The sequence below is a fragment of the Biformimicrobium ophioploci genome, from assembly GCF_030270605.1.
In the GTDB taxonomy this organism is placed as follows: domain Bacteria; phylum Pseudomonadota; class Gammaproteobacteria; order Pseudomonadales; family Cellvibrionaceae; genus Biformimicrobium; species Biformimicrobium ophioploci.
Map to the genome: position 1 here is coordinate 57,054 of NZ_BSYJ01000001.1, position 115,343 is coordinate 172,396.

At 60.5% G+C, this 115,343-nt stretch carries 100 protein-coding genes and 1 tRNA gene (2 of these 101 cut by a window edge); 53 read left to right on the forward strand and 48 right to left on the reverse strand.

What is annotated here, in order from left to right; genetic code table 11:
- Window positions 1-47, forward strand: partial view of a symmetrical bis(5'-nucleosyl)-tetraphosphatase gene (locus QSJ80_RS00265; RefSeq protein ID WP_285762260.1) — the final stretch only. It extends 772 nt beyond the left edge of the window; only the last 47 of its 819 coding nucleotides appear in the window; the start codon falls outside the window, past its left edge; the stop codon is at window positions 45-47.
- A 27-nt stretch (window positions 48-74) separates the two neighbouring features.
- On the opposite strand, the gene galE is transcribed toward QSJ80_RS00265, so the two are convergent.
- Window positions 75-1,106 carry a UDP-glucose 4-epimerase GalE gene (galE, locus tag QSJ80_RS00270; protein WP_285762261.1) on the reverse strand — a complete coding sequence of 344 codons (1,032 nt, stop codon included), beginning with the start codon at window positions 1,104-1,106 and terminating at the stop codon, window positions 75-77.
- Window positions 1,107-1,504: 398 nt separating this feature from the next.
- Here galE and QSJ80_RS00275 point away from each other — a divergent pair, with 398 nt between their 5' ends.
- Genes QSJ80_RS00275 through QSJ80_RS00285 form a run of 3 tightly spaced genes read left to right on the forward strand, consistent with a single transcriptional unit; the run spans window position 1,505 to window position 6,328 of the window.
- Window positions 1,505-3,427, forward strand: coding sequence for a PrkA family serine protein kinase (locus QSJ80_RS00275; protein WP_285762262.1), 1,923 nt, complete (start codon window positions 1,505-1,507; stop codon window positions 3,425-3,427).
- 49 nt (window positions 3,428-3,476) lie between these two features.
- Window positions 3,477-4,757 carry a YeaH/YhbH family protein gene (locus QSJ80_RS00280; RefSeq protein WP_285762263.1) on the forward strand — a complete coding sequence of 427 codons (1,281 nt, stop codon included), beginning with the start codon at window positions 3,477-3,479 and terminating at the stop codon, window positions 4,755-4,757.
- A complete protein-coding gene (locus QSJ80_RS00285; RefSeq protein ID WP_285762264.1) occupies window positions 4,754-6,328 on the forward strand; it encodes a SpoVR family protein in 1,575 nt (524 codons plus the stop codon). Before QSJ80_RS00280 ends, QSJ80_RS00285 begins: the two co-directional genes overlap by 4 nt.
- Before the next feature lie 30 nt (window positions 6,329-6,358).
- Here the strand turns inward: QSJ80_RS00285 and QSJ80_RS00290 are convergent, their stop codons facing one another.
- Complete coding sequence (locus QSJ80_RS00290) at window positions 6,359-6,925, reverse strand: response regulator (RefSeq protein ID WP_285762265.1); 567 nt, start codon at window positions 6,923-6,925, stop codon at window positions 6,359-6,361.
- A gap of 387 nt (window positions 6,926-7,312) precedes the next feature.
- On the opposite strand from QSJ80_RS00290, the gene QSJ80_RS00295 reads away from it, so the two are divergent.
- The 4 genes from QSJ80_RS00295 (at window position 7,313) to QSJ80_RS00310 (ending at window position 10,781) form a co-directional block, all read left to right on the forward strand.
- Window positions 7,313-8,056, forward strand: coding sequence for a platelet-activating factor acetylhydrolase IB subunit (locus QSJ80_RS00295; RefSeq protein ID WP_285762266.1), 744 nt, complete (start codon window positions 7,313-7,315; stop codon window positions 8,054-8,056).
- A 28-nt stretch (window positions 8,057-8,084) separates the two neighbouring features.
- Window positions 8,085-9,308 carry a multifunctional CCA addition/repair protein gene (locus tag QSJ80_RS00300; protein ID WP_285762267.1) on the forward strand — a complete coding sequence of 408 codons (1,224 nt, stop codon included), beginning with the start codon at window positions 8,085-8,087 and terminating at the stop codon, window positions 9,306-9,308.
- On the forward strand, window positions 9,301-10,035 hold the full coding sequence (locus QSJ80_RS00305) for a pteridine reductase (RefSeq protein WP_285762268.1): 735 nt from the start codon (window positions 9,301-9,303) through the stop codon (window positions 10,033-10,035). The genes QSJ80_RS00300 and QSJ80_RS00305 overlap by 8 nt, the downstream gene beginning before the upstream one ends.
- A 146-nt stretch (window positions 10,036-10,181) precedes the next feature.
- Window positions 10,182-10,781 (forward strand): phosphoribosyltransferase, encoded by a 600-nt coding sequence (locus QSJ80_RS00310; RefSeq protein ID WP_285762269.1) that lies wholly within the window; start codon window positions 10,182-10,184, stop codon window positions 10,779-10,781.
- Here the strand turns inward: QSJ80_RS00310 and folK are convergent.
- The 3 genes from folK to tsaD form a co-directional block, all read right to left on the reverse strand.
- Complete coding sequence (folK, locus tag QSJ80_RS00315; protein ID WP_285762270.1) at window positions 10,778-11,278, reverse strand: 2-amino-4-hydroxy-6-hydroxymethyldihydropteridine diphosphokinase; 501 nt, start codon at window positions 11,276-11,278, stop codon at window positions 10,778-10,780. The genes QSJ80_RS00310 and folK overlap by 4 nt on opposite strands.
- A gap of 2 nt (window positions 11,279-11,280) precedes the next feature.
- A complete protein-coding gene (folB, locus tag QSJ80_RS00320; RefSeq protein ID WP_285762271.1) occupies window positions 11,281-11,676 on the reverse strand; it encodes a dihydroneopterin aldolase in 396 nt (131 codons plus the stop codon).
- A 177-nt stretch (window positions 11,677-11,853) separates the two neighbouring features.
- Window positions 11,854-12,897, reverse strand: a complete 1,044-nt coding sequence (gene tsaD / locus QSJ80_RS00325; RefSeq protein ID WP_285762272.1) for a tRNA (adenosine(37)-N6)-threonylcarbamoyltransferase complex transferase subunit TsaD — start codon at window positions 12,895-12,897, stop codon at window positions 11,854-11,856.
- 275 nt (window positions 12,898-13,172) lie between these two features.
- On the opposite strand from tsaD, the gene rpsU reads away from it, so the two are divergent.
- The 6 genes from rpsU to QSJ80_RS00355 all read left to right on the forward strand — a co-directional run bounded on the left by rpsU (window position 13,173) and on the right by QSJ80_RS00355 (window position 18,604).
- Window positions 13,173-13,388 (forward strand): 30S ribosomal protein S21, encoded by a 216-nt coding sequence (gene rpsU, locus QSJ80_RS00330; protein ID WP_285762273.1) that lies wholly within the window; start codon window positions 13,173-13,175, stop codon window positions 13,386-13,388.
- Between the two features lie 255 nt (window positions 13,389-13,643).
- The gene (locus tag QSJ80_RS00335; RefSeq protein ID WP_285762274.1) at window positions 13,644-14,090 is read left to right on the forward strand and encodes a GatB/YqeY domain-containing protein; all 447 of its coding nucleotides are present in this window, start codon (window positions 13,644-13,646) and stop codon (window positions 14,088-14,090) included.
- A gap of 21 nt (window positions 14,091-14,111) precedes the next feature.
- Window positions 14,112-16,037, forward strand: a complete 1,926-nt coding sequence (gene dnaG, locus QSJ80_RS00340) for a DNA primase (RefSeq protein WP_285762275.1) — start codon at window positions 14,112-14,114, stop codon at window positions 16,035-16,037.
- Between the two features lie 163 nt (window positions 16,038-16,200).
- Window positions 16,201-18,018: an RNA polymerase sigma factor RpoD gene (gene rpoD / locus QSJ80_RS00345; RefSeq protein ID WP_285762276.1), complete on the forward strand. Its 1,818-nt coding sequence runs from the start codon at window positions 16,201-16,203 to the stop codon at window positions 18,016-18,018.
- Window positions 18,019-18,074: 56 nt separating this feature from the next.
- Window positions 18,075-18,470, forward strand: a complete 396-nt coding sequence (locus QSJ80_RS00350) for a diacylglycerol kinase (RefSeq protein WP_285762277.1) — start codon at window positions 18,075-18,077, stop codon at window positions 18,468-18,470.
- A gap of 57 nt (window positions 18,471-18,527) precedes the next feature.
- A tRNA-Ile gene (locus tag QSJ80_RS00355) sits at window positions 18,528-18,604 on the forward strand.
- 131 nt (window positions 18,605-18,735) lie between these two features.
- Here the strand turns inward: QSJ80_RS00355 and QSJ80_RS00360 are convergent.
- Window positions 18,736-21,093, reverse strand: a complete 2,358-nt coding sequence (locus tag QSJ80_RS00360) for a TonB-dependent receptor (RefSeq protein WP_285762278.1) — start codon at window positions 21,091-21,093, stop codon at window positions 18,736-18,738.
- A 256-nt stretch (window positions 21,094-21,349) separates the two neighbouring features.
- Between QSJ80_RS00360 and QSJ80_RS00365 the strand changes: the two genes are divergently transcribed.
- The 5 genes from QSJ80_RS00365 (at window position 21,350) to QSJ80_RS00385 (ending at window position 25,687) form a co-directional block, all read left to right on the forward strand.
- Window positions 21,350-22,000: a TetR/AcrR family transcriptional regulator gene (locus tag QSJ80_RS00365; RefSeq protein WP_285762279.1), complete on the forward strand. Its 651-nt coding sequence runs from the start codon at window positions 21,350-21,352 to the stop codon at window positions 21,998-22,000.
- A 181-nt stretch (window positions 22,001-22,181) separates the two neighbouring features.
- Window positions 22,182-22,940, forward strand: coding sequence for a DAPG hydrolase family protein (locus QSJ80_RS00370; RefSeq protein WP_285762280.1), 759 nt, complete (start codon window positions 22,182-22,184; stop codon window positions 22,938-22,940).
- 5 nt (window positions 22,941-22,945) lie between these two features.
- A complete protein-coding gene (locus QSJ80_RS00375) occupies window positions 22,946-23,995 on the forward strand; it encodes an MBL fold metallo-hydrolase (protein WP_285762281.1) in 1,050 nt (349 codons plus the stop codon).
- 167 nt (window positions 23,996-24,162) lie between these two features.
- Window positions 24,163-24,837: a hypothetical protein gene (locus tag QSJ80_RS00380; protein WP_285762282.1), complete on the forward strand. Its 675-nt coding sequence runs from the start codon at window positions 24,163-24,165 to the stop codon at window positions 24,835-24,837.
- Window positions 24,838-25,042: 205 nt separating this feature from the next.
- Window positions 25,043-25,687 (forward strand): urate hydroxylase PuuD, encoded by a 645-nt coding sequence (locus tag QSJ80_RS00385; RefSeq protein ID WP_285762283.1) that lies wholly within the window; start codon window positions 25,043-25,045, stop codon window positions 25,685-25,687.
- A 67-nt stretch (window positions 25,688-25,754) separates the two neighbouring features.
- Here QSJ80_RS00385 and QSJ80_RS00390 read toward each other — a convergent pair whose 3' ends face one another.
- From QSJ80_RS00390 to QSJ80_RS00405, 4 genes are all read right to left on the reverse strand, one after another.
- Window positions 25,755-27,251 (reverse strand): flavin-containing monooxygenase, encoded by a 1,497-nt coding sequence (locus tag QSJ80_RS00390; protein ID WP_285762284.1) that lies wholly within the window; start codon window positions 27,249-27,251, stop codon window positions 25,755-25,757.
- Window positions 27,252-27,296: 45 nt separating this feature from the next.
- Entirely contained in the window at window positions 27,297-27,479 is a 183-nt protein-coding gene (locus QSJ80_RS00395) for a hypothetical protein (protein ID WP_285762285.1), read from the reverse strand.
- A gap of 109 nt (window positions 27,480-27,588) precedes the next feature.
- On the reverse strand, window positions 27,589-27,954 hold the full coding sequence (locus QSJ80_RS00400) for a thiol-disulfide oxidoreductase DCC family protein (protein ID WP_285762286.1): 366 nt from the start codon (window positions 27,952-27,954) through the stop codon (window positions 27,589-27,591).
- A gap of 2 nt (window positions 27,955-27,956) precedes the next feature.
- A complete protein-coding gene (locus QSJ80_RS00405; protein ID WP_285762287.1) occupies window positions 27,957-29,648 on the reverse strand; it encodes an NAD-dependent malic enzyme in 1,692 nt (563 codons plus the stop codon).
- A gap of 141 nt (window positions 29,649-29,789) precedes the next feature.
- Here QSJ80_RS00405 and QSJ80_RS00410 point away from each other — a divergent pair, with 141 nt between their 5' ends.
- Window positions 29,790-30,170 (forward strand): hypothetical protein, encoded by a 381-nt coding sequence (locus QSJ80_RS00410; RefSeq protein ID WP_285762288.1) that lies wholly within the window; start codon window positions 29,790-29,792, stop codon window positions 30,168-30,170.
- A 62-nt stretch (window positions 30,171-30,232) separates the two neighbouring features.
- Here QSJ80_RS00410 and pepB read toward each other — a convergent pair whose 3' ends face one another.
- The 8 genes from pepB to QSJ80_RS00450 form a co-directional block, all read right to left on the reverse strand.
- On the reverse strand, window positions 30,233-31,543 hold the full coding sequence (gene pepB, locus QSJ80_RS00415) for an aminopeptidase PepB (protein WP_285762289.1): 1,311 nt from the start codon (window positions 31,541-31,543) through the stop codon (window positions 30,233-30,235).
- 90 nt (window positions 31,544-31,633) lie between these two features.
- Window positions 31,634-32,161: a GNAT family N-acetyltransferase gene (locus QSJ80_RS00420; RefSeq protein ID WP_285762290.1), complete on the reverse strand. Its 528-nt coding sequence runs from the start codon at window positions 32,159-32,161 to the stop codon at window positions 31,634-31,636.
- A 370-nt stretch (window positions 32,162-32,531) separates the two neighbouring features.
- On the reverse strand, window positions 32,532-33,479 hold the full coding sequence (gene glsB, locus QSJ80_RS00425) for a glutaminase B (RefSeq protein WP_285762291.1): 948 nt from the start codon (window positions 33,477-33,479) through the stop codon (window positions 32,532-32,534).
- A 3-nt stretch (window positions 33,480-33,482) separates the two neighbouring features.
- Entirely contained in the window at window positions 33,483-35,669 is a 2,187-nt protein-coding gene (locus tag QSJ80_RS00430) for a mechanosensitive ion channel domain-containing protein (RefSeq protein WP_285762292.1), read from the reverse strand.
- Window positions 35,670-35,811: 142 nt separating this feature from the next.
- Window positions 35,812-36,864, reverse strand: a complete 1,053-nt coding sequence (locus tag QSJ80_RS00435; RefSeq protein ID WP_285762293.1) for an efflux RND transporter periplasmic adaptor subunit — start codon at window positions 36,862-36,864, stop codon at window positions 35,812-35,814.
- Between the two features lie 2 nt (window positions 36,865-36,866).
- Window positions 36,867-39,950 carry an efflux RND transporter permease subunit gene (locus tag QSJ80_RS00440; RefSeq protein ID WP_285762294.1) on the reverse strand — a complete coding sequence of 1,028 codons (3,084 nt, stop codon included), beginning with the start codon at window positions 39,948-39,950 and terminating at the stop codon, window positions 36,867-36,869.
- Window positions 39,951-40,041: 91 nt separating this feature from the next.
- Window positions 40,042-40,851 (reverse strand): LytR/AlgR family response regulator transcription factor, encoded by an 810-nt coding sequence (locus tag QSJ80_RS00445; RefSeq protein ID WP_285762295.1) that lies wholly within the window; start codon window positions 40,849-40,851, stop codon window positions 40,042-40,044.
- A 34-nt stretch (window positions 40,852-40,885) separates the two neighbouring features.
- Window positions 40,886-41,995 carry a sensor histidine kinase gene (locus QSJ80_RS00450; RefSeq protein ID WP_285762296.1) on the reverse strand — a complete coding sequence of 370 codons (1,110 nt, stop codon included), beginning with the start codon at window positions 41,993-41,995 and terminating at the stop codon, window positions 40,886-40,888.
- 316 nt (window positions 41,996-42,311) lie between these two features.
- Between QSJ80_RS00450 and QSJ80_RS00455 the strand changes: the two genes are divergently transcribed.
- Both QSJ80_RS00455 and QSJ80_RS00460 read left to right on the forward strand, forming a co-directional pair.
- The gene (locus QSJ80_RS00455; RefSeq protein WP_285762297.1) at window positions 42,312-44,360 is read left to right on the forward strand and encodes a M13 family metallopeptidase; all 2,049 of its coding nucleotides are present in this window, start codon (window positions 42,312-42,314) and stop codon (window positions 44,358-44,360) included.
- Between the two features lie 129 nt (window positions 44,361-44,489).
- Window positions 44,490-45,113: a hypothetical protein gene (locus tag QSJ80_RS00460; RefSeq protein ID WP_285762298.1), complete on the forward strand. Its 624-nt coding sequence runs from the start codon at window positions 44,490-44,492 to the stop codon at window positions 45,111-45,113.
- A 9-nt stretch (window positions 45,114-45,122) separates the two neighbouring features.
- Here QSJ80_RS00460 and QSJ80_RS00465 read toward each other — a convergent pair whose 3' ends face one another.
- From QSJ80_RS00465 to bioD, 4 genes are all read right to left on the reverse strand, one after another.
- Window positions 45,123-45,791 carry a nitroreductase family protein gene (locus tag QSJ80_RS00465; protein WP_285762299.1) on the reverse strand — a complete coding sequence of 223 codons (669 nt, stop codon included), beginning with the start codon at window positions 45,789-45,791 and terminating at the stop codon, window positions 45,123-45,125.
- Window positions 45,792-45,800: 9 nt separating this feature from the next.
- Window positions 45,801-45,998, reverse strand: coding sequence for a DUF3094 family protein (locus QSJ80_RS00470; RefSeq protein ID WP_285762300.1), 198 nt, complete (start codon window positions 45,996-45,998; stop codon window positions 45,801-45,803).
- A 133-nt stretch (window positions 45,999-46,131) separates the two neighbouring features.
- Entirely contained in the window at window positions 46,132-47,913 is a 1,782-nt protein-coding gene (locus QSJ80_RS00475; protein ID WP_285762301.1) for an acyl-CoA dehydrogenase C-terminal domain-containing protein, read from the reverse strand.
- A 60-nt stretch (window positions 47,914-47,973) separates the two neighbouring features.
- Window positions 47,974-48,669, reverse strand: coding sequence for a dethiobiotin synthase (gene bioD / locus QSJ80_RS00480; protein ID WP_285762302.1), 696 nt, complete (start codon window positions 48,667-48,669; stop codon window positions 47,974-47,976).
- A 354-nt stretch (window positions 48,670-49,023) separates the two neighbouring features.
- Between bioD and QSJ80_RS00485 the strand changes: the two genes are divergently transcribed.
- The 3 genes from QSJ80_RS00485 to QSJ80_RS00495 all read left to right on the forward strand — a co-directional run bounded on the left by QSJ80_RS00485 (window position 49,024) and on the right by QSJ80_RS00495 (window position 50,411).
- The gene (locus tag QSJ80_RS00485) at window positions 49,024-49,512 is read left to right on the forward strand and encodes a L,D-transpeptidase family protein (RefSeq protein WP_285762303.1); all 489 of its coding nucleotides are present in this window, start codon (window positions 49,024-49,026) and stop codon (window positions 49,510-49,512) included.
- A gap of 166 nt (window positions 49,513-49,678) precedes the next feature.
- Window positions 49,679-50,101 (forward strand): hypothetical protein, encoded by a 423-nt coding sequence (locus QSJ80_RS00490; RefSeq protein ID WP_285762304.1) that lies wholly within the window; start codon window positions 49,679-49,681, stop codon window positions 50,099-50,101.
- A 10-nt stretch (window positions 50,102-50,111) separates the two neighbouring features.
- Complete coding sequence (locus tag QSJ80_RS00495) at window positions 50,112-50,411, forward strand: hypothetical protein (RefSeq protein WP_285762305.1); 300 nt, start codon at window positions 50,112-50,114, stop codon at window positions 50,409-50,411.
- A gap of 24 nt (window positions 50,412-50,435) precedes the next feature.
- Here QSJ80_RS00495 and QSJ80_RS00500 read toward each other — a convergent pair whose 3' ends face one another.
- A complete protein-coding gene (locus QSJ80_RS00500) occupies window positions 50,436-51,620 on the reverse strand; it encodes a hypothetical protein (protein WP_285762306.1) in 1,185 nt (394 codons plus the stop codon).
- Between the two features lie 156 nt (window positions 51,621-51,776).
- Here QSJ80_RS00500 and QSJ80_RS00505 point away from each other — a divergent pair, with 156 nt between their 5' ends.
- The 3 genes from QSJ80_RS00505 to QSJ80_RS00515 all read left to right on the forward strand — a co-directional run bounded on the left by QSJ80_RS00505 (window position 51,777) and on the right by QSJ80_RS00515 (window position 54,973).
- Window positions 51,777-52,934 (forward strand): porin, encoded by a 1,158-nt coding sequence (locus QSJ80_RS00505; protein ID WP_285762307.1) that lies wholly within the window; start codon window positions 51,777-51,779, stop codon window positions 52,932-52,934.
- A 3-nt stretch (window positions 52,935-52,937) separates the two neighbouring features.
- Window positions 52,938-53,666 (forward strand): DUF389 domain-containing protein, encoded by a 729-nt coding sequence (locus QSJ80_RS00510; protein ID WP_285762308.1) that lies wholly within the window; start codon window positions 52,938-52,940, stop codon window positions 53,664-53,666.
- A gap of 62 nt (window positions 53,667-53,728) precedes the next feature.
- Window positions 53,729-54,973 carry a DUF2254 domain-containing protein gene (locus QSJ80_RS00515; RefSeq protein ID WP_285762309.1) on the forward strand — a complete coding sequence of 415 codons (1,245 nt, stop codon included), beginning with the start codon at window positions 53,729-53,731 and terminating at the stop codon, window positions 54,971-54,973.
- A gap of 29 nt (window positions 54,974-55,002) precedes the next feature.
- Here QSJ80_RS00515 and QSJ80_RS00520 read toward each other — a convergent pair whose 3' ends face one another.
- From QSJ80_RS00520 to bioB, 5 genes are all read right to left on the reverse strand, one after another.
- Entirely contained in the window at window positions 55,003-55,992 is a 990-nt protein-coding gene (locus QSJ80_RS00520) for a DUF1501 domain-containing protein (RefSeq protein ID WP_285762310.1), read from the reverse strand.
- A gap of 194 nt (window positions 55,993-56,186) precedes the next feature.
- Window positions 56,187-57,509 carry a DUF1800 domain-containing protein gene (locus QSJ80_RS00525; RefSeq protein WP_285762311.1) on the reverse strand — a complete coding sequence of 441 codons (1,323 nt, stop codon included), beginning with the start codon at window positions 57,507-57,509 and terminating at the stop codon, window positions 56,187-56,189.
- A 143-nt stretch (window positions 57,510-57,652) separates the two neighbouring features.
- Complete coding sequence (bioC, locus tag QSJ80_RS00530; protein WP_285762312.1) at window positions 57,653-59,233, reverse strand: malonyl-ACP O-methyltransferase BioC; 1,581 nt, start codon at window positions 59,231-59,233, stop codon at window positions 57,653-57,655.
- Window positions 59,230-60,381 (reverse strand): 8-amino-7-oxononanoate synthase, encoded by a 1,152-nt coding sequence (gene bioF / locus QSJ80_RS00535; RefSeq protein ID WP_434219158.1) that lies wholly within the window; start codon window positions 60,379-60,381, stop codon window positions 59,230-59,232. The genes bioC and bioF overlap by 4 nt, the downstream gene beginning before the upstream one ends.
- 73 nt (window positions 60,382-60,454) lie before the next feature.
- Window positions 60,455-61,540, reverse strand: coding sequence for a biotin synthase BioB (gene bioB / locus QSJ80_RS00540; RefSeq protein ID WP_285762314.1), 1,086 nt, complete (start codon window positions 61,538-61,540; stop codon window positions 60,455-60,457).
- 82 nt (window positions 61,541-61,622) lie between these two features.
- On the opposite strand from bioB, the gene QSJ80_RS00545 reads away from it, so the two are divergent.
- The 3 genes from QSJ80_RS00545 (at window position 61,623) to QSJ80_RS00555 (ending at window position 65,766) form a co-directional block, all read left to right on the forward strand.
- Window positions 61,623-62,366 (forward strand): ComF family protein, encoded by a 744-nt coding sequence (locus QSJ80_RS00545; protein WP_285762315.1) that lies wholly within the window; start codon window positions 61,623-61,625, stop codon window positions 62,364-62,366.
- 246 nt (window positions 62,367-62,612) lie between these two features.
- Window positions 62,613-64,313, forward strand: coding sequence for a flavin monoamine oxidase family protein (locus QSJ80_RS00550; protein ID WP_285762316.1), 1,701 nt, complete (start codon window positions 62,613-62,615; stop codon window positions 64,311-64,313).
- 307 nt (window positions 64,314-64,620) lie between these two features.
- Window positions 64,621-65,766, forward strand: a complete 1,146-nt coding sequence (locus QSJ80_RS00555) for a beta-ketoacyl-ACP synthase III (protein WP_285762317.1) — start codon at window positions 64,621-64,623, stop codon at window positions 65,764-65,766.
- A 38-nt stretch (window positions 65,767-65,804) separates the two neighbouring features.
- Here the strand turns inward: QSJ80_RS00555 and QSJ80_RS00560 are convergent, their stop codons facing one another.
- Window positions 65,805-66,632, reverse strand: coding sequence for a mechanosensitive ion channel family protein (locus QSJ80_RS00560; RefSeq protein ID WP_285762318.1), 828 nt, complete (start codon window positions 66,630-66,632; stop codon window positions 65,805-65,807).
- Between the two features lie 83 nt (window positions 66,633-66,715).
- Here QSJ80_RS00560 and QSJ80_RS00565 point away from each other — a divergent pair, with 83 nt between their 5' ends.
- The 4 genes from QSJ80_RS00565 (at window position 66,716) to QSJ80_RS00580 (ending at window position 69,965) form a co-directional block, all read left to right on the forward strand.
- Window positions 66,716-67,696: a serine/threonine protein kinase gene (locus QSJ80_RS00565; protein ID WP_285762319.1), complete on the forward strand. Its 981-nt coding sequence runs from the start codon at window positions 66,716-66,718 to the stop codon at window positions 67,694-67,696.
- A gap of 12 nt (window positions 67,697-67,708) precedes the next feature.
- On the forward strand, window positions 67,709-68,494 hold the full coding sequence (gene cysE / locus QSJ80_RS00570) for a serine O-acetyltransferase (RefSeq protein ID WP_285762320.1): 786 nt from the start codon (window positions 67,709-67,711) through the stop codon (window positions 68,492-68,494).
- A 70-nt stretch (window positions 68,495-68,564) separates the two neighbouring features.
- Window positions 68,565-69,374, forward strand: coding sequence for a GNAT family N-acetyltransferase (locus QSJ80_RS00575; protein ID WP_285762321.1), 810 nt, complete (start codon window positions 68,565-68,567; stop codon window positions 69,372-69,374).
- A 6-nt stretch (window positions 69,375-69,380) separates the two neighbouring features.
- Window positions 69,381-69,965: a MarC family protein gene (locus QSJ80_RS00580; protein ID WP_285762322.1), complete on the forward strand. Its 585-nt coding sequence runs from the start codon at window positions 69,381-69,383 to the stop codon at window positions 69,963-69,965.
- 11 nt (window positions 69,966-69,976) lie between these two features.
- On the opposite strand, the gene epmA is transcribed toward QSJ80_RS00580, so the two are convergent.
- Together epmA and efp are read right to left on the reverse strand one after the other, a co-directional pair.
- On the reverse strand, window positions 69,977-70,927 hold the full coding sequence (epmA, locus tag QSJ80_RS00585) for an EF-P lysine aminoacylase EpmA (protein ID WP_285762323.1): 951 nt from the start codon (window positions 70,925-70,927) through the stop codon (window positions 69,977-69,979).
- Between the two features lie 188 nt (window positions 70,928-71,115).
- Complete coding sequence (gene efp / locus QSJ80_RS00590; RefSeq protein ID WP_285762324.1) at window positions 71,116-71,685, reverse strand: elongation factor P; 570 nt, start codon at window positions 71,683-71,685, stop codon at window positions 71,116-71,118.
- A gap of 134 nt (window positions 71,686-71,819) precedes the next feature.
- Here efp and epmB point away from each other — a divergent pair, with 134 nt between their 5' ends.
- From epmB to QSJ80_RS00610, 4 genes are all read left to right on the forward strand, one after another.
- Window positions 71,820-72,824 carry an EF-P beta-lysylation protein EpmB gene (gene epmB / locus QSJ80_RS00595; protein ID WP_285762325.1) on the forward strand — a complete coding sequence of 335 codons (1,005 nt, stop codon included), beginning with the start codon at window positions 71,820-71,822 and terminating at the stop codon, window positions 72,822-72,824.
- Between the two features lie 188 nt (window positions 72,825-73,012).
- Window positions 73,013-74,701 carry a cyclic-di-GMP receptor FimW-related protein gene (locus tag QSJ80_RS00600; protein WP_285762326.1) on the forward strand — a complete coding sequence of 563 codons (1,689 nt, stop codon included), beginning with the start codon at window positions 73,013-73,015 and terminating at the stop codon, window positions 74,699-74,701.
- 188 nt (window positions 74,702-74,889) lie between these two features.
- A complete protein-coding gene (locus tag QSJ80_RS00605; protein ID WP_285762327.1) occupies window positions 74,890-76,617 on the forward strand; it encodes a PilZ domain-containing protein in 1,728 nt (575 codons plus the stop codon).
- Window positions 76,618-76,769: 152 nt separating this feature from the next.
- The gene (locus QSJ80_RS00610) at window positions 76,770-78,857 is read left to right on the forward strand and encodes an EAL domain-containing response regulator (RefSeq protein WP_285762328.1); all 2,088 of its coding nucleotides are present in this window, start codon (window positions 76,770-76,772) and stop codon (window positions 78,855-78,857) included.
- A 459-nt stretch (window positions 78,858-79,316) separates the two neighbouring features.
- Here the strand turns inward: QSJ80_RS00610 and serB are convergent, their stop codons facing one another.
- Complete coding sequence (gene serB, locus QSJ80_RS00615) at window positions 79,317-80,444, reverse strand: phosphoserine phosphatase SerB (protein ID WP_285762329.1); 1,128 nt, start codon at window positions 80,442-80,444, stop codon at window positions 79,317-79,319.
- A gap of 119 nt (window positions 80,445-80,563) precedes the next feature.
- On the opposite strand from serB, the gene QSJ80_RS00620 reads away from it, so the two are divergent.
- The 7 genes from QSJ80_RS00620 to QSJ80_RS00650 all read left to right on the forward strand — a co-directional run bounded on the left by QSJ80_RS00620 (window position 80,564) and on the right by QSJ80_RS00650 (window position 88,829).
- Window positions 80,564-81,676 carry a hypothetical protein gene (locus QSJ80_RS00620; RefSeq protein ID WP_285762330.1) on the forward strand — a complete coding sequence of 371 codons (1,113 nt, stop codon included), beginning with the start codon at window positions 80,564-80,566 and terminating at the stop codon, window positions 81,674-81,676.
- 128 nt (window positions 81,677-81,804) lie between these two features.
- Complete coding sequence (locus QSJ80_RS00625) at window positions 81,805-82,218, forward strand: MerR family transcriptional regulator (RefSeq protein WP_285762331.1); 414 nt, start codon at window positions 81,805-81,807, stop codon at window positions 82,216-82,218.
- A gap of 67 nt (window positions 82,219-82,285) precedes the next feature.
- Window positions 82,286-83,455 carry an isovaleryl-CoA dehydrogenase gene (locus QSJ80_RS00630; RefSeq protein WP_285762332.1) on the forward strand — a complete coding sequence of 390 codons (1,170 nt, stop codon included), beginning with the start codon at window positions 82,286-82,288 and terminating at the stop codon, window positions 83,453-83,455.
- Window positions 83,456-83,512: 57 nt separating this feature from the next.
- A complete protein-coding gene (locus QSJ80_RS00635) occupies window positions 83,513-85,120 on the forward strand; it encodes a carboxyl transferase domain-containing protein (RefSeq protein ID WP_285762333.1) in 1,608 nt (535 codons plus the stop codon).
- Window positions 85,121-85,148: 28 nt separating this feature from the next.
- Window positions 85,149-85,946, forward strand: coding sequence for an enoyl-CoA hydratase/isomerase family protein (locus QSJ80_RS00640; RefSeq protein ID WP_285762334.1), 798 nt, complete (start codon window positions 85,149-85,151; stop codon window positions 85,944-85,946).
- Window positions 85,947-85,950: 4 nt separating this feature from the next.
- Window positions 85,951-87,939 carry an acetyl/propionyl/methylcrotonyl-CoA carboxylase subunit alpha gene (locus tag QSJ80_RS00645; protein ID WP_285762335.1) on the forward strand — a complete coding sequence of 663 codons (1,989 nt, stop codon included), beginning with the start codon at window positions 85,951-85,953 and terminating at the stop codon, window positions 87,937-87,939.
- Entirely contained in the window at window positions 87,936-88,829 is an 894-nt protein-coding gene (locus QSJ80_RS00650) for a hydroxymethylglutaryl-CoA lyase (RefSeq protein WP_285762336.1), read from the forward strand. The genes QSJ80_RS00645 and QSJ80_RS00650 overlap by 4 nt, the downstream gene beginning before the upstream one ends.
- Here QSJ80_RS00650 and QSJ80_RS00655 read toward each other — a convergent pair.
- The 9 genes from QSJ80_RS00655 to QSJ80_RS00695 form a co-directional block, all read right to left on the reverse strand.
- Complete coding sequence (locus QSJ80_RS00655) at window positions 88,826-89,890, reverse strand: hypothetical protein (protein ID WP_285762337.1); 1,065 nt, start codon at window positions 89,888-89,890, stop codon at window positions 88,826-88,828. The two genes, QSJ80_RS00650 and QSJ80_RS00655, sit on opposite strands and share 4 nt — an antisense overlap.
- Window positions 89,887-90,510 (reverse strand): hypothetical protein, encoded by a 624-nt coding sequence (locus tag QSJ80_RS00660; RefSeq protein WP_285762338.1) that lies wholly within the window; start codon window positions 90,508-90,510, stop codon window positions 89,887-89,889. The genes QSJ80_RS00655 and QSJ80_RS00660 overlap by 4 nt, the downstream gene beginning before the upstream one ends.
- Before the next feature lie 32 nt (window positions 90,511-90,542).
- Window positions 90,543-91,505 (reverse strand): VWA domain-containing protein, encoded by a 963-nt coding sequence (locus QSJ80_RS00665; protein ID WP_285762339.1) that lies wholly within the window; start codon window positions 91,503-91,505, stop codon window positions 90,543-90,545.
- Complete coding sequence (locus tag QSJ80_RS00670) at window positions 91,498-92,493, reverse strand: VWA domain-containing protein (RefSeq protein WP_285762340.1); 996 nt, start codon at window positions 92,491-92,493, stop codon at window positions 91,498-91,500. The genes QSJ80_RS00665 and QSJ80_RS00670 overlap by 8 nt, the downstream gene beginning before the upstream one ends.
- On the reverse strand, window positions 92,490-93,014 hold the full coding sequence (locus QSJ80_RS00675; protein WP_285762341.1) for a DUF4381 domain-containing protein: 525 nt from the start codon (window positions 93,012-93,014) through the stop codon (window positions 92,490-92,492). The genes QSJ80_RS00670 and QSJ80_RS00675 overlap by 4 nt, the downstream gene beginning before the upstream one ends.
- Window positions 93,015-93,031: 17 nt before the next feature.
- On the reverse strand, window positions 93,032-93,952 hold the full coding sequence (locus QSJ80_RS00680) for a DUF58 domain-containing protein (RefSeq protein ID WP_285762342.1): 921 nt from the start codon (window positions 93,950-93,952) through the stop codon (window positions 93,032-93,034).
- A 34-nt stretch (window positions 93,953-93,986) separates the two neighbouring features.
- Window positions 93,987-94,952, reverse strand: a complete 966-nt coding sequence (locus tag QSJ80_RS00685) for an AAA family ATPase (protein WP_285762343.1) — start codon at window positions 94,950-94,952, stop codon at window positions 93,987-93,989.
- Between the two features lie 56 nt (window positions 94,953-95,008).
- Window positions 95,009-96,673, reverse strand: coding sequence for an arylsulfatase (locus QSJ80_RS00690; RefSeq protein WP_285762344.1), 1,665 nt, complete (start codon window positions 96,671-96,673; stop codon window positions 95,009-95,011).
- 86 nt (window positions 96,674-96,759) lie between these two features.
- Window positions 96,760-98,913 carry a tetratricopeptide repeat protein gene (locus tag QSJ80_RS00695; protein WP_285762345.1) on the reverse strand — a complete coding sequence of 718 codons (2,154 nt, stop codon included), beginning with the start codon at window positions 98,911-98,913 and terminating at the stop codon, window positions 96,760-96,762.
- 106 nt (window positions 98,914-99,019) lie between these two features.
- Here QSJ80_RS00695 and QSJ80_RS00700 point away from each other — a divergent pair, with 106 nt between their 5' ends.
- On the forward strand, window positions 99,020-100,000 hold the full coding sequence (locus tag QSJ80_RS00700) for an HAD family hydrolase (RefSeq protein ID WP_285762346.1): 981 nt from the start codon (window positions 99,020-99,022) through the stop codon (window positions 99,998-100,000).
- Window positions 100,001-100,031: 31 nt separating this feature from the next.
- Here the strand turns inward: QSJ80_RS00700 and QSJ80_RS00705 are convergent, their stop codons facing one another.
- The 4 genes from QSJ80_RS00705 to QSJ80_RS00720 form a co-directional block, all read right to left on the reverse strand.
- Window positions 100,032-100,397, reverse strand: coding sequence for a DUF4870 family protein (locus QSJ80_RS00705; protein ID WP_285762347.1), 366 nt, complete (start codon window positions 100,395-100,397; stop codon window positions 100,032-100,034).
- A gap of 95 nt (window positions 100,398-100,492) precedes the next feature.
- Window positions 100,493-103,426: an ATP-binding protein gene (locus tag QSJ80_RS00710; RefSeq protein WP_285762348.1), complete on the reverse strand. Its 2,934-nt coding sequence runs from the start codon at window positions 103,424-103,426 to the stop codon at window positions 100,493-100,495.
- Window positions 103,427-103,690: 264 nt separating this feature from the next.
- Complete coding sequence (alaE, locus tag QSJ80_RS00715; protein WP_285762349.1) at window positions 103,691-104,221, reverse strand: L-alanine exporter AlaE; 531 nt, start codon at window positions 104,219-104,221, stop codon at window positions 103,691-103,693.
- Window positions 104,222-104,477: 256 nt separating this feature from the next.
- Window positions 104,478-105,065, reverse strand: a complete 588-nt coding sequence (locus QSJ80_RS00720) for a CDP-alcohol phosphatidyltransferase family protein (RefSeq protein ID WP_285762350.1) — start codon at window positions 105,063-105,065, stop codon at window positions 104,478-104,480.
- Between the two features lie 98 nt (window positions 105,066-105,163).
- Between QSJ80_RS00720 and QSJ80_RS00725 the strand changes: the two genes are divergently transcribed.
- A complete protein-coding gene (locus QSJ80_RS00725) occupies window positions 105,164-106,408 on the forward strand; it encodes a NupC/NupG family nucleoside CNT transporter (RefSeq protein ID WP_285762351.1) in 1,245 nt (414 codons plus the stop codon).
- A gap of 38 nt (window positions 106,409-106,446) precedes the next feature.
- Complete coding sequence (locus tag QSJ80_RS00730) at window positions 106,447-106,716, forward strand: acylphosphatase (protein ID WP_285762352.1); 270 nt, start codon at window positions 106,447-106,449, stop codon at window positions 106,714-106,716.
- 38 nt (window positions 106,717-106,754) lie between these two features.
- Here the strand turns inward: QSJ80_RS00730 and QSJ80_RS00735 are convergent, their stop codons facing one another.
- On the reverse strand, window positions 106,755-108,437 hold the full coding sequence (locus QSJ80_RS00735) for a phytoene desaturase family protein (RefSeq protein ID WP_285762353.1): 1,683 nt from the start codon (window positions 108,435-108,437) through the stop codon (window positions 106,755-106,757).
- A 169-nt stretch (window positions 108,438-108,606) separates the two neighbouring features.
- Here QSJ80_RS00735 and QSJ80_RS00740 point away from each other — a divergent pair, with 169 nt between their 5' ends.
- Window positions 108,607-109,107: a L,D-transpeptidase family protein gene (locus tag QSJ80_RS00740; protein WP_285762354.1), complete on the forward strand. Its 501-nt coding sequence runs from the start codon at window positions 108,607-108,609 to the stop codon at window positions 109,105-109,107.
- 80 nt (window positions 109,108-109,187) lie between these two features.
- Window positions 109,188-110,561: an alkaline phosphatase gene (locus QSJ80_RS00745; protein WP_285762355.1), complete on the forward strand. Its 1,374-nt coding sequence runs from the start codon at window positions 109,188-109,190 to the stop codon at window positions 110,559-110,561.
- A gap of 6 nt (window positions 110,562-110,567) precedes the next feature.
- Here QSJ80_RS00745 and hutG read toward each other — a convergent pair whose 3' ends face one another.
- Both hutG and hutI read right to left on the reverse strand, forming a co-directional pair.
- The gene (hutG, locus tag QSJ80_RS00750) at window positions 110,568-111,515 is read right to left on the reverse strand and encodes a formimidoylglutamase (RefSeq protein WP_285762356.1); all 948 of its coding nucleotides are present in this window, start codon (window positions 111,513-111,515) and stop codon (window positions 110,568-110,570) included.
- Window positions 111,499-112,728, reverse strand: coding sequence for an imidazolonepropionase (gene hutI / locus QSJ80_RS00755; RefSeq protein ID WP_285762357.1), 1,230 nt, complete (start codon window positions 112,726-112,728; stop codon window positions 111,499-111,501). The genes hutG and hutI overlap by 17 nt, the downstream gene beginning before the upstream one ends.
- Before the next feature lie 205 nt (window positions 112,729-112,933).
- Between hutI and hutC the strand changes: the two genes are divergently transcribed.
- Together hutC and hutU are read left to right on the forward strand one after the other, a co-directional pair.
- A complete protein-coding gene (gene hutC, locus QSJ80_RS00760; protein WP_285762358.1) occupies window positions 112,934-113,659 on the forward strand; it encodes a histidine utilization transcriptional repressor HutC in 726 nt (241 codons plus the stop codon).
- A 160-nt stretch (window positions 113,660-113,819) separates the two neighbouring features.
- A protein-coding gene (hutU, locus tag QSJ80_RS00765; RefSeq protein ID WP_285762359.1) for a urocanate hydratase crosses the window boundary here: on the forward strand, window positions 113,820-115,343 show its 5' portion. It continues 144 nt past the right edge of the window; the window shows 1,524 of its 1,668 coding nt (coding positions 1-1,524); its start codon is at window positions 113,820-113,822; the stop codon falls past the right edge of the window.

Genomic DNA, 115,343 nt, shown 5'->3' on the forward strand with positions numbered 1-115,343 from the left:
AAGACGAGCATCTGGAGTGTGCTGACTGCTCGATGCTGATGGACTAGCGCCGGGGCCGGACAGCCGGCTGGCGATCATTCGTCGCCGGCGTAACCTTCCGGATTGCCGGACTGCCAGCGCCAGGTGTCCTCGATCATCCGCTCAATACCAAACTCGGCGCGCCAGCCAAGCTCTCGCTCCGCACGACTGGCATCCGCATAACAGGCCGCAATATCACCCGGTCGCCGCGGTGCGATCCGGTAGGGGATCTCGCGCCCGCTGATGCGCGCAAATGCCTGCACGATTTCCAGCACCGAGTTGCCGTTGCCGGTACCCAGGTTATAGGTAAAACAGCCCGCAGCGGTTGCCGGGTCCAGCAGCTTCTGCAGCGCCTTGACGTGCCCCCGGGCCAGGTCCACCACGTGGATATAGTCGCGCACGCCGGTGCCGTCCACCGTGTCGTAGTCGTCGCCAAAGATACTCAGCTGCTCGAGCCTGCCCACCGCCACCTGGGCGACATATGGCAGCAGGTTATTGGGGATATCGCGCGGGTCCTCTCCGATGGTGCCGCTTTCATGAGCGCCGATCGGGTTGAAATAGCGCAACAGGGAAACCTGCAACGCACTGCCCGGCGCCTTGCAGCAGTCGCGCAGGATTTCTTCCACCATCAGTTTGCTGGCACCGTAAGGATTGGTGGCACCGGTGGCGAAATCCTCGGTGATGGGCACGGTGACCGGGTCGCCGTACACGGTGGCGGAAGAGCTGAAAATCAGGCGTTTGACGCCATGCTCGGCCATGACGTCACACAGCGTCAGGGTGCCCTCGACATTGTTCTGGTAGTAGCGCAGCGGCTGCTGCACCGATTCACCCACCGCCTTGTGGCCCGCGAAATGGATCACTGCCTCGAACTGCCACTGGCCGAAAATTTCCTGCAGGGCGGCGCGGTCGCGGATATCCGCATCAATAAACGGGATTTCCCGGCCAATGATCTTTTCCACCCGTTGCAGCGCGGCACGCGAGCTGTTGCTGAGGTTGTCCACCACGACAACATCGAAACCCGCACTCACCAGCTCCACACAGGTGTGGGTGCCGATATAACCTGCGCCACCGGTAACCAGAACCGCCATAATCCAACTCACTTCATACAATTTGCGCGCCAATATAACAGCCACAGCGGCGAGGTAAAAGGCGACGATTTCGGCTTTTTCGTCGGGAAAACTGCCGCTTTTTTCATCGTGGCACCCCTCAAGCGTCGCGATATCTGACTATCCTGCTTAGTGAGAAGTCACAGAAAGTCCGTTTCCGTTTGCGGAAGGAAAATAATTTCCCACCGCTTATAAAAAATGCTCTGCGCGGAAAACGACCCATGGCCTGCGCGCCCCTGTTCACAGCTGTACCCGAGAACAAACCCGTGCCCCGGCCACAGTTCGCTACGCCCGTTTCCCGTGTGTACCGGCCACAAGCCGGCAGAGCCTGTCAGTAACCTGTCCGCCGCTGGATGCGCCAACAGGGAAAGGAGGTCAGCATGTCAATTTTCAATCACTACCTGGATCGTTATGAGGCCACCCAGCAGGAGGAAATGACCATCCAGGAATACCTGGATTTATGCAAGGCGGACCGCACCGCCTACGCCTCGGCCGCTGAGCGCATGCTCGCCGCAATCGGTGAGGCCGAGCTGGTCGACACGTCCCAGGACCCGCGCCTGTCGCGCATATTCTCCAACAAGGTGATCAAGCGCTACCGCGCGTTCAGCGAATTCTATGGCATGGAAGATGCCATCGAGCAAATCGTTTCCTTCTTCCGGCACGCGGCCCAGGGGCTCGAGGAGCGCAAGCAGATCCTGTACCTGCTCGGCCCGGTTGGCGGCGGCAAATCCTCGCTGGCCGAGCGCCTCAAGGTACTGATGGAGAAAATCCCGATCTACGCCATCAAGGGTTCTCCCCTATTCGAGTCCCCGCTCGGGCTGTTCGACCCCGAGGAGGACGGCGCGATCCTCGAGGAGGACTACGGCATACCGCGTCGTTACGTTGAAACCATCATGTCACCCTGGGCCACCAAGCGCCTGCACGAGTACAAGGGCGACATCAGCCAGTTTCGCGTGGTCAAGCTCTACCCGTCGGTGCTGGACCAGATTGCGGTATCCAAGACCGAACCGGGAGACGAAAACAACCAGGACATTTCCGCGCTGGTGGGCAAGGTGGACATCCGCAAGCTGGAGGACTTCCCCCAGAACGACCCGGATGCCTACAGCTTCTCAGGCGGCCTGTGCCGCGCCAACCAGGGCCTGATGGAATTCGTTGAGATGTTCAAGGCGCCGATCAAGGTACTGCATCCGCTGCTGACCGCCACCCAGGAACGCAACTACAACAGCACCGAAGGCCTCAGTGCCATTCCGTTCGAGGGCATTATCCTGGCCCACTCCAACGAATCCGAGTGGCAATCGTTCCGCAACAACAAGAACAATGAAGCCTTCCTGGACCGTATCTATATCGTCAAGGTGCCCTACTGTCTGCGGGTCACCGAAGAAGTGCGCATCTACGACAAGCTGCTGGAACACAGCTCCCTGAACCATGCGCCGTGCGCACCAGATACGCTCAAGATGCTGGCCCAATTCTCCGTCCTGTCGCGACTGAAGGAACCGGAAAACTCCAATCTGTTCTCGAAGATGCGCATCTACGATGGCGAGAACCTGAAGGACACGGACCCCAAGGCCAAGACAATTCAGGAGTACCGCGATAACGCCGGGGTCGACGAGGGCATGAACGGCCTTTCTACCCGCTTCGCATTCAAGATCCTGTCCAAGGTCTTCAATTTCGATCCCACCGAGGTTTCCGCCAACCCGGTGCACCTGCTGTACGTGCTAGAGCAGCAGATCGAACAGGAACAGTATCCACCGGAGCAGCGCGATCTCTATCTTTCCTTTATCAAGGAATACCTGGGGCCGCGCTACGTCGAGTTTATCGGCAAGGAAATCCAGACCGCTTACCTGGAGTCCTATGCGGAGTACGGTCAGAACCTGTTCGACCGCTATGTCACCTACGCTGACTTCTGGATCCAGGACCAGGAATACCGCGACCCTGAAACCGGCGAGATCCTGGACCGCAGCGCATTGAACGAGGAGCTGGAAAAAATCGAGAAACCCGCCGGTATCTCCAATCCGAAGGACTTCCGTAACGAGATCGTCAACTTTGTCCTGCGCGCACGCGCAAGCAATCAGGGCAAGAATCCGGATTGGCGCTCCTACGAAAAGCTGCGCGCGGTGATCGAACGCAAGATGTTCTCCAATACGGAAGACCTGCTGCCGGTGATCTCATTCAACACCAAGGCTTCGACGGACGACCAGCGCAAGCATGCCGACTTCGTGCAGCGCATGAAGGAACGCGGCTATACCGAAAAACAGGTGCGCCTGCTGTCCGAGTGGTACCTGCGTGTGCGCAAGTCGCAATAATTCATACTGCTGATGTGCCGTCCCGGCCGGGACGGCGCAGGAGATATCGATGAGCTACATAATCGATAGACGCCTGAACTCGAAGAAGAAGAGTACCGTCAACCGACAACGATTCCTGCGTCGCTATCGCGCCCATATCAAGAAGGCCGTGGGCAACGCAATGACGCAACGCTCCATTACGGACCTGAACAAGGGCGAGAAGATCGCCATTCCCACCCGCGACCTGAGCGAGCCGCAGTTCCACCATGGACAGGGCGGCGTGAATGATCGCGTACTACCGGGTAACAAGGAATTCGTGCAGGGGGACCGCATCCCGAGACCGGGCGGCGGCGCCGGCCAGGGCGGCGCTGGAAGTGGCGCCAGTGACCGCGGCGAGGGCATGGATGAGTTTGTTTTCCAGATCAGCCAGGAAGAATTCCTGAACTTCATGTTCGAGGGGCTCGAGCTGCCCAACATGGTCAAGCGCAAGCTGGCCGGCAACGATTCCTTCCACACTGTGCGCGCAGGTATCTCCGAGGAAGGCACCCCCGGGCGCCTGAACGTGGTGCGCTCCATGCGCGCCGCCAACGCGCGCCGGATTGCGCTGACCGCGAAAAAGCGACGCCATCTGAAAACACTGCTGGCACAACTTACGGAAGAGGAGCAGAAAGACCCCGCGCTGCGCGATCGCAACAAAATCCAGGCCCTGCAGGAAGAAGTTCGCGCGCTGCGCCAGCGCATCGAGCGGGTACCGTTCCTCGACGACTTCGACCTGAAGTACAACCTGCTGGTGCGCCAGCCAAGACCCAGCTCCAAGGCTGTGATGTTCTGCCTGATGGACGTGTCGGGCTCCATGAACCAGGCCACCAAGGATATGGCCAAGCGCTTTTTCCTGCTGCTGTACCTGTTTCTGCAGCGCAACTACGAGCGCACTGAAATCGTTTTTATTCGACACCACACCAGCGCCAAGGAAGTGGACGAGGAGGAATTTTTCTATTCCCGCGAAACCGGCGGAACCATCGTGTCCAGCGCGCTCAAGCTGATGCAGAAGGTCATGCAGGAGCGCTATCCATCGAGTGAATGGAACATTTACGGTGCCCAGGCCTCGGATGGCGACAACTGGAACGACGACTCCAGCACCTGCTACCAGCTGCTGGTAAACAACATCATGCCGGAGATGCAGTACTACTCCTACATAGAGATTACACCGCGTGACCACCAGGCACTCTGGCACGAATACGAAGGCGTGCAGTCATTGTTCCCGGATCATTTCGCCATGGAGCAGATCATTGACGTGGGCGATATCTACCCGGTGTTCCGCGAGCTGTTTTCAAAGAGGGTGACGTCATGATGGGGGGCAAGGTCCGGGAACAGGATAAACAACTGATTTCCACCGGTTCCGAGTGGACCTTTGAACTGATCCAGGAGTACGACCTCGCGATCAGTGAGATCGCTGCCGAGTTCGGCCTCGATACCTACCCCAACCAGATCGAGGTGATCAGCTCAGAGCAGATGATGGATGCCTACTCTTCCATCGGTATGCCGGTCGGCTACAACCACTGGTCGTTCGGCAAACAGTTCATCACGGTCGAGAACAACTACAAGCGCGGCCGCATGGGCCTCGCTTATGAGATCGTGATCAACTCCAACCCCTGCATCGCTTACCTCATGGAAGAAAACACCATGACGATGCAGGCACTGGTAATTGCCCACGCCTGCTACGGCCATAACTCTTTCTTCAAGGGCAATTACCTGTTCCGCACCTGGACAGATGCCAGCAGTATCATCGACTACCTGATTTTTGCCCGCAATTTCATCGGCCAGTGCGAGGAAAGGTACGGCCTGGAGGCGGTGGAGGAACTACTGGATTCCTGTCACGCGCTGATGAATTACGGCGTGGACCGCTACAAGCGGCCTTACCCGATTTCCGCGGAAGAAGAAGAGCGCCGCCAGAAGGAGCGCGAGGAGTACCGCCAGCGCCAGCTCAACGACCTGTGGCGGACAATTCCGAAGAGCGAGGCAGAGACCGGCGACGACGACGCCAGGCGCTTCCCGGAAGAACCGCATGAAAACATCCTGTACTTTATTGAAAAACATGCGCCGCTACTGGAAAACTGGCAGCGCGAAGTGATTCGCATAGTCCGGAAGCTGGCGCAGTATTTTTACCCGCAGCGCCAGACCCAGGTCATGAACGAGGGCTGGGCGACCTTCTGGCATTACACGCTGCTGAATGAATTGCATCAGCGCGGCCGCGTCAGCGACGGCTTCATGCTGGAATTCCTGCAAAGCCATACCAGTGTGATTTACCAACCGCCCTATGACAGCCCGCACTACGGTGGCATCAACCCCTACGCACTAGGCTTTGCGATGTACTCGGACCTGCGCCGCATCTGCGAATCCCCAACGGAGGAAGACCGCCACTGGTTCCCGGATATCGCCGGCAGTAACTGGGTGGATACGCTGCATTTCGCGATGCGGGATTTCAAGGATGAGAGCTTCATCCTGCAGTTCCTGTCACCCAAGGTCATGCGCGACCTGAAGCTGTTCAGCATTCGCGATGACGACCGGCAAAAGGAAATCGAGGTCACTGCAATTCACAATGAGGAGGGCTATCGCGCGGTGCGCGAGCAGCTGGCGGGCCAGTACAACCTGGGCAATCGCGAGCCAAACATCCAGGTGTATTCCGTCAACACCCGCGGCGATCGCTCGCTGACCCTGCATCACTTCCAGCACCAGCGACGGCCTCTCGGCGAGGATACCCAGGAGATCATGCGACACCTGCATCGCCTCTGGGGTTTCGATGTGCACCTGCACAGCGTCAACGACGGCGAGATCACCGCCAGTTTCCACTGCCCGGAGCCCGGCATGAAAGCGGTACACGGCCGGGACGACGACCCGATGCTGATTCCCGCACCGATCTGAGGCGGCACGGCCACACCAGCCCTGGCGGTATCAGTCGTCGAGCAGCAAGCGGACCTTGGCTTCCAGCTCGTTATAGGCGAAGGGCTTCGCCAGGACGGCATCGGCACCCTGCTCCAGCAGGTTGCCGAGCTGCGGATCCTGCTCATCCGCCATCACCAGCACCCGAGTATTGGCGAACTCGCTGCGTGAACGGATGCTGTCCAGTACCTGGTAGGCGTTGAGCCCGGGCATGCGGAAATTCAGCGTCACAACGGCGGGCTTTGCACCGCCAAGCCCCATACCCGCGCTGAAAGCGTCCGCGGCGATGTCCACTTCATAGCCCGCCTGTGTGAGCACGCGGCGTATCGCCGAGGCCATTTCCGGCTGCTCCTCGATCACCAGTACGCGACGGTTTCCCGTGCCCAGTTCGGCCGGCACCGGCATACCGTTGTTGCGCAGGAAGGCCACAAAGTCCTCCACGCGGATGCGATGATCACCGCGGCCGGGTAATTTGTATGCCTCAAGCTGTCCGCGCTCGATCCAGCGAATCACGGTGCGGAAGTTGACTCCGCAGTATTTGGCTGCCTCGCCTGTGGTCAGAACCTTCAATTCCGCCATGCTGGCTGCTCCCCCTGTATTCAATGCGTTTTTTTATTCGTTGTTGCGCGTCAATTCGCGCGGTTTTTCAGTCCGGACTACTGGGTCTATCCGGACTTAACTCCCGCACATACTTTTCTGACGAAGAACACCCCCAATACCGCAACAAAATTGGTGATTAATTTACATACAGCGTTGACAGGTTAGACAGCATCGCTACAATAGACGCCAACTTGGGACGCAGGCTCCATGTGCCGACTACACGCCGCACCCTGCGTTTCAACAAAGAACCCTAAGACCCTTGGCCCCCTTGTTTTTTCGGGGCCTTTTTTTTATCTTGAAGAAAAATTCGACTGTCGGTCCACTCGGGCCCGAACCTGGCCCGCCGCCCGACGAAAGGAATCGCCTGTGCCCCGCCTCCAGAAATATGCGGCCTCTGCGCTGATACTGGCCAGCCTTGCCGGCTGCTCCCTGTTCAGGGCCGAACCGCTTCCGCCAATGCAAACCGTCAATGCGGTACCCCAGTCAGCCTCCTGGACAAAAGACTGGTGGGAGCAAAGACACGCTGAAAAAATTCAGCAGGCGAAATCGGCGAAGGTGGATTTATTGATGCTGGGTGATTCCATCACCCACGCCTGGGAAACCACCGGAGCCGCGACCTGGGAAAAATTTTACGGTCAGCGGAACGCCTTCAATCTGGGATTCAGCGGTGACCGGACCGAGCATGTCCTTTGGCGCCTGCAAAATGGTGCTGTGGACAACCTCGTCCCGAAGCTGACGGTATTGATGATCGGTACCAACAATACGGGCTATCGAATGGACCCGGCCGGGCACACTGCAAAAGGCATAGAGGCCATTGTCGCCGAAATCAGAACGCGACTACCGGAGTCGAAGATCCTGATACTTGGCATTTTCCCACGGCACCACTCCCCCCATAACGAGATGCGCCAGCGTAATAATGCGATAAACCGGCAGCTGGCCAGGCTCGAGAACGAGCCCCGGGTCTTTTTTTTGGATATCAATAATGCTTTCCTGGACGAGCAGCACAATCTCAGAAGCGAATTGATGCCGGACCTGCTGCACCCGAATGAAGCGGGTTACGAAGCCTGGGCCCGGGCGATGGAGCCAGCGATCAGGCGCCTGATGTATTGACCCTCAAGGCAGGAGGCAAGGAGTCAACTTGAACACATTCCTGGTAGGCGGCGCGGTGCGCGATGAGTTACTCGGCTACCCGGTGCATGAACGCGACTGGGTGGTGGTAGGCGCCACCCCGCAAGAGATGCTCGATAGCGGCTTTCGCCAGGTCGGGCGCGATTTCCCCGTGTTCCTGCACCCCGATACCGGCGAGGAATATGCGCTCGCCCGCACCGAGCGGAAAAGCGGTCACGGTTACGGCGGCTTTACCGTGTTTGCCGAGCCCAGCGTGACCCTGGAAGAGGACTTGCTGCGGCGCGACCTCACCATCAATGCCATAGCCAAAGATTCCGAAGGCCGTCTGGTGGACCCCTATGACGGTCGCGCCGACCTGGAACAGAAACTGCTGCGGCATGTATCCCCAGCCTTTGCCGAAGACCCACTGCGTATCCTGCGCGTCGCACGCTTTGCCGCACGCTACCACCACCTTGGGTTCCGGGTCGCGCCCGAAACCATGGCGCTGATGCGCGATATCGTCAACGCCGGGGAGGTGCAGCATCTGGTCGCAGAGCGCACCTGGAAGGAGGTCAGCCGTGCCCTGCTGGAGCGGGATCCGCAGGTATTTATCGAGGTGCTGCGCGAGTGTGGCGCCCTGGCCATCCTGCTGCCGGAGCTGGAAGCATTGTTTGGCGTACCGCAACCGGCGAAGCATCACCCGGAAATCGATACTGGCGCACACGTGCTGCTGGCGCTCAGGCAGGCGCCCGTCAGTTTGCCGGTCCGCTTTGCCGTGCTGCTGCACGATCTGGGCAAGGGGGTGACACCGGCGGAGATACTGCCCGCACACCACGGCCATGAAGCCGCCGGCCTGCCCCTGGTAAAAGCCGTATGTAAGCGCCTGGCATGCCCGCGGGGGGAGCGCGCACTGGCGCTGGCCGTGTGTGAATATCACCTACACTGCCACAGGGCATTCGAATTACAGCCCAAGACCGTATTCAAGATCATCAAGGCGCTTGACGCCCTGCGCCGCCCGCAACGGTTCGAGCACTTCCTTTCGGCCTGCCAGGCGGACGCACAGGGGCGTGCCGGGCTGCAGGACAGGCCCTATCCGCAGGCAGACTATCTGCGCGCGGCACTCGCGGCCTGCAACCGGGTAGAGCCACGCCAGTTTGTCACCCGCGGACTGGAAGGCGCAGAACTCGGCGAGGCGCTGCACCGGGCCCGCATCCGCGCCATAGCCCAGGTATCCAGGGAGGCTCCTTTTGACTGAACGCGTTGCCCTGATCACCGGTGCGGCCAACAGGCTCGGCAAAGCCATGGCCGAGGCACTGCACCAGGACGGTTTCAATGTCGTCATCCACTTCCGCAACAGTGGCCAGGCCGCCGCATCCCTGATTGCCGGCCTGAACCGGGTGCGCGCAGACTCCGCCGCCGGTGCCCAGGCGGACCTGTGCACAACCGGTGGGCCGGCCAGCCTTGCCACCCAGGCTCTGAAACACTGGGGCCGGCTGGACCTGCTGATCAACAATGCTTCCAGCTTTTTCCCGACGCCGCTGGATACCGCCACAGAGGCGCAGTGGGACGACCTGATCGGAAGCAACCTCAAGGCGCCGTTTTTCCTGTGTCAGGCACTGGTCGACAGCCTCAGCGCCAGCGGCGGCAGCATCGTCAACCTGGTGGACATCCACGCACAGCGTCCAATGCCCAACCACCCGATCTACTCTGCCGCCAAGGCCGGGCTCGCCATGCTGACCAAGAGCCTGGCGGTGGAGCTTGCGCCGCGAATCCGCGTCAATGGCATCGCGCCGGGTGCCGTGCTGTGGCCGGAACACCACGGCCAGCTGAACACGCCGGAGGAAACCATCCTTTCCCGCACCCCCCTGCGGCGCACCGGCGAGCCCGCCGATATCGTCGCGGCCCTGCGTTACCTGGTCGACGCTCCCTACGTCACCGGTCAGATCCTGGCTGTCGATGGCGGTCGCAGCCTGACGATCTGACCCGGCGGTAAACAAAGCTGTGAACTAGCGGCCAACGGCCCTAGAATTGCGCCGCGCATGCGTCAAAACGTTGCAACAAGGCGCGACACGCAACAAGAAACACACGCAACAAGAAACAACAGGAACCTGCAGGGAGAGGTATTGCAGTGAGCGACAAAAGATATATTTCCGCACAGGAACTGCTGGACGATTCTTTCGCCCTGGCCATGAAAGTATTCGAAAGCGGTTTCCGGCCCGACTATATCGTGGGTATCTGGCGCGGTGGCGCGCCGGTGGGCATTGCGGTACAGGAGCTGCTGGATTACCTCGGCCTGCACTCGGATCACATTGCGATCCGCACGTCTTCCTACACCGGCATCGAGGAGCGCGCCAAGACGGTCAAGGTGCACGGCCTGACCTATGTAATCAAGAAGGTACACTCACACGAGTCCCTGCTGATTGTCGACGATGTACACGATACCGGCCTCAGCATCGACCAGGTGATCAAGGACCTGCACAAGGCCTGCAAGAAGAATACCCCGGAAATCCGTATTGCCTGCCCCTATTACAAACCCGGCAAAAACAAGACGGACCGCGTACCGGATTACTATGTGCACGAGACTGAGGAATGGTTGGTTTTCCCGCACGAACTGAAAGGGCTGAGCGTGGATGAGGTGATCGAGCACAAGCCCGGTATCGCCCACCTCAAGGAGAAGCTGGCAAAACTCAAAGCCGATAGCGAACAGGGCTCAGAAGGCCAGGCTTAATTCGGCGGCGACCAGCTGAATTCGACAGCCCACAGTTTTTGCTTCGACTTGTCGTATGCGTCCCAAAGGGACGCATAACGCTCCCCGGTTTGCGGGTGGCGCGCATCCGGCGCAATCTCCGCGAGCGGCCACAATACGAAAGCATTGCGGGTTATCTCGTCGCGCGGCAACTGCACACCACCGTGTTCGCCCACCAGGTCGTCGTAGGTCAGGATATCGATATCCAGGGTCCGGGCACTAAACTTGGGACCATTGCGGCAACGCCCGTTGTCGTCTTCGATCTGCTTCAGTACCGCAGACAGTTCCGTTACGGACAGGCCTGTGTGGATGCCCACCACCAGGTTATAAAAGTTTTCCCCCTCGAACCCCACCGCCTCGCTTTCATAAACAGAGGACACTTGCAACGCGCCAAATGCCTGCGCCAGCGCGTCGAGGGCTGCACAGATATGCTGCTCGCGTTCGATGTTGCTGCCGAGACTCAGGTACACCTGCGCCATGCTCAGAGCTCCGACCCGGTCGCCATGGCAGAGGGCGCTGCTTCTCTACGCTCGCCGCGCTCGATGATCACACCCACGTCCCGCGCACCGCGCACGGCGCCCGGCTTGGACAGGCGCAAACGCAGCCAGCTGACGCCAAACTCGGTGCGCACGATGCTGGCGATTTCCTCCGCCATGGCCTCCACCAGTAAAAATTCGCTGCCTTCGACGAAGGCTATGAGGCGCTTGGCCACGGCCTTGTAGTTGAGGGTGTGTTCGATGTCATCGGTAGCCGCGGCCTTGCGGATGTCGGTCACCATTTCCAGATCAATACTGACGGTCTGGCGGATTTCCCGCTCCCAGTCGTAGATGCCGATGATGGTGTCGATCTTGAGATCGCGAATGTAAACAATGTCCATAAGTTCCCGGGGGTTCTTTCCGGCAACCGGTAAACACTTTCAAAACTTCCTGTCGGCTTCTCTTGTAAACCCAATACAGAAGCCTTACGGAAAATGTTTTGAAAGTGTTTACCGCTCGCCTCAACGATAAAAGCTCACAGCACGAATATGAGCAACTATTCCATTTCCTGTTTCGGTCTATTGCCCGCCTGATGCTGACCGACTTATTTCCGCCAGCGGCCAGCGCGGGCGCACATCGATGGCCAGCCCCTGGGTTTCCCCGGCCTGCAGGCGCAGGCAACCGGCATAGGCAATCATGGCACCGTTGTCGGTGCAGAATTCCGGGCGCGCGTAGAATACGCGGTTGCCGTCCTCTGCCAGTTTGGCTTCCAGTCTTTGGCGCAGCAACTGGTTGGCGGATACTCCGCCGGCGATCACCAGGGTCTTGCGCCCAGTCTGTTTCAGCGCCCGTCGGCATTTGATCACCAGGGTGTCCACCACCGCGGACTGGAATGCCGCGGCAATGTCGGCGCAGGTCTGGTCGTCGGGCAGGCCATCGGCCTGCGCATGGTCGCGCACGGTGGTCAGGGTATAGGTCTTGAGGCCACTGAAGCTGAAATCCAGCCCGGGCCTGTCTGTCATCGGGCGCGGGAATTTAAAGCGGCGCTCGTCGCCTCGCTCTGCCATCGCAGCAATGCGTGGCCCACCGGGATAATCGAGGTCGAGCATCTTGGCAGCCTTGTCGAAGGCCTCACCCGCAGCGTCATCCAGGGATTCACCCAGCAGTTCATACTGGCCAATACCCTGCACATCCACCAACTGGGTGTGGCCGCCGGACACCAACAGCGCCACAAACGGGAATTGCGGCGGCTGCGGCTCGAGCATCGGTGCCAGCAGGTGCCCCTCCATGTGGTGCACGCCAACTGCGGGCACATCCCAGGCGTAGGCGAGGCTGCGCCCGATACAGGCACCCACCATGAGCGCGCCGATCAGTCCGGGCCCGGCGGTGTAGGCCACCGCATCGACATCCGAACTTTCAACACCGGCTTCCGCCAGCACTTGTTCCACCAGCGGCAGGGTTTTGCGCACATGGTCGCGACTGGCCAGTTCCGGCACTACGCCGCCGTATTCACTGTGCAGCTGCACCTGGCTGTAGAGGGCGTGCGCGAGCAGGCCGCGCTCGCTGTCATACAGCGCGATGCCCGTTTCGTCGCAGGAGGTTTCGATTCCAAGTACTCGCATGGAAAGCCCATATTTGTGACCGTACAGCCCGCTTAAGGCACCGCCACCTGCCCGCAAACCCAGACGGGGCGGGCCCTGGCGCGGGCTTTTGCCCCGCGGGTGGCCTATCATACAGATTGCCGTCCGGTGTTGCGATTGCCGCAACAAGTGTATAGAATTTGCGCCCTCTCGAGCCTGTGGATGAATTTTCACCCGGGTTTACAATCGTGGAAGGTCGCCTGTTATCAATACTGGACGCTGGCGACGCCGAGTATGTTTAGTTATCAGGTAAACCAATGCCATCAGTAAAGATCAAAGAAAACGAGCCGTTCGATATTGCCCTGCGCCGCTTCAAGCGCTCCTGCGAAAAAGCCGGTGTACTGTCTGAAGTACGTCGTCGCGAGCACTACGAGAAGCCGACCACCGTGCGCAAGCGCGCAGCTGCTGCAGCTGTTAAGCGTCATGCCAAGAAAATGGCGCGCGAGAACCGCAAGTTCCAGCGTCTGTACTGATCCGGCCCGCTAGCAGGCCTGGTCGCTAGCTGCCATTTTACCTTCCACGGCAGCTGGCCATACAGAACCGAAAACGGCGCGCGAGCCCTGCTCACGCGCCGTTTTTGCGTCTGTACATTTAACCCCCGCGCGATCTTCGGCCCAACCCTGATCCAACTCTGGTCCAACTCTGGCCCGAACCCGGCTCACCTGTCGCGGGGCAGGCTTTCGCGCTATTCTTCCCGGCTGAACTCAACATTTACGGACCCAGACAAGATGTCGACACTCAAAGACACCATCCAGCAAGCCACCAAAGCCGCCATGAAAGCCCGCGAGAAGGCACGCCTCGGCACCCTGCGCCTGATCAGCGCCGAGCTGAAGCGCATCGAGGTGGATGAGCGTATCGAGCTCGATGACGCCCGCATCCTGGCGGTGCTGGACAAGATGGTGAAGCAGCGCCGCGACTCCATCACCCAGTTCGAGGACGCCGGCCGCACTGAGCTGGCGGATATCGAGAAGGCGGAGATGGTCATTATTCAGGAGTTCCTGCCGGAGCAGCTGAGCGAAGACGAGATCGCCGAGCTGGTGAAAGAGGCGATCGCTGCAACCGGCGCCGCCGGCATGCAGGACATGGGCAAGGTCATGGGTATCGTGAAGCCCAAGGTGCAGGGCCGCGGTGACATGGGCGCGGTCAGCAAGCTGGTCAAGGCGCAACTGTCCTGAGGACAGATGGTTCAGTAATCTATGGCCGGCAAGATACCGCAGCACTTTATTGACGACCTGCTCAACCGCACCGACATTGTCGATGTGGTGGACAGCCGCGTTAAGCTGAAAAAGACCGGCAAGAACTACTCCGCCTGCTGCCCGTTTCACGAGGAAAAGACCCCCTCCTTCACGGTCAGCCCGGACAAGCAGTTCTATTACTGTTTTGGCTGCGGCGCCGGCGGCAATGCCCTCGGATTCGTGATGGAGTACGAGCGCCTGCCGTTCCCGGAAGCCGTGGAGCAGCTGGCGCGACTGGCCGGGGTCGAGGTCCCTCGCGAGGAGGTCAGCAAGGCCCAGCAGGCGCGCCAGCAGGCCAGCAGGACCCTGTATGACCTGGTGGCCGAGGCCGAGAAATTCTTTCGTTCCCAGCTGAGGGAGCACCCGGCCGCACGCAAGGCAATCCAGTACCTGCGCAATCGCGGCCTCACCGGCGAGGTTGCCCGTGATTTCAACATGGGCCTGGCCCCACCGGGCTGGGACAACCTGCTCAACCGCCTCGGCAACACCCCGGACAACCGCCGCCTGCTGGAGCAGGCCGGCCTGGTGATCCATAAGGAAGCCGAGGGCGGCCGCAATGAACGCTACTACGATCGCTTCCGTGACCGCATCATGTTCCCCATTCGCGACCAGCGCGGGCGCGCCATTGCGTTCGGCGGTCGCGTGCTCGGGGATGAAAAGCCCAAGTACCTGAACTCGCCGGAAACCCCGATTTTCCACAAGGGCCGCGAACTCTATGGCCTGTGGGAGGCACGCCAGCACAAGCAAAAGCTGGAACGCCTGCTGGTGGTCGAGGGCTATATGGATGTGGTGGCACTGGCGCAGTTCGATATCCGCTACGCAGTGGCCACCCTGGGCACCGCCTGCGGTGAGGACCACCTGCAGCTCGCCTTCAAGCACGTGCCCGAGGTGGTGTTCTGCTTCGACGGCGACAAGGCGGGCCGCACCGCCGCCAAGCGCGCTCTGGACGCGGCCCTGCCGCAGATGCAGGACGGCCGCCAGGTGCGCTTCCTGCTGCTGCCGGAGGGCGAGGACCCGGACACACTGGTACGCCAGATCGGCAAGGACCGCTTCGAACAGCTGATCCACACCGCCGTGCCGCTGGAAGACTTCCTGTTCGACAGCGCCGCCGAGGGGATCGACCTGCAGACCCTGGACGGGCGGGCCAAGTTCAGCAAGCTGGCAGCGCCGCTACTCGACCGCCTGCCCAAGGGCGTGTACCGGCAGCTGATGTTCGAGCAGCTGGCACGCCGCACCGGGCTGCAGCTGGACACACTCAAGGAAATTGTCGAACAGAATGCGGCGCCGGCACGGCTGGCACCCCAGGCGCCTGAGCAGCCCCAGCGCACACAGGCGCAGGGCCCGCAGCCAGCCGAGCCCGGACTGCCCGAGCCGGACCTGCCACCGACTGCGCCCCCTTCGCACCCGGAAAGCAGCTCCCCGCGTCAGCCGCAGCGCGGCGGTCAGTACCGCCTGCCGCCGGAGCGATTACTCACTGCGCTGCTGCTCAATCACCCCAAACTGGCCGAGCTGGTGGGTGACACCAGCGAATTCCAGGACAGCGGCGACCCTGACCTGCAGCTGTTTGCGCAGGTCCTGCAGCTGCTACACGAGCGCCCGGGCTACAGCCGCAATCGCATACTCGGTCACTGGTGCGCACACTACGATGCAGAGCAGAGCGCAAAGCTGGAACAGCTGGCGCAAGCGCTCGGTGCGCAGAGGGTCTCCGGGTTCAACCCGCAGGAAGAATTCGAGGCTTGCCTGCGCAGGCTGGGCGAGAGTGCGGAGCGGCGACGCCGCCAGCAGGCACTGGAAATGTTGCGCGACCCGGCGTTCAACCAGAAGAGCCCCGAGGAGAAGCGTGCCCTGCTGGCCAACTGGATGGTACACAAGGGCCCGAAAGCCTGAACCACCGCTTGAAATCCGGCCGCTGCGCCCCCAGAACAAGTCTGTGACCCGCAGGAACCGAAGGCTACCGAGATGGTCACAGTGGTTAACAACAACCAAACTACGCTATAATCCCGCGTCTTTTTTGTCCATTTTTTAAACGTCCACCAACTCAGGGTTGTGCATGACGAACAGCACCCAAGCGCAAACTTCCCGCATCCGGGAGTTGATTGCCCGCGGCAAGGAACAGGGCTACCTGACCTACGCCGAAGTTAATGATCACCTGCCGCAGGATATCTCCGACCCCGACCAGGTCGAAGACATCATCGGCATGATCAACGATATGGGCATCAAGGTATTTGAGAACGCCCCGGATGCCGAAGAGCTGCTCATGGCCGAAGGCGACAGCTCCGCCGACGAAGTGACCGCAGCGGAAGCCGCCGCGGCACTGGCTGCAGTAGAGACCGATGTGGGCCGCACCACCGACCCGGTGCGCATGTATATGCGCGAAATGGGTACTGTTGAACTGCTGACCCGCGAAGGCGAAATCGCCATCGCCAAGCGTATCGAGGAAGGCCTGCGCGAGCTGATGGCCGCCATGGCCTGCTGGCCGGGCGCAGTACAGGCCGTGATTGACGAATACAAGCTGATCGAGGAAGGCGAGCGCCGCGTCCCGGACGTGATTGCAGGCTGGCTCGACCCGGCAGACGAAGTGCCGCCCGGTGCACAGGCCGGCGCCGCAGCCGAGAGCAGCGACGATGATGACGACGAGGAAGAAGATAACCCCGGCGGTATCGACCCGGAAGAGCTGGCAGCGCGCTTCAAGGCCCTGATCGCCGCCCAAAAGAAAGCTGACGCCGCCATCAAGAAGCACGGCCGCGACTCCAAGCAGGCCGGCAAGGCGATGGAAGCCGTCGCCGAGGTCTTCCGCTTCTTCAAACTGGCACCGCGCCAGTTCGACCCGCTATACGGTGAAGTACGCAGCATCCTCGATGGCGTGCGCGCCAACGAGCGCCGCATCATGGCGCTGTGCTGTAAGGCGGCAAAAATGCCGCGCAAGACGTTCATCAAGGAGTTCCCGGGCAACGAGACCAATGAGGAGTGGATCCCTGCGGTCATCAAGAAAAAGCGCGATTACTCCGACAACCTGCGCCAGGTGGTGGAAGAAATCACCCGCTGCCAGCGCCGCCTGCACGAACTGCAGGAGCGCGCGCAACTGGAAGTTGCGCAGATCAAGGAAATCAACCGCAGCATGTCCATTGGCGAGGCCCGTTCACGCCGCGCCAAGAAGGAGATGGTTGAGGCCAACCTGCGCCTGGTAATCTCCATCGCCAAGAAGTACACCAACCGTGGCCTGCAGTTCCTGGACCTGATCCAGGAGGGCAACATCGGCCTGATGAAGGCGGTGGACAAGTTCGAATACCGTCGCGGCTACAAATTCTCGACCTACGCCACCTGGTGGATCCGCCAGGCCATTACCCGCTCCATTGCGGATCAGGCCCGCACCATCCGTATTCCGGTGCACATGATCGAGACCATCAACAAGCTGAACCGTATCAGCCGCCAGATGCTGCAGGAAATGGGCCGCGAACCTACGCCTGAGGAGCTGGGCGAGCGCATGGAAATGCCGGAAGACAAGGTCCGCAAGGTACTGAAGATCGCCAAGGAGCCGATCTCCATGGAAACCCCGATCGGCGACGACGAGGATTCCCACCTGGGCGACTTTATCGAGGACCAGAACCAGGAGTCACCGGTAGATTCCGCTACCCAGACCGGCCTGCACGATGCAACCCGCTCGGTACTGTCCGGCCTGACCGCGCGTGAGGCCAAGGTACTGCGCATGCGTTTCGGTATCGACATGAATACCGACCACACCCTCGAAGAAGTGGGCAAGCAGTTCGACGTGACCCGTGAACGGATCCGCCAGATCGAGGCGAAGGCACTGCGCAAGCTGCGCCATCCATCGCGCTCTGAGCACCTGCGCAGCTTCCTCGACGAGTAAGCTCGCGCGATCCAACACGAAGCCCGGCACCGCCGGGCTTTTTTTCGGGAGGTCCCATGACAGATCCGGAATCCGACAAGCCACACAAGCCGGGGCACACCGGCATCGGGCGCATCATCGCGGCCTCGCGCTATTCCAGCGAGGGCCTGGCTGCGGCCTGGAGGAATGAAGCGGCATTCCGCCAGGAAGTGGCGCTGGCCAGCATCCTGATCCCGCTGGGGCTGTGGCTGGGGGAAAACGGCGTTGAACGCGCGCTGCTGGCCGGCGTGTGCGTACTGGTGATCATCGTGGAGCTACTCAACAGCGCCATCGAGGCGGTGGTGGATCGCATCGGCCCGGAGAAGCACCCGCTGTCCAAGATTGCCAAGGACACCGGCTCTGCGGCGGTATCAGTGGCCCTGATCCTGTGGGGCATTACCTGGCTCAACATACTGGTGCCGAAGTGGCTCTGAGGCCGTTGTTTGCATTGCATCCAGCGCTGAAATCCAGTATTTTTCCCGTCTTTCAAAGGGCCTATAGCTCAGTTGGTTAGAGCGCTCGACTCATAATCGATCGGTCGCAGGTTCAAGTCCTGCTGGGCCCACCATCCACAGAAAATGCCTCCCCCGCGGAGGTATTTTTTTGCCCGCACCTGCCCGCTTTTGTTCATTCCAAACAAAAAGGGCGACCTGCGTTTACGCACAGGCCGCCTACCAGGACCGGATAACCCGGGAAGCGTTAGAAGTTAAACCGGAAACTACCGCCTACATACCGATCTGCGGCTTTCGGTACGAATTGCACCACCGTTTCCGCCATGCCGGTGGCATCATCAAAGGCCACCAGATTGGAGACATAGTTCTCGTCGGTCAGGTTGTGCACAAACAGCTTCACCTGATAGCGGCCGCCCTGGTCTTCAATGCCGAAACTCAGGTCGACAACCCCGTAATCACCCTGCAGGGTTGACGGGTTCTGGGCAGAGTCGTAATGGGTTTCGGACTGCCAGCGATAATTCAGCTGCAGGAACCCGTCGGCGGCCAGCGCGGGGATGCCCTTGACGTAACGGCTACCGGCCACAAACTTCCACTCCGGCGAGAACGGCGTGGTCTCCCCTGCCACACTCTTGACGCCATTGCCGGCGCACTGCGGATCCGGGTCGCGCAGGTAGCAGGTTGTTTCGTAATCCAGATACTCTGCATCGAGGTAAGTCGCGCTTGCATTCAACTGCAGGTCGGCGCTTGCAGCGAACATCATGTCCAGTTCGAGACCGCGTTGACGGGACTCACCGGCATTGGTTGCCCGGAACTCGCTGTCCTCAACATTGAAATAGGACACCTGGGTATCGGTGAAGTCCTGCCAGAACAATGCAGCGTTGATGCCCAGGCGACCATCCATCAAGCGGCTCTTGTAACCGAGTTCAACAGCGTCCACGAATTCCGGCTCCAACGGCGCCTCGAAATTACTGCCGATATCAGCGCCCGGGCCTTTGTAACCACGCGAGTAATGCCCATAAATGTTGGAGACATCGCCAAGCATATACTGGGTACCAAACTTGCCTGTCCACTCCGTGTAGCTGACTTCGCCCGCGCCCTGATACACCCTTCGCGGTATGTCTCCGGCCTCGACGGGCCCCAGTGCAGTGTTTGCATACTCAAAGTTGTCGCGCTGGACGCGCAGCCCCATGGTCAGCAACCATTCATCGGTCAGGCTATAGTCGGCCTGGCCGAACAACGCGTAGTACCGGGTATCGATCTCGGTCTCTTCGCCACCGGAAATCGCCAACTGGATGCCGTCAACCGTTCCCGGAGGAAAAGGCGGGGAAGGCAATAGGGTCGGTATCAGGCCAGCGCAGTGGGTACCCACCGGATTGACCAGCCCCCCAAAGCAGACCTGGCGCCGGTCGGCGGTATTGGATTCATAGTTGGTCGTCCACAGGAAAGCGCCCAGCTGGTACTGCAATGCGGAGTCATTGCTGGACTGCAGGCGAATTTCCTGTGAGAACTGCTTTGATAATTTGTTGCCGCTGACCGCCCCCCTGAAATAGGGCGTGCCCAGGCCCGGAACGGAAACCGCCGGCACATCCAGACCAGTGGAGTCGATATCCAGCGCGTTATCGTGATCCCAGGATCGGTAAGCGGTGATTGCCGTCAGGGTGTGGTCATCGAGGGTCCAGTTGAGCTCACCGCTGAGTCCCCACTCCTCGGTATCCACCAGGTTCGCATCGTTGATATTGACCTTGCGATTGCCCGCTCCGTATTCCATCACCTCTGAGGCGCCGATCTGAATGACCTGCTGACTGAGGCCACTGGCAGAGCGAATGACCCGCACCCCGGCCGGACCATCATTGCGCCCATAATCCGCTATGAAGAGAGCATCAGCGGCATCATTCAACTCCCACAGCAACTTGCCGCGCACGGCATACCCTTTGCCACCGTCCAGACTGTCGCCATCGATGTTGATATTTTCCAGGTGGCTTTCACCCACGTTCTTGTAGTTGGCACTGAGTCGGTAGGCCACAACATCGCTGAGGGGAGCACCGTGGGTTGCCCTGACGCGCTCCTCGCCATACTCGTCGTAACCGAGCTCGACGCTGCCATCCGAGGTATCCAGGCTCGGGCGCCTGGTGACAATATTCAATACACCGGCAGCGGCATTCTTGCCGAACAGGGTGCTCTGCGGCCCACGCAAAACCTCTACACGTTCGATATCAGCAAGCTCGGAAAAGAACTGGCCCTGTCGTGCCAGCACTACCCCGTCCAAAACCGTGGATACGCTGGATTCCACAGTTGGGCTGTTGATGGTTGTCCCGACACCGCGGATATAGACGCTTTTTTGCCAGGGTGCGAGGTTGTCCTGCAAGCCCAGCGACGGCGACACATTCACCAGGTCCGCGAAGTCCTGTACACCGGCATCCTCCAGCCCGCTCCCGGTCAGCGCCTGAACCGAAACGGGTACGTCTAACAGGTTTTGCTCACGCTTCTGGGCCGTTACCACCACTTCCTCAAGGGCGAGACGCTCCTCGCTGGCGAGTGCTGAAGCGGGTAAACAGACCATCATGGTCGCAGATATTGCGCTGAACAGCGCGGTGCGATTGAACACGCCTTCTCTCCTCAAATTTTATTTTTATGTTCAGGCCCAGCGGCTCAAGCCACTCAATCGAGCATGGGAAGCCAATATTAACCAGTTTATGCACACATGCGCAATACTGCACGATATGGCAATTATGCTCGCATTGGTAATACTGCACAGGAATGTGACCCGGTGGCGCGCCAGCTTCTGACAACTGATAGACTGGGCGCCTGCGCCCGTGCCACGGGTGCAGAAGTGGGAAATAAATTGCGCAATAGGCACATTGATGAGCAAGCCAGCCTCAGCAACCAGCGATACCAGCACCAGCCGTATGGACCGTCGACGCGAGAGAACCCGCCAGCAACTGATGCAGGCGGCCATAGAGCTGGTTTTACAAAAAGGCGCTGATGAAACCGCCATCGATGAGGTCACCGACAAGGCGGACGTCGGCAGGCGGACTTTCTATAACCACTTCGACAACAAGGAGGACTGCGTCAAGGCCGCAATCACGGAGCGCTTCGGTCGCTATGCCGCGGAGTCCGTCCTCGTTGCTGAAAAGCATGACGATCCAGCAGTCGTACTGACGGTGAGTGCACTGGCTGTGTTCAACCGCATCGCCACCGACCCGATCACCGCGCAACTGGCCAGCCTCCCGCGCCTCCTGATAGACGCAACCCAGGACAGCCAGCGCGACTTCATCATGCGCACACTCCTGAAAGGCTATGAACAGGGCCGTTTCGCCTCGCCGTTACCCCTGGAAGCACTGGATGCCCTGGTAAGCTGGGGCTTTATCGGCCTGGTACTGGAAGAAATCACTACTCTCGGTACCCAGGATCGCAGCGCGGTCTGGGCCCACTACCTGCTGCACATCCTGGGCATCGAGCAGGAGGAGATCGCCTCAATCATCGCGGCCGCCCGCAATACCCCGCTCCCCTGACCGCACTCTACTCCGCTGCTCGCTTCCCGGATCACTCCTCGCGGGCCGGGACAAAGCCGCCTTGCGCCCTCTATTGCACACCAGTGCACTATTGCGTTAGTGTGCACAGATAGTGCGCGAGCGCGCACGCACATAAATCGAATACGCTGGAACAGCGTGATAAACGACCTGAAGGAGTAGCATGAAGCGCCTGTCTACCGTCATTGCCGCGGGCCTGCTGGTTGTAGCAGTCATGGGGTGGAACCCCCTCAGCCCCTACCGGGATACCCGCGGCGTACTGAGCGGCTCTTTTACAGCAATGGAAACTGGCATCCAGCGCCAGCCCAACGGCGTTTTCGTCGTCAAGGCCCTGACAAGGATGCCCGAGGTCAAGGCCGACATGGTCAGGTGGTGGTTCTCCGACTACATGCAAACCACCGAGCACTACAAAAGGTGGCACCCCACGGCCCACGTGTGGATGGACTGGGAGAACAAGGTTCCCGGAGAGATTGTCGGTGCCAGCCACCTTGTGCATGAGTACCTCGGCACTGAACTGCACAAGCTGCGCATCCAGTTCGTTGACCCAGGAGAATTCCTCAACGCTTACCAGTCGCGGGATAACCAGTTTGTGGTCTGCGCAAAAGTGGGCCTGCTCGAGGAGCCGATCAATGTCACCAGCATGTGCCATGTGGTTCGCAATACCGACTGGGGCGCGGAAATGCGATCCATATTCTGGCTTGGCCATATCGCGAAGCGCGATGGCAACAACGAGGTAACTTCCCTCGAGGGTGTTCTCGGCAATACTGCACTGACCCGGCTCCTTGTTGCCCGGCCGAAGATGGCACAGGACCTGATGGTGCATGCTATCGAGGAAATGGGCTATTTGTCCGATTTCCTGCCATCCCTCTACCGCAAAGAAACCCTTGATTCCGCAGAGTCAATCGCAGCCAACCAGCAGTAACGAACATGAGTAAAGCAATCAAAAATATCAGCCTCGCCATCCTGGCAACTCTTATTGCTGCAGGCGCCTACCTGTACTCGCAGGATTTTCGGCCTGTCGTATACAAGGTTGCAGAAAAAGCCGTCGAGAAAATCGTGACCGACAGCCAACCACGCAAAGATGACTTTCGGCTACTGTTCTGTGGTACCGGCTCACCGAACCGGACGCCCGCACGCGGCCAACCCTGCACTGCACTGGTAGCCAATGGCAAACTATTCCTGTTCGACGCGGGTGAGGGCGCGATCGGCAAGCTCAGTGAATACGGGGCACCTGTCGGGCAACTCGGAGGTATTTTCCTTACTCACCTGCACTCAGACCACATCTCCGGTGTAGCGGAAGTGCTGCACAACACCTGGCTCTATGGCCGCCGCAACCCCACGATCATCCGGGGTCCTCACGGCACAGAAGCGTTAATCAAAGGCTTTGAGTCCGCTTATGATGAAGACCTGACCGAACGTAATCGGGTACTGGCTGCGGAGAACCTCAAACGCGAGACAGTTTTCGCCGGCGCCGCAGACATCCACGTAGAAGGAAGTTCATCCGTCATCGTACACGAGGAAAACGGCCTGACCATCCGCGCGTTTCGGGTGGATCACCCTGACTGGCATCATGCATTTGGCTACCGAATTGAACATAAAGGCAAAGTGGTCGTGATCAGTGGCGACACCAAAGCCAGCGATGGGATCCGCCAGTACGCGCAAGGCGCGGACATCCTCATCCACGAAGCCCTGAACAGTGAAATACTCCTGCATGTTGGCGAGCAACTCGAGCTTCGCGGTGCACCGATTACCCGGAAGAGAATGGCGGTGATCGCAGAAGCACATACCTCGACGCTGGAGCTGGCAGAGATCGCACAGCAAACAGCCGCAAAAAACCTGGTCCTGACCCACCTGATCCCCGCATTACCCCCGACCTGGATTGCCGAGCAGTTTTTTACCAGTGGCATGGGTGATATCTATAAGGGCAATATCATAGTGGCCAGAGATGGGCAGTGGATCGATGTACTCGGTTTATGAACTGCGTCACCCATTTGAAGGCCTGGAGTTGCATACACGGGGGCCACACTGAAGAATTAGAAAAATGTCTCTGTTCAGCAGAGTCAAAACAGGTGCGCAAGCAGTTCCAGCGGTCGCGTGTCCTGAGAAACCGTTGTTGATAAAAACGATAATGAGACGGGCACAAAATGAGCATCGACTTTTACCAGGTTAACGTCTGGCTACATATCCTTTTTGGTACCATCGCCCTATTCGGTGCCGTGACAGCACTCTGGGTAAAAAAAGGTTCAAAGAACCATGTGAAATCCGGGACGGTATTTGCCTGGTTGATGGGCGCTGTCTGCATCACATCGCTCATAACCCTGGGCAAGCAATTTATTCCGCCAGTACTGGTGCTTTCTACCGTTTCGCTGTACCTGATTCTTACCGGTGTTATCTGCTTTTCTAAAAAATATCGGCAAAGTCGCCCCCTCGCTATTGCCTTGCTCATTCCAGCGATAGCACTACTGCTATTCACGGCAACCCAATCAATCCGCCTCAACCTGGCCAGCGAAGCGCTTGCATACGCACCCATCGTCATGGCAGCCATGCTGGCCGCGCTCGTTTACGACGATGTGAGGATGTTGCTCACCCAACCGTCCAGTTCCCGTTACTGGCTGCGACGCCATCTGAGTCGCATGATCCTCGCCTTTGCTGTCGCCACTGAAGCGTTACTGCGCCTCGGTACTGACCTCGGCATTCCGCAGCGCCAACGTGCTGCATTCCCTGTCCTGATCGCGGTAGTCGCGCTGGCATGGATGTATAAAAAATATCCGCCGGCGAACAAAAAAGTGAAACCCGAAGCGGAGCAGCAGCCCGCGTAAAATGTTCCCCGAATAGCTGGACCAGAAAAGTTCCTCGCTGATGATTTTCTCACGCTGCACAGGGTCAGACCGATCTGTTGATATTCACTGCCTACACCAGTACAAATTACCAACAACTGAGGCAAATCAAGAAAAATCACATTGTTCTTCGAGTTAGGTTAAAATGCGGCGATAACTTCACAAACAGAACCATTGGGGAATCTGCATGGAAACGATGAACGTCATCAATATGCTGGCACGTTGGGGTCACGTGCTGTTCGGCATCACCTGGATCGGTATGCTGTACTACTTCAACTTTGTACAGGGTGGCTACTTCAAATCCGCTTCTCCGGAAGCCCTGAAAGACGCCAAGGCCAAGCTGGCTCCGGAAGCGCTGTGGTGGTTCCGCTGGGGCGCGATGTTCACCTTCCTCACCGGTCTGGTGCTGCTCGTCGGCGTGATGAAGATGAACCAGATGAACCCCTACATCCTGATGGGCGCACTGATGGGCACCCTGATGTTCCTGAACGTATGGCTGGTCATCTGGCCGAACCAGAAAATTGCCCTGGGCATGGTCGAAGGTGACGCGGCAGCTGCGGGCGCCAAGGCGCTGCTGGCATCACGCACCAACGTACTGTTTTCTGCGCCGATGCTGGCGGGCATGCTGGCCGGTCCGCATTCCATGGGTATGCTCAAGGGCTACGGCAGCGTCAACCTGACCACCGGCTTCTGGATCGTTGTGGCGATCATCGCACTGCTGGAAGCCAATGCGCTGTTCGGCAAGCAGGGTCCTATGACCACTGTCAAAGGCGTGATCACCAGCAGCCTGGTGCTGACCGCTGTGTGCGTGGGCGTACTGCAGGCCCTGTAATAACGCCTCAGCTACCACGCAAAAGGGCAGCCTCGGCTGCCCTTTTTTGTGCCCTTCAGCCCTGTTATCAACGGCTGAACTTCAACACCTCATCTTCCACCTTGCCGAAGCGGATCGCCAGAAGGTCGCGGATATAGTTGTCGCGATTGCGCCAGGGTACTGCACGCCCCTGCTTCGGCAGAAGGCCCTCGGCTCTGTGCACATAACCGGATTGCAGGCCGATTACCGGCTCGGTGTCGAATTTTTCCGTATCCAGTTCCGGTACCACCACCCTGAGCCCCTGCTCCTCCATATAGTTCAGCAGACGGCAGGTGTAGCGGCAGGTCAGGTCGGCCTTGAGTGTCCAGGAGGCATTGGTATAGCCGAACACGGCGACGAGGTTGGGCAGGTTGCTGAGCATCATGCCCTTGTAAACCACCAGGTCTTTCGCGTGTACCGGTTCACCATCCTTGAGTAGCTCCGCCCCGCCCAGGAACTGCAGTTTGAGGCCCGTGGCGGTGACGATGATATCTGCCTCCAGAGACTTGCCGCTCTTCAGCAATATCCCGCTCTCGGTGAAGCGCTCGATATGGTCGGTTTCTATGGATGCGGAACCCTCGCGCAGCACGCGGAACAGGTCCGCATCGGGAATCAGGCACATGCGCTGGTCCCAGGGCGCGTAATCCGGGTTGAAGTGCTTGTCTACATCGATCTTGTCACCCAGCTCTTCCCTCGCCATGTTGCGCAGGAACTCGCGCATCTTCTCCGGCTTGCGGCGCGATATGGCGTACAAATACCAGCTGAGCAATACATTCTTGCCGCGAGTGAGCTTGTAGGCGAGCTTGGCCGGCAATAGCCTGCGCAGCCAGCGAGCGATGGCATCTTCGGCCGGGCGGGTAAATACATAGGTTGGTGAACGCTGGAGCATGGTGACATGGCTGGCGTCTGACGCCATGGCCGGCACCAGCGTCACTGCGGTGGCGCCACTGCCGATCACCACCACCCGCTTGCCGCGGTAATCGAGGTTTTCCGGCCAGTGCTGCGGGTGCACAATCTGCCCGTTGAAGTCCTGCTCGCCGGGAAATTCCGGTCGGTAACCCTCGGCGTAGTCGTAGTAACCGGTGCAGGTCATCAGGAAATTACAGGCGATCCGGGCGCGGGTGCCGTCCGACTTCAGCACGTCGATCAGCCATTGCGACAGGTCCGAGCGCCACTCGAGCCGCTGCACCCGATGGCCGAAGCGAATCTTTTGCTCGATGTCGTATTCCTGCATGGTTTCCCGTAGGTAATTCAGGATCGAGGGCGCATCCGCGATGTCCTTGCCCTCGGTCCAGGGACGGAACCGGTACCCGAAGGTGAACATATCCGAGTCAGAGCGGATGCCCGGGTAGCGAAACAGGTCCCAGGTACCGCCTATGGCATCGCGCCCTTCGAGGATGGCAAATTCCCGGCCTGGGCACTCACGGGTCAGGTGGCACGCGGCCCCGATACCGGATATGCCCGCACCGATGATCAGCGTATCTATCTGCTCCACCTGGCGAGCCTCGCCGGTGGCCTCCTCGCGCTCTGCAACTTCTGCCTGCATAAACCTTCACCCTGGTTCATTTTTATTGTCGGGCCACAGACTAACTTAACTGCAAGCCGCGGCGCTACCTGCGAACCATGATCCTGAAAAGACCACCAGGGTGGCAATGACCAGAAACGGCAGGTCGAGAAATACAATACGGCCAATCGCACTGGCCCTGCGCGCCGCACGACCGCGTTGCGCTTCCGTCGTCAGTTCCGGGAAAGAAAGGATTGTGCTGGATTGCATGGCCGGCCTCCTGTTGTTGCGGTCACTGTCCTGTCAGCAAGCATTGCAACAACCAAAAAGGGCATGCACGGGCAATTAACGTGGCAGACGGGGGCCGGATTATGGCGAATCAGGGCATACGCCCGCTGCGGCACAGGCGCCGGTCCACCTGGCGCCGGTAGACCTTCTCCAGCGGTGCGCGCAGGGGTGGAAACAGCATCGCCGCGGCCAGTGGCCGGCACCACCAGATCTCCCGCAACAGTGCCGCATAGGCCGGCATACCCTCCAGTAACTGGCCATTACGGTCCCGCACATGCAGGGACCTGAGCGCAGCGACGGGGTCTATGCCACGCTCCCGCAATGCATCGTCCTGGCCGGTAATATCGAACCATTCGACATTCTCCGCAGCACGCCCCGCGAGCCTCCGATAAGCCGCCATATCACGGACACAGGTGGGGCAGGCGCCATCGTAATAAACCAGTAACTTGTGGGTCATGCTCAGTAGGCCACCCGCCTGTAGCTGCGGTATACCGGCTGCCAGAAGTTCTGCTCGATACCCTCCTGCAGGGCTTCATCGCTGCCGGGGTCAGGCGCCACACCATCCTCAACGGCCTGGCGCGCGACCTTCAGCGCGATATAACGGCTTACCTCACGAATTTCCGCAAGACTTGGCAGCAGCGCGCCGCTGCCATCGCGGGCCAGCGGCGAGCAGTCCGCCAGCGCCACGCTGGAGGCCATCAGCATATTATCGGTTACCCGGGTGGCGCCCGAGGCGATCACCCCGAGGCCGATACCGGGAAAGATATAGGCATTGTTGCACTGGGAAATCTCGATGCGCCGGCCATCGTAGGGCACCGGCTCAAACGGCGAGCCGGTTGCCACCAGTGCACGCCCTCCGGTCCAGGCGACCAGGTCCGCGGGCTGCCCCTCTACCCGCGAGTTAGGATTGGACAGCGGGAAGATGATCGGTTGCTCGCAGTATTGCGCCATGCGCGAAACCAGAGCCTCGGTAAAAAGGCCGGGCTGGCCGGAGACACCAATCATGATGGTCGGCTTTACCCCATCCATGACCTGCTCCAGGGATATATCGCGCGCGCCCGGCTGCCAGCGCTCCACCGCTGCGCGCGGCTGCGCCAGCCGCGCCTGGAAATCCGGCAGGTTTACCATGTCGTCGCACAGCAAGCCGTAGCGGTCGACCATAAACACCCGGCTGCGGGCATCCGCATCCTCAAGCCCTTCGTGACACATGGCGGCAACAATCTGTTCCGCCACGCCGCAACCGGCGGAACCGGCGCCGACGAACATCACGCGATGATCGGAAACCCGGGTTTTTGCGGCACGGCACGCCGCCATAATACAGCCCAGAGTCACCGCACCCGTGCCCTGGATATCGTCATTGAAGCAGCACAGCTCGTCGCGATAGCGGTTAAGTAGTGGCAGGGCATTACGCTGCGCAAAATCCTCGAACTGGATCATCACGCCGGGCCAGCGCGCCGCGCACGCGCGGATAAACGTATCCACGAACGCCTTGTAATCGTCTGCGGATATCCGCTCATGGCGCCAACCCATGTACATGGGATCCTCAATGAGCTTGCGGTTGTTGGTGCCCGCATCGAGCACCACCGGCAGGGTATAGGCCGGGCTTATGCCACCACAGGCACAGTAGAGTGCCAGCTTGCCGATCGGGATGCCCATACCTCCGATGCCCTGGTCACCCAGCCCGAGGATGCGCTCGCCATCCGTCACCACAATAACCTTGACCTTGCGCTTGGTGGCATTGTGCAGCATCTCGTCGATATGGCCGCGTTGCAGGTAGGGTATAAAAAGCCCGCGGTGGCGACGGTAGATATCGGAAAAATGCTCGCACGCATCACCCACCGTCGGTGTATAGATGACCGGCATCATCTCCGTCAGGTGGTCCTGCAGCAACCGGTAGAACAGCGTCTCATTGGTATCCTGGATGGCGCGCAGGTAGATATGCCGGTTCAGGTCGTCATCGAACTGGCGGTACTGCTGGTAGGCGCGCCCCACCTGCTCCTCGATGGTCTCAATCTGTGGCGGGAGCAACCCGACAAGGTTGAACGCAAGACGCTCCGCTTCCGTAAACGCGCTGCCTTTGTTCAGCAGCGGCGTTTCCAGCAACATTGGACCGGCATAGCGAATATATAGAGGATTCTGTTTCGCACTCATAACAACATTTCCGAGCGGCTCTCAACAACTCTAGCATTCGTCCCAGCAGCAAAACGCTGCGAGCCCGGCTGTGCTTCTTCCGAAGGATGCAACGGCAGGCCCCACAAGTGGAGACCCAACCTCGAGAAAAGGAACGCCAAGATGCGAAAATGCGGAATACTGTTATTCGCGCTGGTCGCGGGACTGCTCGTCGCCTGCGGCGGACCGAAGGAAGATCCCAAAGACAAGCCACCGGCGCCGCAGACTGAAGAAACCGAGAAGGAGTCCAGCGACGGCACCGTGGATGCATTGAAGTCGGCGGGTGAACCGAGCAGCAGTGGTGGGGATACCGCCACGGGAATCAGCGAAGTGCCCAAAGTGAAGCCCGCTTACCCGGAAGAGCGCTCCTCTACACCGGAAACTCCGGAAGCCACTCAGATGCCGGAACAGTCCCCCGAGAAGCAGAAGCCCGGCGAGCCGCCAAGTGGCAATAAAGATGGCTCTGAGAGTGACGAGAAAGACAGCGAGCCCGGCAAGCAGTAGGCCCGTGAAAGGCCCATACTGGTTGACGCCCTTTTCGTTCAACATATTGAACGGAGGCCGGATTACGCGTCCGAGAGAAGGCGTGCAATGGTGCGTACGCCGTGGCCCTTCGCACCCGCCGCCCAAAGGTCTGTTGCGCCAGGCTGGTAGGATCCGGACAGGTCGAGGTGCAGCCAGCGCGATTCGCGCTGTGTTTCAGGCACAAACTTCGCCAGGAAAGCCGCAGCCGTTGAAGCACCCGCAGTGCCCTCGGATCCGATATTCGCAATATCCGCAAACGGGGAACCGATCTGGCCGAGGTGCAGCGCTTCCAGAGGCAGGCGCCAGAGTTTCTCATCTTCAGCCCCGGCTGCCGCCAGTACTTTCCCCGCGAGATTGTCACTGAACGTCATCAGAGAATTGTAATCCCGCCCAACCGCCATCTTGGCAGCGCCGGTCAGCGTTGCCGCGTCGACGATCAGGCCGGGCTCGTCCTCGGCAGCCGCAATCAGGCCATCGGCGAGCACCAGCCGGCCTTCAGCATCGGTATTCTTGACCTCTACCGTGACGCCGTTGCGATAGTTCAGTATGTCGCCAAGCTTGAAGGCATTGCTCGACACCATGTTTTCCGCGCAGCAGAGAAACAGCTTTACGCGCTTGTCCAGGCCGCGCTGGATGGCGAGTGCGAGGCCACCCGTAACCATGGCCGCACCGCCCATGTCACTTTTCATATGGACCATACCGACGGACGGCTTGATGCTGTAACCACCGGAATCAAACGTAATGCCCTTGCCCACCAGGCTCACTGCCACCGGAGCATTCGCGTCGCCGGTAGGGTTGTAATCGAGTTGCAGCATTGCCGGGGCGCGCACACTGCCACGGCCGACCGTGTGGATGCCAACGAAGGATTCCGCCAGCAGCTCATCGCCGAGCAGGATCTTGGAGCTCACCGCTTCAGGTGCCAGCCCGTGCAACAACTCGGCGGCGGATTCGCACAGTGTCTGCGGGTAGATCTGCTCGGCAGGGCAATTTGTCACCCAGCGCACCCAGGCGGCCGCCTTGATGCGCGCATCCAGCTCGGCCTGTGCAGCCTCGGCAAGCGCCGGGAATTCGATCGACTGCTGTTTTTCCGGCGCCGCAGCCTGCTGCTTTTTCGGGTTGAAATAGCCCTGCCAGAATGCGAAACACGCATCCGTATCCCAGCCATCGCCGGCCATTGCAACGGAGCCCACACCCATGCCGTCCAGCTTGCGCGCGGCCCCCTGTATAGCGAGTAGCGGCGCCTTTTGTAAATGGATGGTTGCCGTCGATCCGTCAAAACTCACCGGCGCAGATTCGCCCCAGACCGCCGGTGCTGCCTCGCTGGAAAGCAGGATTTTCATTGCTGTGTTCATATTTATTCCCGTTTATCTCTGCACAGGTCTTGTTAACGGAGGGCATTCTAGCAGCTGCAGGCGCCCGGTTCGCCTGCCACGACCGCCCGGCTAACCTCCGGCAGAGAACGCGGGGTGGTAGCGCACATCCCCACTCTTGCCGGCAAGTGCGCCGGGGAGCAGTTCGAGGGCCATGAATGCCTCAGGAGGGCACTCAAACTCGCAGCCCAACCCGAACGAGGCAGCCGGCGCAAACCCGAAGCGCGGGTAATATTCCGGGTAACCGAGGACCACCACGCCATCCGCGCCCTGCCGGTGACACTCCGCCAGTCCGCGCTCGATCAGTTTCGCGCCAATACCGCTGCGCTGGCGGGACGGCATGACCGACATGGGGCCCAGCGCCAACAACTTGAGATCCGCATAGCCCGGCAGCATCACCGGTGAGAACAGAATGTGCCCGACAATTTCGTCCGGCGTTGCCGCGACCAGCGAAACCACCGGCCGCGCCTCCGCCAGTACGCGTTCCACAAGACGGCCTTCGAAATCCCGTCCGAATGCGGCCTGGTTGACGTGAAATATTCCGTGCCGGTCGTCCGCCTGTTGCTGCCTGATCTCGACGTCATCAGGTTCACCCGACATGGCTGACCTCCTGAAAAATTTGCCACCACTGCGGTGGATGGTGAATTTCGAGCAAAAAAAAGACCGAACAACCTGTTGCAGCGAGGCAATGAAGGGTTGTTCGGCCACAGAGAAGCTTGATAGGCAGCTCGCGCCAGACAATAAATCGGGAGCTGCGGCGACGTAGATGCAGTAGCGACTTCCCCCTGCTACCGACTGCCATCCACAACCGCAGCGCCATAACCCTGATACTGCAGCGAACGTGCCAACTATGCATCCCACGGAAATCCCATATATTTCAGGCGGTTAACGAGGCGCGACCAGTCAGGCCAGTCTGACTCTTGAGCCGAAACCCATTCGGCATTGCATCTTGCATTGCAGCGCGAGCCGCTTAACCGAGGGGAGAGCGCCCCAGGTAATCCACCAGTTTTTCCAGCGCCCAGCGCGCCCCGACAGAATTGCCATTGGCATCCAGCCGCGGAGACCAGGCACACACGGTAAACTCGCCCGGCAATACCGCCACAATGCCGCCGCCGACACCACTTTTTGCAGGCAGCCCCACCTGCGCGGCATAGGAGCCGGAAGCGTCATAAAGGCCGCAGGTCAGCATCATGCCATTGACCTCGCGCGCCTGATCCGCGCTCAGCAGTTGTTGGCTACTAATCGGGCTGTGGCCTGCGGACGCGAGAAACGAGAAGAGCCGCGCCAGGTCGACGCAATTCATGCCCAGCGCACAGAAATGGCAGTAGACCTCGAGTACCCGGTTCACATCGCCATGGATATTGCCAAAACTCTTGATCAGGTGGGCGATGGCCGCATTGCGGGAAGTGTTGCGCAATTCCGATTCGGCCACTCGGGCATCGTAATTGATCGAGCGGTTGCCGCTGTGTTCACGCACAAATTCGCGCATGTGGTGGAGTATCAAAAAGATCTTCTCAACCAGGATATCCACGATCACCAGCGCACCGGCATTGACGAACGGGTTGCGCGGTATGCCTTCCTCGCGCTCCAGCTGTATCAGCGAGCTGAACGGCATCCCGGAAGGCTCCTGGCGCAATCGCTGCCACAGGCCGAATTCGTCCGCGTGGCGCATGGCAATCACCAGGGAGATCACCTTGGAGATACTCTGGATGGAAAAAGGCACCAGCGCATCACCGCAACTCTGTACCCGGCCATCCCTGTGGCAAATTGCCATCCCGAACTGGTCCGGCTCCACTTCCGCGAGTGCGGGGATGTAGTCCGCGACCTTGCCCACCCCGAACTTTGTGCGGGCCTCCTCCGCCAACTGCGCCAGAAAATCCTCTTCGATATAACCGATATGGGAGCGGGGGTAGGACACGTTTCAGTCTCCTGTACCACGCCTGCCGCCATTACGCCGGAGTACGGCAGCGGGCCAGGCCTTGTCATCCCAACTGCGCAGGCGCAGGTCGCGCTGCGGGAACGGAATTTCTATACCGTGACGGGTCAGGGACTCCAGTAATTCCACATTGTATTGCGCATAGGGGTCCCCGAGCGGGGCAAGACGATTACTGTTGATCCAGACCACAAGTTTGAAATCGAGGGAGCTTTCCCCGAAGCCCACCAGCCATACCTCGGTTTTGTGGTTCCAGTCGGTATGGGTCAACACCACCTTGTCCGCCGCTTCCATGGCTGCCTGCTGGACCATGGCCGGGTCCGAGCCATAGGCCACACCGAAGTCGACATGGATCCGGCGAATCGGGTCGTCCAGTGTGTGGTTGATTACACGGCCGGCCACAAACTCACTGTTGGGCACCAGGATATCGACATTGTCGCGGGTAGTGATGCGGGTAGAGCGCACATTGATCGCGCGAATGCGGCCGAACACTCCGGACTCCAGCTCTACCAGGTCACCCACTTTGAGTGGCCGCTCAAACAAAAGGATCAGCCCCGATACAAAGTTCCCGAAAATCTCCTGCAAACCGAAGCCGATACCCACAGACAGCGCACCGGCCACGACCGTCAGGCTGGTGGTATCCAGGCCAATGATCATCAGCGACGCAAGGAACGCTATCAGGATATAGGCGTAGTGGCTGACGCGCCCAATGCTATATACCGTCGATTCGCTGGCCTGGTTGGTATCCACCAGGCGCCGCAGTGCGCGCCGGGTGATGCGTGATGCGAGGTAAGCAATAAGCCAGGCCAGCAGTATCTGCAGCAGGGTAACGATCGTGACCGGATTATTGTTGATATCAAACAGCGTATAGTGGGAAAAGCGCTGCCAGAGGTCGCTGAAGAATATGCGCCAGCTTTCAAAATCCTCGCCCACAGCGGCCCAAAGGCCCTGCTGTTCGCGCACCAGGGTCAGCTGGGACTTGTTATAGCGTTCAACATCCACCAGCGCTTTTGAGACCACCTTGAGGACGCTGTTGATCTCCTCGATACGCTGCCACCAGCTCTGTACCAGCGCTTCCTGCTCGCGGGTCTGGTTGTCGTCCAGCCAGGACATCAGCTGCGTACGCTTTACCGCCAGCTCTTTGCCCACCACATCACGAATCCGGGTCGCACCTTCGACCACCCGCTTGCCTTTCTTGATGGGTTTTGTCTCGCCAGTGGGATCCGCTGCGGCATTGATATGCTGGCGCAGTATGGCCCGGTGTCGCTCCAGGCGTTTTTGCTGGATTCTCAGGTCCAGCAACATGACAGAAAGGCGCATATCAAACGCTTTGCTCTCATCCGTCTTCTGCAGCAACGCGGACTGCAACTCCGCGCGCTGGCTGAGCAGCTTTTCTATTTCCAGGGCGAGCGCCTCAATCGCTGCGGCGATATCCTGCTCGACTTTTTCGCTGAATTTAAGCTCAGACAGCATGCGCTGCAGCTCAGCGGATGCGAGCTCCATTTCCTTTTTCCAGGCGACCTCCCGGGCCACCAGTCGCTCGCGTCGCTCGATCAGCAACAGGTGATTAACCTGCGCCAGGAAAACCCGGGCCGCAGCCCGCTCGTGATCAGAGGAAGGTTGTTCAGCATCCCGCATTTTCAGGAGCTGCCGGTCCAGCAGGCTGCGCGACTGATCCAGGGAATCGTTGGCGAGCTGGATCTCTGCGACCAGGCTGTCCAGTCGAGCCAAACCGTCGGCAACACTGCGATCAGAAGCAGCCCACTGGTTCACATCCGGGTCTGCGGGGAAGCTCACCTGTTCCAACAGTTTTGTTTTGAGGTATCGGTCGCGGTCATCCCAGATCTGCCTGATGCCCTGGAAGCGGGCCTCGACATTTTCGTCCTGGCTGCGCAACGCGCTGTCCACTGCCAAAGAACTGCGCCATTCGCGCCAGGCAGTTTCCAGTTGCTGCAACCACTGCACCCGCTGCTCGTGCTCAAGCTTCTCCCAGGCACCCCACCATTCCGCTGAAGGCGCGGTGAAATCCGGGATGACCGCCTCAAAGGCCTGCTCTGAACCGCCACTGGTTTGCGCATCCTGTGCGGCCAGCGGCTGCGCGCAAGCAGACACCCCATGCCACATAAAGGCGAGCAGAAGTAAGGCCCGGAAGATTGAGAGCAGCGATTTTCCCATCGAATGCCTTTGCCAAAAAGCGGGCGCCGCAATTGGCGGATAAACCCCGTTTATCCAGCATAGATGGGAGAAGAGAAACGCGCCCCGGAGATTGGGGCGCGTTGCGGGATTTGCAAATCAGGAATCGGGATCAGGGCGAACTTCAGTTGACGTTCAGTGGTGCCGGCAGGATCTTGAGTTTCTGTCCCGGCAGCAGGCGCTCAGCACCGCGCACTACCACCTGGTCACCATCCTTTAACGGACCCGATACAGAAATCCAGTCGCTTTCGCCACCGCCGGCAGTCACCATGATGCGCTCCGCAATGCCCTCGGCGCCGACCCTGAAGACAAAGGTGCCCGTTTCCCGCAGGACCAGTGCATCGCGTGGCACCACCAGCGCCTCGCGGGGCGCTGCCGTGGGTACTGCCACCTGGATCGGTGCGCCGAAGATCCAGTCCGAATCCGCCGGCAGTGAGAGCAACAACTTTACCGTGCGTGACCCCGGGTTGGTGGCCGGCACCAGTTGCCGTACCGGCGCCTCTACAAACTGATCTCCGGATCGCACGGTAAGTACCGCATCGTTCGCAAGGTAGGGCACTGCGCTGAGGGGGACGTCCGCTTCTGCCTCCAGCGCATCGCGCGCGATGGCCCGCAACAGGGGCTCACCGGTGCGCACATACTCGCCGGCCTGGCGTTCACGCGAAACCACCAGCGCATCAAACGGCGCAACTATACGTGTCTTGCCGAGCTCATAGCGCGTACGATCGCGGGCGATTTCCGCGCTGGCCAGGTCCTGGGCAATGGCCTCCCTGTTGGCCGCCTGCTCTTCCAGCGCGGAACGGGAGGTGCTATTGGTTTCGCTCAGCTGCTGTAGCCGCTCAAGCTGCGCGTCCATATATTTGAGTCGCGCCTTCAGCTGCAGGATCCGGCTTTCATCCGTGCGGAGCTGCAACTGCCAGTAGGTGTCATCCAGTTGTGCCAGCAGCTCACCCCGCGCAACCCGGGTACCGGGCTCCGCCACGCTGCGTAACAATCCATTGATCTCCGAGGCCACCCGCACATCGCGGCGACTAGCGACGCGCGCGGGGGACCAGAGGCTCGGGGACAGCAGGCGTACCTGCACCTGCTCCACCGCCACGGCGACAGGTCGACCCGGCTGCGCCATTGCAGCAGTGGCAACCAGCAACAGCAACGCTGCCGAAAAGAAATGTTTCATAATTACCTCTCCGCTGCCAGCGCTGCATCATCCGCTTGAACCGGCGCCGGTGCCTTGCCGAGCTGCAGAAGCGTCGGCAACAAAATCAATGTAAACAGGGTACTGACAGCCATGCCGCCAACGATTACTGCGGCCAGGCCACGATAGATAGCCGCGCCTTCGCCCGGTGCAATGAGCAGCGGCAACATACCAAAAATACTGGTCAGCGTACTCATAAAGATGGGGCGCATACGTAAAGTCAGCGCCTGTTCCACTGCGGCCAGGCGCGTTGCGCCGTTGCGCTCCGCGGCACGGGTCTGGTGTACCAGCAGGATTGCGTTATTGACCACGAGGCCCAGCAAAATGACAAAGCCCATCATGGTGAGCAGGTCGAGCGGCTGGAAGGTCACCAGATTCAGTGCACGCAGCGCCAGTGCCCCGCCTACCGTGGCCAGCGGCAGCGTCAATAAAACCAGCCCGGCATCCTTCACCGAGCGGAACAGCGCGCTCATCAACAGGAACAGGATGATCAGGGCCAGAACAAAATTCTGGGACAGTGACTTCAATGCGTTCTGCAGGTCGGAAGCATTGCCACCGAGCAGGACGTTGCCATCGGAAAGCTCCGCCTTTACGCCGGGTAGTACCTGCGCTTCGATAATGGCCACCAGCTCTTCCAGGCTTTTATCGTCCGGCGGCAACACACTCAGCGTGATAGTCCGGCGTCCGTCCAGGCGGCGTATCTGGCCGGCACCGGTCGTGCGTTCCACACTGGCAATACTCGACAGTGGCAGCACGGCCCCATTCGGCATTGCCAGCGGTGTACGCGCCATATCATCCTGGGTGCGCCACTCCTTTGCCCTCAGGATAATATCCAGACGGTTTTCACCGTTGAAATATTCACCCACATACAGGCCATTGCCCAGTGCCCTTACAACGCTGCCAAGCGCCTGCCTGCTCCAGCCTTGCTCGTAAAGCGCATGGTCGTCCGGGCGCACGGTATATTCCGGGCTGTTACGCTCAAGGTTTGGCTGCGGGCGTACCGGCACCCCGGGCAGCGCTTCCGCCAGCAGATCGATGGCCTTTTGCGCCGCGCCTATCATGGCGTCCTCGTCCGGGCTCTGGATATGCAGATCCAGACCACGCCCACCGCCAAAGCCGCCGAACAGGCTGCCACGTGAGACAAAGCCACGGAAGTCCGGAATGTCCTTTGTAATTTCCGTACGCAGCAGATGTTCGATCTCGCCAATACGCGAGATATCCTGCACCCGGGCCCCCATCAATCCCCCGGCGCTCCAGGTGATGATGAAATAGTTTTTGAGTGCGGGCTCCTTCTCCCCCTTCATGTAGGGGGCCATCCGGCGACTCAGTTCTGCAACGATCTCCTCGCGGATAACTGTCATATTGGTCGCATTGGGATAGGAAAGCCGCACATTGACCTGATCATTTTTTACCGGCGGCAGGTAGTCCAGGGTTGGCAGTAGCGGTAACGTGACCAGCAATGGCAGTGCCAGCATGGTGACGATGATCAGCGGCCGGCGACTGGGCTTGCCCGTAAACGCCATGATCTTGCCCGCCCATTTCTTCCAGCGGTCCGCGAGGCGGTCTTCTAGCGCGCCCGCGGGCAGCCACAGTTTGGCCGCCACTGGCACCACCAGTACAGCGACCAGCAGGGAGAAAACCACCGCAACAGAAATCGTCAGCGCCAGGTCGCCAAAAATCTGGCCTTCCACACTCTCCAGAAAGAATACGGGAAGGAAAATGGCGATCGTTGTCGCGGTGCTGGCGAGCAGCGCGCCCCAAACCTGGGTTGCCCCCTCCAGCGAGGCCCTGAATGCCGGCTCTCCCTTTTCCCGCAGGCGCACGATGTTCTCCAGCACCACGATTGCGGCATCCAGCACCATACCAGAGGCAAACGCCAGGCCAGCGAGAGAAATTACATTCACGGTACGACCGGCGGCAGACAAAATGATAAAAGTTGCGAGCAGGGAAATCGGGATTGCAGCGGCAACAATCAGGGTGGCACGCCGGCGGCGCAGGAACCACCACAGCACGCCAACCGCAAATAGGATCCCGAGGAGCAGGTTGCCGCCAAGCAGGTTCAATGCGCGATAGATAAACACAGAGGAGTCAAACGACTGCACCATTGCGAGCTGCTTGTCCGCCAGAAGATCTTCATTGATTTCCGCGACCTTGTCCTTGACCTCTGCAAGGGTCGCCAGCAGGTTCGCTCCGGATTCCTTGTCGATTCGCATGGAAACCGCCGGATTGCCATTCTGGATCGACATGCCAAAATCCTGCCCGGGCCCCACCTTCACCTCCGCGATATCACGCAGGTGGACCGGCTGGCCGCCGCGCCACTCGAGAATCAGGTCACCGAGTTTTTCCGGGTCATACTCCCCTTCGAACCTGAGGGAATACTGGCGCCGGCCAACATCCACGGTACCGCCCGAAATATTACGCGAGCTCGCAAGCCGCTGCGCGACCTGCGGGATCTGGATGCCCTGTTCGGCCGCTTTCCACGGATCAAACAGGATCTGCAATTCATCCTGGTTGCTCGAACGCGAACGCACCTGCACAGCCGCGACCCCGTCAATCGACTCAATCTGCGGCTTGACCACATCTTCCAGGAACTGAACATATTCGCTGACTGGCGTATCGTTGCCTTCAAGCACCTGGAGGAAATAGTAGGTCAATGCTTCCGCATCACCACCACGGCCCCCGAGGTTTACCTGTGGCGGAGTTGCATCCCGCGGTAGTGGAGGCAGGCGATTGAGGCGGCTGATCACATTGATCAACGTCTTGTTCATATCGGTGCCCAAACCGAATTCCAGTTCTACGCTTGTCCGTCCCGGGTTGATTGAAACCTCCATGGTTTCCATCCCGGTAAGCCCCTTCAGGACCGATTCGATGGGCTGGGCTATTTCCGATTCCATCTCCTGGGGGGATGCCGCGCGCCAGCCCGCACTGATAAAGATGCGTGGCTTCTCGATCGACGGCAGCAGCTGGATCGGCAGCTGCGAGGCAAGGAAAATGCCCAGGACAATTGTCATCACTACACCGACCGCAGTGGCAGCCGGGTTCTTCAGGGCAGCGGCGGTTAGCGCCATTAGAGTCTCCGAAAAACTGTTATTTGCCTTTAGCAAAAACCAGCCTTACAGCTGGCACTGGAACTTTGGGCGCAACGTCTAAAGCAGGCCTTTAGAGAAAGTGCTGCACTTTGTTTTTATAACTGCGACTCATCTTCAGGCGCTCACCGTTGTTCAGGACCAGGTGGTACTCGCCGTTGATATGCGCAACGATTTTCTCAACGCGCGCCAGGTTGACGATAGTAGAACGATGTATGCGCTGGAACACTGCCGGGTTCAGCTGTTGCTCCAGTTCCTTCATGGTGATTCGCATGACGTGGGTCTCACCACAGGCATGCACGCACATATAGTCGCCGGCCGCATCGATCCAGTCGATTTCCCTGGCGGGCACCAGTGTGATCCGCCCCGAATCCTTGATTGCGATTTTTTCCGGGTAGGGACTGGTGGCGGCGCTCTCGCCAGCAGCCAGCCTGTCCTCGATGGTCTGTTCGGTTTGCTGGGTTAGCTCCGCCACCGCGCGCAGCAGGTGCTCGCGATCCGATGCCAGGCTGTCGCTGGCGATACGCTCGCGCACGCGCTCGATTGCCTGCGCCAGGCGCTCCTCTTCCAGCGGCTTCAATACATAGTCCACCGCGTTGATGTCGAAGGCTTCTACCGCAAACTGATCGTAGGCGGTAACGAACACCACCGCGGGCATGTCCGCCTCATCCAACTGGCGCACCACATCGAAGCCGCCCATACCGGGCATCTGGATGTCCAGGAACACAACATCGGGCTTTAGCGCCGGAATCTGCTCCAGCGCCTCGCGGCCGTTGCCGCATTCCGTGAGAACTTCGACCGAACCCAGTGCCTCCAGGCGCAGGCGCATACCGCGCCGTGCCAACGGCTCGTCATCGACAATGATCGCTTTCAGCTGTTGCATGCCAATCCCTTGATTTTGAATTTTCTACTGTCCGCTAGCTATGCAGCGCGACTTTCTTGCGTACGGTTTCGTAAGGCAGCCGAATTCGCACGGCAAGACCACCCAGGTCACTGGCGGTAAAGCGAATATCCTGCTCCTTGCCGTAGAGCACCTGCAGGCGTTCGCGGGTATTGCGCACACCGACACCGGAACTGCCTTCGAGATTAGACAGGTTCACAACCGGTTCACCGGAGCCACTGTCGGAAACCGCCAGATGCAGCTCCCCGGAAATAACACGAGCCTCGATCCTGATGCTACCGCCTTCTTCGCGGCGGGAAATCGCATACTTGATAGCATTTTCAACCATGGGCTGCAGCAGCAGGCTCGGCACCAGGGCGTACTGGGCAGCATCGTCCATCCGCACGTCTACCTGCAAGCGCTCACCAAAGCGCACTTTCTCGATATCGAGGTACAGCATCAGGGCCTCGACCTCTTTCTCGAGCGTGACCTTCTGCATTGGGTCGTTATCGAGAGAGTGCCGCAGAAACTGTGACAGCCGCGTGACCATGGCGTTCGCGGTGGGGCTGTCCTTATCCAGAATCAGGGTGGAAATGGCATTCAGTGTGTTGAACAGGAAATGCGGGTTGAGCTGGTAGCGCAACATCTTCAACTGGGCCTGGTGGGCCATCGACTCCGCCCGCAGGGCCTTCTCCCGCTCCTCGCGAGAGGCACGGTAATATTTGATGGCAAAATACGCACCGGTCCAGGTGACATAAATCATGAAGGAGTAGGCGTACCAGTAGAAGCTGTCACCCCACTTGAGGCCGCCCTCTTCCGGAAATGCCCAGACATTGCCCAGTTTCTTCAGTAGCGCCCAGAGCAGCGCCGCCAGCGTGATAGCCAGCAAAGTACCAATTACCCGCCTCAGCGGCTCGCGGTTCCACAGGCGCAGGTAAATACGGCGCATGGGGATCGTCAGCAGCCAGCCAGTAATGGTGGCAACCAGCATATAGAGGGCCTGGGCCAGATGATCATCTACCCAGAAGTGTCCGCCAATATAGGTGGCAAACCCGTATCCGCTCCAGCCGAGGAGCTGGAACGCCCGGTACTGGCGCTTGGGGTCTTCCAGCCTGGCGCTGGCATATTGGAAAAGTCGGCTGCTCATCGGGTCCTGTCAGGGTCCTGTGTGTTCGTATAGCGCGATCGGGGAAGGAGCTTCAACCCGAAACAACGCGAGCCTGCCAGCATAAGGGGGTTCTGCTTGCTTGCCCATACAGCCGGCCGCAGGAGCCCCGCAATTTACCGCAAGTACTTGGCCATTCGTGGCGCGCAGGTCTATGCTGGCCGGCCCGGGCAATCCCGGCAACAGGCGCCAGGCCGCGGCCCGTGGCAATACCCGACAGGCTATGCCAATATCGCTGCCGTGATGCGCGGCAGACGCGCTCAACCAGAATTCCTATAAAAACCAGGGAACCCCTATCGTGAAAAAAGCCTTCGCCCTCAGTGCGATGCTGCTGGCCATTAGCGGCTGTGAACAAAAAGTCACAGCGCCCGCCGCAGACACCGCGCAACTCAAGTCCGGCATCGAGCTGGAGCACATGGATACCAGCGTCAAACCCGGCGACGATTTCAACGCATTCGTCAACGGCAACTGGATCAAGAACACCGAAATCCCGGCCGACAAATCCCGCTTCGGCAGCTTCAACATCCTGCGCGACCAGTCGCAGGAACACGTCAAGGCGATCATCGAAGCGTCCGCCACAGGGGATTTCCCTGCAGGCTCCGACGAGCAAAAAGTGGGCGACCTGTACAAATCGTTCACCGATATGGAAACCCGCAACCAGCTGGGCATCACGCCGCTGGCCGGCGACTTTGAGCGCATTGCACAGATCGGCAACCACGCCGACCTGGCTGTGTACTTTGCCGAGGCCAACAAGACCGGCGTCGACCTGCCGTTCGGTATCGGCCAATACGCCGACCTCAAGAATCCCAGCGCTTACATGGTCTTCACCTGGCAGGGCGGCCTCGGCCTGCCGGACCGCGAGTATTACTTCAAGGAAAGTGAAAAATCCGAGCAGGTGCGTTCAGCCTACCGGCAGCACATTGCCAAGATGCTCACCCTCACCGGTATCACTGAAGCCGACAAGGCTGAAGAAGCCGGCGCATTGATTTACGCGCTGGAAGAACGCCTCGCCGGCGAACACATGAAAAAAGAGCAAGCGCGTGACTGGGTAACCATGTATAACCCCGTCGCACTGGCTGAACTACCCCAGCTGATGCCCGAGTTTAACTGGGAAGGCTTTATCAACACCGCGCAGCTTGGCGACTTGGACAAGCTTGTTGTAACACAGGTCGACTACATGAAGGCGCTGGATGGCATCATCGCCGACACGCCGCTGGATGCCTGGCAGCTGTACCTAAAATGGAACGTGGCCCGCGCAGCAGCACCCTACTTGAGCGACGAGGTCTATGCGCAGCACTTCGACTTTAACAGCCGTACCCTGTACGGGGTGGAAGAACCGCGCCCGCTCTGGCGTCGTGGCGTCAGCCTGGTGAACCAGCATCTGGGTGAAGTGGTCGGCAAGGTTTACGTGAAAGAACACTTCCCGCCGGAAGCCAAGGCCCGCATGCAGGAACTGGTGGCAAACCTGATCAAGGCTTACGAGAAGAGCATCAAGGAACTGGACTGGATGACCGATGCCACCAGGACAGAGGCGTTGGACAAACTGTCCAAGTTTACGCCCAAGATCGGCTATCCGGACAAATGGAAAGACTACTCCTCTCTCGAAGTGCGCGGCGATGACCTGTACGGCAACATAAAGCGTTCCACCCTTTTCGATTACGCCGAAATGCTGGAAAAGCAAAAGGGCCCTGTGCGCAAACACGAATGGGGTATGACCCCGCAAACTGTGAACGCCTACTACAGCCCGGCACTAAACGAAATCGTGTTCCCGGCAGCCATCCTGCAGCCGCCATTCTTTAACATGGAAGCCGAAGACGCGGTAAATTACGGCGGCATCGGTGCCGTAATTGGCCACGAAATCGGCCATGGTTTCGATGACAAGGGCAGCACCTTTGACGGCAACGGCGTACTGCGCAATTGGTGGACCGACGCGGATAAGTCCGAGTTCAAGAGCCGTACCGACAAGCTGGTGGAACAGTTCAGCGGCTTCAAGCCGTTTGAAGACCTGAGCGTCAACGGCGAATTCACCCTGGGCGAAAACATCGGCGACCTCGGCGGCCTCAGCATCAGCATGCTGGCCTACAAGATGTCCCTGGGCGAAGAAGAAGCTCCGGTGATCGACGGCTTCACCGGCGAACAGCGCGTATTCCTCGGCTGGGGCCAGGTGTGGCGCGCGAAAATGCGCGACGAAGCGCTGCGCAACCTGATCAACACCGACCCGCACTCCCCGGCGATGTACCGCATCAACGGCACCGTGCGCAACGTACCGGAGTTCTACAGTGCGTTCGACGTGCAGGAAGGCGATGCGCTTTACCTCCCGCCGCAAGAACGTGTGAAAATCTGGTAAGCCGCCAACTGAGCTGCAAACCTCACAAAGCCCCGCATCGCGGGGCTTTTTTATTGCCTATCCTGTGAATTCAACGGGCTGCGGCCCCGGAAGATCGACATTCAGGAGGGGTTCTTGCGCGCGCTTTGCTTGTTAATACTTCTGGCCTGGGTCCTGCCGGCCCACGCCACCCCCACGCCGGGCACCTACCCGATAGATTCGCGCCAGTCCCGCATCGACCTGTTCACAGGCCGCGCCGGCCTGCTGCGCCACAAGGGCCATATGCATTCGGTCAGTGCTACCAGGCTTCGGGGGACTATTGAAGTACAGGAGGACCGGAGCGCAGCCGGGTACCTGGTGCTGTCGGCCAGTGAACTGGTTGTGGATGCACCGGAGGTGCGTGCGCGTCGCGGCGGCGAATTTTTGAAGCCTATATCTGCACAGGACGCCGAGGCCACCCGAAAGAACATGCTCAGCGAAAGGCTCCTGCACGCGGCGCGCTTCCCGGATATCGTGGTCTCAATGACGATCCCGGACGTACAGGCGAGCAGCCCGGTATTCAACCTGGACATCATCGTCAGGGGCCGCGCATTCCGGAAGGTTGTAAGGGGAGGCTCGCTGCAGGTGATCGACGACCGGGTGATCGCCACGGCCGACTTCCACCTGAGTCACCGCGATCTCGGGCTCAAGCCCTTCAGTGCCGTCTACGGCATGCTGCGCGTCGCGCGGCGCATCGAGTTCAGCGTCGAGGTACACGCACGCCGGCAACAGTAACCCGCGCAATCAGACAAAGTCGGAAATTTCCTGCAGCGGTTTCTTGCTGATTGCCGGCACCTCGGCGCCGTCAGCGGGCTTACCCACAACCAGCAGAATATACGGGCGCTCATCGGCGGGACGGCCCAGTATTTTGTTCAGGAACTTCATCGGGCTCGGCGTATGCGTGAGGCTGGCAAGGCCCGCCCGGTGCAATGCCGCGATCAGGAAACCGGTGGCGATACCCACGGATTCCGAGGTGTAATAATTCTTGAGCTTCTCGCCGTTCGGGCCTTTGGAGAATTTCTTCAGGAAAATCGCGATCAGGTAGGGTGCGGTTTCCAGGAACGGCTTGTGCGCGTCAGTGCCGAGCGGAGCCAGCGCATCCAGCCACTCCTCCGACGCGCGGCGCTCGTAGAATTCGCGCTCTTCCGCCTCGGCGGCAATTCGGATCTGGCGCTTGATATCCGCGCTTTCCACCACAACAAAGTGCCACGGCTGCATATTGGCACCATTGGGTGCGGTGCCTGCCGCCAGCAAGGCCTGCTCGATCGCTTCCCGCGGTACTGGCTCGCTGGAGAAATCGCGTACCGTGCGCCTGCCTTTGACCTCGTCATAAAAAGCGCGGGCGGACGCACACATCTGCGCGTCGTCCTGCCGCTCGAATACCAGCGGCTCGAAACCGGTTACCTCAGCCATGAAAGCTCCTCAGACCACGCCCTTGGTGCGCGCGATCACCAGACTCAGGAAGGATAGTGCGGTCAGCACCACGACGATTACCCCCATGAGCATCCACGGGCGGAAGGGTTTGCGATCGACGCTGTGCACGCCGCGGCTGATATAGGCATCGACACGTGCCTGGTCTTCACCGGAAAGTACCGGCGCAGAGTCCTGGTGTTCTGGCATTGGGGCTTACCCGTTATTGCTTTATGCCAGTGTAAAAGCAACCGGAAAGGCGGGGCAAGTTCTGCCCTGCGCCTTCCGGTTACATTGCGGTCACATTGCGGTCACATTCCGGTCAGATAGCTGCGGCAGGGGCTCAGAACAGGCCTGCGTCCAGCTGCATCAGGGTATCACTGCCGGCCAGCACGGACTTGCTGAGCGCTGCGGTTTGCGGCAGCAGGCGGGCAAAGAAGAAGCGTGCCGTCTGTACCTGGGAACGGTAGAACGCATCCGCGTCCTGTTTCTCCAGTGCAACGGCCGCCATGCGCGCCCACATGAACGCATAGCCCACGTATCCGATCAGGTGCAGGTATTCCACCGATGCCGCGCCCACCGCGTGGGGGTCATTTTTCGCCGCATCGATTACCGCAGCGGTGACTTCGCGCAGGTTTTCCAGCTCAGCCGCGAGCGGCTGGATGAATTCAGCCATGGCCGCATTGCCAGACTGCTGATCGATAAACGCCTGCACGTCGTCCGCAAACAGCTGGAACAGCGCGCCACCATTGGCGACGGTCTTGCGCCCCATCAGGTCCAGCGCCTGGATGCCGTTGGTGCCCTCATAGATCTGTGCGATACGGACATCACGGACCAGCTGCTCCTGCCCCCATTCGCGGATGTAGCCGTGGCCACCGAATACCTGCTGACCGAGAACCGTACAGTCCAGCCCCTTGTCAGTGAAGAAGGCTTTCGCAACCGGGGTCAGCAGGGCCACCATACCCTCGGCGTGGACCTGCTCATCACCCTCGCCAAACTTGGCGATATCGAGCCACTGGGCAACATAGGTCGAGAGTGCACGGCCCGCGCCGATAAACGCCTTCTGTGTCAGCAGCATGCGGCGCACGTCCGGGTGCACGATGATCGGGTCGGCGCTTTTCTCTGGCGCGGCGGCACCACCGGGTGAGCGGCTCTGCAGGCGCTCACGGGCGTAGTCCACCGCACTCTGGTAGGAACGCTCCGAGGCGCCCAGGCCCTGGATACCCACACCGAGTCGCTCGTAGTTCATCATGGTGAACATGGCGGCCAGGCCCTTGTTGAGCTCGCCCACCAGCCAGCCCTTGGCCCCGTCGAAATTCATCACGCAGGTGGCAGAAGCCTTGATGCCCATCTTGTGCTCGATAGAACCACAGTGCACACCATTGCGCTCGCCGAGGCTACCATCCTCGTTCACCTGTATTTTCGGCACCAGGAACAGCGAGATACCGCGGGGGCCCGCTGGCGCGTCCGGCAGCTTGGCCAGCACCAGGTGGATGATGTTCTCGGACAGGTCCTGCTCACCGCCGGTAATAAAGATCTTGGTGCCGGTAATGGCATAGCTGCCATCGTCCTGAGGCTCGGCCCTGGTGCGGATGATGCCGAGGTCCGTGCCGGCATGGGGCTCGGTCAGGTTCATGGCACCGGCCCACTCGCCGCTGTACATCTGCGGCAGGTACCGCTCCTTCAGGGCTTCGCTGGCGTGGGCATCGATGGCGAGGCAGGCACCGTTGGTCAGTACCGGGTACAGCGCAAAGGAAATATTGGCCGCGCAGACCATTTCCTCAACCTGCACCCCCAGCATCTTGGGCATGCCCATACCACCGTATTGCGGGTTACCAAGCAATGCGCCCCAGCCGCCCTCACTGTAGGTGCGGTAGGCCTCGGCAAAGCCCTGCGGCGTGGTTACGACGCCTTCGTTCCAGCTACAGCCTTCCTCATCACCACTGCGGTTGATCGGCTCCAGGGTATTGGCCGCAAGCTTGCCCATTTCCTCGAGGATGGCGTCGACGGTATCCGGGTCGGCGGCCTCCGCCAGCGCAGGCAGTCGCGCCCACAGTGCCGGTGCATCAAAGACCTCGTTCAGCAGGAAGCGCATTTCGCGCAATGGAGCCTCGTAGTCGGCCATGGGTATCCCCTTATTCTGTTCGCGGGCGGCCCCGCACAATTTCAAACAATTGTTTTAAATCTATGTTTGAACCCCGATTCTGTCAATGTCGAGAAAGCCCGCCCCGGCTTGAAAATCCGCCCCCTCAACGTGCGGCACCCGCCCCAGGCAGGGCGCCGGCAGCAGCCGGCAGAGGGTGTCAAAGTTCTCATCCGGGCGCGCCATTTCCGCGGCGCCAAAATTCGCCACCCAACCCGCCAGCGGCAGGCCGTCGCGACGGATCGCCTCGGCCGTCAGCACTGCGTGGTTGATACAGCCAAGCTTCATCCCCACCACCAGGATCACCGGCAGCTCCAGCGCCCGCGGCAGGTCCGACAGGAAACCCTGCGGTCCCAGCGGCACGCGCCAGCCGCCCGCACCTTCCACCAGGGTAAAGTCCTGTCCCGCCCCCAGCACACCGCGGCAGAACCCCGCCAGGCGCATCGGATCGAGCCGGCGCCCGGCCTCTGCCGCGGCGATATGCGGCGCGATGGCGGGCTCCAGTGCCACCGGGTTGACCTGTTCATAGGCCAATTCTGCACTCATGGCAGACATCAGCAGCAGTGCATCACTGTTGCGCAGCCCGTCGGATGTCTGCTCGCAGCCGGATGCCACCGGCTTGATGGCTGCTGTCGAGAGGCCTTTTCGGCGGGCCGCTGCCAGCAACGCACAGGCGATAAATGTCTTGCCGGCATCGGTATCCGTGCCGGCGATAAAGAAGGCCTGTTTGGTTGGCATTTTTCCCCCTGTCTGGAATTGACGGTCAATTGGTGACCGGATCGATTGTATTGGTTCTTATCTCGGATCGCCTTGCATCTGGCGGGAAATGCGCTAAGAGAGGCGAAATTCCGTCACCTGTGCGCCCATTAAATTAGGCGAAAGAACTCTGCTTTCAGCCACATTTGGGCAAAGTTACTAGCGACCAAAAAGTGATCACTTTACACAACTTTTCACTTCCACCCCCCAAAGCACGATGGTAATTTACTGCCGAACCGAGCAATAAATAGCCAAATTCGCACTGGCGCAGCAATGCGCGCCAAGCCGGGGGCGGCAGGCTCACAACGAAAATTATTGACCTGCGGTTTGTTTTCTATGAAGCAGCTTGGAATCCTTTTTCTGGCATGGTTTATGCCCACACTGGCCATGGCCAAGGCACAGCCGGTTGACCTGGTGGTCGTACACAAATCGAAGTCGCTGATGCAGCTGATCCGCTCCGGCAAGGTGGTGCGCAGCTTCAATGTGGTATTTGGCAAAAACCCCAGGGGCCACAAGATCCGCGAGGGTGACAAGCGCACCCCGGAAGGGCGTTACACACTCGACTGGAAAAAGGAAAACAGCACCTATTATCGCGCAATCCGCATCGACTACCCGAACGCCCAGGATCGCGCCCGCGCAGCCAAGCTGGGCGTCAGCCCGGGTGGCAGTATCATGATCCACGGCCAGAAGCCGGAGTGGAAGAACATCGAGAAATACCTGACCCGCATGAACTGGACCGACGGCTGTATCGCCGTGACCAACTCCGAGATGGATGAGATCTGGAGCCTGGTGCAGGTCGACACGCCGATCGAAATCTATCCCTGACGCCAACCCGCTCAGCGGGCCAGGCCAGCCGGCAATCCCGGGCCCTCAACTTGGGGGCCACCACAGGGGTTGCCGGCTTCTTTTATTATCGATTGCCTAACGGCAGCCATTCCGATACCTTGCCGCGCTGAAGGCAACAGATTGATCGAGCAGAACCGGTATCAACGTGGACGTATTCAACAGAATCCAGGACGGCGATTTGGCGCTGACCGAATCCGAAGCCAAACTCGTACGCAATATCACGCGCGACGCCCCCACCCTGGTGGCATTCAACAACGGCAAGGCGTCCGACGTGTTTGACATCATGGCGCGCCACAATGCCATCGCCGAGTCCTCCGGGGAAGATTTCCATCACACCCAGGTCATGGTGGAAATGGAACTGTGGATGCTCAACCTGCCCGATACCACCCAGATCCTGTTTACCAGTTACTGCTCCACCCACGAGGTGCTGCATGTACAAGCCGAGATCAATCCCTACAATCGCATCGACCTCTACGGCCTGCTGACAGACTACATCGTCTACAGCATCCAGTTCGGCGGCGACCAGCCGCCGGAAAAAGCCGAAGTCATCCGCTTCCCGGTGCACTGAGCAAACTCGCATGACAGGCGAAACTGGCGCGGCAGCGGCCGAAAGCAAGAAAGTAGCAGAGGAGACTCCAGCCGGGCATTCCCGCCTGGAGGCCCTGCTGGGGTGGCTCGGCACCGCGCTGTCGATTGCCGGCGCCCTGCTGATGTCTCTGAATATTCCCCAGTCGGGCCTGGCCTACGCCCTGTTCCTGCCCGGTTCATTCTGCCTGCTGCTGTGGGCGCGCCTGACCGGCCACAAGCACCAGATACTGCTCAACAGTGTGTTCGTCAGCATCAACCTGCTCGGTGTGGCGCGCTGGATCCTGAACTAGCGCCCCCTGCCCGGCTGGACCCCACTAGGGGTTGAGGCTGGTCTGGCGCTCGTGCGCCCGCAAGCGCGCCATGAATACGGACTCCCCCGGGGGCTGGATGCCTGCCAGTGCTCCCTGCACGAACAGGTCCGGTGCCGGCGGCACCTCATTCACCCCGTCTACCATCGGGAAAGTCGCGCGCACCTTGATCAGTTTGTCTGCCTTGTTGAATACATAGACCACGGTATGGAAACGGCTGCCCTTGGCATCCACCAAACCGCCGGAGAAAGACACGCCCTGGAAGCGGCGATCATCCAGCTGCCAGTCCAGGCGGCGGTTCGCACCGAGGGAAACCTCCGGGAACACCCCCTGCGCCTGCAGCGACCCCAGCTCTGCGCGCACGCTATCGGCCTCGCCCTCTACCAGCGCTGCCACATCGCTCCAGTCCACGCTGAGCGCCGGGAAAATAAAGATATCCGCACGGTCAAAGGTGAACCGGCGATGCTCGAACCGCAGCATCACACCCTGTAGCGGGTTGCTATAGCGATAGCGGTCAATAAACACATAATCCGCGATCTGCTCCGGCACGGTCAGGTCGTTGTCGTAATCGCTGGCTCCCAGGGCACCTGCCAGGTACTCCGGCGAAAACACACCTTCGCGCCGGGCATCCTCGACAAACCGGCTGGCAACCAGGTCGGCAAGCTGGTCGTCATAGCTGTTCACCCCGGAAAAGAGGTGCACGCTGTGGCTGAACGGGATTTCGTATTGATAACGGCGCACCAGCGCATTGCGCCAGCTCACCACCACCTCAGCTTTCAGCGTCTGCTGCATGACCGTGGGCAACACCATCAGGGTCGCGCCGGATAGCGCGGCGTTGCCGATCTCCTTGCCGGATTCCGTATCGAATACGGCCAGTGTCACGGATATCGCGTATTCCCTGTCATCGTCGCCGACAGACACTTCATGAAAGGCCCCAGTGCTCTGCAGGCGGCTGTGCAGGCGCGACAACTCGAAGTAATTCATGCTGCAATGCTGCAGCACGGACTGTTCATCGTACTCGCGACAGTCGCTCTCCAGCGCATCGCTGGGCTGCTTGTAAAACAGGCCCACAGCAGGAAAGACTGGCTCGGCAATCGTTCCCGGAGCTGTTTCGACCGGCTGCTGCGCAGCGCAACCGGCGAGCAGCAGCACCCCCGCCAGGAGCAGGCTCCGGTTTAAAAATCTGGACAAAGATACCCCCCGATTCCTTATCTTTATCTATGTCCGGAGCATGCCACAAAGCGCGATGCGCCAAAAGCGCGGAAGGCCCGGGCGTTGTAACATTTGCACAGCGCCGTTCATCTACAGTGAATACTGAGTTTCAAGGATGTAAGGCGCTGTACCGGGATGACCCACCTGCCCCTCCCAGACCACCTCCGGACCCGCTTCCCGGGCTCCCGCCCCTGGCACTTTGGCAAGATTTCTGCCGCCGTGCTGGCATGCCTGCTAGCGGGCGCCCCAGCGCTGGCAGAGCAAAGCGAAACGGTGATCCCGGATACCTACTGGGACATCGCCGACATGTACGAAAACGACAAGGGCGACTACCTGAAGCTGTCCGGCCGCCTGCATGCGGACGGGGCCGTCTTCGATGCCAACCAGGGCAACTATTCGGACCTGTTGTGGCGGCGCTTCCGGTTTGGTGTCAAGGGTGAACTGTCGGGCATGACCTATGCCATCGAAGCCGACATGAACCTGAACAACACCATGACGAACTGGTACAACCGGCTGACGGATGCCTATTTGCAGTGGAAGTTCGACAACGGCACCAAAATCAGGATCCTCAAGCAGTCCGCGGGTTTCACCCTGGATGGTGGCACTTCCTCCAAGAAACTGTTCACGCCGCAGCGCAACAATCTGACCAACAACCTCTGGTTCACCGCCGAGTATTTCACAGGCGTCAGTGTCACCAATACCTTTGCCGACGAGTGGGAATACTACGCCGGCGTGTTTGCCACTGACGGCGACCCGGAAATCGGCATCGACGATGCCGGCTACTTCACCCTGTTCAAGCTCGGGCGTGAATTTGGTGAAACCCGCGCCTGGGACAAGGCCAGGTTCCGGTTTGACTACGTTTATAACGATGCCGACCCCAACGCCAACACCCGCGATTATTCCGATGTGTACAGCGTCAGCAGTCATATTGACCGGGGGGACTGGGAGGTACGCACAGACCTGGCCTACGGTGATGGTTATGACGGTCAGGGCGACCTCTGGGGTTTTGTCGTGATGCCGGCCTATCAGCAGACCGATGTGGTTCAATGGGTCGTGCGCTTCACCCACATCGAGTCCAATCGCGATGGCAGCGTGCGCCTCGGTCGTTACGAGAGCAGTGTGGTTTCGGACCGCGGAGATATCTATTCCGAAGTCTTCGGTGGTGTGAACTTCTATCTCAACGAGCACAAGTTCAAGATTCATCTTGGTGCCCAGGTAGCGGATGCGGAAGGCGACGATGGCAGGCAGTATGACGGTATCGGCTTCACCGCCTCCCTCAGGATCTACTGGTGATACATGGGCGAGCAGAAGCCGAGTGTCATCCCCAGCTGGCGCGAGCTGATTGAGGAAGCCGCGCCACTAGAAGAAATCATATCGCACATGCGACCGAGCCTGCTGGACCTCGGTATCGCCATTGCCGCCGGTGGTGCCGGTGCCTACGCGTTCACGCGCCCGAATGTTTCCTCGGCACTGGCCGGTATCGCCATTGCGGTCGCTCTGGTGCCACCGCTGTGCACGGTAGGTATTGCCCTGGCACTGGGGCAGGAAGCCAGCATAGAGGTTGGCATCATTATCGATGACCTGAGTGCCCGTGGCCCATTCCTGCTATTTCTCACCAACTTCTTCGGTATCGTGTTTGCGGCGACGCTGGTTTTCTTCTGGCAGTACTACCGTCGCACCCTCGCAGGGGCCTTCGCAGTGATTGTTTCCTTCATCGGCCTCGCCCTCATCCTGCGTCCACTGGATACCGGCACTGTCGATTTACTTACCCATAACATGGTAAACCGCAGCCTGATCACGGAGAGCTATGAATTACTGCGCGGGAAGGAGGATATACGTTTCACCCATATCAGCACCCAGGTTCGTGAAAATGTAGTGCTGGTGCGCGCAGACCTGGTCGCAGCTCCCGGGGTTATTAACGATCAATTCGTGCAGGAATTACAGCGCAGTCTTGAGAAAATTATCGAGCAGCCGGTGGAGCTGGAACTCGGGGTCATATCCGAAAATACGCTCTATGCAAAATAGTCGAAACAGTAATTCGACAATTGTGTATAGCTCCAGTTCAGTGAGAGAGGAAGGGCACTGATATGCTGCGGTGGGCCCTGCGACGCCTGCGCGAGAAACTCTGGTTTCGCCCCCTGCTCGCCTGCCTGGTTTCGATTGTTTCAGTCTGGGTTGCGAGCGTACTCGATCGCATACCAATATCGCTGCCATTGCCGAAAATCTCAGTGGACTCACTGGAATTTCTGCTCTCCGTGCTCGCCACCAGCATGCTGGTCATGGCGACTTTTGCCGTTGGCGCAATGGTATCGGCCTACGCTTCCGCCAGCGTTATCGCCACGCCGCGCTCGGTTTCCCTGGTCATCGCCGACGACGTATCCCAGAACACACTCTCGTCGTTTCTGGGCGCCTTTATCTTCAGTCTGGTGGCACTCAGCGCGCTGAAAAATGATGTGCTGGAGGAGATCGGTATCCTGCTGATCTCTGCACTGACCATCCTCGCCTACACCCTGGTAATCGGTGCCTTCCTGCGCTGGGTCGACAGGATTGCCCGGCTTGGCCGCATGAGCACCACCATCGATGCGGTCGAGGAAGCCGCGCATTCCGCACTGCAACACTACCGCCACCACCCGAACCTTTGCGCGCTACCGGTCGAGCCACTCGAATCCAATGCGGTGCCCATCTATGCAAGTGATATCGGCTACGTGCAACATATCGATATCGACGCACTACAGAATGCAGCCGAAACCGATCGTGGCCTCATCGAGATATCGGCGACCCCCGGCAGCTTCGCATGCCCGAACCAGCCGCTTGCATACTGGATCGCGGAGGATGCCGTGGCGGAATTTGCTCCGGAGAATATTTGCAGTGCGTTCGTCATAGGCGGCGACAGAACCTACGAATATGACCCGAGACTGGGCCTGCTGGCGCTTTCTGAGATCGGCAGCCGCGCCCTGTCCCCGGGGGTCAATGACCCGGGCACGGCAATCGATGTCATTGGCACCCTGGTAAGACTGTTCAGCAACTGGGCTGCCCCCTGCCCGGACGCGGCGGAAGAAAAACCGAAGTACACACGCGTGCGGTGCCCGGCGCTGTCCACGCACGACCTGTTCGACGATGCGTTCGGCGCTATTGCAAGGGACGGTGCTGCCAATGTGGAAGTGATGGTGCGACTGCAGAAAGGACTGGCCGCCCTTGCGGTGCTGCCGGCACCGGATGTGCGGGAAGCGGCAATGACCCAGTCGGCGCTGGCACTGGAGCGCGCGGCACTGGCCATGAACTTCGAAAAAGACCTCGCGGCAGCCAGGCAGGCAGCTCCCAAACCGCAATGACGTTAAAGGGCTTGACCATGTTTTTGCGCCTAGACCGGGAACACTACGCGTCGCATCCAGCTCGGGTCTATATTCAGGTGCGGGGCAATCAGCCGCATCAACCAGGCGTTCATGTCATTGGCCGGATAGATATCGCGCTGCTGGTAAAGCGTCCTGCCAGAGAGGCCCGGCCAGTCCCCCAGTACCCTGCCGCCGAAATTTTCCAGCCCGCCGCCGGCCGCGATCAGAGTGCCTGCCGTGCCGTGGTCGGTGCCGGCCGTGCCGTTATAGGCCGCAGTGCGGCCAAATTCGCTGGCCACGATCACCAGGCTGTTACGCCACTCCTTGCCCAGCGTTTTCTTCAGGGCCAGGATACCCTGATCCAGCTGCGTCATCTGGCGCGCGAACTTCCCCTGCACGGTGCCCTGCTGCGCATGGGTATCCCATCCGGTGAAATCCAGTGCAACCAGTTGCGAGCCGTTTTCCAGTGCCAGGCGTGCTGCCACTTCACAATCCTGCGCGAAACTCGCGCGGCGCTGGCGCGTATCGCTCATGGCATCGTCGCTCTGCTCGCGCATGGTGATTGCCGCACGCAGTAAATCCGCATAGTCCCCATTAGGGCCATACATACGCTGCAGACGCTCGAGAAAATCATCCCGTGCACCACCGCGAATCGGCGGTGCCCAGTTGGCTGCGTCATATTCACCGCGCAGGGACAGCGGCACATCCTGGCCCAGCGCCAGCGCGCCACCCTCAAGCCTGGCCAGGCAGCGGTTCATCCAGCCGCTGCGCAGGCCCGGATCGGCACTGCCATTTTCAATGATTTTCTGCGCATCAAAATGGCTGCGGTTGCGATATGCCGTGGCTACCGCCGGCAACAGCGCCAGCTCGCCGTTGCGATACAAGCCCGCCAGCCCCGCAAGATTCTGGTGCAGGGCGAAATCGCTTTCGAGCGGCAACAGCAGGTCCGGATCGATATCCGGCCGCAGCACCTCAAAATACGGATCGCCCACCGGCGCCAGACATCCGATGCCATCCATGCCGCCGCGCAGTAGAATCCAGAATAATTTCTTTTTACTACCGCCCGCCTCCGCCGCAAATCCACGCCCCGAAAAGCAATAGACCCCAGCACCTGCCAACAGTGCAGTCCTGAGAAATTGCCGTCTATCCATACTGGTTTTTCCCGGATTTATTCTTGCTGCATTTATATTTGCTGGAGCCATCTTTATTAAAATTATCTCTGCTGGAATTCGGGACTCATCAGCGCCAGGGCGAGGCCCTGTGCTGTGGTTTCCGCGCGCCCGACCCAGAGCCGGGTGCGATCGCTGAACAGGCCCGCCATGGTCTCGTCCATCCATTGCTCAAGATCGATTGAGAACGCCTGCTTGTCCGCTACCTCATCGGACCAGTCCGCCCGGGCCAGCAACGCCGCCGGGGTCTTCCAGTGCGCACTGTTGTCGGGCCAGCCGGCGGGGCTACCGGGCTTGAACGGCACCTGACCCAGCGCTCGCAGCGACGGCAGGAAGCGGCCCTGGCGAATCTGCAGGCCGCGGAAACTGGCGGTGACAAACTCGACGGGCGTGCGGAACTTGGAGCCGCCGGCATCCCAGGCTTCATCGGCATCGATCAAGGCGTGATACAGGGGCAGTAATTCACCCCCGCTGTCGAGGTACACCTCGGCCAGTTGCTTCACAAACTCGTTGGGAGGGTTGTCGTCCACGAAATGCACCGCCAGTTTGTGCGCCAGGTGCTTCGCCGTGGACGGGTGCAGCGCCAGGTCGCGCAGGATCCTGCTGCCCTGGACTTCGCCTGAATCTGCATAGCGACGCGCCAGCACCGTGACACTGCCAGGCTCGTGCACCGGCTCGGCAAATACAAACTCACCGGTTTTTTCCGGCCGGAACCGTGCACTCCCAACCGTCCAGCCGGTGATGGCCTTGGCCAGTTCGCGCACATCGGCTTGCTTGTAGCCGCCGCCAACGCCGAGGGTATGCAGCTCCAGGATTTCCCGCGCCAGGTTCTCATTGAGGCCGCGTTTACGCCTGCGTCCGGCCCGCGAGCGCGGCCCGAAAGACTGGGTGTTATCGAGATACAGCAGCATGGCCGGGTGGCGGATGGCCGCGCCCAGCAGGTCGGCAAAATTGCCGGTGATATTCGGGCGGATGGCCTCCTGTTCCATTGTGAAGGCCAGCGGCAATACCTGAGGCTTGTCGATGGAAACCGCGAAGTGGTTACTCCAGAAATGTACCAGACGTTCGCGCAAACCCTGAGGTGACTCGGCGGCCCAGCGCTGGCGCGCACCGGCCTGGCGCAAATAGGTATCGCGCGCGTTTTTAACCAGGCGCTCGCCGCTGCCCTTTTTCTTTTGCATGCGCTGGGCACGCATCGCGATGAATATACTTTTCGAGGAATCCTGTGCCGCGAGGTAGGCTGGCAGCTCGGCCCCGGCAGCAAGCTGCGCGCGGAGATAATCTCTCGGGCCCCTGATGCGTTCCAGCTCGCCGGGCGCCGGCCCGTAACCGAAACGGTTGGCGGCTATTAGCGCTGCGCTGTCCATGTTTACTCCTGCCGGCGGATTCGTGTTTTATTCTGGGCGGGTTTTAACCTCGCCTCCAGTAAAAACGGGGAGCGCCGGTATTGGTTGACACAGAGGCGATTCAAAAGGGGGCACCTGTATGAAGCGCGAAAAACAGCGACGCGTCAGGCAGACAGGTAAATAATCTGGTAGGTCAGCGGCAACTCGCCGCCGGGCAGCCGGTGGGATTCATAAGCCGCACGAAAACGGCGGATATGCTGGCGCCCGGTCAGCCCGGTGCGACAGCCCTGATTGATATTGTGTGCGCCCACGGCCTTCAGGCTATTGAGCGCCGCCTTGACAGTGGCGAATGGCAGGCGACGGCTTTCACTCAGAGTCTGCACCGGCAATCCTGAGTTTGCCGCGGCACCTAACCAGGCATCCTCCGGCAGGAACTTGTTGACGTGGGTTCGATCATCCACCTGGGCCCAACTGGCCCGCACTTCCTTCAGGGTATCCGGGCCCAAGGTACTGACCTGTACGAATCCGTCCGGACCGAGCACGCGCCGGATTTCACCGAACAGTTTTTCCAGTTGATAGCACCACTGCAGCGCCATGCTGGAAAACACCAGGTCGAAGCTGTTGTCAGCAAACGGCAACGCCTCCGCATCGGCGGCAACGTAGCGGTCGGCATGATCCCGCTGGTCGCGGGCAAAACGCAGCATGCCCTCGGCAATATCTGCCGCGATGATTTCAGCCTGCGGGTAGCGCTCGCGCAGGCGCTCGCTGCCGTAACCGGTGCCGCTGCCGAGATCCAGTATGCGTCGCGGCTGCCACGCCGGGTCACAGCGATCCAGTAACCGGTCACAGACCGCGCGCTGCAGGCCTGCAGCGTCGTCGTAGGTTTCTGCCGCGCGCCCGAATGAGCGACCCACCGCGCTTTTACTGAAAGGCGCATCTGTACTAGGCGCGCCTGTATTAGACGCGATGGTATTAGGCGTGTGGGCACCTGGTAACGCCCTGATAAAATCTTTGATCTGCCCGGCCACAGCGGGCGGTTGCGACAGGTGCGGTGCATGCCCACAACCGGGCACCACCGATACGGAATCCTCACCCACCAGCTGCGCGATCTGTTGCGCAGCCGCGACCGGAACCAGCGCATCCGCCTCGCCAAACAGGTGCAGCTGCCGCGCCGGCAGGCTTTGCAAAAACTGCCGATTGTCCTGCAGTGCCAGCCGCTGCAGTGCCCAGCCCCAGTCCGGGCCAATTTCAGCAGGCGCCAGCGCGCGCAGGGTTTTCAGTAGCGGGCGCCGCTCACTGTCGCCCAGTGCAGACAGGCCACAGAAGGACTGCCAGTTTTTTTGCGGGGACGCCGTATGACTTGCAATAAACTCTTCGAATGTTTGCTGCGGCATGGCACAGGGCCAGCCAGCGCGCGCAGTAAAACAGGGATTGCTGCCGATAGTGACAAGGCCGCAAATTTTGCTCTGCCCGGAACGCGCGGCCAGTGCGGTTGCCAGCATGCCGCCAAGCGACCAGCCGAGCAGCACACAGTTGTCCGGCAGGCGTCGATAAAGGTCGTCCAGCAGGCGCGCGCCGAGCCACGCCTGTTCGCTCTCATAACCCGCTGCCGAACCAAAGCCCGGCAAATCCATGGTCACCATATCCATGGCCGGCAGATGCGGCTGCAGGGCCTCAATCAACGGCCCGAAGCAGCGTGCATCGAAGCCCCAGCCGGGCAGGCAAACCAGCGTTGGCATGGTCATGATGCCTCCGCTCCCGCAACTGGTTTGTTTTTGGACAGGGCTGTAGCCAGTGCGTCCAACAAAGCATCGATCTGTGCTTCCGTATGGGTCGCACTGAGTGTAATGCGCAGGCGCGCAGTACCTGCCGGCACCGTGGGCGGACGAATGGCGCCCACCATAAAGCCGGCGCGCTGCAATTCGGCACCGATGGCGAGCGTGCGTTTTTCATCGCCGATCAGCACCGGCTGGATCGCGGTTTGCGACGGCAATAGGTCGATGCCGCGTGCTGCAGCCTGGCTGCGAAAATGATCGACCAGCGTGCACAGCCTCTGCTGAAGCTCACCCGAGCCGGCAAGCCGCAGCGCCGCCAGGGTGCCACCGGCGACAGCCGGTGGCAGCGCGGTGGTGTAGATATGGGTGCGCGCAAATTGGCGCAGGTATTCAATCAGTTCGGCGCTGCCGGCCACGAACGCACCGAAATTGCCGAGCGCCTTGCCCAGCGTGCCCATCACGATCGGCAGCTGTTGCTGGCTCAGGCCAAAGAATTCCGCACTGCCGCCAGCCGGCCGCTGCGGCGAGCCAATCACGCCAACGGCATGGGCGTCGTCCGCCATTAACCACGCATCGTACCGTGCGCACAGCTCGGCAATCTGCGGCAGTGGTGCCAGGTCGCCATCCATGCTGAACACAGAATCCACCACTACCAGGATTTTTGCACTGCCGGACTTGGTCCGCGCGCGCCGCAGTTGCCGCTCCAGCGCCTCCAGATCATTGTGGGCAAAGCGTAACTTTTCCGCACCGCACAGGCGTGCGCCATCGATCAGCGAAGCGTGGTTGAGTTTGTCGGACACGATAATATCAGCGCGGCCAAGCAGCGCTTCAATGGCGCCCATATTGGCCATATAGCCGGTGGAAAACAGTAGCGCAGCCTCGCGGCCCGTCACCTCGGCAAGCTGCTGTTCCAGCGCCGCGTGCAGATGCAGGTGGCCATTGACCAGGTGCGAGGCCGTGGCGCCCGCACCGAGCGCCGCGGCTGCCTGCTGCGCCGCAATTACATCGGGATGCGCGGCCAGGCCGAGATAATCATTGCTACAAAACGCGAGCAGGCGCCGGCCTTCCACATCGGCATAGGGAGTGGGTGCAGCAGCGAGCGTCGGCGGTCGCCGCATCAGGTTGGCCGCCTCGCGTTCGGCAAGCCGCGCAGCAATAAATGCCTGCAGGGAGGACACCGCTCAGTACCGTTTACTGTGCGGCGTTGTAGAAGAAGGGATCGTGACGAGACGCTTCCACGCGCTGCGCCAGGTCCGCTTCCTGCTCGGCTTCCGTCTGTTCCGTTTCGTATTTTTCCGGGCGGATGCCGAGGCGTTTGAACAGCTGCAAATCCTTGTTCGCTTCCGGGTTAGGCGTGGTCAGCAGTTTTTCGCCGTAGAAAATAGAGTTGGCACCGGCCAGAAATGCCATCGCCTGCATCTGCTCATTCATTTCCTCGCGCCCGGCGGAAAGGCGCACATGGGATTTGGGCATCATGATGCGCGCTACCGCGATGCAGCGGATAAACTCGAACGGGTCCAGGTCGGGTTCGCCTTCGAGCGGCGTACCCGCCACGCGCACCAGCATATTGATGGGCACCGACTCCGGCGCCTCCGGCAGGTTGGCCAGCTCAATCAACAGGCCGGCGCGGTCTTTCTGTTCTTCACCCATTCCAATGATGCCGCCGGCACAGACCTTCATACCGGCCGCACGCACATTGGACAGGGTATTCAGCCGGTCTTCATAGGTGCGGGTGGTGATGATGTCGCGGTAGTATTCCGGCGAGGTATCCAGGTTGTGGTTGTAATAGTCCAAGCCCGCGTCCGCCAGCTCCTGCGCCTGCGCATCGGACAGCATGCCGAGGGTCATGCAGGTCTCCATACCCAGCGCTTTCACGCCCTTCACCATTTCCACCACGTAGGGCATATCTTTCTTCTTGGGGGAGCGCCAGGCCGCGCCCATGCAGAAACGGGTGGATCCGCTGGCCCTGGCTGCCCGCGCTTCTTCCAGCACCTTCTCCACCTTCATCAGCTTCTCGCGCTCCAGGCCAGTGTTGTAACGCGCACTCTGCGGACAGTAGGCACAGTCTTCAGGGCAGGCGCCGGTCTTGATGGAGCAGAGTGTGCTGATCTGCACTTCATTGGGATCAAAATGCTGGCGATGCACCGTCTGCGCCTGGAACATCAGGTCGTTAAACGGCAGGTCAAACAGCGCAAGTACCTGGTCGCGGGTCCAGTTATTCCGGATTTCTCCGACAAAGTGCGCGGTATTGGCGATTTTCATGGCGGGAATGGTCATGGGCCTTGTCTCTGGAGCTGCTTCTGGCGATAACGGCGAGCGCTTCGCCTCAGGGGAGAGAGCGAGTGTAACGGGGGCATGGATGCTGTCAACCAGAAAGGGTGAACGCGGTTTACTGCGTAGTTTTCGCTACCGTGCGCGATCACTGATTGCGGGTCAGTGTTGCTTCTGCCAGGTCATTCCTGCCGGGAGCGCGGGCCTGTGCCCGATCTGTACCGGTCTGCTCCCGCACCTGCTCAACCAGTGCCAGAGATGCGCCCTGCCCCTGGCCTCGCCGGAGGATAGTCACTGCCCCCAGTGTCTCAGCCAGCCGCCGGAGCTGGACAGCGCTTACGCCGCCTTTCTCTATGGCTACCCGGTGAACCGGATGGTGGCCGCGTTCAAGTACCGCAACCAGCTGGCCGCTGGGCGCGCACTTTCCCTGACGCTGGCGCAGCATATCGCCGAGCAACCAGCCCTTGCGGATGTGGATTACCTGCTGCCGGTGCCGATGCATTGGGGCAAGCAGCTGCGCCGCGGCTTCAACCAGGCCGAGCTGGTGGCTCGCGACCTCGGCAAGGTCCTCGGCCTGCGCCTGCAGGCGAACCTGATCAAAGCACGCCGGCGCAAGGCCGCGCAGCAGCAACTCGACAAACTACAGCGGCGGCGCAACCTGCAGGGCGTGTTTTATATCCCTGCGAATCGGGCCGGCGCCATTGCAGGCCGACACATATTGCTGGTCGATGATGTCATCACCACCGGCGCCACCCTCAATACCCTGGCCTGGCTGCTGAAGCTGGCCGGTGCGCACCGGGTCAGCGCCTGTGCGCTGGCGCGGGTGCCATAACCGGACGGTCAGTACAAAATCACCCGCAAAAACAGCACCTTTGTTTCAGGGCGACCCCACCAAAAACCTGCCGTCGGGCGTAAAATTCTTCCAAATAACGACTCCATTCACGGAAAAATGGTACATTCACCCTATATTTGCGGCTCAATTTGAACTTTTGTTCGTATTCAGGTAATTTTGTGCGCCAGATCACAAAAAGCAACGACTGGAACGGAGTTCCGGAATAAAGGTCTTTAGGAAAACACCATGAAAAGCCGTAAATCCCTCTCGCCGATCGGCGGATTGCTGCGCCGCATGCGCGCTGCGGAAACCCTCTCCGAGCAGACCGGCATGCCGGCTGACGAAGCCCTCGATATCGTCAATGAAGGCAGCAAGCTGGTAGCGGGCAAGGCCTCTGATGACAGCCGTCGCCGCTTCCTCAAGCAGCTGGGCCTCGGCGCCGCCGCTATCGGTGTCGGCGCGGCCGGTGCCGCGGGCTCACAAAAAGCCAGCGCCGCCCCGAACGGCAGCGGCAACGAAACCAACAATGGTGGCGGTAACGATGCCGGTCGCGTCGCGATCGTCGGTGCCGGTGTCGGCGGCCTGCGCTGCGCGCACCGCCTGCAGAAGTTCGGCATTGCCTCCACCGTATTCGAGGGCAACACCCGCATTGGCGGCCGTGTGCGCACCCAGCGCGATCACTTCGGCCCGGGCTCCATTTCCGAGCGCGGCGGCGAGCTGATCTCCACCGAACACAGCTACGCGCGTAACCTGGTGAGTGAACTGGGCCTGGATCTGGAAGACGTGAACGGCAACGCGGTACCCGGTGGTAACGAGCTGTACTACGTCAACGGCCAACAGTACACCGAGCACGAGCTGAATGCCGAATGGCGCGACGTCTACAGGATCTTCAAGCAGACCCAGCAGGATGCCCCCTGGGTACCGACCTACGATAACCACAACGCCCTGCATCGCGACCTGGACTACATTGACTGCAACTCCTGGCTGGACCAGGTGGGCATCGGCCAGAATTCCAACATGGGCCAGGTATTCCAGGCAGATCTGGTGGCGGAATACGGCCTCATGCCGGAAGAGATGACTGCGCTCAACCTGATTTACCTGCTGGCGTGGAACCCGATCAACTCGGCACTGCCGCTGGCGGGCACCGATGAGCGATTCCGCATAGCCGGTGGTAACGACCAGCTGATCACCCGGATGCTGGACGACCTGCCGGCAGGCACCGTCGAAACCGGGCGCAAACTGGTTGCCATTGATGGTGACATCAACGGCCCTTACACCCTGACCTTCGAAGACGGCTACGTACACGGCTGCGACAAGCTGGTACTGGCCATTCCGTTCTCCATGCTGCGCGACGTGGATATTGCACCGGCGCTGTACGAATCTTTCCGCCCGGAAAAGCGCATGGCCATCGAGCAGATGACCATGGGCTCCAACGGCAAGATGATCATGGAGTTCAACGCGCGTCCGTGGACCGAGCCGCAGTACCTCAATGGTGAAATGTACACCCCCAACGGCGTCGTCTATGTGGGCCGCCCCGAGCTGTTCGACACCTGGGACCCGACTTCCATCACCGGCACTACCCACGGCCAGCTGACCAACTTCTTCGGCGGCAACTACGGCAAGACCGTCGGCAACGACCAGCCGTTTGCCAACCCGAGCCAGGACGACCTGAACCACTTCTTCGGTATTGTGGACAACGCGTTCCCGGGCACCTCCAACGCGTTTACCGGCAGGGCCATCATGAACAAGTGGTGGGCCAACCCCTGGTCCAAGGGTGCCTACTCCGGCCCGACATTCGGCGATCACACCTCCTGGTGGGGTGCGCAGGGCCTGCAGGAAGGCAATATCCATTTCTGCGGCGAACACACCGAAGTCGAGGTGTATGGCTACATCGACGGCGCCATCTCCACTGCGGAGCGCGCTGCCACGGCCATCCACCAGGCCTGATTGCTTCTGTCAAAAAGATGACCCGGCGCCCAGTTATGGGCGCCTGTTCCCTCCCTCTCCTTGAATCTCTCCTTACCCATCTCCCGGCTCGCTCCCTGCGCCCATCCTTGCACCGGCGCCACGCAAGACCCGCAACAACAGCGCATCGACCACTAAGGCTTTTACGGTCACCCTTTTTTCGTCACAATAGTGCAACGAAAATGGCGCCAGACCCGCGTAACGACGCTACACCTTTGCGTATGCGCCCCACGCCGATATGCGTGAGCACCACGACGTCCGGCGAACACCAGATTTTGCGAGGAACAACATGAGCGAATTCACCCTGCCTCGCGGCATCGTGATCAGCGGCACCGGCCTGTGGGAACCCGACGGCCAGATCAGCAACGAGGAACTGGTTGACGCCTACAACCGTCACGTGGACCTGTTCAATGAACGCCACGCACAGGAAATCGAGGCGGGCACGGTTGCTGCGAAGCCGAAATCGTCTGCGGAATTCATCGAGAAAGCCTCCGGCATCAAGAACCGTTTCGTCATCACCCGCGAGGGCATCCTCGACCCCGAGCGAATGCGCCCGGTGCTGCCGGAGCGCCCGGATGACGAGCTGTCGGTGCAGGCTGAAATGGCCCTCAACGCCGCCCGCGAGGCGATGGCCGCGGCCAACAAGACCGCCGCCGATATCGATATGGTGATCTGCGCCTGCTCCTCGCACCAGCGCTCCTACCCGGCAATTGCGATCGAAGTACAGTCTGCACTCGGTATCGACGGGTTTGGCTTCGACATGCAGGTAGCCTGCTCGTCTGCCACTTTCGCGCTGCAGCGTGCCGTGGATGCCATTGCCGGCGGCAGTGCCAGGACCGTTTTGCTGGTACACCCGGAGCTGGCCAGCCCGCAGGTGGACTTCACCGATCGCGACAGCCACTTTATTTTCGGGGATATCGCCATCGCCTCCATCGTAGAGCGGCGCGAGACCTGCACCACCGATACCGCCTGGGAAGTGCTCGACGCGCGGGCAAAGACCGTTTTCTCCAACAATATCCGCTCCAACTTCGGCTTCACTTCCAATGCCGCCGACGTGGATCCGTTTGGCCCGGGCAAGACCTTCCGCCAGAACGGCCGCAAGGTATTCAAGGAGGTCTGCCCGATGGCCGCCGCGCACCTGGAGCAGCAGGCAGCGGCTGTAGGCGCAGCGCCGACAGACATTCGCCGCTGGTGGCTGCACCAGGCCAATATCAATATGAACGGCCTGATTGCGAAAAAACTCATGGGCAATGACTTTGCCCCGGAACGCGCCCCGGTCGTGCTGGATCGCTACGCCAACACCGGCTGTGCCGGCTCCGTAATCGCGTTCCACCAGAACAACCGGGACCTGGCCGTTGGCGACAAGGGCGTGATCTGCTCCTTCGGCGCGGGCTACTCGATCGGGTCTCTGGCACTGGAAAAGGTTGCCATCTAAAGCCCTGCAAACAGGCGCGCAGCTAACAGCAAGCCGGCTTAATCGCCGGCCGGCTTGCCATACCAGCTGTTGAAAACGTCCTCGACCACCTTCTGCTCGATCTTCACCGCCTCCTCGCGGGGGCAGAAGATCGCCACTTCCAGTTCGTCGTGGCCCAGCTCGTTGGTGCGCACCCGCACCTCCGGCTCCGGACCACTCAGCTCCACCCCCATGCGGTGTTCAATCAGGCTGGCATAGCGCTCCGCCACTTCGTGGAAGGGTTCCGCGTATTCGCGTAACTTGGCCTCCACCAGCTTGCGCGCTGCAAAGATATTCTCACCCTTGTTCTCGCGGGTAATGGTGAACTTGTGCTCAACGTAACGGCGCATGAAGTTCAGGTTTTTTACGCTCTGGGTCAGGAACACACTGTTGGGGATGTACAGGGTAGTACCGGTATAGCCATAACCCGGCCCGTGCGGGTCGATCTCGTGCAGGGTCGTGCTGAGCCACTCGCGGTCGATCACCTCACCCATCTGGTCACCGATTTTCACCCAGTCACCCACCGTAAAGGAGCCGCGACTGGCCTGGAAAATACCGCCAACAAAACAGGAAATCATGTCCCGTAGCGCCAGCACGATGGCCACTGCAAAGGCCGCGATCGACAGCGCGAACTCACGGATCTCGCTTACCCAGATGAGAACGACCCCGATGCCGATCACCAGGCTGCTGAGATTTTCCGCGGCCACACTGCGGCGACGGATATCCTGCCGCTGCCAGGACTTCATATGCGCAAAGGTGAACAACAGCAGCTTGCGGATGATGAGCGCCACCACCAGGAACGCCAGTGTCACCAGCAACTTGTTCTGCATAAAGGATTCGAACGTCATCGGCAGCCCCAAAAAAGAGAAAGCGCGGATTCTAGTGTAGAGCCGTGCTTTCAAACAATGCCCTTCTGGCCTAACATGCGCGCATGAATGAGCATCCCTACGACGCCCTGACACCGGACCGTGTAATCGACTGCGTCGAAACACTCGGGCTGCTCTCGGACGCGCGCATCTTCCCCCTGAACAGTTACGAAAACCGCGTTTACCAGGTTGGTATCGAGGATGGTGAGCCGCTGATCGCCAAGTTCTACCGCCCCGGCCGCTGGAGCGACGCACAGATCCTGGAAGAGCATAACTTCGCGCTGGAGCTGGCAGATGCCGAGATTCCTGTGGTTGCGCCGCTGCTGTTTGACGACCAGAGCCTGCACTGCGCACACGGTTTCCGGTTTGCCCTGTACCCGCGCCGCGGCGGGCGCCAGGTGGAACTGGATAACTTCGATCACCTGGAACAGGTCGGCACCATGCTCGGGCGCATCCACGCCCTGGGCCGTGAAAAACCCTTTCAGCACCGGCACGACCTGACCCTGCGCCACTTCGGCGAGGACAGCCGCGCATTCATCCTGGCCGGGGATTTCCTCCCGCGCGAAAACCGTGAGGCCTACGAAACGGTGACAGCAGAACTGCTGCGGAAGGTTGCACCGGTGCTCCAGCGGGACTGGCGCTTCCTGCGCCTGCATGGCGATTGCCATAGCGGCAACTTCCTGTGGCGCGACGAGACCCCGCATTTTGTCGACCTCGATGATTGCATGAGCGGCCCTGCCATCCAGGACATCTGGATGCTGCTGTCCGGCTCACGGGCGGAACAGACCGCTTTCCTCGATACCGTCATCGAAGGCTACGAAACCTTCTGCCCGTTTGATCCCGCTGAGCTTCAGCTGGTGGAACCCCTGCGCTGCCTGCGCCAGATGCACCACGCGGCCTGGCTGGCGCGACGCTGGAACGACCCGGCTTTTCCCATGGCCTTCCCCTGGTTCAACACACCGCGTTACTGGGCGGAGCATATACTGGCGCTGCGCGAGCAACTCTATCTACTCGGCGAACCCCCGCTGACGCTGGGGCAGGTTTAAGGCAGGCATCCCGTGACAGACCTTATCTGGCAACGTATCCGCGGTGAAGTGACTGTGGCCGCCCGCGAAGAGCACATCCTCGCCAGCTTCCTGCACGCGACCGTACTGAACCACGACCAGTTCGAGCAGGCGCTGAGCTTTCACCTCGCCAACAAATTGGACAGCCCGGTGGCCGGCGCACTACTGATTCGCGAGGTATTCGACCAGGCGTTGTCGGAGGACCCGCGCATTGGCGAGGCCGCACGTGCAGACCTTGCCGCGGTTTTCGAACGCGACTCCGCCTGCCACCAGCTGCATGAGCCGTTCCTGTTCTTCAAGGGATTCCACGCGCTGCAGGCGTTCCGCGTGGCGCACCGGCTGTGGCGCCAGGAGCGCAAGGCACTGGCCCTGTTTTTACAGCACCGCATTTCGGTGGAGTTCGGTGTGGACATCCATCCCGCCGCGCAGATCGGCTGCGGCATACTACTGGACCATGCGACCGGCCTGGTGATTGGCGAGACCGCAGTGGTGGAGGACGATGTATCCATCATGCAGTCCGTTACCCTGGGCGGCACCGGCAAGGAGTCTGGCGACCGGCACCCCAAGGTACGGCGCGGCGTGTTGATTGGCGCTGGGGCCAAGATCCTCGGCAATATCGAAATTGGTGCCTGCGCCCAGGTGGCCGCCGGCAGCGTGGTACTGCATCCCGTGGAAGCACGTACCCAGGTCGCCGGGGTACCAGCCAGAAAGGTCGGCATCACCACCTGTGAGCAACCCTCGCAAAGCATGGACCAGCGCCTCGCCGGCCTGCGCGATTGAGGAACAAGCGCGCCACATCTTGGCACCAGATGCCGCTTTCCGCTGTACGGGCAGGCACTATATTTAGGGCATGATGAAATACAGCCTGACCGCAAAAAACCTCGTTCGCCGAAACCTCGAGGCCAAGACCAGTTACTATGCCGAACTGGTCAATCCCGGCCACACCAAGGAAATTACCGGACTACTGCGCATCGACAGTGGCCTGCACGCCGATGCCTTCAATCCGGTGATCAGCAACAGTGTGTTGCCGGTGCACATCTTCAAGCGTTTCGTGGTGGATTATTTTGCTGAGCGACACAGTGGCTTTACCCTGCTGCACTGTGCCAGCGTACCATTCAATGATCAGGAGCTCGCCGAAATCGGCGTCATGCCGATCGAAAACGGGATCGCCATGGCAGCAGAGCTCCCTGACCTCGGTACCGTGGACGACGATCGCACCCTGAGCTCCGCTCTCACCATCGAACCCCTCGGCCCGGGCGACTTTGGCAATTATGCAGCAATCATCTCCAATGAGCTGGAAGACTCGCGTGAACGGCGGCACCTGAAGTCGCTTTATGAAAAGCTGGAGGAATTACCCGAATTCAAACGCCAGCGCCTGAAAATGTATATTGCCAAGTGGAATGGTGAACCTGCAGGTACCGGCGCATTGTTCTCCAGTGCGGACGCCATCGGTTTTTACGACATTGTTACCCTGCCAGATTACCGCGGGCGTGGAATCGGCACCGCCATGTTTAACCAGTTGGTCGAAGATGCCAAATGTAGCCACCACAAGCATGCCGTATTGCAGACTGTGGCCGACAAGCAGGATTTCTTTGCCAGCGCGGGCTTCCACAGCGTCGGTGAAATCGCAGTCTACGAATACCACCCTCACGCAGCCTGACCCGGCATGGATGTCACCACCGCATTCCTGACCCTGCTCTTCGTGATGGACCCACTGGGCAATATCCCGGTGTTCCTCGCGGCCCTCAAGGATGTGCCCAAGCGCCGCCAGCCATTCGTCATTTTCCGGGAACTGGTGTTTGCGCTGATCGTGCTGCTGGTATTCCTCTACGGAGGCAGGTTTGTACTGGCATGGCTGGGTCTATCGCAGGAGGCGATCCGCATCGCGGGGGCAATCATCCTGTTCCTGATTGCACTGCGCATGGTGTTCCCAACGCCCGGCGGCATCATGGGGGAAAAACTCGACGGGGAACCGTTTTTCGTGCCGCTGGCGGTGCCGCTCATCGCCGGCCCTTCCACCATGGCGGTGCTCATGCTGATGACCAACAGCGAGGGGGAGCAGTTATGGTTATGGACCGCGGCGCTGCTCGGCGCCTGGGGCGTATCGGCGGTCATCCTGCTGGCTTCGACACCGCTGTCCCGGGTACTCGGGACCCGCGGCCTGATCGCCGTCGAGCGGCTGATGGGGATGATCCTGGTAATGCTCGCCGTGCAGCTGATGCTGGACGGGGTCAAGCAGTCGCTGGGCTGAACCCGTAGTCCTCATGCGCGCTCGAACGGCAGCGCCAGTACCTCGCTGATTTTCCCTGCCCCCAGTTTTTGCATCAGCAGCCGCTCGACGCCGAGCGCCACTCCCGCACACTCGGGCATATCGCCAAGCGCCAGGGCTTCGACAAGGCGCTCCTCGAACGGGTGGGCCGGCAAGCCATTGGCGCGCCGGTAAGCATGATCGGCCTCGAAACGCCGATGCTGCTCGGCCGCATCGGTCAATTCCCAATAGCCGTTGGCGAGCTCCACCCCACCAACATAGGCCTCAAAACGCCGCGCCACCGGCACCCCCAGCGCATCCGGTTCCACCTTTGCAAGGGCAGCCTGGCTGGCGGGAAAATCATAAACCAGGGTGACGCCGGTACCCAAGCGCGGCTCCAGCACATGGCTCATCAGCAAGTCGAGCCAGTCCGCGGCCGCCTCCGACTCGAACTCGATCTCGAAATGCGACCGCGCCAGCTGGCGCAGCTCAGATACAGTCGCACTGTGCGGATCGACTCCCAGCTCGCTCTGGAACAATGCCCGGTAACTGAGCTTGTCCGGTGCCGGTAATTGCAGGACTCCGCACAGTAACGCCGCCACTTCATCCATCAGCTGGTGGTCATCCCAGCCCACCCGGTACCATTCCAGCATGGTGAATTCCGGGTTGTGGCGGCTGCCGGCCTCGCCGTTTCGAAACGCCTTGCCGAGGTAGTAGCAATCGCCCATGCCGGCGGCGAGCAGGCGTTTGAGACCGAACTCCGGGCTGGTGGCGAGGTAGGCAGAATTGCCGCCGCAGGTGGCGGTGATGGAATCGATATGTGGGTCAGAAGTGGCGCGCTGCGACAGGGCCGGCACATCCACTTCGATGACATTGCGTGCGGCGAAGAAGGCACGCAGCTCGGCAAATACCTGGGCGCGCCTGCGCAGGTTTTCAATGGTCGCGGTGGGGCGCCAGTCTTGCATGTTTGTTCCTGCCAAAAACGACCACGTAGCGTCGCTTCGCTTAAAGCGCACTGCGTGAAAGCTTCCTCAACAGCAACGCATGTTGCAATGGTTTCAGAACCTTTCAGCTTCGCGCGCCTCAAATTCCGGGCATCGGGCAACCTACTCCGACAAAAATCGTTACTGGCGAAACCGGAGGAAGGCGGTACTCAGTCTTTCGCGCGACCGAGGTATTCGCCGTTGCGGGTGTCGACCTTGACAGTTTCGCCGATCTCGAGGAACAGCGGCACCTTGATTACGGCGCCGGTGGACAGGGTTGCCGGCTTGGTGCCGCCCTGCGCGGTGTCGCCCTTGAGGCCCGGGTCTGTGTCGGTGATTTCGAGGATCACATGGTTTGGCGGGGTCACCGCCAGCGGCGCGCCGTTATACAGGGTGACCACGCAGACGTCCTGCTCCTTGAGCCACTTGGCGGCATCGGATACCACCTCCGCGCTGGCCTGGTGCTGCTCGAAGGTGTCCGGCTCCATGAAGTGAAAGAACTCGCCGTCGTTGTACAGGTACTCCATGTCGCGGTCCATGACGTCCGCCGCCTCCAGGCTCTCACCGGATTTGAAGGTGCGTTCCCACACCCGGCCGCTCTTCAGGTTGCGCAGTTTGACGCGGTTGAAGGCCTGGCCCTTGCCCGGCTTCACGAACTCGTTGTCAACAATGGAGCACGGATCACCGTCCAGCATTACTTTCATGCCGCTGCGGAATTCGTTGGTAGAATAGCTTCCCATGGGTTCCTCTTTAAACCTGCCGGCACGGCGCTTGGACCGGGCCGGATCACACTTCGATAATTTCGATACTTTCGTTACTGTCGAAAATTTCGTTACAACCGATTCTAATCGATTGGAATAGACATTAGCCGCGTATGATACCCGAACAGATCCCCCTGCGGGAAACCCGCCGCTGGCAGGATGACCTCGCGGACCTGATCACCGACCCCGCAGAACTGCTGGCACTGCTGGGGCTGGCGCGTGACCAGCTGCCCGAGGCTGTGCGTGCCTGTGCCGATTTTCCCCTGCGCGTGCCGCGCCCGTTTGCCGCGCGCATGCGCAAAGGTGACCCGCAGGACCCGCTGTTGCTGCAGGCCCTCGCAAGCGCGGAAGAGCTGACCCCGGTGCCGGGCTACGGGCCTGACCCGCTGGCCGAGGCCGACGCCAACCCGCTGCCGGGCATTGTGCACAAGTACCGCGGGCGCCTGCTGCTGATCGCCGCCAACCAGTGTGCGATCAACTGCCGCTACTGTTTCCGGCGCCACTTCCCCTATGCAGACAACCACCCGAGCCGGGCCGAGTGGCAGCAGGCACTGGACTATATCCGCGCGCGACCAGAGCTGCGCGAGGTGATCCTGAGTGGTGGCGATCCACTGGTGCTGGGGGACCGGCAGCTGCGCTGGCTGGCGGAGGGCATCGCAGCCATTCCCCATGTCGACAAGCTGCGCATCCACACACGCCTGCCGGTTGTGGCGCCCCGGCGGGTCACCGACGAGTTGCTGCAGTGGTTCTGTGGCGGTCGCCTGAAGCCGGTGATGGTCATCCACAGCAACAGCGCGCATGAGTTCGACGCGGAAGTCGGTTCTGCCCTGGAGCGCCTGCGGGCCGCCGGCGCGACGCTGCTCAACCAGTCGGTATTGCTGCGCGGCGTCAACGACTCTGCAACGGCTCTCGCAGAACTCAGCGAGACCCTTTTCCAGTGGGGTGTAATGCCCTACTACCTGCACCAGCTGGACCGCGTGCAGGGGGCTGCCCATTTCGCGGTTTCGGATGAGCGTGCAAAAGCACTGGTTGCCGAATTGCGTGCGCAACTGCCGGGCTACCTGGTACCTCAACTCGTACGGGAGATTCCAGGGCAGCCGGGCAAGACACCACTGTAAAGCCACAACCCGAAGGCCGCTCCCCGGGGCGGCCCAATTGCCCGCAATATGCGTTTTCTCGCGCCTTATCATTTATTAACGGCAGGTTCATACAGGTAGCGCTGCCGCCCGCCTCCTATACTTTGCGCGCTGCCCGGAACTCGCCCGCATGCCTCTGTGCGCGCAAAAATACCAAATCTCCCGCAGCGATGTTTAGCGAGATGGACTTCATGCTGCGCGAGCGATTCAAAAATATTTCCGTCCAGCAATTATTCGAGCGACTCGACCTGCCGGCGCAAACCCAGCATCGGCTCGAGGACTTCAACCATGCCGGCAGCGACATTGCGAGCTGGATTGAAGAGGAATGCCACGGGGACTTCAATATGCAGCTCGCGCTGCTGCGCCAGTTCCTCCCGGACCTGGCACGCTGGAAAGCTTCCCCGGCAAACCGCATGGCACTGGCCGATTCCCTGCGACCGCAGGTCGAACGCGGCATCGAAGCGATGGTCGTGCAGGCCACGGCCCAGGACAGCGTGCCAAGAATGGGGCAACGCCACGATTTACAGGCTGCGCTCACCCTGTTGACATGGATGCCTCAAATCTACGCAGGCATCTGTCGCGATTTTACCTGCCGCATACTGCCCGCACGACGCACCCACAGCCTCAGGCTGGCCAGCCTGCAATGTGCTATCGAGTGCCTCGGCAAAGTCGTTTTGCTCAGTGCGCGCTGCTACCTGCCAGCCCCCGCCGGCACATGGCGCAGGCTGCACACCCTGTTCGCTATTGCCACCAAGCTGGAAATCGTAGACCTGCCCGGCGCCGGTCCGGGCGCCCGAACCGCGCGCGACCAATACCTGCTCGCAACACTGTTCGCTGGTGCTGAGCCCGCCCGCCTGCACGGTAGCAACCAGCAAAAACTGATCGAAGTATTGTGCGCCTGCGCGCCGCTGGCGGACATCCAGGCCACCACCCTGTCCGGTAGCGCCCTTCGCGTCAGCCTCAACCAGGACCTGCCACCCCTTACCCGGTCGCGGGTCAGGTACCGAGGGGAGCCGCTCGCCGCGACAATGGACAGTATCGAGTGGCGCATTGACGTAGAACCGATTGCAAAACTGCTACAGGCAGCGGAAAAAAGCTGGCCTGCGGGGCTGCCACGCAATGCACAGAACGTACTGCTGCACCTGCAGCGAAGCTGGGCGAACAGCCGTCATCGCACGGGCACCCGGCACGCCAGTAGTGAACGCTGCAAGCTGGTGACCGGTGTAAGCCATTGCTGCGGTTACCTGAACCGGATCTCCACCGGCAACATCACCTGGCGCGAATTTCTCGCGCGCCTCAGGGAAAGCAGGCCACTGGGGGTCACTCCGGTCCCCGCAAACCAGGTCGAGGACGGACTGCCTGACGCCGGTGAATCCGGCAGTGCCGAATATCAACGGCTTGCCCAGCATGCCTTCAGTGCGCGAATCGTGGATAGCAACAGCCGCGGCGCCAGGCTTCGCACAGAGTCCGAATTACCCTCCCATCTGTTTGTGGGCCAGCTTCTGTACATGATCGCAGAACGCGGCAACCGACAGCTGGCCTTCGTTCGCTGGATCAGCGCGAACTCGGACAGCACCTCTATCGGGGTGGAATATATCGCCCGCGACGCGACACCCGTACACGTTGCCTTCTGTGCAGGCAGGAAGAAATCGCCTTATCTCGAGGGGCTTTTGATACCCGGCAGGGCATCTCGCCTGCGCCAGCAGAGCCTGCTGCTGCCCACGCCTTTTTTTGCGACCGGAAGCTGTGTGGAGATTTTCCGTAAGGCGCGCAAGGGGTCACCGGTGCGGCGGCTGCAACTCACCAACAAAGTGACTACGGGGCGCGCACTCGGGCTATTTCTTTTCGAGCAACGTTAATGGCGAAAAGTTATTAATCCTGCCCCGGAAATATGACAGCCAGCTTCTATACTTCGCCGGGCCAAACCCAGGTGGCGAACTATACTGCCTGAGGGAAGCAGGACAGTGAGCAACGGACTAGCTCACAGACTCCAAACCCAACGCACAAAAATAATGCGCCTGTTCCAGAGATATAAAGAGCAATTGGAATGCTGAGCAAACAACTAGGTGCCGTACCAGTCAGCGCGCTGTTTGACGCGCTGCAGTTACCAGAGAGCGGCATCACAAAACTTACCGGGAATTTTCGCAAGGTAGAGGACCTCGCCAAGGGCCTGGAGTCCGGCAGCAATGACAACTGCCAGCACCAGATTAACGTCCTGCGCGGCCTACTGCCGGAACTCTGCCGCTGGCACGTCTCACCCAAAAAGCGCCTGCCCTACACCGAATATGCGCGAGAGTATATCTATCGCAATGCCGTTACCCTGGTAAAGCAACAGACCCTGAATGGCGCCACACCACTCTCGCAAAACCCGAATATCTGCCTGTCCGCGGTAGCCCTGTTCGCACCGCTTGCACAGGTGTACGCAAGCATTGCCCGCGACCTGGCCAAACCCAGTGGCATGCTCATTCCCAACCGACGCGGCAAGCTGGCAATCTGCCTGCAACGGGCCATCGCCTGTTACGGGCAACTGATTTTACTGAACCAGCAGTGCTTCAAGGCGCCACCGGCACAGACATGGCTCAGGCTCAACAACCTGATCGCACTGGCGTACCGCCTCAAGGTCGCGGACTGGAACGTACCGGATCCGCAACAGGTTTCCCCCGGTGTATCACCGCGGGAGTCCTATATCCGCACCCTGCTGTTTGCCGGCAGCAACCCGTCACAGATGCGCCCGGAGGAAATGCGCGTTGTGTACGACTGCACCGCCATCTGGCATCCCATGGTGACTCTTGAGCCGGGTGACAGCGAGTGCCGGCTGGCACTGCTCGTGTCACTCGAGCACGACGGTGCACCGCTGTTTGCAGACAGGCTCAAGTACGCGCGGCTGGAGCCGGAAGCTTTTGCCCCTCCGCACGGCTGGACCGTGAACCTGGAAAAGGTGCAGGAACTGCTGGCTGAGCTGCACCGCGGCAATGCACGTCTCTCTCGCGACTATCCACGCGAGCTCACCCCATCGCTGATCAGCCGTGTCTATGCCGCATGGAACCCGAAAGTACACCGCCGCGACCCGCGGCGCGATAGCCGGGAAACCTGCGAAATCGTGGTAGGGCTCGGCAATTGCTGCGAGTACCTGCGTCATGCCGCAACGGAGAACCCCAACTGGGAGCAGTTTCTCGCTGACCTGAGCCCGGAAGCAGCGGTGCCCGAAACCCAGACGGAAGAGGCCGGTGGCGATGGCAATTACGATGCGAGCACCGCTTCCTTTATTGCCACCGCCCCATCCGCCAGCGTCCGGATACGCAAGAAAGTCCCCGAGGTAAAAACCCTGCAGGCGGAGTGTGTCGATGTCAGCGACAACGGCGTATGCTTCCAGTTGCCTGCCATGCAGGCCCACCGCCTGCGCAACGGGGAGCTGGTCTGCCTGCGCCGCGACCACGGCGCATGGCGTGTTTGCGTAGTGCGCTGGATACGTGCCGGAGAAAAGCACCACCGGGTGGGTGTCCAGTGCCTGGCCGACGAGGCCATTCCCGTCAGCACAGCCATAGTCCTCGGCCGCAATCACCAGTCCGACTATCTGGACAGCCTATTGGTACTGGGTATGGGCGAGCATGACAACCCGCCAACCCTGTTGCTACCGGTCCCCCTGTTCAAGCGCGGGTCCGTGGTGGACATCAACTGGGACGAGCAGGGGCCGCGCAATTACAAGCGCCTGCGCCTGCTTGGACAGGTCGCCGAGAGCAACAGTATCGGTCAGTTCCTGTTCGAACCGCTCTGAGGACCCGCCCCGGTCACACTATCGCCTGCCCCGCGGCCATAAAAGCGCAGTGATTCCCAGTTTGAGCCCCGCAGGGTTGTACTGTCGTGGCGCGCCGCCATACACTAGCGGCAGCGTCCGCCCCCCGCGCGCAGCAGTACAAGGCGATAATAATGAGCACCGATAACACCATCCGTCTATTAATCATCCACGACAGCGCCTCGGAAGCGCAGCGCCTGGTCAGCATGCTGCAGAATGCCGGCCGCCCGAACCGGGCCCAGCATGTCGAGAGCGCTGAAGCCCTGTCCAAGCTGCTGCAGGAACACACCTGGGACCTGCTCATCGCCCGGGAAGACAGCAGCAAACTGGAGCCCGGCACAGCTCTTCGTACCATTTCCAAGCTGGCCAAGGATGTACCTGCCATCCTGCTGACCGAGCGCGAGGGGCCCTACCCGGTCGTGGAAGGCCTGAAGCTCGGCGCCCGCGATGTGGTGATTGTGGATGAGGACCAGCACCTGCTGCTGGCGATGCAACGTGAGCTCGACGCTCTGGCGCAGCGCCGCCAGGCACGCCAGGACAGCCGCCGCTACCACGCTGCCGTTACCCGTACGCGCGAGCTGCTGGACAGCTCCAAGGATGCCTTCGCCTACATTTCAGACGGACTGGTGGTCTACGCCAATGAATCCTTTGCCGAGCGTTTCGGTTACGGCGATCTGGAAGATGTCGAATACCAGCCGCTGATCGATATGATCGAACCGCAGGAGCAGCCCGCCGCGCGCGACTTCCTGAAACAATACGCCATCAACGGCGACGAGGTGGAAACCACCGAATGGCAGTTCACCGCGCGCACCGTCAATGGCCGGCCACTGCCGACCCGCGCGGAAGTACTGACCAGCATGTTCGACGACGAACGCTGTATCCAGCTGCGCATTGCCGCCCAGTCCGGCAATACCGAGGAGCTGGAGGCACGCCTGGTCGACATCAAGAATCGCGACCAGGTGACCGGCCTGTACAACCGTAATCACTTCCTGCAACTGCTCGAAAACGCCATCAAGAACACCGCCAGTACACAACAGACTGGTGGCCTGATGTACCTTGAAATCGACCAGTTCGAAGAAGCCGTGCACGGCTCCGTCGGCGTTGCCGAGGGCGATGTGGTGATCAGCAAGGTCGCGGCGATCCTGCAGTCCCAGCAGCGCAGCGGCGAAATTGCAGCGCGCTACTCGGACGAGGCATTCTGCCTGCTGCTGCCGGAAACCACACCGGATACCGCCGAGCATCGCGCCAAAGAGTTGTTGAAGCGGGTGAGCGACACCATTTTCGAGGCGGGCGGCAACACACTGCAGCTGACCGCATCCGTCGGCATCTCCCTGATGAGTGAGACCTCGGGCAATGCCCAGGGTGTACTGAACCAGGCTCTGAAGGCGCACAGCCAGGCGCTTGCTCGCCGGCCCGAGGGCAACAACGCCGCCCTGTATGAGCCCGACACCCAGGTGGATGGCGATGCCGATACCTACCGCCGCGCGCGGGTCGTACAGGCACTGGATGAAGGTAACCTGAAGCTGCGTTTCCAGCCAATACTGAGCCTGCAGGGTTCCGGTGAAAATATTTACGAGGCGCTGGTGCGCCTGGTCGACGAGGGCGAAGAGCTGGCACCGCTGGCTTTCCTCGAGACCCTCGGCGACGCTGGCCTTTCCTCCAAGATGGATCGCTGGGTCATCATGGAGTCCATCAAGGCCGTTGCCGCAGAGCAGGCCCGGGACAAGCAGGTCTCCCTGTTGGTGCACCTCACCGAGACCTCGATGATGGACAACGGCCTGCCCGCATGGCTCGGCGTCGCGTTCAAGGCCGCCAAGGTGGCGCCGGAGCAATTCGTGTTCCAGTTGCGTCAGGAAGATGTCAGCAAGAACCTGCATGCCGCGAAGGAGTTCGCCGAGCAGGTTCAGGCGCTGGGCTGTCGTATCGCTGTGTGCCGCTTCGGTAACGGCCTGAACCCGTTCAAGACGCTGGAGCACGTCAAGGTGCAGATCGCCAAGGTCGATGCCTCGTTTGTGCGTGAAGTGCAGGACGAGGGCGAAGACCCCGAAGCGCTCGCAAACCTCGTTGCCGAACTCAAGTCCGGCGGCCACAAGGTCATCGTGCCGCACATCGAGCAGGCCAGCATGCTGCCCACGCTGTGGCAGACCGGCACCGACTATATCCAGGGTTACTACGTGCAGGCACCGGCCGAGGACATGGAGTTCGACTTCAGCCTCGACTGATCAGAGTAATCCAGCTCGATCCAAAAACTCTCCTACCGGATCATGTGGCGCAGGGCCCGGTGTTCCCTCGCGGGTACACATGGGGGCATGTTTCACCACGCAAGGGAACAGCCGCCCCCTGCTCTATCCGATACGATCTGAAGTTCAGCCTCGTGACGTGGAGGATTTTCTGCGAGGTGAAGCATCCCCGATGCGTACCCGCGGAAAATTATCGACGGCGCGAGGCTTTTCAGGGGCCCAATGTCCGAGCGCTTACCCGCGCGGGCGTACCGGGCTCTGCTCAGTCGGAAACAATCCGAACTTCAGCCGCGTGACGTGGAGGATTTTCTGCGAGGTGAAGCATCCCCGATGCGTACCCGCGGAAAATTATCGACGGCGCGAGGCTTTTCAGAGGCCCGATATCCGAACGCTTACCCGCGAGGGAATACCGGGTTCTGCGCGGGGCACTAATGCCACATATCAGAAGTCGCGATCGCTCAGGCCAAACAGGTACAGCGCCACATCGAGCGGGAAGTGTGAAATTGCCTGCGGTGCCTCTGCGCGGACTTTCGGCTTGGCATGAATGGCGATACCGAGCGCGCCGAGCCCCAACATCGGCAAGTCATTCGCCCCATCGCCCACGGCAATCACCTCATCCAGGCCCGCGCCCAGCTCCGCAGCAATTGCCTGCAGGTGCGCGGCCTTCGCCTCGCCGTCCACAATCGGCTCTATCACCCCGCCGGTCAGCTGCCCGTCCCGAAACTCCAGCTCATTGGCGCGGACGTAATCCAGCGCCAGCTTGTTCTCACGCAGGTAAATGGCAAAGTAGGTAAAACCACCGGAAAGCACTGCATTTCGACAACCCAGTCGTTGCAGGGTAGCGAGCAACTGCTGCGCGCCGGCCATCAACGGCAGGCGATCGGCGACAGAAGCCAGCGCATCTTCGGTAAAACCTTCCAACAGACCCATGCGCTTGCGGAAGCTCTGCTGGAAATCCAGCTCACCCCGCATGGCTGCGGCGGTAATCGCCGCAACCTGCTCACCCACACCCGCCACCGCGGCCAGTTCGTCGATCACCTCTGCACGGATCAGGGTGGAATCCATATCGAAACAGGCCAGCTTCGGCAGGCGGCAGCTTTCGGCAGATTGCACCACCAGATCGCTGGCATGGTCCTCGCTGAATGCCAGACACCAGCGCCGCAGCGCTTCGCGCTCTGCATCGCCGCACCCTGCATCTCCACGCACTTCGAAGCGGAACACCTGGCGGTCCGCTCGCGCGGCCAGGGTTGCCGCCGCAACCAGCTCCAGGGAAAAATCGGAAAAACCATCCAGCAACTGCTGCAGCTGCAGGGTCATGGCATTTTCGGAAAACCAGGTAAACACCAGGTTTCCACTTTGTGGCCGGGGCAGCGGCTCGGGTAGTAAGAACGCGTCCTGTGCGTGCCCGGCATCCTCCACGCCCAGCTGCCAGCCCTCACCATCAAAGGCGCAGTAGCGCAGCGCGCGGCTGCCCAACAGGTGCACCAGCTCCCGGGTGCTGTCAGCCGGAGCATGGATACGGCGCAGGTACAGGGGATCCGCAACAGCGGCAGGGTTCAGGTCAGGCACGGCAAAACTTCCTTATTTCTACGTGGCGGCCATTATAAGCGCCTTTGGGCTTGCATGTTATTTTCAACGACACAGCCGCCGCGCGGGAGGTACAATTCCACGAGCAAGGAATCACAATAATGAAAATGCTTACACTGCTCGCCAACCACCCCCTGTTCCGCTCCAGCCAGAACCGGCAGCTCGCCACTACGCTCGCTATCTGGCTGACCCTTGGCCTGTTTGCCGCAGGTGCACTCTGGCACAGCAGCAACAGCGCGCGGGAGTCTGCCGTTGCCCGTGACCTTGCCACCGCGCAGGCAGTGGCCGACTGGGTCGCAAGGCAGAGCCTGGAGCACCTGGTCAACCAGGACCCGGTTAGCCTGCAGCTGCTGTTGCAGCAGGCCGCGGAGGTACCGGGTATCCGTGCCATTACCGTGCACGATGTGGAGCAGAACACGCTGGGGCAGCAAGGTGAGCCCGACAAGCTGCGCCATGCGGTCGCCAGCGCCTCCATCGTGCTGCACGACAGCTTTGCCGGGACCGTCAGCGTCAATACCGAACCCGGCAGCGGCAGCCACTTCGCCTGGGCGAGCCTGGTCCTGACCCTGATCGTCACGCTGCCATTCGCGGCGATCTGCGCGCTGCTGCTCGGTAGCTGGCAAGCGCCCACTAACCATAGAGCCCCCCAGCGGCCTGCGCCTGCGCATGAGGAGGCACAGCAAACCGAGCCCGAACCGCAACTGCCTGCGCCGCCGGAAGCCGGCCTGTACCTGCGGGTCTGCAACTGGGCGCAATTGCGCCATCAACTCAACCGCCAGGCACTGGAGCGCCTCACCGAGCAACTGCAACAACGCCTGGACAGCCTGGCGAGCATCTATGCGGCGGAGCCCGTCAACAGCGGCGGCGCCATCGGCCTCGGATTCCGCGGCGCAGATGCCCCGTTCCGCGCAGCCTGTTGTGGCCTGCTGCTGCGGGAGTGGCAACAGCGACAGCCCAACAACCTGCTCCAGCTGAGCCTCGCGGTCATGCCATGCGAGGCGTCCGGGGCAAACCCGGACAGCGACCTGCTGCTGGCCCGCCCCGGCCGGGTATCACTGCACCCTGAACTGCAGGACCACCTGGCCCTGTCGGAGCGACTGGCGCTGCACGACGCCGAATACGGCCCGGAAATCAGCGGGCTCGCCGGCAGCTACCAGAAGCTGCTGGACAACCAGCTCGCCCGACTGGTCGAGGCCGCCCCGGCCAATACCTGACCACCAATCCACACTTTTGCGCCAGTTTTCCCAGACTGGCGCCATACGCCACATCTTGACGTTTACGTTAACGTAAACTTTTGCTAGATTGCCGGGCATCCGGTGCTCCTGAGGTACCGGGACAGCAGATGGCAGAGGGTGCAACAGCAGTGACCAGCAAACCGACCTACAGTATTTCGGACCTCGCGCGGGAGTTTTCCATTACCACCCGCGCCATCCGCTTTTACGAGGACAAGGGCATGCTCAGCCCGGCGCGCCGCGGCCAGACCCGAGTCTACCGCCCCGAGGACCGCGTGCGCCTGAAACTGATCCTGCGCGGCAAACGCCTCGGCCTGTCGCTGGAGGAGAGCGCCGAGATTATCAATATGTACGACCCGGCCCACGGCAATGTGGAGCAGATACAGCGCCTGCTCGATAGCATTCGCACCAAGCGCGCCAGGCTGCAGGAGCAATTGCAGGACATCCACGCGCTCATGGCAGAGCTGGACGAGGCCGAGGCGCGCTGCCTCGAGAACCTCAGTACCGAAAGTCTCAACAAGTAAATAAATTCGCGGTGGCGCAGACCACCTTCCGCAAGAAATATTCTGGACAGTACCAACGGAGTCATTCATGAACGTGGGATACCCGACACTCAATTTTGATCTGGGCGAAGACATCGAAATGCTGCGTGACGCAGTTTACAAGTTTGCCCAGGCAGAGATCGCACCGCGCGCGGCCGAGATCGATGAAAGCAACCTGTTTCCCAATGAGCTTTGGCAGCAGATGGGCGACATGGGCCTGCTCGGCATGACCGTTGAGGAAGAGTACGGCGGCACCAACCTGGGCTACCTGGCACATGTAATCGTCATGGAAGAGATCTCCCGCGCGTCTGCATCCGTGGGCCTCTCCTACGGCGCCCACTCCAACCTGTGCGTCAACCAGATCCGCAAGAACGGCACCCACGAACAGAAACTCAAGTACCTGCCGAAGCTCTGTTCCGGTGAGCACATTGGCGCCCTCGCCATGTCCGAGCCCGGCTCCGGTTCCGACGTGGTCAGCCTGCAGCTGCGCGCCGAGAAGAAAGGCGACAAGTACATCCTCAACGGCAACAAGATGTGGATCACCAACGGCCCGGATGCCCACACCTATGTGATCTATGCGCGCACCGAGCCCGGCGTCAGCTCCGGCGGTATCACTGCATTTATCGTCGAGCGTGACACCCCCGGATTTTCGCAGGCACAGAAACTGGACAAACTGGGTATGCGCGGCTCCAACACCTGCGAGCTGGTGTTCGAGGACTGCGAGGTGCCGGAAGAAAACGTACTGGGCCAGATCAACGGCGGCGTTCGCGTGCTGATGAGCGGCCTCGACTACGAGCGCACAGTACTGTCTGGCGGCCCGGTGGGCATTATGCAGGCCTGCATGGACGTGGTGGTGCCCTACGTGCACGAGCGCAAGCAGTTCGGCAAGGCGATCGGTGAATTCCAGCTGATGCAGGGCAAGATGGCCGACATGTACGCCAAGCTGAACGCGAGCCGCGCTTACCTTTACGCAGTCGCCAAGGCCTGTGACCGCGGTGAGGAATCGCGCAAGGACGCCGCAGCGGTGATCCTGTATACAGCGGAAGGTGCAACCCAGATGGCACTGGACGCAATCCAGGCGCTGGGCGGTAACGGCTACATCAACGAGTATCCGACTGGACGCCTGTTGCGCGATGCGAAACTGTATGAGATTGGCGCAGGTACTTCAGAGATTCGCCGCATGCTGATCGGGCGTGAGTTGTTCAAGGAAACCGCTTAACGGTTCAGCGCCACGACATTTACAACGTAGACAGAGTCCAAACCAAGACGGCAACTTATGAATCGCCTGCAAACCAAAATCAATACACGCGACAGTGCCTTTGCGGCCAATCGCGAAAAGATGCAGTCCATCGTCGATGACCTGCGCCAGAAGATTGAGAAGATCGCCGAGGGCGGCAATGAAAAGGCTCGCGCAAAACACGTCGCGCGCGGCAAACTGCTGACCCGGGACCGTATCGATGCGCTGCTCGATCCCGGCAGCCCGTTCCTGGAGTTCTCCCAGCTCGCCGCGCACGAAGTTTACGGCGAGGACGTTCCGGCGGCCGGCGTGATCACCGGCATTGGCACGGTCTCCGGCCAGCCCTGCGTGGTCGTTGCCAATGACGCGACGGTAAAAGGCGGCACCTATTACCCGCTCACAGTCAAAAAGCACCTGCGCGCGCAGGCCATCGCGGAGAAGAACAACCTGCCGTGTATTTACCTGGTGGACTCCGGCGGTGCCAACCTGCCGCGCCAGGACGATGTGTTCCCCGATCGCGACCATTTCGGCCGGATCTTTTTCAACCAGGCCAACCTGTCTGCGAAAAACATTCCTCAGATCGCGGTGGTGATGGGGTCCTGCACCGCCGGCGGCGCCTATGTGCCGGCCATGGCGGACGAGTCCATCATGGTGAAGGAACAGGCCACCATTTTCCTGGGTGGACCACCGCTGGTGAAAGCCGCCACCGGGGAAGAGGTATCTGCCGAAGATCTCGGCGGTGCGGATGTACACTGCCGAACCTCGGGTGTGTCCGACCATTACGCCAACAACGACCATCATGCGCTGGAGATCGCGCGCCGCTCCGTATCGCGCCTGAACCGGGTCAAGAATCCGGGGCTGGATATCCGCGAGCCGGTGGAGCCGCTGTACCCTGCCGAAGAGATCTACGGCATCATCCCGGCCGACTCACGTCAGCCCTACGACGTGCGCGAAATCATCGCCCGTATCGTGGACGGTTCCGAGTTTGATGAATTCAAGGCACTGTACGGCTCCACGCTGATAACCGGCTTCGCCCGCATCCAGGGCTACCCGGTAGGTATCGTTGCCAACAACGGCATCCTGTTCGCAGAGAGCGCGCAGAAGGGCGCGCACTTTATCGAGTTGTGCGCGCAGCGCAAAATCCCATTGCTGTTCCTGCAGAATATCACCGGCTTTATGGTGGGCCGCCAGTACGAGGCCGGCGGTATCGCCAAGCACGGCGCCAAGATGGTGACCGCAGTGGCTACCGCTAACGTACCCAAGTTCACCATCCTGATTGGTGGCTCCTTCGGTGCCGGTAATTACGGCATGTGTGGCCGCGCCTACGATCCAAACTTCCTGTTCATGTGGCCGAACGCGCGCATTTCCGTCATGGGTGGCGAACAGGCTGCCGGTGTACTGGCCCAGGTCAAGAAAGACCAGATGGCCGCGCGCGGTGAAAACTGGAGCGACGAGGAAGAAGCCCAGTTCAAGCAGCCGATCATCGACGACTACGAACACCAGGGGCACCCTTACTACGCATCCGCGCGGTTGTGGGACGACGGCGTGATCGACCCGGCGGATACCCGCCGCGTGCTCGGCCTGTGCCTGGCGGCGGCCACTTATCGCGAGCCGGAAGATACCCGCTTCGGCGTCTTCCGCATGTAAACCCGCTGCACGGATTCAAGGAAAAATTATGAGCGAACACCTTCTTCTCGAAATTGATAACAGCGGCGTAGCAACGGTCACCCTCAACCGCCCGGACGTGCACAATGCATTCGACGATGCGCTGATCGCAGAACTCGCGGCAACTTTTGACAAGCTGGCCGGAACAGTAGGCCTGCGCGCGGTGGTGCTGGCCTCCAACGGCAAGAACTTCTCCGCCGGCGCCGACCTCGGCTGGATGAAGCGCATGGCGGACTACAGTGCCGAGGAAAACCAGCGTGACGCGCTGGCACTGGCGCAGATGCTGCAGAAGCTCGACACCCTGCCGGTACCCACCATCGCCCGCGTGCAGGGCGCGGCCTTCGGCGGTGCGGTAGGACTGGTGAGCTGCTGCGATATGGCGGTTGCCGCCGAGCGCGCCAGTTTCTGCCTGAGCGAGGTCAAGATTGGCCTGGTACCGGCGACGATCAGCCCCTATGTGATCAACGCCATCGGCACGCGCCACAGCCGCCGCTACTTCACCACGGCGGAAAGGTTCAGCGCGGAGCGCGCCCGTGAAATCGGCCTGGTTTCCGAAGTCTGCGCCGAAGGCGAACTGGATATCGAGGTGCAGAAGCTCGTGAATGCCATCTGCAACAACGGGCCACAGGCAGTGCGCACCTCCAAGCAACTGGCCATGTCCATGAGCAACCGCGTAGTCAGCGATGAGCTGCAGGCCCAGACCAGCGCCCTGATCGCAGCCATCCGCACATCGCCGGAAGGCCAGGAAGGCCTCGGTGCATTCCTGAGCAAGCGCGCCCCCGCGTGGCTGCAAGAAGGCGAGGAGTAAAACGATGATCCGTAAGCTGTTGATTGCCAACCGCGGTGAAATTGCCTGCCGCGTAATCCGTACCGCGCGCAGCATGGGCGTAAATACCGTCGCCGTCTATTCCGATGCTGATGCCAACGCGCTGCATGTGCAGATGGCCGATGAAGCCGTGCACCTGGGGCCCGCGCCTGCGCGCGAATCCTACCTCGATATCGAAAAGGTCATAGGCGCGGCCCAGAAAACCGGCGCCGATGCCATTCATCCCGGCTACGGATTCCTGTCCGAAAATGCGGACTTCTGCCGCGCCTGCGAGGCCGCCGGCATTATCTTTGTCGGCCCCCCGACGGGCGCCATCGAGGCCATGGGCTCCAAATCCGCAGCCAAGCGCATTATGGAAGAGGCCAAGGTGCCCCTGGTGCCCGGTTACCACGGCGCCAATCAGGATCCGGGCGTGATCGAAGGACACGCAGAACGCATCGGTTACCCGGTGCTGTTGAAAGCCGCTGCCGGCGGCGGCGGCAAGGGCATGCGCCGCGTGGATCGTGCGCAGGACTTCATGGAAGCCCTCGAGGCGGCCAAGCGCGAGGCCCGCAACGCATTCAATGACGACATCATGCTGGTGGAACGCTATGTGCTGTCGCCGCGCCATGTGGAGATTCAGGTGTTCTGCGACAGCCACGGCAACGGTGTTTACCTGCACGAGCGCGACTGCTCCGTACAGAGACGCCACCAGAAAGTCGTAGAGGAAGCCCCCGCACCCGGCGTCAGCCCGGAATTGCGCGCGCGCATGGGTGAGGCCGCATTGCGCGCCGCCAAGGCCATTGGCTATGTCGGCGCTGGCACCGTGGAATTCCTGCTCGACAGCCGCGGCGAGTTCTACTTCATGGAAATGAATACACGCCTGCAGGTGGAGCACCCGGTGACCGAATTGATCACCGGCCAGGACCTGGTGCAATGGCAACTGCTGGTCGCTGGCGGCGAGGAGCTGCCCTTGCAGCAACAGGATATCCCCCTGATCGGCCACGCCATGGAAGTACGCATCTATGCCGAGGACCCGGACAACGATTTCCTGCCGGCCACAGGCACCCTGTTGCGCCACTGCCCGCCGCAACAGGACGACAGTGTGCGCGTGGACACCGGTGTACAGAGCGGTGACGAGATCAGCGTCCACTACGACCCGATGATTTCCAAACTGATCGTACACGGCAGCAACCGTCGTGAGGCACTGGCCAAGCTTGACCGCGCGCTGCGCGAATACCAGATCGCGGGCCTGACCCACAATATCCCTTTCCTGCGCCGGGTCATCAACCACAGCGCCTTTGCCGGCAGCGCGGTAACCACCCACTTTATCGAGGAAAACGAAGCCGCCCTGCTCAAGGCCACGCGGGTGCTTTCCAGCGTCCAATTGGCCGGCATCGCCGCCTGCCTTGCCGCCCAGCGCACCGGCAACTGTGCGCTGCGGGCACCGGAGACTGACGCCCACTCTCCCTGGCATCAGGGTGACGCCTGGCGCAGCAACCTGATGCCCACCCAGCAGGCCTGCATCGACTTCCACGGCGAGCGACACGAAATTCGTTTCACAGCCGGGGGCGGCCAGGTCCTCTGGCACAGCGGCGAGCACCAGGGCGAGATCCATACGCTCGCGGATGCGCAGGTGGCCATTGTCGATGGGCGCCGGGTCAATTTCACCCCGGTGCTGCACACCGGCGGTGGCACACTGTTTATCGATGGCACCCAGGTGGACTTCGCCATTGTGGAGCCGGACCTTGGCGAGTCCGGCGACGATGCCGGGCACGGCCTGAGCGCGCCCATGAACGGCACTATTGTCAGCCTGCTGGTGGAGGCCGGCACGCCAGTGGAGGCGGACCAGCCGCTACTGGTGATGGAAGCCATGAAAATGGAACACACGCTACGCGCGCCAAAGGGCGGCACTGTGAAGCAGTACTTCTGCTCTGCCGGGGAGCTGGTAGACGGCGGCAGCCTGCTGGTGGATTTTGAGGAGGGCGAAGCATGAACCTGCCGGGAAGAGTCCAGATCGTCGAGATGGGGCCGCGCGACGGCCTGCAGAACGAACAGCAGCCAATTAGCGTTCAGCAGCGTATCGAACTGGTGAACCGCCTCTCGGCTACCGGCCTGCGCCGGATCGAGGCCGGCAGTTTCGTCAGCCCGAAATGGGTGCCGCAGATGGCGGCTTCCGATGAGGTTTTCACCGGGATCCAGCGCGCGGACGGTGTGCGCTACAGCGCGCTGACACCCAACATGAAGGGTTACGAAGGTGCACGTGCGGCAGGCGCCGAAGAGGTCGCGGTATTCGGTGCGGCCTCAGAGGCGTTCACCCGCAAGAATATCAACTGCTCCATCGCCGAGAGCCTGGAGCGCTTTGAGCCGGTGGTGGCTGCGGCGCGGGCCGATGGCATCCCGGTGCGGGGCTATGTTTCCTGCGTACTCGGCTGCCCCTACGAGGGAGAGGTCAGCGCAGGCAAGGTCGCGTTGGTCGCGGAAGCGCTGCACAACATGGGCTGCTACGAAGTCTCGCTGGGCGACACCATCGGTGTCGGCACCCCGGAGAAGGCCAAGGCCATGATCGAGGAGGTCGGCTTGCTGGTGCCACTGGAAAAGCTGGCAGTGCACTTCCACGATACCTACGGCCAGGCGCTGGCAAATATCTATGCCGCACTGCAGCTGGGCGTTAGCGTGGTCGACTCCGCCGTGGCAGGCCTCGGTGGCTGCCCCTACGCAAAGGGCGCGTCGGGCAACGTGGCCAGTGAGGATGTGGTCTATATGCTGCAGGGCATGGGTATAGAAACCGGCGTGGATCTGGACAAGCTGATCGAGACGGGCAATTTCATTGCGCAGACACTCGGCCGCCCGAGCAACTCGCGGGTGGCACTGGCGCGTAGTTAGGAATTGCCTTGGGAAGCGCTGGCGCTGCCGCGCCAGGGGTTCAGCGGCTGCAGTGGTGGCCGCGGACCCGCATTCCGTTCACCAGGCTGCCTGCGTGCGGCCTCCCCTGAAGCCTCTTCCCGGGCCCGCCTCCATCGATAGACGCCGAGCCCGGCCAGCGCCAGCAGGCCGGCGGCCAGCAGCCAGCGAAACAGCGGCCGGCGCACCACCAGCGCCGGATTGATACCGACCTTGATGGTTTTTTCCTCGAGGCGCGCCGTCTGCAACTGGCCGCTACCAAGATCCCACCAGCGCAGCTCTATCGCGGGCAGGGTATAGGTACCCGCGCGCGGAAAATGGTAAATCCAGTGTTCCTGGCGCTCCGCGCGCATCTCGCCGCGCTGGGTTTTGTCATTCACCCGTGGCTGGCCCTGCTGGAGCTGCACCCCTCTCAGCGGCCCTGGTCGCAACGGCGGAATCAACATCCCCAGGGTGCCGTCAGCGGCCATTTCGATACGGCGCTCCAGCGCATCGCCGGCGCGCAGGTCTTCACTCGACCAGCGCTCCTTTAGCGACAGGTCGTCCGCGACGATGATCATCTCCGCCACGCCGGGCACATAGTCCGCCTTGAATACCAGCGCCTCGGTCATCAGGGAAACAGGTATCCCCTGCTGCCCCACCCTGGTTGTGACTTCCAGCGCGGGCACTTCAAATGCCCCGGGCTTTTGCGGAAACAAAAAATATTCCTGGCGCTGGCCGGACCAGGTTTCCCCGCGTATTTTGCGATTCAGGTTCGTCTTGAAGCCTTTCTGCTGGTAGACGATCACATCCTCAATCGTGATTTCCGGAAATGCCGGCGCCTCGGCAAACCAGGTCCTGGTATAGAGGTCGATCGTCAAGCGATAGGCCTGATTGATAAAGCCGTCGAGTGGTTTCAGCGCAACCTCGACGAGGCTGCCTGGTTCTGGTTGTCCGGGATCTGCAGCCGCAGGAACCCGGTCCTGGGACAGCGCCGTAGGCGCAAAGAGGCCCAATAGAGCGCCCACAATCACGGGCAGAAAATTCCGCAACACCTTTGTCATTGCCGCTCTCGCTCGGCCTGCTGATAACTGAACTTAGCGCGTAAAAAATCCGCCGGTGTCTGGGTAAGGTTGCGCATCCAGATTTCACTGGCAATTTCCTGCCCGGGCAAACCTTTTTCCTCCCCACCCTTGTTATCGCCGTTTTCGGATTTCTTGTCGGGGTCGAACTTGTACTCATCCGCCCCCAGGTCGCGCTCGGTAACGTCCTGCATCTCGCCTTCTTTAGATTTGTATTCCTTTCCCAGCACTTCCACCAGCTCCAGGTTTTCCTGCGCCTCAAACCAGTCGGGCTGCAGGTGCAGTGCCTTGCGATATGCAGCCGCTGCGCGCTTGTAATCCTCTGCATGGGCCAGCGCATTGCCGGCACTGAAGTAACCCTGGGCCTCTGACAATTGACCGAACTGTTTTGCCGAACTGCGGAAACTCTGGCCGGCATACAGCGAGGTGGCTTTCCAGCGCGGGTCCTCGAAGTGCGAGGCAGCGCGCAGATAGCGATGCCGGGTGAAGGCGAGCCGGCCCTGCTGGTCCGCTGTCAGCCAGGGGTCCAGCCAGTCGGTGTCCGTGTCCAGCAGTGCATAGACCATCGGCCATAGCAATAGCCCAACCGCAACCAGTTGCACAATGCGCGCCTGCCGCCGGTACCGTGGCCCTGTCACTGCCATCGCAACACCATCCCGCGCCGGAACCAGAACAGCAGCAACAGTACAATCGGCCAGGTGAGCCAGTAGCCGCTGTCTTTCCAGGCCAGCGCATCGTCACGGGCGGCGGTTTCGCTGGCACGCTTGCGCGCAAATGCAACGATGCGCTCCACATCGCTATCGTCCGCCGCCTGGGCCATGAATTGCCCGCCCGCCGAGCGTACAGATTCCCGCACTGTGGCCCTGTCGATTGTTGTTTCCACGTCGCGCGGCAGTGTCACCTCGTCGGAGACAATCCCCGCCTCAGTGCCGAAAAGCCAGTACGACCAGGGGACACCCACCTCCTTGCCGCTGGCCGCTGAAGTGACCGACTCAAAGCCATCCCCCATGACGATCACTGCCCCCTGCTGTTCCTGTGCGAGCTCCGCCGCCATAGTCAGGGCGCTGGCCGGTGATTTACCCGGAACCGGCATGATGTCGGGACGCAACTCGTCCAGGTACTGGCGCAACAACGCCGCATCTTCAGTCGGCGGTAACACCCAGTGTGCACTGCCGGCAAATACCACCAACCCGTGTGCGGCGCCCTTGCGCGCATCCAGCAGGCTACGGATCTTGAGCCGCGCCAGCGCCAGCCGGCTGGGGCGCACGTCATCTGCTCGCATGGAATCTGTCAGTTGCAGTGCGATCACCAGCGGCGCCTCCTGCGGACTGGTAGGCAGCGGCTGCTTGCTCCAGCTGGGGCCGGCAACGGCAACCGCAATCACTGCAAAGGTGCCGATGAACAGCGCCAGCGGCAACCAGCTGGCTGCACCGGACGGGGTGATCACCAGGTGTTGCAGCAGCTCCGGCGAAATATACCCGCGCCACGGATTGTCACTGTCACGACGGCGGCGATAGTAGAGCGCCAGCGCGAGTGCCAGCGGCAGCAACAGCAGCGCCCACGGCCTGAGAAAGTGAAAGGCGGCGAGATCAGGCATTTTTGATACTCCCCGTTTTGCGCAGGCTCAGTAGCGCCTGCAGCGACTGGAACAGCAGGGCCGCCAGTGCTGCCACCAGCAGCGGCAGGTAATACAGCTCCGTGCGTGGCCGGTAATATTCCTGCGCAAACTGCGCCGGTTCGAGCGCATCCAGGCGCTGGTAAACTGGCGCCAGGTCCGCGCCCTTGAGCGCATGGAAGTACTGGCCACCGGTGGCATCGGTAATTGCTCGCATGGCATCCACGTCCAGCGCTTCCTCGCCTGCCGCAGCCGGGTCGCCCACCGCGACCACATGAATCACGATATCCTTGCTCGCGGCAATCCTCGCGGCCTCGCCGGGCGGCACACGGCTGCCCGAGTCGTTGCCGTCCGTCAGCAAAATCAGGGTGCGCTGCTGCGCATCGGCACTGTCAAAATGCTGCACTGCCTTGCCAATGGCATCTCCCAGCATGGTCTTGGGACCCGCCATGCCCACCTCTGACTCACTCAGCAGGCGCAGAAAAACGGCCGTATCTGCGCTGAATGGCGCCTGTACAAAGGGTGAGGAACCGAAGACCAGCAGCCCCAACCTGTCGCCCTCTCGACGGGAAACGAAGTCCGCCAGCACTTTTTTGACACCGTCGATACGCCGCAGCGTCTTTCCGGAGGCATCGATAAAATCCTCGGTGTCCATGGAGCCCGACAGGTCCACCGCGAGCATCATGTCACGACCACTGGACTCCACCGGAACCGGCTCTCCCAGCCACTGTGGTCGCGCGCAGGCCAGCACCACCAGCAACCAAAGAATGCCAACCTGCAGCCACTGCGGCCATTGCCGCGTCAGCACCACCGCGCCCTCACCCGGGCGCTGGCGGGACAGACGTGCAAGGCGGGTAAAGAACGGCGCCTGTACAACAGTCTGCGTGGTGGTATGCGCTGGCACCAGCCAGTGCACAAGCAGCGGCAGGGGCAAAAGCAGGAGGGCCCAGGGCCAGGCAAAACTGATCACCAGGGCCCCTCATTTGCCATGTGCTGACGTATCCAGCCGCGACACTTCTGCAATAGCGGTGCGATGCCCTTCGATCCCGTATATCCCGCGGGCATGACTGCCAGCTGATGCAACAAGTCCAGGTCGCCACGGTCAAAGTGCCCGCCCGCCCAGGTGCGATTCAGGAACGCAGCCCAGTCCGCCCCGGTCAGCCCGGCAACGGCCGGACGGCCGAAGCTGTGCAACGCGACGCGTTTTAGAATGGCCGGCAGTGGCGCGTAGCCATGCGCATCCACCGGCAGTGCATCGAGCTCACGCAGCGCGGCGCGGCGATAGGCGTTGAAACGCCACATACGGTACAGGCACCACAGCTTCCACAGCAGGAGCAGCAATACCGCCAGCACCGGCATCCACCAGCCCCAGGACTGTGGCAGCATGGAGACCGGCTCAGGCACTGTGATCTCATGCAGCCTGGTGAGCCAGTCGTTGCCGAAGTCCGCATCGACAAAATCCGGCTTTTCCGGCGGTGGCGATATTTGCACGGGCGCATCCTGTTGCATCAGCGCTGCCTCAGTATCGCCCGCAGTTGCTGTGCGGCAGGCCGTTCCGTCGACAGGGCCAGCACCGGCACACCCCATCCCAGCAAAAGATCTCTTGCGCGCTGCAGACGGCTGTTGAATGCAGCCTCATATTTTTCCCGGAGCGCTGAACTGCGCCCATCCACGGAAATCTGCACCCGCCCATCGGTAACCGGTAGCCGCGCCTCCTGTGGCAGGTGCAACTCCAGCGGGTCAAACACAAAGACCAGCAGCAGATCATTGTGGCGCGCGATCGCTTGCAGCAAGGCCGCGGTCTCTGTATCAGCACCATGGAAGTCAGAAATCACACACACCTGGGCGTCGTGGCGAGCCAGGTGCTGCAGGCGCGTCAGCATCTGGTTGAGTCGGCCGGCATCCGGTGGCGTGCCAACTTCCAGTTGTCGTGCCTGCTCACAGATATTCGCGAGGATGAAATTCACATGGGCGGTGCTGCGGCGCGGCACAAAGTGACGGATATCGGGATCCGTTGCCAGCACCGCACCTACGCGATCACCGACCGACAGGCTGTACCAGCCAAGCAGTGCAGCGGCCTCCGCCGCAACCACCGACTTCATACTTTTGCGACTGCCAAAAAACATGGATACACGCAGGTCCAGCGCGAGAATGGTGGGGCGTTCGCGCTCCTCGTTATAGACACGAATATGCGGCTTGCCCAGGCGGCGGGTCACCTTCCAGTCCATATAGCGCACATCGTCACCGGGGCGGTAGTGACGCAGCTCCTCAAAGTCGAGACCGCGGCCGCGCATCCGCGCTGCATGCTGGCCGAGCAGTATATTGTGCAGCGGCATATGGGGTCGCAAGCGGAAACCCCGCGCCAGAGCGCGCAGCTGCACCAGGTGTTCAAGACTCGGGTATACGCTATCCGGTGTGGGGGTTTGCATGATACTGCGCTTTCACAGTCACCGCTGGTCGCCGCTAGACAGCAACCGCCACCTGTCCAAGCAGCTCGTCGATTAACTGTTCGGAATCCACGCCCTGCGCCTCCGCTTCATAATGCAGGATCAGCCGGTGCCTGAGCACGGGATGCGCCACGCTGCGAATATCATCCGGCTCTACCTGGTGTCGTCCCTGCAACCAGGCATTGGCTCGCGCGCAGCGATCCATGGCAATGCTCGCCCGCGGACTCACGCCCACCTTGAGCCAGTCCGGCAGCCGACCACCAAATTCCTCGGGGCGCCGGGTCGCCGCCACCAGACCCACGATATAGCGTTCCATCGCCTCAGATATGGCCACTTCCCTGATCTGCCGCCTGGCCTCAAGCACCGAGTCCACCGCAACCGGCTGTACCGTGCCAGCCGTGCCGCCCTCTTCGCCGCGCACCAGCCGCATCACTCTCAGTTCGTTGTCATCATCCGGGTAATCTATGCGGACCTTCATCAGGAAGCGATCCAGCTGCGCCTCCGGCAATGGGTAGGTGCCCTCTTGCTCAATCGGGTTCTGCGTCGCCATTACCAGGAACAGTGCCGGTAATTTGTGGGTCTTGCCTGCCACCGTAACCTGGCGCTCTTCCATGGCTTCCAGCAGGGAGGACTGGACTTTGGCAGGCGCGCGGTTGATTTCATCGGCGAGTACCACCGAATTGAAAACCGGACCGGGCTGGAATGACAGGGTCTCGCGACCGCCCTCGGAATGGTAAACCTCGGTACCGGTGACATCCGATGGCAACAGGTCCGGCGTGAACTGAATGCGCCCGAAGGGCGCGTCCAGCGCTGCCGCCAGTGCCTTGATCGCGCGGGTCTTGGCGCTGCCCGGCAGCCCCTCCAGTAACAGGTGCCCGTCCGCGAGCATCGCCAGCAACAGCTTGTCGACCAGGTCTTCCTGCCCGAGCACCGCGTTTTGCATCGTCGCCCGCAGGCGCAGGATTTCCTTGTGTGCTTCCATCTCTCTCCAATAAAAAGGCCCGCACAATGCGGGCCGATTTGGTTGAGCGCCTCGAATTAATGATCCGCAGGTTCGCTCAATTTCTCCATGACCTTATCCAGCGAGAAGCTCGCCGCCTTCATCCTCGGCGGAAATTCCTTGAAGGACTCAAGGAATTGCCCCACAAAGGCCTGAGCAGGTACGAACAGATATGCGCGATCCAGAACCCAGTCATAATAAGTATTGGAAGTCATGTCGGCGCGTTCGAATGGATCACGCCGTAAATTGAAGAGCTTCGGCACGCGCAGCGGTGTGAAGGGGTTGGCCCATACCAGGAAAGTGCCCTCGGCGCGCTGCTCCATAAAGACGGCTTTCCAGTCCCCATAGCGCAGTGCGGTCAGATCGCCGTCATCCGAGAAGTAGAAGATTTCCTTGCGCGGACCTTCCTTTTCGTTACCGGTCAGGTGCGGCAGGAAGTTGTAACCATCCAGATGCACCTTGTAGTTGCGGCCGATGGCAGAGTGGCCCTTGAGTAGCTTTTCCTTGATGTCCGGCTCACCGGCGGCAGCGGCGAAGGTCGGCAGCCAGTCCATGTGATGCATGATTTCATTGGACACGGTGCCAGCCGGAATCTTACCGGGCCAACGCACTGCCATGGGTACACGCCAGCCACCCTCCTTGTTGGTGTTCTTCTCACCGCGGAAGGGCGTGGAAGCCGCATCCGGCCAGGTATTGTAGTGCGGGCCATTGTCCGTGCTGTAGAACACAATGGTGTTATCCGCGATACCCAGGTCGTCCAGCTCCTTCAGGAACTTGCCGATGTGCCGGTCGTGCTCGACCATGCCATCGGAGTACTCATCCTGGCCGGAGATACCGCGCAGCTCATCCTTGACGTGGGTACGGAAGTGCATGCGCGTGCCGCTCCACCAGACAAACCAGGGCTTATCGGCCTTGTGTGCCTTGCGGATAAACTCAATCGCACGGTCGGAAGTATCGTCATCGACGGTCTCCATGCGCTTCTTGGTCAGCGGCCCCGTATCCTCGATCTTGCCATCGGCAGTGGAATGGATCACGCCGCGCGGTCCCCACTTTTTGCGGAATTCAGGGTTTTTTGGGTAATCCTCGTTCTCCGGCTCTTCCTCTGCATTCAGGTGATAGAGGTTGCCGTAGAACTCATCGAAGCCGTGGTTGGTGGGCAGGTGCTCGTCGCGGTCGCCCAGGTGGTTCTTGCCAAACTGGCCCGTGGCATAACCCATTTCCTTGAGCACTCCGGCAATGGTGGGATCCTTTTCGCTGATACCTTCCTTGGCGCCGGGCAGCCCCACTTTGGAGAGTCCGGAGCGGAATACACTCTGACCCAGGATGAAAGATGAGCGGCCAGCGGTACAGCTCTGCTCACCGTAATAATCGGTGAACGTCATGCCTTCGCTGTAGATACGATCGATATTGGGCGTGCGATAGCCCATCATGCCCTTGCTGTTGGCGCTGATATTCCAGGTGCCGACGTCGTCACCCCAGACCACCAGGATATTGGGCTTGTCTCCCTTTGCGCCCTGGCGTGGCGCCACCAGGTGTGCCGGGTTGGCGCGGGCGCGGGCAAGTTCGAGCGACTCAGCCACCTCAACTCTCGCCACCTCTATGTCCGCCACCTCAATGACGGGCTCCGCCGCCATTGCAGGCCCACTGCCGAACAATGGCGCGGCTACTACGGCAAAGGCACCGATTAAATGTCGGATGCTCATCAAGACCTCCCAAAAAAAACCACGAGAAATTACCGGCAACTGCCGGCGGCTAGCAAAAGTTTAGATAGGTTTTGGGAGGGGAATTTCTATCTTGCGAGGGACTCGTAGATATCTGCGTAAAATTCTGCTTCCTGATGCCGACCGCTTTCCATCAACATGGAAACCAGCGCGTAAAGCGTTTCCGGCGTGTACTGTTGCTGGTCCGCCAGCGTTTTCAGTTCGCGAATGGCTGCATCTATTTTCCCTGTCGAGTGCAATGCAATTGCGTAAACATATGCGTATTGCAAATTGCCGGAAATATCCCGGGCCTTGCGCAGGCTCTGCACCGCTTGCGGATATTTTTTCTGCCCAACCAGTACAAGCCCAAGCTGGTGGTGCAGCGCAGCGTTGCGCGGCTCCGCACGCAACCCCTCACGCAGCAGGGATTCAGCCGCGGCACCATCACCTGAGCGTTGTAGCGCCTGCGCCAACGCCTGACGCGCGGGCGTGAAGTCCTGTTCCAGTTTGAGCGCCAAGCGGAAGCTTTCAATTGCCTTTTGCCGCTGGCCCATTTCCGCATGCATCAGACCCAGGTTGTAATGGGATTCCGGAAAATGGTTGTTGAGGGCCTGTGCCGCAACATAGTCTGCCAGTGCGGCAGAAAATTTCTGCTTGATGGTGCGCCCCATGCCCTTGTGATGCGGTGCAAGTGCACGGGCTGCCTCCATGCGCACCGCGCGTGCCGGGTCATCCAGCAAGGCACCAATATCCGCCGCATCCTGCGGCTGCAGGTTACCGCTCATGGCGCGCACGGCGCCCATTCGCAAGAGCGGATCCTCCGCCTCAAGAAGACTGGAAAGCGAGGGCCTGGCGGGCGGGTAACCCCGCAGGCGACTCATCGCCGTTGCCCGGGTTATGGCCGGCATCGCATCGTCCTGTACCAGCGCCAACAAGGCTTCCGGGTCGGAGCTTAGCAGGTGCTGCTGCACGGTTTCTTTCCTGGCGCCCGGTTTGCGTTCAAGGACTTCCGCGGCCCAGCTGGCATCCCGGTCTGTGTGGCATGTAGTGCAGGGCTGGGGCACACCGGATGCTGCCAGTGCCGGCCGCGGGATATGGAATCTGTGGTCGCGCCGCGGATCCACCACCATGTAGGTACGCTCCGGCATATGGCAGTCCACGCACTGCACGCCCGCCACTGGCTTGTGCAGGTGATGCTCTGCCTGCGCGTAAGTGCCCAGGTCATGGCACTGCGCGCAGAGACCGTCGCCTTCAACCTTTACCTCGCCACTGTGGGGGTTGTGGCAGTCCGTGCAAACCACGCCGGCCTGATACATCTTGCTCTGCAGGAACGACCCGTAAACGAACACCTCTTCCAGGATCTGCCCATCCGGGAAGTACAGGTCCTCGCGCAACAACGCCGGGGTAAAGCTGTCGAGCTGGCTGCCAGCCACCGGGTCCGGGTGAATACGCTGGCGTCGCGCGTGGCACTGGCCGCACTGTTCCAGCTGCTGCGCATGGGGATTTCCAGCCATCTCTCCAGCGGGCGCCAATGCCGCCTGCACCACGCGGGCTATCGCCTCACCCTCGCGGAACGCCCACTGCAGGCCACCGCCGGGCTTGACCGGCAGTGCCCTGGTCGGGTCTTTCGCATGCAGGCTGCCGGGCCCGTGGCAGGCCTCACAGCCAACGCTCACCTCCGAATAGGTTGTCCTGTACTCCCCGGTTTCCGCGTTGAAATCCGTCTGTAAATTGGTGGAGTGGCAATCCGCGCACATGTGGTTCCAGGTCTGGCCGCGGGATTGCCAGTGCTCGTAGTCACCCGGCTTCAGGTGACGCTTCGGATAGAGGTCAAACCAGCGCTGCCCCCCCTCGCTTTGCGGGCGGCTGTCCCAGGCCAGCCCGAACGCCTGCAGGGCGCCCCTTTCCCCTTCGAGCAGGTATTGCTGCAGCGGCGTATCGCCGAAGGTGTAGCGTACAACCCAGGTTTTATCCTGCGCCACATCGGTTATCAGGTAGCGACCTTCCTGCTGCTCGAAGCGGTAAGTCACCCCGTCGAGCGGCACCTCGCGACCATCGAAGATGCCGCGCACCGATTGGGCGTCCGGCGGTGCCATGGCGCGCTGATGGTGGGAACCCTGCCATGTCTTGTAGGTGTCCATATGACAGCTGGCGCAAGCCTCCGAACCCACATATTCCTGTGCCGTTGCCAGTGAGGACAGCAATACTGAAAGAACGAAGATCGGGGACCTGAGTCGGAGCATGGTTTTTCATTTTGCAAAAGCGCCAGTCCCTTAGTCTACGCAGCGCCAGCACGCTGCGCAGTCAGGTTCGCGACAAATGGCAGCGGTTTCTTCCACGAGGTAAAAGATGCGTGTTTCAGTCCGGCTTTTTCACACCCTGCTCCTGCTCACAATGGCGGCATTCGCCTATGCAGGCCCACTCGATTCCTGGCAGGACACCGACGCGCGACAGGCGATTGTCGAGTTTGTGGAGAAGACGACGCAGGAGGGATCGCCGGATTTTGTGCCACCGCGCGACAGGATCGCGGTGTTCGATAACGACGGCACCCTTTGGGCGGAACAGCCGGTGTACTTCCAGCTGATGTTCGCCATCGACCGCCTGCGGCTATTGGCGGAAAAACATCCTGCGCGGGCCGAACAGGAACCCTATAAAACGGTCCTGGGCGGCGACCTGAAAAAGGTACTGCATGAAAGTAGCATCGCGACGATCCTCGACATAGTGACCGAGAGCCACAGCGGTATGACCGCGGCGCAGTTCGACCGTATCGCGCGTGACTGGATCAAAAATGCACGTCACCCCACGAAAGAAAAGCCCTTTACCGGGATGGTCTACCAGCCAATGCTGGAACTGCTGGAATACCTGCGTGCCCACGGCTACAAGACCTTTATCGCCTCCGGGGGAGGCAGGGCGTTTATGCGCGCATGGGTGGAGGAAACCTATGGCATTCCACCGGAGCAGGTCATCGGCTCCAGCGTGGAGCTCGAGTACAAGGTCATCGACGGCAAACCCAGCCTGGTGCGCAAGCGGGAAATCGGTTTCCTCGACGACAAGGAAGGCAAACCCGTCGGCATCTACCGGCGCATCGGGCGTAAACCCGTAATCGCGTTTGGCAACTCCGATGGCGACCGGGAGATGCTAGAGTGGACGGCATCCCGTGAGGGACCCAGCCTGGTGGGCATTATCCACCACACCGACAGTGCGCGTGAATGGGCCTACGACCGCGACTCCAAGATCGGCAAGCTGGACAAGGCGCTGGAGCAGGCCGGCAAGGAGAACTGGCTGGTTGTGGATATGGCAAAGGACTGGAAACGGGTGTTTCCGGATTGACGGGCACCCTTAGGATGCCCGCTACTGGGGATTACAGGTACGGGTAGGCGGGTTTTTCGTCAGACAGTGCGAGCCAGCCGCGCACGACGCGGTAGACGACCCAGATATAGTTGATGCCGAGGATCAGGAAACCGATACCCAGCAGCCAGGTTGTCAGGCCGCCGACAATGCCCCACAACAGGCTGAACCAGAAGGTGCGGATCTGCCAGCGGAAATGCGATTCCGCCAGGGTGCCGCGCACATCAGGGCGCTTCACGTAATTGATAATCACCGCTACGAACATAGGCAGTACCGACACCAGGCTGATGGCCTGGATGATGTAAACCAGCAATGCCAGGTCACGCGCCGACTTTTCCGGGCCGGTCAGCTTGGTGGTTATGCCTCTCTTTTCAGTCATGCAATATGCCCTTCAGGTTGCAGAACTCTGTTAATGGGGGCAATTGCGCCTTTTTCAAGATGCGGCGCACCTGCCCCGGAGCAGTGATTGCGGGACTAGGGCGTCACCGTTTTCGACTGCAGCGTCTCTGCAGCCCACTTTTTCAATTGCTTTAGCGATGCCTGCAACAGGCCGAGAATCTCGGTGCGCTGCTGCTTGCAGGCCTCGCGCTCCTCGGACTTGCTCAGCTTGGCGTGCAACAGCATCAGGCGACTGGCGGCAGCGCTCATCCCGTAGTTGGCGCAGACCCCAATCATGGAGTGTGTCAGGCGTTCGGCTTCCTGCCAGCGTTCGCCCGTTAACGCATCAGACAGCCCGGCCATATTTTTCTGCAGGCTCACCTGCATTTTTGCCAGCAGCAAAGCCAGGGCCTTTGCGTCCATGGTCGCTTTCAGGTCGTCCAGGGTGCGCGTATCCAGCATATTGGCCGGCCGGTTGATTTCCCGCTGTACCTCCTTGCGAATCGGCGGCTTTTCCCCCGAGCGCTTCGCAGCCCAGACCAGCAGCTGGTCCAGCTGGATCCGGTTGACCGGTTTCGCCAGCACTCCGGTGAAGCCAGCGGCAATATACTTTTCCCGCTCACCAGTCATGATATTGGCGGTTACCGCAAATATCGGCAGCGTCTTGAAGCTACCCCCCGCCTCGCGGATTTTTTGCGTGGCCTCGACCCCGTCCATGATCGGCATACGCACATCCATCAATACCAGGTCAAAGCCGCCGCTTAGCACTGCCTTCAGGCCGGCGAGACCATTGACCTCTGCACGGATCAGGTGACCGCGCTTCTCCAGGCATGCCACCAGCAGCTCGCGGTTGGCCTTGTCATCTTCCACCACCAGCACATACAGCGGACGCTCGGTTTTTTTGACTTCCGCCGGACGTACTTCCGGCTCCTGCGGTGGCGCATCGCTGCTACGGGGTTCCGATCGGGTCATTGCGAGATCCACAAAGAAACGCGAGCCTTTCAACTCCACACTTTCGACGCCGATACTGCCACCCATCGCCTCAACCAGTTTCTTGCAGATCGGCAGCCCCAGGCCCGCGCCGCCTGTCCTGCGGGTGCTCGAAGCATCGATCTGCGAGAAGCTGTTGAAAATCTCTTCCTGGCGACTCTGCGGAATACCGATACCGGTATCGATCACATTGATGCGGATAACATAGTCATCGTCGTGGGCTGCGACCAACTGCACGAAAATCTTGATGGTGCCGCTGGTAGTGAACTTGAGCGCATTGTTGACCAGGTTGGAAAGCACCTGGCGCAGGCGGCCCTCGTCACCGAAGACCCAGAGGTTTTCACCATTATCTGGCAGGCCGGCCGTGCTGACATCCAGCGCGATGGATTTCTCCTGGGCGGGCATGGCAAACAGCTGGCGTACGCTGCGCGCAAGCGCAATCAGGTCGAAACTCTGTTTGTGCAGCTTGAGTTCACCCGCTTCGATTTTTGACATATCCAGTATGTCGTTGATGACTTCCAGCAACGCATCGCAGCTGTTCAGTGCATTGTCGAGCAGCTGCTTCTCCGTCAGGCGGGATTCCGATTCTGCGAGGTGGCGCAGGGAGCCCATAATGCCACTGAGCGGCGTACGCAATTCGTGACTCATGACCGCGAGGAAATCGGTCTTGTTCTTGTTGGCGCGCTCCGCCATCTTGCGCGCGCTTTCCAGCTCTTCAACCTTTTCCGCTAGCTCCCGGGTTCTTTTTTCCACGCGATACTGCAAACTGAGGTTGGATTTTTGCAGCTCTTCCGCAAGGTGCTCGCGCTCCTCGTAGGATTTATTCAGGCGCACAGAAAGGATTGTCATGCCGGTGACCGCAATGGTACCAGCCAGCAGGAATTCAAATACCAGTGTTTCCACCCCGGCGAGGCCAAGCACAATATCGACAAGGCCAATGGCAACCGCGAGCAGCGCCACTAAGGTGGATGCGCTCATGCCCTTGCGAACGATACCGAGCACAATCAGGCCGCCGGTCGCCAGCAACCAGGTCGCGGATAGGTAGAGCGCATAGGGCTTGAAGGTGAGGTACAGGCTTGCCGGCAACAGCAACAGTAATGAGGAGACCGCCACTGCAATTGCGAGGAATGCCTTCTGGACGTTTTCTTCCAGTTCGATGCTGTCGACTTTTACCAGAAAGACCACGAAGGCGGCGGCGGCCAGCAGGCTGGTTGCCTGAGTCAGCTTGAACGGCCACACGGCATCCATATGCGGAAACACATAGAACAGCAGGTCGCTGAGCACCAGGGTGCGGATGCAGAGCACTACCAGCACGATAGAGAGAAACAGGTGTGCCGAACCTTTGCGCCTGCCGATGTAGGTGACGGCACAGTAAAGTGCGACCCCGAACAGTAACCCGGCGAGGAGAAGTGGAATCAACAGGTCCAGCAGGCTGCTGCTAAGTAGCTGTTCCCGCTCTCCAAGCAACACTGCGGGGGCACCCCGGTCGGCAATATCGGCCGCGGAAAAGTCAGCCGCAAACTCCACGCTGCTGGCACCCGCCGGCAACGGCAATAGCATTTTGCGCGGGCGGCTGTCGCTGTCGAACGCCTGTGCATTGGCATAGCGGTAGCTGGCCACCAGCTCGCCGTCCAGCCAGTAGTCTGCGTAGTGGAAATCAGTGGGTACCTGGAGCGCCAGTGTCTTGCGCTCTGCGGGCAAGGCCATGGCGGCGCGGAAGCTGATGCGATCCGGCGCGGCGCGACGATCCGGGCGGACTTTTGCAACATCGCCGGCAGCCCTTTTCGTCTCGACCAGCGGTACCAGCTGGCTACCGAGCCGGGAAAAGTCGACCGCGGAAAAATCCACATTCTGTGGCCTGAGGGAATCCTCCAGGATACCTGGTGTGGATTCATCGTCTGCATTGACGGGCTGTGCATGCAGGCCGAATGCTGAAACAAAAAGTCCCAACACCAGTGCGCACAAACCGCCTGTAATATTGTGTAAGCGGAAGGCAAATTTTTTGTTATATGGCACTTCCGCATGGCTTTTCATTTTCATCCCTGAAATCCATGCTGCCGTTGTGTTGTGCTTCGCTGATTACGTCCCTCGTAATGGCGCGACGCCAAATTTCTTATTACCGGAGTTAATGCTGTGGCGCAAGTCATTCACCGGAAAATCCGCCCAGCGGTCCCGCGAGCTGGATAAAACCGCTCGCAGCTTGTACCAGCGTACCCGGCCCGACCGGGCATTTTCCGTCGCCCACAAAAAACGGGCCTCATGGCCCGCCTTACTCGATCACTTTTTCTGGCTTTCGCGCGCTTGCTAGCGCGCCCAACCAAACGCCCGGCGCAACCAGTCGAGGTAGGCCCCGTAAGGGCGCCCGATTGCCCCGGCGATCAACAGGAATGTCCCGGATGCGGCCACGATTTCCGGCACATCGGCACCACCCAGCCACATATTGGCGATATACAGCGGTAACTGGAAACTGATAAACACCAGCGTATCCGCGAGGTAGGCCTGCAGGCCATTCATACTGGCACTGCCCAGCAGCAGGCGGCGGTAGTGCAGCAGGAACTGCTCCCGATAGAGGGTAAACGGCCGAGCAATCAGCGTGTTGATCAGCACCGCCAGCATACGTACCTGCAGGTGTTCCTGCAGGCTCATGCCTGCGAGCCACAACTCGATCGGGATCGACAGCAGCCAGGAATAGCTGTTCAGGGCAAAGATATCCAGCAGCGTCTCCCGCAGCTGTGTCTGGTTGGCCGCCGGCCTCGGGGCGGGCCCTGGCAGTGCAACATCCGTTTGCGCCGCAAGGGGAAATGAAACGGAACCACTCATTTCGACCTGGGACATGTTCACTACACCAAAATAAAAAAGGGCGACTCACCGAAGTGGGTCGCCGCAAATTGGAAAACCAAAAAGATAAAAACACGGCGGAACAGAGCCGGTCAGGTCATGTTCCGTTCGCCACCAAAATTGGGGGGAGGTGACTCGCCGATGGCATCGGCATATGGCGGCGCATTATAGGGATGCAGCGCGCAATAACCAGTTTTTATATCTTGTTTTTTAGCTATAGAGCAGGATATTTAACCAAGCATCACCGGGCATGCTATTCAAATGTATCGTGGCGCCCCTGGATAATGGCCCAGTAGCGCGGCAGGAAGGTGACGAGCACATAGATCTCAAGCAGGATACCGAGAAACGCCAACGGCTCCAGCAACCAGCGCAGCACGGGCCGAAGCACCTCGAAGCTGCCGAGCAGGCCCAATGCAATGATGGCGAAAGCCACCGCGGTTGCCAGTTTGGAGGGGAAGATCGGCTTAACCTTGAACGGGCGCTTGAGCCACATCATCAATACCGGAAATACCGACAGCTGCACCAGATAGCGCAGGAAGATCAGCACACCGAGCCACGGCAGCAGTACAGCCTGGTCCCACACGAGGGGCAGCAGGAACAGCACCAGCAACTTGTCTGCAACCGGGTCCAGCACCGCGCCGAGCTGGGTCTTCCAGTTGAAATGACGCGCCAGGCGACCATCGAAGAAGTCGGAAAACCCGGCAATGACAAACGTCACTACGGCCGCCATATGCTGGCCCTGCTGGTGCAGCCAGAAAATCACCGGCAACAGCAGGATGCGCAGGATAGTGAGCGCATTGGGAATCCAGCGCCAGCGCTGGTAGCTGTTCTGTTCGGACACCGCCGCTCCCGTTCTGTTTGTGTTGGCTGGACGATACAAACCCTGCAAGGATACCCTGTAGTCACCCAATTCAAAAAACAAAAATCTGTGTGGTCATTATGGCGTCAGCCGCAGCCTGGCAGGCACTGCTGGGCATCATCGTGTTTACCTCCATCCCGCTCCTGCTCAGCGAAAATCGGCGCGCCGTATCCTGGCGTCTGGTCGCCGGCGCGCTGGCCGCGCAGTTCCTGCTGGCACTGCTGCTGTTGCGGGTGCCCCTGGTACAGGACCTGCTGCTGGGACTGAACGGCTTCGTCAAGGCCATCGAGGCCGCCGCAATAGCCGGCAGCAGCTACATGTTCGGCTACCTTGGCGGCGCCCCGCTGCCGTTTGAAGCAAAAGGCCCGGGCAGCAGCTTTATCGTCGCTTTCCAGGTGTTGCCCGTTGTCCTGGTGATGAGCGCGCTGTCCGCGGTGCTGTTTTACTGGGGGCTGCTGCAGAAAATCATTTACTGGCTGGGTCGCGGCCTGCAGCGCCTGCTCGGGCTCGACGGCCTGCAGACCTTCTCCGTGGCCTCCAGCCTGTTTTTTGGCATCGTCGAGGCGCCACTGCTGATCAAGCCTTATTTTCGCGAGATGCCCCGTGCTACCCTGTTCCTGGTGATGACTGCCGGCATGTCCACGGTCGCCGGCACCGTCATGGTGCTCTACGCCACGCAGCTGCAGGGAATCCTCGATAACCCGGCCGGGCACATCCTCGTTGCTTCACTGATCAGCCTGCCGGCTGCGGTGCTGCTGGCACACCTGTGGTTACCGGGTAGCGACAGTGGTGATCACCGTATTCCGGAAGTTGAATCTGAGGCCCAGGGCGCGGTGGATGCCCTGGTGCGGGGTACTGAGGACGGCGTGCGCCTGATGCTGAATATCATCGGCATGATCATCGTTCTGTTCGCCTGCATTCATCTGGCCAACGCCATACTGGGCGCATTGTTCGGCGAACAGATTACTATTGAGTATCTCGTGTCGCTGGCGATGGCACCTATCGTGTGGTTGATGGGGATTGGCGGTGACGACCTCGGCACAGCGGCCGAGCTGCTCAGCATCAAGGTAGTCTTCAATGAGTTTGTGGCCTACCAGAAGATGGCCGAACTGGGCGCAGGCGCCATGAGCGCACAGGCCAACCTGATCATGGCCTACGCCATCTGTGGCTTTGCCAATTTTGCAAGCCTGGGGCTGGTGGTGGGCACCATTTCCACCATGGTGCCGGAGCGCACCAACGAAGTGGCGGCACTGGCGCCCAAGGCCCTGCTGGCGGGGCTGCTCGCGACCTGCATGACCGGCGCAGTGGTCGGGCTGGTGGCCTGAACGCGAGAACCACAGAGACAACTGATCGAGGAGGGTGTATGCAAACCATGAGAGGCAGGGTCACGGGGAAGGTGCAGGGCGTATCCTTTCGCTTCTTTGTCCAGCAACAGGCCGAGTCCGCGCACCTCAATGGCTACGCCCGCAACATGGCAGACGGCAGCGTCGAGTTTTTACTGCAGGGTGATCCAGCGGCCATAGAACACGCGCTGGTTGCGATAGCCAAAGGACCCTCCGCGGCACGGGTAGACAGCATGCAGTACGAACCGTTGCCCGACCGGACCCCGGTGCCGGGCTTTTCCATCCTCTGAGTTCTACAACCCCGTCGCTTTGTAACAGGGCGCCCGCCTCAGCCCAGAGCCGGCTCGGGGGCGACACTGCCAGACATAATCTTTTTCATCAGAGCGCCGCCGCGGCGCAGACCGAGGATGCTCTGTGCGGTGGCCACACCACCGATCATGGCACCGGCCACACCGCAGCTCATGATATCCTGCCCGGTCAGGTACAGGCCCGGAATCTTTGTTTTCGGCTTCAGCCAGTCCTGCTCGAAACGCGAGGGGTCGTGGTCGAGGCCATAGATCTCACCACGCCGGTAAGCGCAGAAATAATCGGTCGACAGTGGCGTGGACAGCTCGTAATAGTCCAGGTGCTGTCTCACCTGCGGAAAATGTGCATACAGGTGCTCCAGCAGGCGCTGGCTCAGCGCTTCCTTGTACGCCTCGTAATCCTCGCCACGCTTGCCCCAGGTCTCATCGGACCATTTTTCAAACCATTCAAACTTCGCCGGCGCCACAATTTCAATCGTCGCCTTGCCCGGGTAACGCCCCTGGAAGCTGGGATCCTTGGCTGACGGGAACGAGATGTACACGACCGGGAATTCCTGCGTTTCGTCCTGCAGGAACGCCTGCATATTGCCATCGTGATCCTGGCCCGGATAGAGCCAGTAATTGGTCTTCGGCAGCCCCAGTTCTTCTGCGGTCGCATCCAGCCCGATATACAGACACAGGTGCGCCATCGACGGCCGCACGCTTTCCAGGCGACGCTGGTATCCGCTCGCGCGTGCAGCCTGCTCCGGCAGCAGCTTTTCGAAGGTGTTGAATACGCCCGCGTTGGAAACCACCAGCGGCGCGCGAATTTCGGTCCCGTCTGCCATGCGCACACCGGCAGCCCTGCCATTTTCCACCAATACCTGCTCGACATCGGCATAGGTAAAGACCTCGCCGCCACCGGCCTGGATCTGGGGGATAATGGTTTCCGCAATCTTGCTGGCACCACCAACCGGATAGAAGCCGCCGTGCAGGTAGTGCTTCACGATGAGGGCGTGAATGATGAAACTGCCGGTCGCGGGGGTCATGCCATTGTCCCCCCACTGGCCGGTAAGCACCGCAATCAGTTTTTCGTCGTCGGTAATCTCGCGCAAGACCTCAAGTGTCGTGCGGTTCAGGTATTCCGGTAACCGAAGTTTTTTCAGCAGTGCCATGCCGGGTTGCGTCCAGCCCGGCAACAATTTCTCCATCAACAGAGTGCGCATTGCGCTGCTGGCGGCACTGATCCTGCGGAAGTACTCTTCCAGGACCTCTTCAGTCCCGGGAAAATGCCTGAGTATTTCCTCCACAAATGCAGCCTTGCCCGCCCGCAGGTCAAAGGATTCCTCGCCGAGGAAAATACGGTCGTAGCAATCGTCCATCGGCGCCCACTGCAGCTGGCCAGCGCTGAGATAATCGAAAAGTTTTCGCGTCAGCGTGGGATGCTCACCGACATCACCGATGTAGTGCACGCCCACATCCCACTCGTAACCATTGCGATCGTAGGCGTGGGTAAAACCACCGGCTGTGTAGTGCTGCTCCAACACCAGAACTTTTTTGCCTGCATCAGTCAAGCAGACCGCGGTGGCAAGCCCGCCGATGCCGGAACCTATGACTACTGCGTCGTAAGGCTCCTGAAGGCGGCTGGCGCGGTACCGGCGCCCGATCCGCAAGCGACTGGGTTTTGGTGCAGATCTATCTTTTTTCTTATTGTTCTCGGTGGTCATATGTTTCTTCCCAAAGTTCGCGAGCGTCCTGTTAATCCCATGACTCTATTCACTTGAATCCCGCCCGGCAAGCACTGTCCGAACAGGGTTGGAGAGTCAGTTTTTTCCTACAGACCGGTATTCCGGCACGTTAGCGTAGTAATCCCGGTGACTGAAACAGGGTGAAAAGATGAATGCTAAAGTCTGTCGCACCGCGCTAGCTTCGTTCGCCATGGCACTTTGCCTTGCGCCTGCGGCCGTCATTGCCAAAACGTCCATCACCATCGATTTAAGTGAACAGCAGGCCTACCTATATAACAGTGGCAAGCTGGTCAAGACCACGCGCGTCTCCACCGGCAAGAGCGGCTTCCGCACGCCAACCGGATCTTTCCGCGTCAGCCAGAAAAACGTCGACCATCGCTCCAATATCTACGGAGACTATGTTTCCAGGAGCAGCGGCAAGATCGTGCGCAAGGACGTGGATGTGCGCAAGGACAAACGCCCCCCGGGCACTTACTTCCGCGGCGCGCCCATGCGCTACTTCCTGCGCATCAATGGCGGCATCGGCATGCATGCGGGTTACGTCCCCAACTACCCGGCCTCTCATGGCTGCATCCGCCTGCCCAAGGCAAACGCGGCACTGTTCTACCAGTACGCGAAGATCGGCACACGCGTGGTGGTGAGGCATTGAACCCGGACACCAGCCAACCTCCGCATTGACACGCAACGCGACATTGCAAACAATCCGGAAAAGACTTCCGGATTGTTTGCATGAAATCCCCTCTGGCACACACCCTCTGCTTCGCCCTTGCGACCCTTCTCCACACAATGCCTGTGTACGCGGGGCCCACTGTAATCCTGCTGATAGGCGACGGCATGGACGAGCAGCAGCTGACCATTGCACGCAACTACCTGCATGGCGCCAGCGGTCGTCTGGCTGTCGATGCACTGCCTGTTCGAAGCAGCGTACAGGTGCTGACGGTCGCGGAAAAAGACCCAAAGCGCTCCATCTACGTGGCGGATTCCGCCAACAGCGCCACGGCCATGGCTACCGGCAATATCACCAGCCGGGGCCGCATCGCCACCAGCGCGGGCACCGACAGGGATCTCGAGACCATCGTCAGTATCGCGCACAGGGCCGGCCTGCGCACCGGGCTGGTCACCACCTCCAGCGTCACCGATGCCACACCTGCGTCCTTTGCCACTCATATCAGCCATCGCAGCTGCGAAGACCCCACCCGTATGCAGTCCTATGAGGTGGCCGGGGATTTTGTGGTTGACTGCTCGCAGGACCTGCAGAGTCATGGCGGACCGGGTTCGATTGCGGAACAACTCGCACGCTCGCCGCTTGACCTGATCCTCGGGGGCGGCCGCGGCCATTTCGAAGCCGCCATCGACTCACAGGAAAGCCCGTTGGCAATTGCAGCACGCAATGGCTTCGATGTTTTCAGCAGCCCGGCAGAGCTTGTTGCCGGGGAAGGCGTAAACAGGCGGATCGGCCTTTTTGCCGAACGGCACCTGCCGGTGCGCTGGCACGGGGAACAGGGCCGGATTGCGGAAAAGCCGCAGCCCAGCCTGCTGAATTACGCCTATCGCTATTTCGGCAGCGTTAAGCAGCCGCAGGCCTTCCAGTGCGAGGACAACCCGAACTATGGCGACACCCCTTCGCTAAAGGCCATGACGGATACGGCCCTGGACCAGCTACACAACGACCGCGGATTTTTCCTGATGGTGGAATCCGCCTCGATCGACAAGCGCTCACACCAGCGCGACCCCTGCGGCCAGATCGGCGAGGTGGCGCAGCTGATGGAGGCCCTGCAGAGCGCACTGGCCTATGCGGAGAAGAACCCGGAAACACTGGTGCTGGTGACCGCCGACCACGGCCAGGCGGCGCAACTGGTACCGGACGAAAGTATCTTTGCCGCCTATGGCGTGCCGATATTTACCCCGGGCAACATTGCCAGGCTGCAGACGCCAGAAGGCAGTATCATGGCCATCAACTATGCCACCAACCAGTTTGATGTGGAGGAACACACCGGCGTACAGGTACCATTGTTCGCGAATGACGTTGCAGCGGGAAAAATCCCGCCGCTACTGTTCCAGCATGAAATTTTTGGACTGATGCGCGATCACCTCGGCATCTGACGGGGATCAGAACTGCTTGGTGATCTCATAAGCGATACGCGCGACGGTGCGCGCACTGTGATCCTCGATATCGAAGTAGGGGTTGAACTCCGCCATATCCGCCGCGCATACCTTGCCCGACTCCATCACGATACCGAGTAGCACCTCGAACAGTTCAAATGGGAGCCCGCGGCCGGCCGGGGCGCTCACCGCCGGCATTACGCTCGCGGGGAAGACATCCAGGTCAATGGTGAGATACACCATGTCGACGCGGTCGATAAAGGCCTGCACCCGCGCCTTCGCCGCCTCCAGCGCCCAGGGGGTAATCTCGCGATCCTCGATCACCTCCACTTTCATCTCGGCAGCGCGCTGCATCAGTGCCGGGGTGTTGGCAGTCGCGGCCGCGCCGATGCACAGGTAATTGAACGCGCGCCCGCCGAGTTCTGCATGCTCCGCGATCTGGTAGAAGGGCGTCCCGGAACTGCCGTCCGGTGCAGGCACCCTGATGTCGAGATGCGCATCGAAATTTACGATACCCAGGCTTTTTTCCCGATGGTTCTCGCGCATCCAGCGCGCAATACCCTGGTAGGTACCGAACGCAATTTCGTGTCCACCACCGAGCACCAGCGGGAAGTGCCCATTGCTCAAAAGATCCGCCACACTCACACCCAGTTGCGACTGGGCCGATTCCAGGTCACGGTCCAGCACGCGCACATTGCCCGCGTCGTAGACCGGCATCTCGAACACCTTCGGCAGCGGCGCCATGGCCAGGCGCAGGATGCGCGGCCCATCCGCCGCGCCGACCCTGCCCTTGTTGCGTCGCACACCTTCATCAGAAGAGAAACCCAATACGGCGACGCCCGGCGGGCTGTCGATGCCGAGCGGTTGCACGCGCTCGTGCCAGCGCTTGCCCAGTTCCCCATCTTCCGGATCCGTACGGCCTTTCCACAGGCGCATATCAGCCAGCGATAACATCCGTACCTCCACAAATAATTCGCTCCGGTACCAGCGCGCCTACTTCATACGCAAGCTGGTCCGGCGTATCGATATCCCACAGCAGGATATCCGCACGGTAGCTGGCGCGCAGCATACCGCGACTGTCGCCCAGCCCGAGCGCGTGCGCACCGACCCGGGTGACGCCGGCAAGCGACTCGGCCGGGGTCATACCGAACAGGATACAACCCATATTCATCATCAGGCGCAGCGAGCCCAACGGGCAACTGCCTGGATTCAGGTCCGTCGCCAGCGCCATGGGCACACCCGCCGCGCGAAAACTTTCCACCGGGGGCATGCGCGTTTCACGCAGGGTGTAGTAGGCCCCGGGCAACAGCACCGCAACAGTCCCCGCTTCCGCCATCAGCGCAATATCATGATCGGTCACATACTCGACATGATCCGCCGAGAGTGCGCCATTGCGCGCAGCCATGGCCGTCGCACCGGTATTATTCAATTGCTCCGCGTGCACCTTGACCGGCAGGCCCAGCGCGTGCGCCCGGTCGATCACACGCTGGCATTGCGCCACCGTAAAGCCGATGCTTTCACAGAACATATCCACCGCGTCGGCGAGCTGCTCCTTCGCCACCGCCGGCAGCATCTCGTCACAGATCAGGTCAATGTACGCATCCGCGCGGCCGTCATATTCCGGTGGCAGGGCATGGGCGCCGAGAAACGTGGTGCGCACGGTGAGCGGATATTTCTGCGCAAGCCGGCGCGCCACCCGCAACTGCTTGAGTTCCGCATCCAGTTCCAGGCCATAGCCCGACTTGATTTCAACCGTGGTCACCCCTTCGCGCAGCAGGGCTGTCAGGCGCCGTTCGGCACTGTGCAACAGCTGTTCCGCCGACTCGCTGCGCGTCGCGCGAACGGTAGAGCGGATGCCACCGCCGCCCTTGGCGATGTTTTCATAGCTTACGCCGCCCAGGCGCTGCGCAAACTCGCCGGCGCGGTGGCCGCCGTACACAAGGTGCGTGTGACAATCCACCAGCCCGGGCGTGATCCACCCCCCGGCACCGTCCAGCACCTCACGCGGGGCCAGGTCGCCGAGGTCGCGGCGTTCGCCAATCCAGCTGATGCAGCCATCCACCACCGCCAGCGCGGCATCCTCGATCACGCCGTAGCCGCCGGCCCGCGCGGGATCCATGGTGGCGGCGCGCACATTGGTTATCAAAAAATCACATTGTTCCGACATTTAGCCTTTCCAGCTCGGGGAATACGCCCACAGTGCAGGATTGCACCCTGGCGGCCAATTCCGTTTCCGACTTCCTACACTGTAGGCGCTGGCGCCCGAGTCCTCCTTTCGCAGGCAAAAATCTGCTTGGATTGACAGGCGCTGATGTATATACAAGTATAGGCAACCGCAAAAATTGTACTACCAAGTGACCCGGTAACCAACTTTGAGCCAGCTACCCGCATCCACCACGCCGCAGCCGCGCTATGCCGCCATCAAGGCGTTTATCTGTGCGCAGATCGAGAATGGCGACTGGCCGGCCAACCATCGGGTGCCCTCGGAGAACCAGCTGGCGGAGCAATTCGGGGTCAGCCGGATGACGGCACGCCGCGCCCTGACCGAGTTGACTGAAGCCGGTGTACTGATCCGCAGCCAGGGCCTGGGCACGTTTGTGGCGGAAGCGCGCCCGTCCGGCTCGCTGCTGGAAGTGCGAGACATTGCAGAAGAGATCAGCAGCCGCGGCCACGATTACGAGGGGCGTGTGCTGTTGCTGGAACAGGCCGCCGCCAGTGAACAGGTGGCGCTGGCACTGGGGCTCTCTGCGGGCAGCCCGGTGTTCCATTCCATCCTGGTGCACTGTGACAACGGCGTGCCGCTGCAGTGGGAGGAGCGTTTTACCAACCCTGCACTCGCGCCGGATTACCTGCAGCAGGACTTTCGCAGCAGCACCCCGAGTGCCTACCTGCACCGGGTACAGCCGCTCACCGAGGCGGACACCAGCGTTGAGGCGATCAATGCCGAGGCGGACATTGCGGCACAGCTGGAGATCAGCGCGGGTGATGCCTGCCTGCTGGTCCAGCGCAGAACAAGTTCAGGCAGCGGTGGCGTTTCGCTGGCGCGCCTGGTGCATCCGGGCAAACGTTATCGCCTGGGTGCGCAACTGAAATTTTGACAGACACTCGATGGCGGTGCCGCTTGGCTATTTCAAAAACGCATGAATACATCCCTGTAGCTCCGATCGCGACGTCCATGTCGCGACGGTTTTGAAATAGCCAAGCACCACCACCGATACGATCAAACCGAACCGAAAGTAGAAATTACGGAAAAACGGCATGAACAACCGACACGACCCATCGCGCGTGATCCGCGCACCGCGCGGCACAGAACTGAGCTGCAAGAGCTGGCTCACCGAAGCGCCGCTGCGCATGCTGATGAACAACCTCGACCCGGATGTGGCCGAGCGGCCGGAGGACCTGGTGGTGTACGGCGGCATTGGCCGCGCCGCGCGCGACTGGGAGTGCTACGACAAGATCGTCGAGGTACTGCAGCGCCTGGAAGACGACCAGACCCTGCTGGTGCAATCCGGCAAGCCGGTGGGTGTGTTCCGCACCCACGCCGACGCACCGCGCGTACTGATCGCCAACTCCAACCTGGTCCCGCACTGGGGTAACTGGGAGCACTTCAACGAGCTCGATAAGAAAGGCCTGATGATGTACGGCCAGATGACCGCCGGCTCCTGGATCTACATTGGTTCGCAGGGCATCGTGCAGGGCACCTACGAAACATTCGTAGCCGTAGCCAAGCAGCACTTCGACGGCGAGTCCAAAGGCAAGTGGATCCTGACCGGCGGTCTCGGCGGCATGGGGGGCGCACAGCCACTGGCCGCAACCATGGCGGGCTTCTCCATGTTGGCTGTGGAGTGCGATGAGTCCCGCATCGATTTCCGCCTGCGCACCGGTTACGTGGACGAGAAAACAGACAACCTGATGGATGCGCTGCGCATGATCGAGGAAGCCCACGAGCGTGGCGAAGCCATCTCGGTCGGCCTGCTCGGCAACGCCGCGGAGATTTTCCCGGAACTGGCCAAGCGCGACATCATTCCGGATGTGGTTACCGACCAGACTTCCGCGCATGACCCGCTCAACGGCTACCTGCCGCTGGGCTGGACCATGGAACAGGCCGCAGAAATGCGTAAACAGGATGAGGCCCTGGTGGTGAAAGAAGCCAAGAAGTCCATGGGTATTCAGGTCGAGGCCATGCTGGCGCTACAGTCCCGCGGCGCAGCGACGCTCGACTACGGCAACAATATTCGCCAGATGGCTTTTGAGGTGGGTGTCGAGAACGCGTTCGACTTCCCGGGCTTTGTACCGGCCTATATCCGCCCGCTGTTCTGCCAGGGTATCGGCCCGTTCCGCTGGGCGGCGCTGTCCGGCAACCCGGAGGATATCTACAAGACCGACCAGAAAGTGAAGGAGTTGATCCCCGACGACCCACACCTGCACAACTGGCTCGACATGGCGCGCGAGCGCATTCAGTTCCAGGGCCTGCCCGCACGCATCTGCTGGGTTGGCCTCAAGGACCGTGCGCGCCTGGCACTGGCATTCAACGAGATGGTCGCCAATGGCGAGCTGGACGCGCCGGTAGTGATCGGCCGCGACCACCTGGATTCCGGCTCCGTAGCCAGCCCCAACCGCGAAACTGAGTCCATGATGGATGGTTCCGATGCAGTCTCGGACTGGCCGCTGCTGAATGCGTTGCTGAACACCGCATCCGGCGCGACCTGGGTGTCACTGCACCACGGTGGTGGCGTGGGCATGGGCTTCTCCCAGCATTCCGGTGTGGTCATCGTGTGTGAC

Excerpts from the sequence above, each read along its gene's own strand:
- galE (WP_285762261.1), bottom strand. The coding sequence starts at position 1,106 with ATGGCGGTTCTGGTTACCGGTGGCGCAGGTTATATCGGCACCCACACC.
- QSJ80_RS00275 (WP_285762262.1), top strand. The coding sequence starts at position 1,505 with ATGTCAATTTTCAATCACTACCTGGATCGTTATGAGGCCACCCAGCAG.
- QSJ80_RS00280 (WP_285762263.1), top strand. The coding sequence starts at position 3,477 with ATGAGCTACATAATCGATAGACGCCTGAACTCGAAGAAGAAGAGTACC.
- QSJ80_RS00285 (WP_285762264.1), top strand. The coding sequence starts at position 4,754 with ATGATGGGGGGCAAGGTCCGGGAACAGGATAAACAACTGATTTCCACC.
- QSJ80_RS00290 (WP_285762265.1), bottom strand. The coding sequence starts at position 6,925 with ATGGCGGAATTGAAGGTTCTGACCACAGGCGAGGCAGCCAAATACTGC.
- folK (WP_285762270.1), bottom strand. The coding sequence starts at position 11,278 with ATGGCGCAGGTGTACCTGAGTCTCGGCAGCAACATCGAACGCGAGCAG.
- folB (WP_285762271.1), bottom strand. The coding sequence starts at position 11,676 with ATGGACATTGTTTACATTCGCGATCTCAAGATCGACACCATCATCGGC.
- tsaD (WP_285762272.1), bottom strand. The coding sequence starts at position 12,897 with ATGCGAGTACTTGGAATCGAAACCTCCTGCGACGAAACGGGCATCGCG.
- rpsU (WP_285762273.1), top strand. The coding sequence starts at position 13,173 with ATGCCATCAGTAAAGATCAAAGAAAACGAGCCGTTCGATATTGCCCTG.
- QSJ80_RS00335 (WP_285762274.1), top strand. The coding sequence starts at position 13,644 with ATGTCGACACTCAAAGACACCATCCAGCAAGCCACCAAAGCCGCCATG.
- dnaG (WP_285762275.1), top strand. The coding sequence starts at position 14,112 with ATGGCCGGCAAGATACCGCAGCACTTTATTGACGACCTGCTCAACCGC.
- rpoD (WP_285762276.1), top strand. The coding sequence starts at position 16,201 with ATGACGAACAGCACCCAAGCGCAAACTTCCCGCATCCGGGAGTTGATT.
- QSJ80_RS00350 (WP_285762277.1), top strand. The coding sequence starts at position 18,075 with ATGACAGATCCGGAATCCGACAAGCCACACAAGCCGGGGCACACCGGC.
- QSJ80_RS00365 (WP_285762279.1), top strand. The coding sequence starts at position 21,350 with ATGAGCAAGCCAGCCTCAGCAACCAGCGATACCAGCACCAGCCGTATG.
- QSJ80_RS00370 (WP_285762280.1), top strand. The coding sequence starts at position 22,182 with ATGAAGCGCCTGTCTACCGTCATTGCCGCGGGCCTGCTGGTTGTAGCA.
- QSJ80_RS00375 (WP_285762281.1), top strand. The coding sequence starts at position 22,946 with ATGAGTAAAGCAATCAAAAATATCAGCCTCGCCATCCTGGCAACTCTT.
- QSJ80_RS00380 (WP_285762282.1), top strand. The coding sequence starts at position 24,163 with ATGAGCATCGACTTTTACCAGGTTAACGTCTGGCTACATATCCTTTTT.
- QSJ80_RS00385 (WP_285762283.1), top strand. The coding sequence starts at position 25,043 with ATGGAAACGATGAACGTCATCAATATGCTGGCACGTTGGGGTCACGTG.
- QSJ80_RS00390 (WP_285762284.1), bottom strand. The coding sequence starts at position 27,251 with ATGCAGGCAGAAGTTGCAGAGCGCGAGGAGGCCACCGGCGAGGCTCGC.
- QSJ80_RS00395 (WP_285762285.1), bottom strand. The coding sequence starts at position 27,479 with ATGCAATCCAGCACAATCCTTTCTTTCCCGGAACTGACGACGGAAGCG.
- QSJ80_RS00400 (WP_285762286.1), bottom strand. The coding sequence starts at position 27,954 with ATGACCCACAAGTTACTGGTTTATTACGATGGCGCCTGCCCCACCTGT.
- QSJ80_RS00405 (WP_285762287.1), bottom strand. The coding sequence starts at position 29,648 with ATGAGTGCGAAACAGAATCCTCTATATATTCGCTATGCCGGTCCAATG.
- QSJ80_RS00410 (WP_285762288.1), top strand. The coding sequence starts at position 29,790 with ATGCGAAAATGCGGAATACTGTTATTCGCGCTGGTCGCGGGACTGCTC.
- pepB (WP_285762289.1), bottom strand. The coding sequence starts at position 31,543 with ATGAACACAGCAATGAAAATCCTGCTTTCCAGCGAGGCAGCACCGGCG.
- QSJ80_RS00420 (WP_285762290.1), bottom strand. The coding sequence starts at position 32,161 with ATGTCGGGTGAACCTGATGACGTCGAGATCAGGCAGCAACAGGCGGAC.
- QSJ80_RS00430 (WP_285762292.1), bottom strand. The coding sequence starts at position 35,669 with ATGGGAAAATCGCTGCTCTCAATCTTCCGGGCCTTACTTCTGCTCGCC.
- QSJ80_RS00435 (WP_285762293.1), bottom strand. The coding sequence starts at position 36,864 with ATGAAACATTTCTTTTCGGCAGCGTTGCTGTTGCTGGTTGCCACTGCT.
- QSJ80_RS00440 (WP_285762294.1), bottom strand. The coding sequence starts at position 39,950 with ATGGCGCTAACCGCCGCTGCCCTGAAGAACCCGGCTGCCACTGCGGTC.
- QSJ80_RS00445 (WP_285762295.1), bottom strand. The coding sequence starts at position 40,851 with ATGCAACAGCTGAAAGCGATCATTGTCGATGACGAGCCGTTGGCACGG.
- QSJ80_RS00450 (WP_285762296.1), bottom strand. The coding sequence starts at position 41,995 with ATGAGCAGCCGACTTTTCCAATATGCCAGCGCCAGGCTGGAAGACCCC.
- QSJ80_RS00465 (WP_285762299.1), bottom strand. The coding sequence starts at position 45,791 with ATGGCTGAGGTAACCGGTTTCGAGCCGCTGGTATTCGAGCGGCAGGAC.
- QSJ80_RS00470 (WP_285762300.1), bottom strand. The coding sequence starts at position 45,998 with ATGCCAGAACACCAGGACTCTGCGCCGGTACTTTCCGGTGAAGACCAG.
- QSJ80_RS00475 (WP_285762301.1), bottom strand. The coding sequence starts at position 47,913 with ATGGCCGACTACGAGGCTCCATTGCGCGAAATGCGCTTCCTGCTGAAC.
- bioD (WP_285762302.1), bottom strand. The coding sequence starts at position 48,669 with ATGCCAACCAAACAGGCCTTCTTTATCGCCGGCACGGATACCGATGCC.
- QSJ80_RS00485 (WP_285762303.1), top strand. The coding sequence starts at position 49,024 with ATGAAGCAGCTTGGAATCCTTTTTCTGGCATGGTTTATGCCCACACTG.
- QSJ80_RS00495 (WP_285762305.1), top strand. The coding sequence starts at position 50,112 with ATGACAGGCGAAACTGGCGCGGCAGCGGCCGAAAGCAAGAAAGTAGCA.
- QSJ80_RS00505 (WP_285762307.1), top strand. The coding sequence starts at position 51,777 with ATGACCCACCTGCCCCTCCCAGACCACCTCCGGACCCGCTTCCCGGGC.
- QSJ80_RS00510 (WP_285762308.1), top strand. The coding sequence starts at position 52,938 with ATGGGCGAGCAGAAGCCGAGTGTCATCCCCAGCTGGCGCGAGCTGATT.
- QSJ80_RS00515 (WP_285762309.1), top strand. The coding sequence starts at position 53,729 with ATGCTGCGGTGGGCCCTGCGACGCCTGCGCGAGAAACTCTGGTTTCGC.
- QSJ80_RS00520 (WP_285762310.1), bottom strand. The coding sequence starts at position 55,992 with ATGGATGGCATCGGATGTCTGGCGCCGGTGGGCGATCCGTATTTTGAG.
- QSJ80_RS00525 (WP_285762311.1), bottom strand. The coding sequence starts at position 57,509 with ATGGACAGCGCAGCGCTAATAGCCGCCAACCGTTTCGGTTACGGGCCG.
- bioC (WP_285762312.1), bottom strand. The coding sequence starts at position 59,233 with ATGACCATGCCAACGCTGGTTTGCCTGCCCGGCTGGGGCTTCGATGCA.
- bioF (WP_434219158.1), bottom strand. The coding sequence starts at position 60,381 with ATGCGGCGACCGCCGACGCTCGCTGCTGCACCCACTCCCTATGCCGAT.
- bioB (WP_285762314.1), bottom strand. The coding sequence starts at position 61,540 with ATGACCATTCCCGCCATGAAAATCGCCAATACCGCGCACTTTGTCGGA.
- QSJ80_RS00545 (WP_285762315.1), top strand. The coding sequence starts at position 61,623 with ATGCTGTCAACCAGAAAGGGTGAACGCGGTTTACTGCGTAGTTTTCGC.
- QSJ80_RS00550 (WP_285762316.1), top strand. The coding sequence starts at position 62,613 with ATGAAAAGCCGTAAATCCCTCTCGCCGATCGGCGGATTGCTGCGCCGC.
- QSJ80_RS00555 (WP_285762317.1), top strand. The coding sequence starts at position 64,621 with ATGAGCGAATTCACCCTGCCTCGCGGCATCGTGATCAGCGGCACCGGC.
- QSJ80_RS00560 (WP_285762318.1), bottom strand. The coding sequence starts at position 66,632 with ATGACGTTCGAATCCTTTATGCAGAACAAGTTGCTGGTGACACTGGCG.
- QSJ80_RS00565 (WP_285762319.1), top strand. The coding sequence starts at position 66,716 with ATGAATGAGCATCCCTACGACGCCCTGACACCGGACCGTGTAATCGAC.
- QSJ80_RS00575 (WP_285762321.1), top strand. The coding sequence starts at position 68,565 with ATGATGAAATACAGCCTGACCGCAAAAAACCTCGTTCGCCGAAACCTC.
- QSJ80_RS00580 (WP_285762322.1), top strand. The coding sequence starts at position 69,381 with ATGGATGTCACCACCGCATTCCTGACCCTGCTCTTCGTGATGGACCCA.
- epmA (WP_285762323.1), bottom strand. The coding sequence starts at position 70,927 with ATGCAAGACTGGCGCCCCACCGCGACCATTGAAAACCTGCGCAGGCGC.
- efp (WP_285762324.1), bottom strand. The coding sequence starts at position 71,685 with ATGGGAAGCTATTCTACCAACGAATTCCGCAGCGGCATGAAAGTAATG.
- epmB (WP_285762325.1), top strand. The coding sequence starts at position 71,820 with ATGATACCCGAACAGATCCCCCTGCGGGAAACCCGCCGCTGGCAGGAT.
- QSJ80_RS00600 (WP_285762326.1), top strand. The coding sequence starts at position 73,013 with ATGTTTAGCGAGATGGACTTCATGCTGCGCGAGCGATTCAAAAATATT.
- QSJ80_RS00605 (WP_285762327.1), top strand. The coding sequence starts at position 74,890 with ATGCTGAGCAAACAACTAGGTGCCGTACCAGTCAGCGCGCTGTTTGAC.
- QSJ80_RS00610 (WP_285762328.1), top strand. The coding sequence starts at position 76,770 with ATGAGCACCGATAACACCATCCGTCTATTAATCATCCACGACAGCGCC.
- QSJ80_RS00620 (WP_285762330.1), top strand. The coding sequence starts at position 80,564 with ATGAAAATGCTTACACTGCTCGCCAACCACCCCCTGTTCCGCTCCAGC.
- QSJ80_RS00625 (WP_285762331.1), top strand. The coding sequence starts at position 81,805 with ATGGCAGAGGGTGCAACAGCAGTGACCAGCAAACCGACCTACAGTATT.
- QSJ80_RS00630 (WP_285762332.1), top strand. The coding sequence starts at position 82,286 with ATGAACGTGGGATACCCGACACTCAATTTTGATCTGGGCGAAGACATC.
- QSJ80_RS00635 (WP_285762333.1), top strand. The coding sequence starts at position 83,513 with ATGAATCGCCTGCAAACCAAAATCAATACACGCGACAGTGCCTTTGCG.
- QSJ80_RS00640 (WP_285762334.1), top strand. The coding sequence starts at position 85,149 with ATGAGCGAACACCTTCTTCTCGAAATTGATAACAGCGGCGTAGCAACG.
- QSJ80_RS00645 (WP_285762335.1), top strand. The coding sequence starts at position 85,951 with ATGATCCGTAAGCTGTTGATTGCCAACCGCGGTGAAATTGCCTGCCGC.
- QSJ80_RS00650 (WP_285762336.1), top strand. The coding sequence starts at position 87,936 with ATGAACCTGCCGGGAAGAGTCCAGATCGTCGAGATGGGGCCGCGCGAC.
- QSJ80_RS00655 (WP_285762337.1), bottom strand. The coding sequence starts at position 89,890 with ATGACAAAGGTGTTGCGGAATTTTCTGCCCGTGATTGTGGGCGCTCTA.
- QSJ80_RS00665 (WP_285762339.1), bottom strand. The coding sequence starts at position 91,505 with ATGCCTGATCTCGCCGCCTTTCACTTTCTCAGGCCGTGGGCGCTGCTG.
- QSJ80_RS00680 (WP_285762342.1), bottom strand. The coding sequence starts at position 93,952 with ATGCAAACCCCCACACCGGATAGCGTATACCCGAGTCTTGAACACCTG.
- QSJ80_RS00685 (WP_285762343.1), bottom strand. The coding sequence starts at position 94,952 with ATGGAAGCACACAAGGAAATCCTGCGCCTGCGGGCGACGATGCAAAAC.
- QSJ80_RS00690 (WP_285762344.1), bottom strand. The coding sequence starts at position 96,673 with ATGAGCATCCGACATTTAATCGGTGCCTTTGCCGTAGTAGCCGCGCCA.
- QSJ80_RS00695 (WP_285762345.1), bottom strand. The coding sequence starts at position 98,913 with ATGCTCCGACTCAGGTCCCCGATCTTCGTTCTTTCAGTATTGCTGTCC.
- QSJ80_RS00700 (WP_285762346.1), top strand. The coding sequence starts at position 99,020 with ATGCGTGTTTCAGTCCGGCTTTTTCACACCCTGCTCCTGCTCACAATG.
- QSJ80_RS00705 (WP_285762347.1), bottom strand. The coding sequence starts at position 100,397 with ATGACTGAAAAGAGAGGCATAACCACCAAGCTGACCGGCCCGGAAAAG.
- QSJ80_RS00710 (WP_285762348.1), bottom strand. The coding sequence starts at position 103,426 with ATGAAAATGAAAAGCCATGCGGAAGTGCCATATAACAAAAAATTTGCC.
- alaE (WP_285762349.1), bottom strand. The coding sequence starts at position 104,221 with ATGTCCCAGGTCGAAATGAGTGGTTCCGTTTCATTTCCCCTTGCGGCG.
- QSJ80_RS00725 (WP_285762351.1), top strand. The coding sequence starts at position 105,164 with ATGGCGTCAGCCGCAGCCTGGCAGGCACTGCTGGGCATCATCGTGTTT.
- QSJ80_RS00730 (WP_285762352.1), top strand. The coding sequence starts at position 106,447 with ATGCAAACCATGAGAGGCAGGGTCACGGGGAAGGTGCAGGGCGTATCC.
- QSJ80_RS00735 (WP_285762353.1), bottom strand. The coding sequence starts at position 108,437 with ATGACCACCGAGAACAATAAGAAAAAAGATAGATCTGCACCAAAACCC.
- QSJ80_RS00740 (WP_285762354.1), top strand. The coding sequence starts at position 108,607 with ATGAATGCTAAAGTCTGTCGCACCGCGCTAGCTTCGTTCGCCATGGCA.
- QSJ80_RS00745 (WP_285762355.1), top strand. The coding sequence starts at position 109,188 with ATGAAATCCCCTCTGGCACACACCCTCTGCTTCGCCCTTGCGACCCTT.
- hutG (WP_285762356.1), bottom strand. The coding sequence starts at position 111,515 with ATGTTATCGCTGGCTGATATGCGCCTGTGGAAAGGCCGTACGGATCCG.
- hutI (WP_285762357.1), bottom strand. The coding sequence starts at position 112,728 with ATGTCGGAACAATGTGATTTTTTGATAACCAATGTGCGCGCCGCCACC.